Source organism: Burkholderia cepacia (genome assembly GCF_029962485.1).
GTDB lineage: Bacteria > Pseudomonadota > Gammaproteobacteria > Burkholderiales > Burkholderiaceae > Burkholderia.
Genome location: NZ_CP073639.1, coordinates 747204 through 862546 on the forward strand (window position 1 = coordinate 747204; position 115343 = coordinate 862546).

100 protein-coding genes and 1 pseudogene (2 of these 101 cut by a window edge) are annotated in these 115343 nt (G+C 66.1%); 28 read left to right on the forward strand and 73 right to left on the reverse strand.

Annotated features, from left to right (window positions below; translation table 11 throughout):
- A protein-coding gene (locus KEC55_RS34390; RefSeq protein ID WP_282512016.1) for a DUF4034 domain-containing protein crosses the window boundary here: on the forward strand, positions 1 to 2 show a 2-nt sliver of it. The gene continues 1987 nt to the left of window position 1, outside the view; only 2 of the gene's 1989 nt are visible here; its start codon lies off the left edge, out of view; the stop codon is cut by the window's left edge — 2 of its three bases fall inside, at positions 1 to 2.
- A gap of 39 nt (positions 3 to 41) precedes the next feature.
- Here KEC55_RS34390 and KEC55_RS34395 read toward each other — a convergent pair whose 3' ends face one another.
- Together KEC55_RS34395 and KEC55_RS34400 are read right to left on the reverse strand one after the other, a co-directional pair.
- Positions 42 to 854 (reverse strand): alpha/beta fold hydrolase, encoded by an 813-nt coding sequence (locus KEC55_RS34395; RefSeq protein WP_282512018.1) that lies wholly within the window; start codon positions 852 to 854, stop codon positions 42 to 44.
- Between the two features lie 70 nt (positions 855 to 924).
- Positions 925 to 1395 (reverse strand): hypothetical protein, encoded by a 471-nt coding sequence (locus KEC55_RS34400; protein ID WP_282512020.1) that lies wholly within the window; start codon positions 1393 to 1395, stop codon positions 925 to 927.
- Positions 1396 to 1797: 402 nt separating this feature from the next.
- Between KEC55_RS34400 and KEC55_RS34405 the strand changes: the two genes are divergently transcribed.
- The gene (locus KEC55_RS34405) at positions 1798 to 1932 is read left to right on the forward strand and encodes a hypothetical protein (RefSeq protein WP_006405345.1); all 135 of its coding nucleotides are present in this window, start codon (positions 1798 to 1800) and stop codon (positions 1930 to 1932) included.
- 6 nt (positions 1933 to 1938) lie between these two features.
- On the opposite strand, the gene KEC55_RS34410 is transcribed toward KEC55_RS34405, so the two are convergent.
- The 7 genes from KEC55_RS34410 to KEC55_RS34440 form a co-directional block, all read right to left on the reverse strand.
- The gene (locus tag KEC55_RS34410; RefSeq protein WP_282512148.1) at positions 1939 to 4827 is read right to left on the reverse strand and encodes a glycoside hydrolase family 2 protein; all 2889 of its coding nucleotides are present in this window, start codon (positions 4825 to 4827) and stop codon (positions 1939 to 1941) included.
- Positions 4828 to 4855: 28 nt separating this feature from the next.
- The gene (locus tag KEC55_RS34415) at positions 4856 to 7540 is read right to left on the reverse strand and encodes a GH92 family glycosyl hydrolase (RefSeq protein WP_282512151.1); all 2685 of its coding nucleotides are present in this window, start codon (positions 7538 to 7540) and stop codon (positions 4856 to 4858) included.
- Positions 7541 to 7963: 423 nt separating this feature from the next.
- Positions 7964 to 9151, reverse strand: coding sequence for a YncE family protein (locus tag KEC55_RS34420; protein WP_282512154.1), 1188 nt, complete (start codon positions 9149 to 9151; stop codon positions 7964 to 7966).
- A gap of 122 nt (positions 9152 to 9273) precedes the next feature.
- The gene (locus tag KEC55_RS34425) at positions 9274 to 10776 is read right to left on the reverse strand and encodes a M81 family metallopeptidase (RefSeq protein WP_282512156.1); all 1503 of its coding nucleotides are present in this window, start codon (positions 10774 to 10776) and stop codon (positions 9274 to 9276) included.
- A 129-nt stretch (positions 10777 to 10905) separates the two neighbouring features.
- On the reverse strand, positions 10906 to 12330 hold the full coding sequence (locus KEC55_RS34430; RefSeq protein WP_282512158.1) for an aldehyde dehydrogenase family protein: 1425 nt from the start codon (positions 12328 to 12330) through the stop codon (positions 10906 to 10908).
- Between the two features lie 30 nt (positions 12331 to 12360).
- Positions 12361 to 13758: an aspartate aminotransferase family protein gene (locus KEC55_RS34435; protein WP_282512160.1), complete on the reverse strand. Its 1398-nt coding sequence runs from the start codon at positions 13756 to 13758 to the stop codon at positions 12361 to 12363.
- A 50-nt stretch (positions 13759 to 13808) separates the two neighbouring features.
- Complete coding sequence (locus tag KEC55_RS34440) at positions 13809 to 15200, reverse strand: APC family permease (protein ID WP_282512162.1); 1392 nt, start codon at positions 15198 to 15200, stop codon at positions 13809 to 13811.
- Positions 15201 to 15451: 251 nt separating this feature from the next.
- On the opposite strand from KEC55_RS34440, the gene KEC55_RS34445 reads away from it, so the two are divergent.
- Positions 15452 to 16546 (forward strand): AraC family transcriptional regulator, encoded by a 1095-nt coding sequence (locus KEC55_RS34445; RefSeq protein ID WP_282512164.1) that lies wholly within the window; start codon positions 15452 to 15454, stop codon positions 16544 to 16546.
- A 365-nt stretch (positions 16547 to 16911) separates the two neighbouring features.
- On the opposite strand, the gene KEC55_RS34450 is transcribed toward KEC55_RS34445, so the two are convergent.
- Positions 16912 to 17097: a hypothetical protein gene (locus tag KEC55_RS34450; RefSeq protein ID WP_282512166.1), complete on the reverse strand. Its 186-nt coding sequence runs from the start codon at positions 17095 to 17097 to the stop codon at positions 16912 to 16914.
- Between KEC55_RS34450 and KEC55_RS34455 the strand changes: the two genes are divergently transcribed.
- Genes KEC55_RS34455 through KEC55_RS34470 form a run of 4 tightly spaced genes read left to right on the forward strand, consistent with a single transcriptional unit; the run spans position 17096 to position 20556 of the window.
- Complete coding sequence (locus KEC55_RS34455; protein ID WP_282512168.1) at positions 17096 to 17812, forward strand: ABC transporter permease; 717 nt, start codon at positions 17096 to 17098, stop codon at positions 17810 to 17812. The two genes, KEC55_RS34450 and KEC55_RS34455, sit on opposite strands and share 2 nt — an antisense overlap.
- Positions 17809 to 18720 (forward strand): glycine betaine ABC transporter substrate-binding protein, encoded by a 912-nt coding sequence (locus tag KEC55_RS34460; RefSeq protein WP_282512170.1) that lies wholly within the window; start codon positions 17809 to 17811, stop codon positions 18718 to 18720. The genes KEC55_RS34455 and KEC55_RS34460 overlap by 4 nt, the downstream gene beginning before the upstream one ends.
- Positions 18721 to 18730: 10 nt before the next feature.
- Positions 18731 to 19384, forward strand: coding sequence for an ABC transporter permease (locus tag KEC55_RS34465; RefSeq protein ID WP_282512172.1), 654 nt, complete (start codon positions 18731 to 18733; stop codon positions 19382 to 19384).
- Positions 19381 to 20556 (forward strand): ABC transporter ATP-binding protein, encoded by a 1176-nt coding sequence (locus KEC55_RS34470; protein ID WP_282512174.1) that lies wholly within the window; start codon positions 19381 to 19383, stop codon positions 20554 to 20556. The genes KEC55_RS34465 and KEC55_RS34470 overlap by 4 nt, the downstream gene beginning before the upstream one ends.
- A gap of 144 nt (positions 20557 to 20700) precedes the next feature.
- On the opposite strand, the gene KEC55_RS34475 is transcribed toward KEC55_RS34470, so the two are convergent.
- On the reverse strand, positions 20701 to 21369 hold the full coding sequence (locus KEC55_RS34475) for a surface-adhesin E family protein (RefSeq protein ID WP_282512176.1): 669 nt from the start codon (positions 21367 to 21369) through the stop codon (positions 20701 to 20703).
- Between KEC55_RS34475 and KEC55_RS34480 the strand changes: the two genes are divergently transcribed.
- Positions 21368 to 23803, forward strand: coding sequence for a PEP-utilizing enzyme (locus KEC55_RS34480; RefSeq protein ID WP_282512177.1), 2436 nt, complete (start codon positions 21368 to 21370; stop codon positions 23801 to 23803). The two genes, KEC55_RS34475 and KEC55_RS34480, sit on opposite strands and share 2 nt — an antisense overlap.
- 70 nt (positions 23804 to 23873) lie before the next feature.
- Positions 23874 to 24641, forward strand: coding sequence for a DUF169 domain-containing protein (locus tag KEC55_RS34485; RefSeq protein ID WP_282512179.1), 768 nt, complete (start codon positions 23874 to 23876; stop codon positions 24639 to 24641).
- 42 nt (positions 24642 to 24683) lie between these two features.
- Here KEC55_RS34485 and KEC55_RS34490 read toward each other — a convergent pair whose 3' ends face one another.
- Positions 24684 to 25058 (reverse strand): sugar ABC transporter ATPase, encoded by a 375-nt coding sequence (locus KEC55_RS34490; protein WP_282512181.1) that lies wholly within the window; start codon positions 25056 to 25058, stop codon positions 24684 to 24686.
- A gap of 203 nt (positions 25059 to 25261) precedes the next feature.
- On the opposite strand from KEC55_RS34490, the gene KEC55_RS34495 reads away from it, so the two are divergent.
- Together KEC55_RS34495 and KEC55_RS34500 are read left to right on the forward strand one after the other, a co-directional pair.
- Positions 25262 to 26242: a bifunctional helix-turn-helix transcriptional regulator/GNAT family N-acetyltransferase gene (locus KEC55_RS34495; RefSeq protein ID WP_282512183.1), complete on the forward strand. Its 981-nt coding sequence runs from the start codon at positions 25262 to 25264 to the stop codon at positions 26240 to 26242.
- A gap of 65 nt (positions 26243 to 26307) precedes the next feature.
- The gene (locus tag KEC55_RS34500; protein WP_282512185.1) at positions 26308 to 27153 is read left to right on the forward strand and encodes a lysozyme inhibitor LprI family protein; all 846 of its coding nucleotides are present in this window, start codon (positions 26308 to 26310) and stop codon (positions 27151 to 27153) included.
- Between the two features lie 56 nt (positions 27154 to 27209).
- Here the strand turns inward: KEC55_RS34500 and KEC55_RS34505 are convergent, their stop codons facing one another.
- Together KEC55_RS34505 and KEC55_RS34510 are read right to left on the reverse strand one after the other, a co-directional pair.
- Complete coding sequence (locus tag KEC55_RS34505; protein WP_282512187.1) at positions 27210 to 28955, reverse strand: FAD-dependent oxidoreductase; 1746 nt, start codon at positions 28953 to 28955, stop codon at positions 27210 to 27212.
- A 16-nt stretch (positions 28956 to 28971) separates the two neighbouring features.
- Positions 28972 to 30096 carry a Rieske 2Fe-2S domain-containing protein gene (locus tag KEC55_RS34510; protein ID WP_282512189.1) on the reverse strand — a complete coding sequence of 375 codons (1125 nt, stop codon included), beginning with the start codon at positions 30094 to 30096 and terminating at the stop codon, positions 28972 to 28974.
- Between the two features lie 234 nt (positions 30097 to 30330).
- Between KEC55_RS34510 and KEC55_RS34515 the strand changes: the two genes are divergently transcribed.
- Together KEC55_RS34515 and KEC55_RS34520 are read left to right on the forward strand one after the other, a co-directional pair.
- On the forward strand, positions 30331 to 30969 hold the full coding sequence (locus KEC55_RS34515) for a TetR/AcrR family transcriptional regulator (RefSeq protein WP_282512191.1): 639 nt from the start codon (positions 30331 to 30333) through the stop codon (positions 30967 to 30969).
- A gap of 76 nt (positions 30970 to 31045) precedes the next feature.
- Positions 31046 to 31735, forward strand: a complete 690-nt coding sequence (locus tag KEC55_RS34520; protein WP_282512193.1) for a pentapeptide repeat-containing protein — start codon at positions 31046 to 31048, stop codon at positions 31733 to 31735.
- 8 nt (positions 31736 to 31743) lie between these two features.
- Here the strand turns inward: KEC55_RS34520 and KEC55_RS34525 are convergent, their stop codons facing one another.
- Positions 31744 to 32373, reverse strand: coding sequence for a GNAT family N-acetyltransferase (locus KEC55_RS34525; RefSeq protein WP_282512195.1), 630 nt, complete (start codon positions 32371 to 32373; stop codon positions 31744 to 31746).
- Positions 32374 to 32588: 215 nt separating this feature from the next.
- Between KEC55_RS34525 and KEC55_RS34530 the strand changes: the two genes are divergently transcribed.
- Complete coding sequence (locus KEC55_RS34530; protein ID WP_244137631.1) at positions 32589 to 32810, forward strand: hypothetical protein; 222 nt, start codon at positions 32589 to 32591, stop codon at positions 32808 to 32810.
- A 242-nt stretch (positions 32811 to 33052) separates the two neighbouring features.
- On the forward strand, positions 33053 to 34162 hold the full coding sequence (locus KEC55_RS34535; RefSeq protein ID WP_282512199.1) for a polyamine ABC transporter substrate-binding protein: 1110 nt from the start codon (positions 33053 to 33055) through the stop codon (positions 34160 to 34162).
- 54 nt (positions 34163 to 34216) lie between these two features.
- Here the strand turns inward: KEC55_RS34535 and KEC55_RS34540 are convergent, their stop codons facing one another.
- From KEC55_RS34540 to KEC55_RS34575, 8 genes are all read right to left on the reverse strand, one after another.
- Positions 34217 to 35434, reverse strand: coding sequence for a porin (locus tag KEC55_RS34540; RefSeq protein WP_282512201.1), 1218 nt, complete (start codon positions 35432 to 35434; stop codon positions 34217 to 34219).
- A gap of 64 nt (positions 35435 to 35498) precedes the next feature.
- On the reverse strand, positions 35499 to 37310 hold the full coding sequence (locus KEC55_RS34545) for a tannase/feruloyl esterase family alpha/beta hydrolase (protein WP_282512203.1): 1812 nt from the start codon (positions 37308 to 37310) through the stop codon (positions 35499 to 35501).
- 224 nt (positions 37311 to 37534) lie between these two features.
- A complete protein-coding gene (locus tag KEC55_RS34550) occupies positions 37535 to 38242 on the reverse strand; it encodes a substrate-binding domain-containing protein (RefSeq protein WP_282512205.1) in 708 nt (235 codons plus the stop codon).
- A 14-nt stretch (positions 38243 to 38256) separates the two neighbouring features.
- Complete coding sequence (ligK, locus tag KEC55_RS34555; RefSeq protein WP_282513120.1) at positions 38257 to 38940, reverse strand: 4-carboxy-4-hydroxy-2-oxoadipate aldolase/oxaloacetate decarboxylase; 684 nt, start codon at positions 38938 to 38940, stop codon at positions 38257 to 38259.
- A 2-nt stretch (positions 38941 to 38942) separates the two neighbouring features.
- Positions 38943 to 39968 carry an amidohydrolase family protein gene (locus KEC55_RS34560; protein ID WP_282512207.1) on the reverse strand — a complete coding sequence of 342 codons (1026 nt, stop codon included), beginning with the start codon at positions 39966 to 39968 and terminating at the stop codon, positions 38943 to 38945.
- Positions 39969 to 40035: 67 nt separating this feature from the next.
- Positions 40036 to 41385, reverse strand: coding sequence for an MFS transporter (locus tag KEC55_RS34565; protein ID WP_282513122.1), 1350 nt, complete (start codon positions 41383 to 41385; stop codon positions 40036 to 40038).
- Between the two features lie 120 nt (positions 41386 to 41505).
- Positions 41506 to 42810 carry a gallate dioxygenase gene (locus KEC55_RS34570; protein ID WP_282512209.1) on the reverse strand — a complete coding sequence of 435 codons (1305 nt, stop codon included), beginning with the start codon at positions 42808 to 42810 and terminating at the stop codon, positions 41506 to 41508.
- A 79-nt stretch (positions 42811 to 42889) separates the two neighbouring features.
- Entirely contained in the window at positions 42890 to 43444 is a 555-nt protein-coding gene (locus KEC55_RS34575) for a hypothetical protein (RefSeq protein ID WP_282512211.1), read from the reverse strand.
- Between the two features lie 456 nt (positions 43445 to 43900).
- Between KEC55_RS34575 and KEC55_RS34580 the strand changes: the two genes are divergently transcribed.
- Entirely contained in the window at positions 43901 to 45154 is a 1254-nt protein-coding gene (locus tag KEC55_RS34580) for a LysR family transcriptional regulator (RefSeq protein WP_282512213.1), read from the forward strand.
- A gap of 169 nt (positions 45155 to 45323) precedes the next feature.
- A complete protein-coding gene (locus tag KEC55_RS34585; protein ID WP_282512215.1) occupies positions 45324 to 46256 on the forward strand; it encodes an NAD(P)-dependent oxidoreductase in 933 nt (310 codons plus the stop codon).
- A gap of 1 nt (position 46257) precedes the next feature.
- Here KEC55_RS34585 and KEC55_RS34590 read toward each other — a convergent pair whose 3' ends face one another.
- The 16 genes and pseudogenes from KEC55_RS34590 to KEC55_RS34665 all read right to left on the reverse strand — a co-directional run bounded on the left by KEC55_RS34590 (position 46258) and on the right by KEC55_RS34665 (position 67190).
- On the reverse strand, positions 46258 to 46815 hold the full coding sequence (locus tag KEC55_RS34590; protein ID WP_282512217.1) for a DNA-binding protein: 558 nt from the start codon (positions 46813 to 46815) through the stop codon (positions 46258 to 46260).
- A gap of 44 nt (positions 46816 to 46859) precedes the next feature.
- Complete coding sequence (locus KEC55_RS34595) at positions 46860 to 48107, reverse strand: MFS transporter (protein ID WP_282512219.1); 1248 nt, start codon at positions 48105 to 48107, stop codon at positions 46860 to 46862.
- Between the two features lie 268 nt (positions 48108 to 48375).
- Positions 48376 to 48705, reverse strand: coding sequence for an H-NS family nucleoid-associated regulatory protein (locus KEC55_RS34600; protein WP_176046642.1), 330 nt, complete (start codon positions 48703 to 48705; stop codon positions 48376 to 48378).
- A 325-nt stretch (positions 48706 to 49030) separates the two neighbouring features.
- Entirely contained in the window at positions 49031 to 50380 is a 1350-nt protein-coding gene (locus KEC55_RS34605; protein ID WP_282512221.1) for a reverse transcriptase family protein, read from the reverse strand.
- A 289-nt stretch (positions 50381 to 50669) separates the two neighbouring features.
- A complete protein-coding gene (locus KEC55_RS34610) occupies positions 50670 to 51242 on the reverse strand; it encodes a plasmid fertility inhibition factor family protein (protein ID WP_282512223.1) in 573 nt (190 codons plus the stop codon).
- A 434-nt stretch (positions 51243 to 51676) separates the two neighbouring features.
- Positions 51677 to 52660 carry a succinylglutamate desuccinylase/aspartoacylase domain-containing protein gene (locus KEC55_RS34615; protein WP_282512225.1) on the reverse strand — a complete coding sequence of 328 codons (984 nt, stop codon included), beginning with the start codon at positions 52658 to 52660 and terminating at the stop codon, positions 51677 to 51679.
- Positions 52661 to 52741: 81 nt separating this feature from the next.
- On the reverse strand, positions 52742 to 54070 hold the full coding sequence (locus KEC55_RS34620) for an MFS transporter (RefSeq protein ID WP_282512227.1): 1329 nt from the start codon (positions 54068 to 54070) through the stop codon (positions 52742 to 52744).
- Positions 54071 to 54254: 184 nt separating this feature from the next.
- Positions 54255 to 55172, reverse strand: coding sequence for a LysR family transcriptional regulator (locus tag KEC55_RS34625; protein WP_282512229.1), 918 nt, complete (start codon positions 55170 to 55172; stop codon positions 54255 to 54257).
- 117 nt (positions 55173 to 55289) lie between these two features.
- The gene (locus tag KEC55_RS34630; RefSeq protein ID WP_282512232.1) at positions 55290 to 56675 is read right to left on the reverse strand and encodes a DUF389 domain-containing protein; all 1386 of its coding nucleotides are present in this window, start codon (positions 56673 to 56675) and stop codon (positions 55290 to 55292) included.
- Between the two features lie 158 nt (positions 56676 to 56833).
- Entirely contained in the window at positions 56834 to 57799 is a 966-nt protein-coding gene (locus KEC55_RS34635; RefSeq protein ID WP_282512234.1) for a dTDP-4-dehydrorhamnose reductase family protein, read from the reverse strand.
- 143 nt (positions 57800 to 57942) lie between these two features.
- Entirely contained in the window at positions 57943 to 58497 is a 555-nt protein-coding gene (locus tag KEC55_RS34640) for an SMI1/KNR4 family protein (protein WP_282512236.1), read from the reverse strand.
- 222 nt (positions 58498 to 58719) lie between these two features.
- Positions 58720 to 59096, reverse strand: a pseudogene (locus tag KEC55_RS34645) (sugar nucleotide-binding protein); the annotation flags it as partial.
- Positions 59097 to 59129: 33 nt separating this feature from the next.
- Complete coding sequence (locus KEC55_RS34650; protein WP_282512238.1) at positions 59130 to 60263, reverse strand: ankyrin repeat domain-containing protein; 1134 nt, start codon at positions 60261 to 60263, stop codon at positions 59130 to 59132.
- On the reverse strand, positions 60260 to 64711 hold the full coding sequence (locus KEC55_RS34655; protein WP_282512240.1) for an RHS repeat-associated core domain-containing protein: 4452 nt from the start codon (positions 64709 to 64711) through the stop codon (positions 60260 to 60262). The genes KEC55_RS34650 and KEC55_RS34655 overlap by 4 nt, the downstream gene beginning before the upstream one ends.
- A gap of 85 nt (positions 64712 to 64796) precedes the next feature.
- Positions 64797 to 65228, reverse strand: coding sequence for a DcrB-related protein (locus KEC55_RS34660; protein WP_282512242.1), 432 nt, complete (start codon positions 65226 to 65228; stop codon positions 64797 to 64799).
- Between the two features lie 30 nt (positions 65229 to 65258).
- Positions 65259 to 67190, reverse strand: coding sequence for a type VI secretion system tip protein VgrG (locus tag KEC55_RS34665; RefSeq protein WP_282512244.1), 1932 nt, complete (start codon positions 67188 to 67190; stop codon positions 65259 to 65261).
- A 341-nt stretch (positions 67191 to 67531) separates the two neighbouring features.
- Here KEC55_RS34665 and KEC55_RS34670 point away from each other — a divergent pair, with 341 nt between their 5' ends.
- Genes KEC55_RS34670 through tssF form a run of 3 tightly spaced genes read left to right on the forward strand, consistent with a single transcriptional unit; the run spans position 67532 to position 71024 of the window.
- A complete protein-coding gene (locus tag KEC55_RS34670) occupies positions 67532 to 68665 on the forward strand; it encodes a hypothetical protein (RefSeq protein ID WP_282512246.1) in 1134 nt (377 codons plus the stop codon).
- Positions 68662 to 69180 (forward strand): hypothetical protein, encoded by a 519-nt coding sequence (locus KEC55_RS34675; RefSeq protein WP_282512248.1) that lies wholly within the window; start codon positions 68662 to 68664, stop codon positions 69178 to 69180. The genes KEC55_RS34670 and KEC55_RS34675 overlap by 4 nt, the downstream gene beginning before the upstream one ends.
- 11 nt (positions 69181 to 69191) lie before the next feature.
- The gene (tssF, locus tag KEC55_RS34680; RefSeq protein WP_282512250.1) at positions 69192 to 71024 is read left to right on the forward strand and encodes a type VI secretion system baseplate subunit TssF; all 1833 of its coding nucleotides are present in this window, start codon (positions 69192 to 69194) and stop codon (positions 71022 to 71024) included.
- Between the two features lie 97 nt (positions 71025 to 71121).
- Here the strand turns inward: tssF and KEC55_RS34685 are convergent, their stop codons facing one another.
- From KEC55_RS34685 to rbsK, 4 genes are all read right to left on the reverse strand, one after another.
- Entirely contained in the window at positions 71122 to 71535 is a 414-nt protein-coding gene (locus tag KEC55_RS34685) for a DoxX family protein (protein WP_282512252.1), read from the reverse strand.
- Between the two features lie 419 nt (positions 71536 to 71954).
- Entirely contained in the window at positions 71955 to 72899 is a 945-nt protein-coding gene (locus tag KEC55_RS34690; RefSeq protein WP_282512254.1) for a dihydrodipicolinate synthase family protein, read from the reverse strand.
- 43 nt (positions 72900 to 72942) lie between these two features.
- Positions 72943 to 74262, reverse strand: coding sequence for an MFS transporter (locus KEC55_RS34695; RefSeq protein ID WP_282512256.1), 1320 nt, complete (start codon positions 74260 to 74262; stop codon positions 72943 to 72945).
- Positions 74263 to 74322: 60 nt separating this feature from the next.
- Positions 74323 to 75249 (reverse strand): ribokinase, encoded by a 927-nt coding sequence (gene rbsK, locus KEC55_RS34700; RefSeq protein WP_282512258.1) that lies wholly within the window; start codon positions 75247 to 75249, stop codon positions 74323 to 74325.
- A 241-nt stretch (positions 75250 to 75490) separates the two neighbouring features.
- On the opposite strand from rbsK, the gene KEC55_RS34705 reads away from it, so the two are divergent.
- On the forward strand, positions 75491 to 76576 hold the full coding sequence (locus KEC55_RS34705) for a LacI family DNA-binding transcriptional regulator (RefSeq protein ID WP_282512260.1): 1086 nt from the start codon (positions 75491 to 75493) through the stop codon (positions 76574 to 76576).
- A gap of 25 nt (positions 76577 to 76601) precedes the next feature.
- On the opposite strand, the gene KEC55_RS34710 is transcribed toward KEC55_RS34705, so the two are convergent.
- The 7 genes from KEC55_RS34710 to KEC55_RS34740 all read right to left on the reverse strand — a co-directional run bounded on the left by KEC55_RS34710 (position 76602) and on the right by KEC55_RS34740 (position 84509).
- Positions 76602 to 77672 carry a lysozyme inhibitor LprI family protein gene (locus tag KEC55_RS34710; protein ID WP_282512262.1) on the reverse strand — a complete coding sequence of 357 codons (1071 nt, stop codon included), beginning with the start codon at positions 77670 to 77672 and terminating at the stop codon, positions 76602 to 76604.
- 130 nt (positions 77673 to 77802) lie between these two features.
- Complete coding sequence (locus KEC55_RS34715) at positions 77803 to 78831, reverse strand: CobW family GTP-binding protein (RefSeq protein WP_282512264.1); 1029 nt, start codon at positions 78829 to 78831, stop codon at positions 77803 to 77805.
- Complete coding sequence (locus KEC55_RS34720; protein ID WP_282512266.1) at positions 78828 to 80495, reverse strand: amidohydrolase; 1668 nt, start codon at positions 80493 to 80495, stop codon at positions 78828 to 78830. Before KEC55_RS34720 ends, KEC55_RS34715 begins: the two co-directional genes overlap by 4 nt.
- A 21-nt stretch (positions 80496 to 80516) precedes the next feature.
- Complete coding sequence (locus tag KEC55_RS34725) at positions 80517 to 81911, reverse strand: sodium:solute symporter family protein (protein ID WP_282512268.1); 1395 nt, start codon at positions 81909 to 81911, stop codon at positions 80517 to 80519.
- 83 nt (positions 81912 to 81994) lie between these two features.
- The gene (locus KEC55_RS34730) at positions 81995 to 82192 is read right to left on the reverse strand and encodes a DUF3311 domain-containing protein (RefSeq protein ID WP_176046657.1); all 198 of its coding nucleotides are present in this window, start codon (positions 82190 to 82192) and stop codon (positions 81995 to 81997) included.
- Positions 82193 to 82375: 183 nt separating this feature from the next.
- A complete protein-coding gene (locus KEC55_RS34735; protein WP_282512270.1) occupies positions 82376 to 83497 on the reverse strand; it encodes a Fic family protein in 1122 nt (373 codons plus the stop codon).
- 94 nt (positions 83498 to 83591) lie between these two features.
- Positions 83592 to 84509 (reverse strand): LysR family transcriptional regulator, encoded by a 918-nt coding sequence (locus KEC55_RS34740; protein WP_282512272.1) that lies wholly within the window; start codon positions 84507 to 84509, stop codon positions 83592 to 83594.
- A gap of 127 nt (positions 84510 to 84636) precedes the next feature.
- Between KEC55_RS34740 and KEC55_RS34745 the strand changes: the two genes are divergently transcribed.
- Both KEC55_RS34745 and wrbA read left to right on the forward strand, forming a co-directional pair.
- On the forward strand, positions 84637 to 85362 hold the full coding sequence (locus tag KEC55_RS34745; protein WP_282512274.1) for a pirin family protein: 726 nt from the start codon (positions 84637 to 84639) through the stop codon (positions 85360 to 85362).
- Positions 85363 to 85423: 61 nt separating this feature from the next.
- The gene (gene wrbA / locus KEC55_RS34750; protein WP_176046660.1) at positions 85424 to 86026 is read left to right on the forward strand and encodes an NAD(P)H:quinone oxidoreductase; all 603 of its coding nucleotides are present in this window, start codon (positions 85424 to 85426) and stop codon (positions 86024 to 86026) included.
- 90 nt (positions 86027 to 86116) lie between these two features.
- Here the strand turns inward: wrbA and KEC55_RS34755 are convergent, their stop codons facing one another.
- The 14 genes from KEC55_RS34755 to KEC55_RS34820 all read right to left on the reverse strand — a co-directional run bounded on the left by KEC55_RS34755 (position 86117) and on the right by KEC55_RS34820 (position 99057).
- Positions 86117 to 86422, reverse strand: coding sequence for a hypothetical protein (locus tag KEC55_RS34755; protein WP_282512277.1), 306 nt, complete (start codon positions 86420 to 86422; stop codon positions 86117 to 86119).
- Between the two features lie 230 nt (positions 86423 to 86652).
- A complete protein-coding gene (locus tag KEC55_RS34760; RefSeq protein WP_176046661.1) occupies positions 86653 to 87387 on the reverse strand; it encodes an LrgB family protein in 735 nt (244 codons plus the stop codon).
- On the reverse strand, positions 87384 to 87755 hold the full coding sequence (locus KEC55_RS34765) for a CidA/LrgA family protein (protein ID WP_282512279.1): 372 nt from the start codon (positions 87753 to 87755) through the stop codon (positions 87384 to 87386). Before KEC55_RS34765 ends, KEC55_RS34760 begins: the two co-directional genes overlap by 4 nt.
- Before the next feature lie 291 nt (positions 87756 to 88046).
- On the reverse strand, positions 88047 to 89081 hold the full coding sequence (locus tag KEC55_RS34770) for an alpha/beta hydrolase (RefSeq protein ID WP_282512281.1): 1035 nt from the start codon (positions 89079 to 89081) through the stop codon (positions 88047 to 88049).
- 58 nt (positions 89082 to 89139) lie between these two features.
- Positions 89140 to 89565, reverse strand: a complete 426-nt coding sequence (locus tag KEC55_RS34775; protein WP_282512283.1) for an organic hydroperoxide resistance protein — start codon at positions 89563 to 89565, stop codon at positions 89140 to 89142.
- Between the two features lie 224 nt (positions 89566 to 89789).
- Positions 89790 to 90356: a TetR/AcrR family transcriptional regulator gene (locus KEC55_RS34780; protein ID WP_282512284.1), complete on the reverse strand. Its 567-nt coding sequence runs from the start codon at positions 90354 to 90356 to the stop codon at positions 89790 to 89792.
- 216 nt (positions 90357 to 90572) lie between these two features.
- Complete coding sequence (locus KEC55_RS34785; protein WP_282512285.1) at positions 90573 to 91298, reverse strand: OmpW/AlkL family protein; 726 nt, start codon at positions 91296 to 91298, stop codon at positions 90573 to 90575.
- A 118-nt stretch (positions 91299 to 91416) separates the two neighbouring features.
- Positions 91417 to 92517 carry an amidohydrolase family protein gene (locus KEC55_RS34790; RefSeq protein WP_282512287.1) on the reverse strand — a complete coding sequence of 367 codons (1101 nt, stop codon included), beginning with the start codon at positions 92515 to 92517 and terminating at the stop codon, positions 91417 to 91419.
- Between the two features lie 37 nt (positions 92518 to 92554).
- Positions 92555 to 93598: a 4-hydroxy-2-oxovalerate aldolase gene (dmpG, locus tag KEC55_RS34795; RefSeq protein WP_282512289.1), complete on the reverse strand. Its 1044-nt coding sequence runs from the start codon at positions 93596 to 93598 to the stop codon at positions 92555 to 92557.
- Between the two features lie 11 nt (positions 93599 to 93609).
- On the reverse strand, positions 93610 to 94557 hold the full coding sequence (locus tag KEC55_RS34800; protein ID WP_282513123.1) for an acetaldehyde dehydrogenase (acetylating): 948 nt from the start codon (positions 94555 to 94557) through the stop codon (positions 93610 to 93612).
- 11 nt (positions 94558 to 94568) lie between these two features.
- Positions 94569 to 95363, reverse strand: a complete 795-nt coding sequence (locus KEC55_RS34805) for a 2-keto-4-pentenoate hydratase (protein WP_282512291.1) — start codon at positions 95361 to 95363, stop codon at positions 94569 to 94571.
- A gap of 24 nt (positions 95364 to 95387) precedes the next feature.
- The gene (locus KEC55_RS34810) at positions 95388 to 97253 is read right to left on the reverse strand and encodes a bifunctional 3-(3-hydroxy-phenyl)propionate/3-hydroxycinnamic acid hydroxylase (RefSeq protein WP_282513125.1); all 1866 of its coding nucleotides are present in this window, start codon (positions 97251 to 97253) and stop codon (positions 95388 to 95390) included.
- Positions 97142 to 98095: a VOC family protein gene (locus KEC55_RS34815; RefSeq protein ID WP_282512293.1), complete on the reverse strand. Its 954-nt coding sequence runs from the start codon at positions 98093 to 98095 to the stop codon at positions 97142 to 97144. Before KEC55_RS34815 ends, KEC55_RS34810 begins: the two co-directional genes overlap by 112 nt.
- A gap of 71 nt (positions 98096 to 98166) precedes the next feature.
- Positions 98167 to 99057, reverse strand: coding sequence for an alpha/beta fold hydrolase (locus KEC55_RS34820; protein WP_282512295.1), 891 nt, complete (start codon positions 99055 to 99057; stop codon positions 98167 to 98169).
- Between the two features lie 127 nt (positions 99058 to 99184).
- On the opposite strand from KEC55_RS34820, the gene KEC55_RS34825 reads away from it, so the two are divergent.
- Both KEC55_RS34825 and KEC55_RS34830 read left to right on the forward strand, forming a co-directional pair.
- Positions 99185 to 99886 (forward strand): TetR/AcrR family transcriptional regulator, encoded by a 702-nt coding sequence (locus KEC55_RS34825; protein ID WP_282512296.1) that lies wholly within the window; start codon positions 99185 to 99187, stop codon positions 99884 to 99886.
- 630 nt (positions 99887 to 100516) lie between these two features.
- Positions 100517 to 101443, forward strand: coding sequence for an amidohydrolase family protein (locus KEC55_RS34830; RefSeq protein ID WP_282512298.1), 927 nt, complete (start codon positions 100517 to 100519; stop codon positions 101441 to 101443).
- A gap of 98 nt (positions 101444 to 101541) precedes the next feature.
- On the opposite strand, the gene KEC55_RS34835 is transcribed toward KEC55_RS34830, so the two are convergent.
- The 8 genes from KEC55_RS34835 to KEC55_RS34870 all read right to left on the reverse strand — a co-directional run bounded on the left by KEC55_RS34835 (position 101542) and on the right by KEC55_RS34870 (position 110966).
- On the reverse strand, positions 101542 to 102957 hold the full coding sequence (locus KEC55_RS34835; RefSeq protein ID WP_282512300.1) for an MFS transporter: 1416 nt from the start codon (positions 102955 to 102957) through the stop codon (positions 101542 to 101544).
- 217 nt (positions 102958 to 103174) lie between these two features.
- Positions 103175 to 104041 carry an alpha/beta fold hydrolase gene (locus KEC55_RS34840; protein ID WP_282512302.1) on the reverse strand — a complete coding sequence of 289 codons (867 nt, stop codon included), beginning with the start codon at positions 104039 to 104041 and terminating at the stop codon, positions 103175 to 103177.
- Positions 104042 to 104055: 14 nt separating this feature from the next.
- Positions 104056 to 105309: a 3-(3-hydroxy-phenyl)propionate transporter MhpT gene (mhpT, locus tag KEC55_RS34845; RefSeq protein ID WP_282512304.1), complete on the reverse strand. Its 1254-nt coding sequence runs from the start codon at positions 105307 to 105309 to the stop codon at positions 104056 to 104058.
- 58 nt (positions 105310 to 105367) lie between these two features.
- A complete protein-coding gene (gene dmpG / locus KEC55_RS34850) occupies positions 105368 to 106390 on the reverse strand; it encodes a 4-hydroxy-2-oxovalerate aldolase (RefSeq protein ID WP_348996032.1) in 1023 nt (340 codons plus the stop codon).
- A gap of 15 nt (positions 106391 to 106405) precedes the next feature.
- Positions 106406 to 107353 carry an acetaldehyde dehydrogenase (acetylating) gene (locus tag KEC55_RS34855; protein WP_282513127.1) on the reverse strand — a complete coding sequence of 316 codons (948 nt, stop codon included), beginning with the start codon at positions 107351 to 107353 and terminating at the stop codon, positions 106406 to 106408.
- A 17-nt stretch (positions 107354 to 107370) separates the two neighbouring features.
- Positions 107371 to 108159, reverse strand: a complete 789-nt coding sequence (mhpD, locus tag KEC55_RS34860; RefSeq protein ID WP_282512308.1) for a 2-keto-4-pentenoate hydratase — start codon at positions 108157 to 108159, stop codon at positions 107371 to 107373.
- 4 nt (positions 108160 to 108163) lie between these two features.
- Positions 108164 to 109117, reverse strand: a complete 954-nt coding sequence (locus tag KEC55_RS34865; RefSeq protein ID WP_282512310.1) for a 3-carboxyethylcatechol 2,3-dioxygenase — start codon at positions 109115 to 109117, stop codon at positions 108164 to 108166.
- A gap of 1 nt (position 109118) precedes the next feature.
- Complete coding sequence (locus KEC55_RS34870; protein ID WP_282512312.1) at positions 109119 to 110966, reverse strand: bifunctional 3-(3-hydroxy-phenyl)propionate/3-hydroxycinnamic acid hydroxylase; 1848 nt, start codon at positions 110964 to 110966, stop codon at positions 109119 to 109121.
- A 164-nt stretch (positions 110967 to 111130) separates the two neighbouring features.
- Between KEC55_RS34870 and KEC55_RS34875 the strand changes: the two genes are divergently transcribed.
- Positions 111131 to 111943, forward strand: coding sequence for a DNA-binding transcriptional regulator (locus tag KEC55_RS34875; protein WP_282513129.1), 813 nt, complete (start codon positions 111131 to 111133; stop codon positions 111941 to 111943).
- Positions 111944 to 111964: 21 nt separating this feature from the next.
- On the opposite strand, the gene KEC55_RS34880 is transcribed toward KEC55_RS34875, so the two are convergent.
- Positions 111965 to 112561, reverse strand: a complete 597-nt coding sequence (locus tag KEC55_RS34880; protein ID WP_282512313.1) for a TetR/AcrR family transcriptional regulator — start codon at positions 112559 to 112561, stop codon at positions 111965 to 111967.
- A 148-nt stretch (positions 112562 to 112709) separates the two neighbouring features.
- On the opposite strand from KEC55_RS34880, the gene KEC55_RS34885 reads away from it, so the two are divergent.
- Positions 112710 to 113729, forward strand: a complete 1020-nt coding sequence (locus KEC55_RS34885) for an alpha/beta hydrolase family protein (protein ID WP_282512314.1) — start codon at positions 112710 to 112712, stop codon at positions 113727 to 113729.
- Between the two features lie 104 nt (positions 113730 to 113833).
- Positions 113834 to 115343 carry the 5' portion of an ABC transporter ATP-binding protein gene (locus tag KEC55_RS34890; protein ID WP_282512316.1) on the forward strand. The gene runs 335 nt beyond the window's last position, so only the first 1510 of its 1845 coding nucleotides appear in the window; its start codon is at positions 113834 to 113836; its stop codon lies beyond the right edge, outside the window.

Below are 115343 nucleotides of genomic sequence, written 5' to 3' on the forward strand. Positions count from 1 at the left end.
GAGCGCCGACGATGCGCGCGTGCCCGGCAACGGGCCGCGCGTTACCCCGCCAGCCGGTCGAGAAACGCCAGCATCGCCGCGTTGAATCGCGCGGGTCGCTGCAGCGGCGCGAAATGGCTCACGCCGGGCAGGATCGTCAGCGTTGCACCGGGAATCGTACGTGCGAGGTACGCGGCATGCTCCGGCCGGATGAATTCGTCGTGCTCGCCCTGCACGATCGCCACCGGCGCCGCGATCGCCGCGAGATCCCGTTCGCTGTAATTCGGTTGCGTGCGCATCATTTCGCTGACGGCCGCGACGAATGCGTCGAACTGGTCGGGTGTCGCGGACAACCGCGCGTAGTCCTTGCGGTGCCGCGCGAAACAACGGTCGATCACCGGGCCCGGCACCATCTCCTTCGTGCCGCCCGGGTCCATATTGCACGCGAAGAAGAACACGCCCGCCGCGCGCTCCGGTGCGCGGGCCGCCAGCACGAGCGCGATGCACGCGCCGTCGCTCCAGCCGACGAAACGCGCACGGTCGACGTGCAGCGCGTCGAGCACCGCGAGCACGTCCGACGCCATGCGTTCGTAGGAATAGGGTTGCGCGTCGCGTGTGCTGCGGCCGTGGCCGCGGCTGTCGATCACAATCGCGCGATAGCCGGCCGCGAGCAGCGCCGGCACCTGGTTGCCCCAGTTGCCGCCGTGGCCGAGGCCGCCATGCAGCAGCACGACCGGCGGGCCATGGCCGAACGACGCGTGCCAGATGCGCGCGCCGTCGTGCTCCAGCCAGCCTTCGGCATCGGCCGCCGGCAGCGGCGTGCCGCCATGGGCGTCGAAGCGGACGAGTTCGTCGTCGTCGAGTTCCGCATTCATCGTTCTGCCGTCCTTTCGAGGGAGACGCGCTTGCGATTGTAATGCGTGTGGCCGACGCAGCCCGAAGCCGTCAGGCTTGCGTCGACACCAGCCCGCCCGATGACGAGTTGCCCGACTTCTGGAGCACCGCCGCGAGCTGCGAGATCGCCGCCGACAGCGCCGCCGAGATCGAGCTGGCTTCCGCGCTCAGCGTCTGTTGCTCGATGACCGCGGACGGGTCATCCTTCGCGCGCTGGGCCGCGTCCGCCATCTGCCGCTCCAGTGTCGCGAGCTGCTTTTGCAGCCGCTCGATCAGCGCCTTCAACTGGGTGACGGCAGGATCCTCCGCCGACGATGCGCCCGCCGCGCCGAGCGTTTCGCCGGTGTCGCCGGCCGCCGCTTTCGTGCCGGTGGTGCTGCTCGCACCCGTCGTGCCACTGCCGCCCGTGGCAGCTGTCGTGCCGTCGGCGGACGAAGCCGCGGCCGGGGCGGCCGACGTGTTTGCGGTAACGCTGCTGTCCGCCAGTGAGGCGCGCGCGGTCGTGGAGAAATCGATCTGCATCGTGTCGGTCCGTGTGTGTCGATAAGCGAATCGTGACGGGGCGGGAAATGCCTTCCAACTCGTTTACGGCATTCGTCACACGAAACTTGAGTGTCGGGGTCGGACGAATGCCGAGCAGATCGCCGCATTCCACGCTCGAAAGGGCCAGATTGGCGCCACGGCGGCGCTGGTAAAATTGCGGCTTCGCCGGCCGGCCTCGCGCGTCGACCGCCTTCGGGCGCCCGCGCGCAACGTCGCCGGTTTCGACTCCCGTCCTGCCGGGCGCGGCATGCCACGCGTGCCGACGCCGCAATCGCGGCGCAGCGGGTCGCCTTTTCCGTCCGCCTTCGTGACCCGCTCGCCGGTTCGAGCGGCGAACGCCGTGCGGCGCGCTCCATTCATCACGCATTCGAGGAACACACGATGGCCCGCATCGGCGCCTTCTGCATCACGACGTGGCTTGCCGCCGCGATTCTCTACTTCGGCCAGCACTCCGTCGCGATGATCGCGTTGAGCGGTGTCGTCGTGTTCGGCGGGTTCGATCTGCTGCGTCCGTAACGCACGTCAGCAGGCCGCGAACGTCGCCACCGCCGGATCGACCGCCAGCGCACGCTCGTTGAAGACGACCGGCACGCCGCCGAGCCCCAGCTTGCAGTTCGGACGATCGAGCCGCCACCCGTCGATGCGCAGCGCGACGCGCGACACCGGTACGCCACCCGCATGCGGCAGGTCGATCGTGATCCGCCGCTTCGCACCCGGCACCAGGTTCAGGTAGTTGTCGCCGTAGAACGCGGGCAGCACGCGCGCACCGGTCGACGGGTCGAATACCTGCAGGTGCGTCATCAACGCGATGCCCGCCCCGACGTTCGCGACGTCGACCGTGATGCGCGTCGTCACGTCGTCGGCCTCGGATGCCGTCGCACTGACGGCCACTGCCGCCGCCGGCATCGCATCGAGCGACGTGTAGGTCGTGTCGCCACCGTCGCGCTGCCGCCAGTACACGTTCTCCGCGAGCGCATTGCCGCCCGCATCGGTCAGCGCGAGCGCGACGATGCACACGTCGGATCTCGCGGCAGCCATCGCCGCCTTCAGGTTCGCCACCACACGATACGACGCCTTCGCCACGCCGCCGACATCCGCGGCGGTCCGGCTGCTCAGCGTGCCGTCCAGGTTGTACACGCGCATCTCGACGCGGCCCGTGACGGCCGCCGCCGTATGGTTCGCAATCGTCACGTCCGACGTATTCGCATCGAGGATCGCATTGACTCGGCGGCAGCCGTGCCGAACCGCGAAGAACGACGCATGCTCCTCGAGATCGTGGCTGTACATCTGCCACACGAAGCTCGGTTGCGCGGGGTTCGTCATCCACATGATCACGCCGGTGGCCGGCGACGTGATCTTCCCGGCCACGGGGCCGATCATCACGGCCGCATTCGCCTCGTAGATCGAGCGGATGCACTCGTAGTTCATCATCTGCGCCTTGCGCACGAAGTCGGCCAGATTCCGGATCGCACCGTAGCGCAGCGCCGTCATCGCAATGTAGCCGGCGCCGCCTTGCTGGCCGACCTGGGCGTAGTACGCACCGTTGCCATTCATGTCGCGGTCGGCCCAGAAGTCGTCCGGGCATTCGTACGAACCGGGCGGCAGCATCGATTCGACGAATTCGAGTGTCGGAATCGAGTGCGAACCGACTTCGTTGTGGAACGCGATCGACGTCGTGCCATAGCCACGGCTGAACGCGGCCTGCGGCGACGCCCAGTTGTACGGGCCGCCCGACGAATAGCCGTTGACCGCGCCGGCGCCGGTGTCGCCCGCCGAACTCGTGAGGCACAGGCGTTGCGGATCGAGCTCGGCGACGAGCGCGTCGAGCCCCTTCACGAGCGCCGGCGGCGGTGAGCCCTCGTTGCCACCGCACCAGAGCAGGATCGACGGACGATGACGATTGCGCGCGATCACGTCGCGGATGTTGTCGAGATCGCGCGGCACGTTGGCGGCGCCCGAACCGTCGCCCTCGGTCGAAAAGAAGAAGTCCTGCCACACCAGGATCCCGTAGCGATCGCACGCGTCGAAGAAATCGTCGCTCGTGCTCTGCCCGTTCCAGTTGCGGATCAGGTTGAGGTTGGCGTCGCGATGCAGTCGCACCTGATTGAACAGCCGTTCGCGCGGAATCCGCTTCAACGCTTCGTCGAGCCCCCAGTTGCCGCCCATCACGAGGATCGGCAGGCCGTTGACGGTGATGCTCAGTTGCGTGCCCATGCCGATATCGCGCGAATACTCGATGCGGCGCAGGCCGACGTTCAACTTGCGCTCGTCGGACAGCACGTGCCCGACCTTGAGCCCCACCGTCACCGCGTAGAGATTCGGGTCGCCATACCCGTTCGGCCACCACAGGCGCGGCTGCCTGATCGACAGTGCCGCGATGTCCGACGACGTGAGCGACACCTTCGTCGTCGTACTCGATGCGGGAATCGCGATGTCATGGCTGAACGTCGCGCCGTTGCCGATGCTGCCGACGAGCGTCGCGACGAGGTCGGCGCCCGAGCCGTTGTCCAGTTCGAGATCGAGCCGCAACTCGGCACGCGAGAGATCGGCCGACAGCGTATGAGCGACATTCAGTGCGGCGATGCGCACCGCGCCGGTCGTGAACCACCGGACCGGTTGCCAGATGCCGAGATCGCGGTCGGGAATCGTCGGCAGCCAGTCCCAGCCGGCCGAGCAGAAGAAGGTCGGCCCGTTCTTCAGCGTGACGCCGGTCGGGCCGCCGTTGCGGCCGCCACGCGTCACGCCGCTCTTGTAATTCGGCAGCAGCGGCCCTTCGGAGAAATCCAGCTTGACGACGCGCACCGCCAGATTCGCTGCGCCACCCGCCTGCGGCACGAGCCGCGTGATGTCGAATGCGCCTTGCTTGAACGCGCCTTCGAGCCGGCCGACGAGCGCGCCGTTCAGCCAGATCTCGGCGCAGTAGTTGACGCCGCCGAAGTTCAGCCACAACCGCTGCCCCGGCCGCCGGGCCGGCGCCGCGAAGGTCGTGCGGTACCAGTAGTCGGTGTCCTTCAGCGTATCGGGAACGGTGTCCGTGACGATGCGGCCGTAGAACGGATCGGGATACTTGCCGTTGACGATCATGCTGTTGAGCACGGTGCCGGGCACCGTCGCGGGCGCCATGCCCGTCATGCCGCCCGCGCCCGACAGTTGCGCACCGCTCGCACCCGGCAGGCTGCTTGCGGGCGCGAACGTCCAGTTCTGCGCGAGGTCCTGCGCAGCCAGCAGGCTATGCTCCGGGTCGGCCGGCACGCCCGGCACGGTGGGCGTGACCGTCGCCGGGCCGTCGGCGCCGGGCATGCCCGACGAGGCGGCCGGCGAATCGATGTCGCCATTGCAGCCCGCGAGCCAGCTCGTGCCGACCAGCGCGGCACCGTAGGACAGGAATTTGCGGCGTTCTTTCGATGTCACGTTGCGTTCCTCCCTGATGGTGTCGTCGTCAGTGCGCGCCGGCCTGGCCCAGTCGCATGGCAGAAGGCGACGTGCCTGCCGTCATGCGTGTGTAGTCCGCGTTCGGCCCGGACGGCGGCGTCAGGTTGTCGGCGGCCGCCCATTGCGTCGGCGTCGCGGACAGCGCGTAGGTCATCGTCCCGCCGTTGGCGATCGTGCCCAGCGGCAGCCACGAACCCGCATAGTCCGCGCCGTTGACCTTCAGCGACCGGATATACGCGAACGACGGATGACCCGATGCGTCCATCGCGACCTGCTTGTCGCTATCGAGCCGCAGCGTCTTGCCGTTGCCGAGCCAGACGGTGATCCCGCCGAACTGCGGCGTGGACAACGCGAGCCCGGCTTCCGACGGAATGACCGGGAACATGCCGAGCGCGGCCCACACGTACCAGCTCGACGTCGCGCCCATGTCGTCGTTGCCCGGCAGGCCGTCTCGCGCGGTCGTGAACGACTTCGACATGATGATCGGCAGGATGTACTGCGCGCCGCTCGGCTGGCCGGCCCAGTTGTATCCCCACGGCGACTGGAACGACGGTTCGTTACCGATGTACAGGTTGGTGGACGATTCGCCGCCGTTCAGGTCGGCGGAGCCCGGCACGGTCGAGAACGGCGTCGTGATCGCGAACAGGTTGTTCAGCCGCGTGACGGCCGCCTGCTTGCCGCCGATCGCGTCGATCAGCGCGGTCCAGTCCTGCGCGAAGGTCCAGAAGTAGTTCGGTTCCGTCGATTCGTGGAACGAACCCTGCACGAGCGTACCCAGCGTGCCGGGCGCGGAACCGGACGGCGGTGCATTGCGCGCGGCGATCACCTTGTTCGTGTAGTCGAAGATGTTGCGCCACCATCCCGCCCGCGTGTACAGCGTGCCGATGTTGTCCGGCGTCACGCCGACCGACGGCGCGTTCAGCACGCTGGCCGGCAGCGCCTGCAGGAACGCCGCGGCCGAGCGGTCGCTCAGCACGCGCTCGATCGTCGCGGACGACGAATGGCCGTCGTCGCTTTGCGACAGGTAGTGGGCCGTCAGGAAATTGGCGAGCCCCGCCGCACTCGTGCGGTCGTTGCAGGCACTCGACGGATCGAACACCGACTGCTTCGTCAGACGCGCAGCCGACACCAGGTCGAAATCGGTCGCGCCGAACTTGTATGCGCCGGCAATCACGTTCAATGCGTTGTCGCCGGCCATCGGCGTCGAGTCGTCGCTGCCGTCGACCCAATGCGGGAAGGCTCCGCACTGCAATGCGTCGACGACAAGCGACTGCATCATGTCGCTCGATTCCTTCGGCGCGAGCATCGCCAGCAGCTGCGCCTGCGACCGGTACGTGTCCCACAGCGAGAAGCCCGTGTAGTGATCGCCTGCGCCGCCCTGCGAACCGTCGGCGCGCCGGAACGCGTAGTCGCCGACCTTCGCCGTCGCGCGCGGCGGGATCGTGCCGGTCTGGTCGACCGACTTCGGATAGCTGCCGTCCGCGTTCCTCGCCTGACGCATGCTGCGGAATTCGCCGTTCGCGTCGCTGTAGAGCGTCGGCGTGCCGAACACGCGATAGAGCGCGGTATAGAACTTCGTGAGGTTCGCCTTCTGCGTCGCATCGAGCGAAGACGGATTCGCGGCCTGGTCGATCTGGATCGTGTTGAGCCGGTCGTTCCACAAGCCGGACGCGTTCGTCCGTGCGTCGTCGAACGCGAGCTTTTCACCCTCGCCCTTCAGGTTGGCCTGTGCATTCCGGATGCTGACGGACGAGATCCCGACTTTCACGGTCACCGTCCTGTCCGCATCGGTCAGGTCGAACTGCAGCGTCGCCGCGCCGTTACTGGCCGTGTTCACCGACGACGCGCCGGCCTGCTTGCGCAGCGGCTTGTCGAAGGTCGCGTAGAAATACACGGGCGCATTCCATACCGTGCCGTACGGCGTGCAGAATGCCGGCGCCACGGCCTGCCCGCTCAGCGACTTGCCGTCGCTCGCGAGCGCCAGCGAGACGTTGTTCGCGGTGACTTTCGTGCTGCCCGAATCGCTGTTGCCGTTCAGCTTCGCATCGATCGAGAAGAAGCCCTTGTCCTTGTTCGTGTACGTGAAGCGCGCGATGCCGGAGCGCGCCGTCGCGCTCAGCTCCGTCACGATACCGTTCGCGAGGCGCACCTTGTAATACCCCGGCTGGGCCGTTTCGTCCGCATAGCTGTACCCGACGCCGATCGGCCGGCCGCCCGACGCCACCGCGGTCGCCGCATCGGTCGGCAGCATTGCGACCGTACCCTGCCCCGGGCAGCCGACGCCGCTCAGGTGCGTGACGCTGAAGAAGTCGATCGTGCCGCCCGAGCCGCCCGACGACAGGTAGCCGCCCGAGCCGTTGAAGTTGTAGCGCGGCGTGTTCGGCCCGAAGTTCACCATGCCGAACGGCACCATCGCACCCGGGCTCACGTTGCCCGCGTAGCCGGAATCCGCATTGACCTGCGTGCCGATGAGCGGGTTGACGAACTGGGTCAGCTGCATATTGATGCGCTTGGGCGGCGCCGGTTGGCCCGGCTGCGACGGCTGGGATGGCCCAGAGGTCGGCGGCACCGTCGACGGGGTGTCTCCCGCGCCGTTGGTGGCCGTCGTAACGCTGCTCACGTCGTCGCCGCCACATGCGGCGAGCGCTGCACAGGTCAGCGCAGCGACGAGCAAGAATCGTGGATTGTTCATTTTTTGATTAGTACCGTTAATTAAAACGATTAATCCGGCGCCGACGATAGTCCGAGGCGCCGCCATGCTTGTTGCCTGGCGCGACGCCGCATGCCATCCAAGCGACGTGGCGCCGATTTCCACATGCATGTACGCAGCGACGATCGTTGCTGCCACAACCGTCGCCCCCTCCTCCTGTTTCCGGGAATGTCACATGCTTCCCGGGGGCTTACAGTGCCGCAACAACTGTTTATTCACTACAGGAAGTTTCCCGAATTTTCAGTTTGTTTAACTAAACACTCGGGCGTTAAGTGGCTTTGGGTACAAATTGCCACCATTTGTTGCATTGCAGCGCCCGCGCAGAAGGGCGTGCATCGACGGGCGCCCGGCGAATCCGGGCGCCGCATGAACTCACGGAGAGGAACGAGCGGGATGCCGTGCGCGTCAGCGCGGCAGCGTCCTCAACGACGACGGCCCGCCCGTCAGCGCGATTCGCTTGCCCGTATCGCGCAGCTTGCCGCCTTCCACCGCATACAGTGCAAGCTGCCGTTCGACGTTGAATTGCACGATCACGTGCCGGCTGTCGGCGGTAAACACGATGCCTTGCGCGGCCTCGCCGCCGGGCAACTCGCTCACCTTCACGGCCTGCCCGTCGCGGATCGCGAACAGCAGCACCTTGCCGAGCTTGTGGCGGCCCGGGTTGTCCGGCGTCAGGTTCGAGCCGTCCATCGCCTGCACCGCGATCCATTTCCCGTCCGGCGAGATCGCGACGCCTTCCGGCAGCGACGGCACCGTCAGGTACTGGACCGTGCGGAACGGCACGCGCGATACGTCGATCAGCGCGATCGAATCGGCATCGCCCGCGAGCGTGCCCGTATAACCCGGCAGCCCCGCAAGCCCCACGTTGCTGACGACGGCCCAGCGGTTGTCGCCCGACACGTCGATCGTGTAGGGCGCGACGCCCGTGCTCAGGCGCGTGCCGCTGTCGGTCACCTTGCCGTCGTCGACGTTCAGCACCGCGACGCCCTGCTCGTCGCGCAGCGACACGAGCGCGTGCTTGCCGTCGTGGGTGAAGCTGATCCCGGCCAGCCGCTTCTTGCCGATCTTCAGGTTGCCGTCGAGTGTCACCTGCGTGCCGTCGATGCGCAGGATCGACACGCTGCCGTCGACATTGGCGACGAGCGCGAGCCGGCCCGATCGGTCGATCGCGATCCCTTGCGGATGCGAGCCGAGCTCGATGCGCGTGATCGCGGGCGGCGCGGCGTCGAGCTTCACGACCTGCAGGAACGTGTCGAACACGAGCTGCTTCGCGGCCGTGTCGTAGCGCGTCGGCGCGCCGACGAGCGCGAGCTTCGCGTCGGGCGTGATCGCGACGGCCTGTGGCGGCCCCTGGATGCCGTTCTCGACGTCGACCTGCAGTGCGACCTTCGGCGGGAACGTGCTCGCGTCGAGCAGCGTCAGCGTGTCGGCGGGCGGAGAAGGCAGATAGGTGTCACGGCCCTCGACACGCTGATACTTGCCGTCGTTACCGGACACGATCCAGTCGGCGGCGTGTACGGCAACGGCCGTCGTGGCGAGGGTCAGCGCGGCGAGCAGGCGCGCGCTGCGCAGGCGGAAGGGATTCGAATGCATGGCGGTCGGTTCTCCGGATCGGTTGCGGACGCAATGGATGGCACGACCCTGCTGCTCGACGGGTCGATGCCATCGCATGATGCCGGAAAGCGCGCAAATCCGGCGTCTCGCGTCGCGGTCCGTCACGCTGCCGATCGCGCGCCCGGCTCCCATTGTGCGACATCGTCGAGCGGATAAACCGGCCGCGCGAGCCGCTCGTAGCGGAACAGCCCGTAGTCCGAGCCCGTCACGCCGCGGCTGTCGCACTCGACCAGCGCGGCCGCGATCGGCACGAACACCGGCCGGCAATACATCCGCGACTTCAGCAGCAGGAAGCGCGCGCGGCGCGGATCGACGCCGACACTCTCGAACACGCCGAGATCCCAAGGTTCCTGCGTGCGCTCGGTGATGACGAGCGTGGCCGCGCCGATGTCGAGCACGGCCGCGCGGCCCATGTACGCGCGCTGCCCCGTGTACGTCGGCCCCGTGATCACGTATTCGCCGTCGGTGATCGCGCGCACGACGCCCGTCGCACGGAACGGTTCGCGCCGCACGCCGCCATGTGACGGCAGCCGGTTGCCGACCGGCACCGTGACCGTCGCACCGACGCCCGCGTCGATCAGCGCCGCGACGGCTTCGGGGTCGCACAACGGCCCGCTGACGATGCCGTCGAGCCCGTGCGCGAGCGCAGCCTCGAGCAGGTCCATCGTGTCGCACGGGCCGCCCGACATGCAGTTGTCGCCGTGATCGAGCATCAGTACGGGGCGGTCCGCGCCACGTGCGAGCGCCGCCGCCTGCGTGACCGATTCGTCGAGCGGCGCGCTGCGATAGACAAACTCGTCGCGCGCGTCCCAGATCTGCCGCGCGATGCGCTCGGCGACCGCGTCGGCCGCGGCGCGGTCGCCGTCGGCGACCACGACGACGCTGATGCACGGCGCGGGAATGTCCGCGAGCGAGAACCCGGGAAGCACCGATACCGCCAGCATCCCGTCGGCCTCGGCCGCACGAGCGGCCTCCACCGCGCGCCGCATCGCGCCTTCGGCGCTCGCGCTGAGCAGCGTCGACGTCATCAGCGGCGGTCGCCGCCATGCGAGCACCGGCCGTGCACGACCGTGGATCCGGTCGAGCAGCACGCGCGCCGCATGCTCGCCCGTCTCGTACATGTCGACATGCGGATAAGTCTTGAAGCTGACGATCACGTCCGCATGGTCGATCATCTTCTGCGTGACGTTCGCGTGCAGGTCGAGCGCGACCGCGATCGGCGCGTCGGGCAGCGCCGCGCGCACGCGCGCGAGCAGGTCGCCCTCGCCGTCCGCGCTCTGCTCGGCGACCATCGCGCCGTGCAGGTCGAGCATCACCGCGTCGCAACCGGGCGCGGCCGCGACGATCGCGTCGCAGATTGCCGCATACGCGTCGGCCGCGACCGGCCCGCTCGGGTTCGCGGCCGCCGACACGGGCGTCACGATGTCGGCGCCTTCGCGCGCGGCCGCGTCGATGAACGCGGCCATCGCCGTGCGCATCCCGTGGTTCGCGCGATACGCCTCCTCGCCCCAGTCGGGGCCGTTGCGGCCGAACGCGGCAAGCGGCGTCGGCACCGGCGAGAACGTGTTGGTCTCGTGGTTCATCCGGGCGATCAGGATCTTCATTACGCGCGGCCCTCCCCGCACATGCCGTCGTTCATCTGCGAAACCTGCATCGTCGACCTCCTCGCAATCGATCAAAAGGTACGGCGTCCCGCAGGACGCCGTCACCCGGTCAGCGCGCTTGCGCGCCGCTCAAGCGTACCCCGTCGTGCCCTTCGTCTCCAGATATTCGACGAGACCGAACTCCGCATACTCGCGCCCGTTGCCCGAACGCTTGTAACCGCCGAACGGCGCGGCCGGGTTCCACGCCGGGTAATTGATGTGGACGTTGCCGACCCGCAGCCTTGCCGCGACGCGGCGTGCCCGCTCGAGATCCTTCGACTGCACGTAAGCCGCGAGCCCGTAGACCGAATCGTTCGCGAGCGCGACGGCTTCTTCTTCGGTCCGGTAGGTCATGATCGCCAGCACCGGCCCGAAGATCTCCTCGGTCGCGATCGTCATGTCCGGCGTGACGTTCGAGAACACCGTCGGCCGCACGTAGAACCCGTCGCCAAGCCCTTCCGGGCGCCCGGGGCCGCCGGCGACGAGCGTTGCGCCTTCCTCGATCCCGAGCCGGATGAAGTGCTGGATGCGGTCGAACTGCGTACGGCTGACGACCGGCCCGATGCCGGTTTCCGTCGAACGCGGATCGCCGACGACGGTACGTTCCGCTTCGCGCCGCGCCGCCTGCTCGGCCAGCGCCAGATGATCGACATGCACAAGCATGCGCGTCGGCGCATTGCACGACTGGCCGCTGTTGCTGAAGCAGCTGCGCGCGCCGCGCGTGACGGCATCCTCGATATCGGCGTCGGGCAGGATCAGGTTCGGGCTCTTGCTTCCAAGCTCCTGGTGCACGCGCTTCACGGTATCGGCGGCAGCCTTCGCGACCTCGACACCGGCGCGCGTCGAGCCCGTGAACGACACCATGTCGATATCCGGGTGCCGCGACAGCGCATCGCCCACTTCATGCCCGTAGCCATGCACGAGGTTGAACACGCCGGGCGGCACACCGGCTTCGTGCAGGATCTCCGCGAACAGGATCGCGCTGAACGGCGCGATCTCGCTCGGCTTGAGCACCATCGTGCAACCGGCGGCGAGCGCCGGCGCGACCTTGCAGACGATCTGGTTGATCGGCCAGTTCCACGGCGTGATCAGCGCGCACACGCCGATCGGTTCGTGCGACACCAGTAGCGCATCGGTCTGCGTGCTGAAACGGAACGACTGCAGCGCACGGATCGTCTGTTCGAGGTGCGCGGTGCCGACGGCGGCCTGCGCCGCGCGCGCAAACGCGATCGGCGCGCCCATTTCCTGACTGATCGTCTGCGCGACCGCTTCGTAGCGGCGCTGGTAGATCTCGAGCACGCGCTTCAACAGCGCGACGCGCTCGTCCACGGACCAGCGCGAGTACGTGTCGAAAGCCTGTTTCGCCGCGCCGACCGCGCGATCGACGTCGGCCGCGACGCCGATCCTGAGTTGCGCATACGGTCGCGCGGTGGCCGGGTCGATCACGTCGATCGATCGTGCATCGGCCGGATCGAGCCACTGGCCGTCAATATAGGACTGTTGCGAGGTTCGCATCGAATGCTCCTGAAATGAAGAACGCAGCGCTCAGCGCGTCGCCCGTGCGTAGGTGTCGACGAGGATGTCGCGGATCTTCGCGACGAACCATACGATCTCGTCGCGCGACATCACGAGCGGCGGCGAGAACTGCACGATCGGCGTGCCTTCGTGATCGACACCGGCCCGGCACAGCAGCCCCGCATCGAAGATCGCGGGCGCGAGCAGTGTCGACACGAACGCCTGCGCACTGATGCCGGCCGACCAGCGGCGCGCGGCCTTGTCGGTCACGAGTTCGAGTGAGTAGTGGTAGCCGTCGCCGCGCACGTCGCCGACGCACGGCAGTTCGAGCAGCCCGTCGAGCGTCTGGCGGAATACGGCTTCGTTGTCGCGGACGTTCTCGAGTACGCGTTCGCGCGCCATGATCTCGAGGTTCGCGAGCGCTGCCGTGCATGCGACCGGATGGCCGCCGTACGTTGCGCCGTGCAGGAACATCTGCTGTGGCCCGTCGAGCACCGTATCGACGACCGCGTCGCTCGCGATCACGCCGCCGAGCGGCACGTAGCCCGATGCAATGCCTTTCGCGAACGTGATGATGTCCGGCTTCAGCCCGTAGCGCGCCGACCCGAAATATTCGCCGAGCCGGCCGAACCCGCAGATCACCTCGTCCGCGACGAGCAGCACGCCGTGCCGGTCGCAGATGTCGCGCAGCCCTGCCGCGTAGCCGGCCGGCGGCGTCAGGCTGCCGCCCGCATTCTGCAGCGGCTCGACGACGATCGCGGCCACCGTATCCGCCCCCTCCTGCACGATCAACGATTCAATCTCGTCGAGCAGGTGGCGCGTGAACTGCGCTTCCGTCTCGCCCGCCGGGCGGCCGTAGCGCTTCGTATTGCCCACGTGCCGCACGCCCGACATCAGCGGTTCGAAATGCTTGCGGAAGTTCGTCATCCCGTTCAGCGCGAGCGCACCGAACGACGTGCCGTGATACGCGACGCGACGCGCGATGAACTTGCGCCGCTGTGGCTCGCCGCGCGACTGGTGATACTGGCGCACCAGCTTGATCGCCGATTCGTTCGACTCCGAACCGCTCGACGTGAAGAACACGCGGTTCAGGCCTTCGGGTGCGAGCGCCGCGAGCTTGTGCGCGAGCCGAATCGCCGGCTCGTGGCCGACACCCCAGTTGGTCGCGAACGGCAGCCGCACCATCTGCTCGCGGATCGCGTCGCCGATCTCCGCGCCGTGGCTGTAGCCGACCTGCACGCAATACAGCCCGGCCAGCCCGTCGAAATAGCGCTTGCCGTTGCGATCGACGAGCCAGCAGCCTTCGCCGCGGTCGAACACGGTCAGCGTGTTCTCGCGGTACGCATCGGCATGCGTGAAATGCATCAGCAGATGGCGCTTGCCGAGCGCCTGCAGGTCCGCATCGAGATTGACGTCAACAGCGTTCATGGGTCACTCCTCCTTCAGGGTTTCAGAACCGGCGCCGCGCGGCCGGTCATTCAATTCATCGACAGCGTCGGTGCCGGGCGCGTGAAGCCGCGCGTCAGCCACACGAGCTGGCAGAGTCCGAGCACGAGCCAGCCGATGCCGACGTAGAACGTCTGGCGCGACAGTCCCGACCAGAGCCACACGTTCATCGCGAAGCCGATCGCCGGCATCACGCCGAACGTGATCCAGCCCGCGAAGCGGCGATGCTCGGGCCGGCCCAGATAGCTGCGCATCACACACAGATTCACGATCGCGAACGCGACGAGCGCACCGAAACTGATCATCGTCGACGCGAGATCGAGCGTGATGAACAGCGCGGACAGCGACACGACGCCGACCGCGAGCGTCGCGCGCACCGGCGTGCGCAGCCGCGCATGCAAGTGGCCGAATACGCATTCGGGCAGCACGCGGTCGCGGCCCATCGCAAACAACACGCGCGTCACGCTCGCCTGCCCGGCCATCGCGCTCGCGAAGCAGCCGGCCACATACACGGCGACGAAGAACGCCGACAGCGTGCCGCCGCCGATGCGCCGCATCAGGTCGAGGCTGGCCGAATCGAGATCCTTGAATGCGTGCCAGTCGGGAAACACCACTTGCCCGACATACGCGATCAGCATGAACAGCAGGCCGCTCGCCAGCGTGCACAGCAGGATCGCGCGCGGCACCGTGCGCCGCGGCTCGCGCGTCTCCTCCGACAGCGTGGTGACCGCATCGAAGCCGAGGAACGACAGGCACAGGATCGCGGAGCCCGCGAAGATCGCGCGCGCATCGCCCGACGACGGCAATGCGACCGCCATCGACAGCCCTTCGCCTGCCGCGACGCGCGCCGATGCGATGACGAAGATCGCGATGAACACGAGCTGGCTCGCGATCAGGATCAGGTTCACGCGGTTGACGAGCCGGATGCCGACGATGTTCAGCCCGGTGATCAGCGCGATGCTGCCGACGATCCACACGCTGGCCGGCACGCCGGGGACAATCTGCTTCATGTAGATGCCGATCGCGAGGTAGCTGATCATCGGGATGAACAGGTAATCCATCAGCAAGGCCCAGCCGACGATGAAGCCGGCCGACGTGCCGAAATTGCGGCTCGCGAACGTGTAGGCGGAACCGGCGCTCGGCATCAGCCGCGCCATGTGGCCGTAGCTGCGCGCGGTGAACAGCATCGCGACCAGCGTGACCGCATACGCGGCCGTCAGATGCCCGTTCGTCTCGCTCGTGACGAGGCCGTAGGTCGTGAACACCGTCATCGGCAGCATGTACGCGAGGCCGAAGATCACGAGCGTCGAGAGGCCGAGCAGGTGCGGCTTGCGGCGTTCGTCCGGGTCGCCCCGATGCGCGGGCGCGCCGACATCATGCGTCGCGGCGGCGAATGCGGTTCGACCTGGCCTGTCGTTGTCCATGCTGTCCTCACGTCGGTGGCGTTCATGACCTCAACACGCGTGCGTCCGGCGCTGCCGGCGAAGCACGACTGGAAGAAAGTGTGGTGCGCCAAAAAATCGAGGACGAATGAGAAATGCGGACGTAATCGAGGGATATTTTCGGACACGATGTCGTGCATCGCACCGTCCGGCCCTGCATGCTGCTGTGCCGCACTGGCATTTTGCGGACATTCCGGCTATGTTCTACGCGACCCCGTCACCGTATCGGCATCATGGACAGCCGCTCCCAACGAAACCAGAGCCGTGCCGAGCGCAGCCTGCGCACGTCGCTCGGCCTCGCGCGCCCGGCCGGGCGCCAGGAGGATATTCCGGCCACCGTCCACGCGATCGCGGTTGCGCTGGACGAGTGCCGCGTGCGGCACGTCGACGGCGCCGCGCTGCTCGAAGGCACGGGGCTTGGCGCGGACGAAGTCGCGTCGCCGAACCTGCACGTGAATCGCGGCCAGGAGCAGCGTTGCTTCCGCAACCTGCTGCGCTGCAGCGGCGTACCGTCGATCGGGCTGTCGATCGGCGCGCGGCTGCACGTGTCGACGCTCGGCCTCGCCGGCTACGCGATGCTGATCAGCGGCTCCGTGATGCAGGCGTTCCGCTGCATGGGGCAATTTCCGCTGTTCATGGGACTGTATTTCGACGTACGTATCGATACGCACGCGGATGGCATGAGCGTGACCATCGGCCGCTACAACGGCGAACCCGATCTCGAGGGATTCCAGGTCGACATGTGCCTGTCGAGCCTGCGGCTGATCGTGTCCGACCTCGTCGGCAAACCGGTGTGGCCGGAACAGGTGCAGCTCGCGCGACGCACGCCGCGCAATGCGGCCGACTACACGCGCCACTTCGCCTGTCCGGTCGCGTTCAATGCGGCCGACAACCGGCTCGTGTTCACGTCCGTGAACGGCACGGAAGCGCCGCGTCTCGCGAACGAAGTCAGCTTCAATGCGCTGCATGGCCAGTGCGAAGTGCTCGAACGACAGTGGGCCGCGTCGGTCGGCACGCGCTTCGCCGATCGCGCGAAGGAGCTGATGGCGCGCGACCTCGCGCGCTTCAAGTCGATGACGTCGCTCGCGAGCGCGCTGCACCTGACGGAGCGCACGCTGCGCAGGCGGCTCGACAAGGACGGCATCACGTTCCAGTCGCTGCTCGACGAAGTGCGTCATGACGAGGCGGCGCGGATGCTCGACGACCACACGCTGACGGTCGCGGCGATCGCCGAGCGGCTCGGCTACAGCGAGCCGCGCAGCTTCCGTCACGCGTACCGGCGCTGGACGGGAAAGACGCCGCGCGCGGACGCCGACATCGACACGTAACGCCGCTCGCGCATTCCGTTTCGGAACGACGGCGCCGCCTGATAGTTTGGAATTCGAATCATTTTAACGAAGACCGATGGCGTCATCGATCTCGATGCCGTCACACGATCGCGTGCCTCGCCCGAGGTAGACGCGTTCTTTTGATTGCTCTATACTCGCCCCAACTTCATCACAAAACGCATGATCTCGTGCGCAACGTGATGCCATTTCGCACTTTGTTGCGCATGCATCCGTTTCGCCACGTCAAAGGGGCCACCGGTCCCAGCGGTTGGCGTCAAGCCGCCCGCATCCATGCCGTCTTCACTCGACGGCGCCCTGCTCGAACGCGCCTCGCCGTTACGGCGCCGCCGGGCTGAACCTGACAATCAGACGAACGCAGCATCGCGTTCACCCGACCGCCAGCCGCACATCCGTGCAGCCGGCAGCACTGTATCCGTCAGTTCAATCGCGGCCATGCCGGGATCACGAACTTCCATCGCGACGCCATCCGGCGTCATCGCGGCGCGCGCCTGCGCGCGTGCCGCACCGGGATTGAGGAGGCGTATCTTCATGACTCGACGCACTGTCCAGCTGGTGGGCAGCCTGATAGCCATCATCGCAGTCGGTTGGGCATTGGCGCGCGGTATCGGCGCCGACACATTCCACCAGCGCGCGGACGATCTCGCCTACTACGCGGGCCAGCACATGCTGCTGGTCGTCTACTCGATGACGCTCGCGATCGTCGTGGGCGTACCGGCCGGCGTGCTGCTCAGCCGGCCGCGATTTCAGCATCAGGCCGAGCGCTTCATGCAGGTCTTCAACATCGGCAACACGATCCCGTCACTGGCCGTGCTGGCCATCGCGCTCGGCATCTTCGGCATCGGCGACGTGCCCGCGATCGTCGCGCTGTTCCTCGCGTCGCTGCTACCCATCACGCGCAATGCGTACGAAGGCATGAAGAACGTGCCGGCCGCGCTGCGCGAAGCGGCCAAGGGCATCGGCATGACAGGCTGGCAATCGCTGGTTCGCGTCGAATTGCCCGATGCGCTGCCGATCATCGTCGGCGGCGTGCGCACCGCGCTCGCGATCAACGTCGGGACGGCGCCGCTCGCCTACCTGATCGGCGCGGACAGCCTCGGCTCGCTGATCTTCCCCGGCATCTACCTCGACAACCAGCCGCTGCTGCTGCTCGGCGCATCGCTCACCGCGATCCTCGCGCTCGTGCTGGACGGCATCGTCGCGGCCGGCAGCCGCCACTGGCTCGCGCGCCACGGAGGTGCGGCATGACGCTCCATCGCACGTTTCGATCGCTCGCCCGCCTGTGCGCGGCCGGTGCATTGTGCTTCGCGGCCGGCACGCCGGCATTCGCCGCGAAGCTCGTGCTGGGCGCGAAGAACTTCACCGAGCAATACGTGCTCGCGGAAGTCACCTCGCAGTACCTGCGCTCGCGCGGCTACGACGTGGAAGTCCGCTCGGGCCTCGGCAGCACGCTCGTACGCAGCGCGCTGGAGAACGGCCAGTTCGACCTGATGTGGGATTACACGGGCACCGCCGCGCTCGTCTACAACAAGATCCAGGACAAGCTCACGCCCGACGAGATGTACCGGCGCGTCAAGGCGCTCGACGTGCCGCGCGGGCTCGTGTGGCTCGACGCGTCGCCGCTCAACGACACCTACGCGATCGGCCTGCCGAGCCAGCTCGCGCAGGCCACCGGCATCCGGACCGTGTCGCAGCTCGCCGAGCACCTGAAGACCGATCCGGCCGCAAAGCACTACGTGTTCGGCATGGATGCGGAATTCGCGAACCGCCCCGACGGCCTCAAGCCGCTGCTCGCCGCATACGGCATGCAGTTCGGCCGCGCGCAGCTGAAGCAGATGGATCCGGGGCTCGTCTACACGGCGCTGCACAACAACCAGTTGAAGATCGGCCTCGTCTACACGACCGACGGACGCGTGAAGGGCTTCGGCATCGTGCCGCTCGAAGACGACAAGCATTTCTTCCCGCCGTACAACGCGACGCCCGTGGTGCGCAAGGACACGCTCGAACGCAACCCGAAACTCGCCGCGCAGCTCAACGCGCTGTCGGCCGCACTCGACAACGACGTGATGCAGGCCATGGCCAAGGCCGTCGACCTCGACGGCCAGTCGCCGCGCGACGTCGCCGACGCGTTCCTGCGCACGCATCCGCTACCTTGAAGGAGACCCGATGAGCGTATTCGACTATCTCGCTTCGAGCTGGCCCGAGCTGCTGCAGCTTACGCTGCAACACATGTGGCTCGTCGCGATCGCCGTGGGCTGCGCGATCGTCGCGGGCGTGCCGCTCGGCATCCTCATCAATCGCCACGACTGGCTCGCCGGGCCGCTGCTCGGCATCGCCACGGTCGTGCTCACGCTGCCGTCCATCGCGCTGTTCGGCCTGATGATCCCGTTCTTCTCGCGCTTCGGCCTGGGCATCGGCGCCGCGCCCGCGATCACGGCCGTGTTCCTCTATTCGCTGCTGCCGATCATGCGCAACACGTACCTCGCGCTGCACAACGTCGATGCGGGGATCAAGGAAGCCGGCACCGGCATCGGCATGACCTCGTGGCAGCGCCTGCGCCTCGTCGATCTGCCGCTGGCGGTGCCCGTGATTCTCGCGGGCGTGCGCACCGCGGTCGTGATGAACATCGGCGTGATGACGATCGCCGCCGTGGTCGGTGCGGGCGGGCTCGGCACGCTGATCCTGCGCGCGATCGGGCAAAGCAGCATGATGAAACTGCTGGTGGGCGCGGTGCTCGTGAGCCTGCTCGCGATCGTCGCCGACCGGCTGCTGCAGATGCTGCAGCGCGCATTGACACCGAAGGGAGTGCAGAAGACATGATCGAACTCGACCAACTGACCAAGACCTTCACGCGCAAGGACGGCCAGGCCGTACGCGCGGTCGACTCCGTGAGCCTGTCGGTGCCCGAAGGGGAAATCTGCGTGTTCCTCGGCCCGTCGGGTTGCGGCAAGACCACCACGCTCAAGATGATCAACCGGTTGATCGCCGCCACGTCGGGCCGCGTGCTCATCAACGGCGAGGATACGGCGCAACTCGACGCAGTCGACCTGCGGCGCCACATCGGCTACGTGATCCAGCAAATCGGGCTGTTCCCGAACATGACGATCGAGGAGAACATCACCGTCGTGCCGCGCCTGCTGGGCTGGGACAAGAAGCGCTGCGCCGAGCGCGCACGCGATCTGATGTCGATGGTCGCGCTCGATCCGAAGCTGTACCTGAAACGCTATCCGCGCGAGCTGTCGGGCGGGCAGCAGCAGCGTGTCGGCGTGATTCGCGCGCTGGCCGCCGATCCGCCCGTGCTGCTGATGGACGAGCCGTTCGGCGCGGTCGATCCGATCAATCGTGAATCGATCCAGAACGAGTTCTTCCAGATGCAGCGGCAACTGAACAAGACCGTGATCATGGTGAGCCACGATATCGACGAAGCGATCAAGCTGGGCGACCGTATCGCGGTGTTCCGGCGCGGCCAGCTCGTTCAGTACGATCACCCCGACACGCTGCTCGCGCGCCCGCGCGACGAATTCGTCGCGCAGTTCGTGGGCCAGGACAGCACGCTCAAGCGCCTGCTGCTCGTGAAGGCCGGCGACGCCGCCACGCAGCCCGAAACGGCGCGCGTCGATACGCCACTCGCGCACGCACTCACGGTGATGGACGAAACCGACTGCCGCTACCTGACCGTGCTCGACGACGCGGGCCGCGCGCTCGGCTACGTGACGCGCCGCGCGGCACGCACCGGCGGCGGCGTATGCGGCGAACGCGTGACGCCGTTCCCGGCCGGTGTCTCGGCAGACGACAACCTGCGCATCGTGCTGTCGAAGATGTACCAGTACAGCGCGTCGTGGATGCCTGTGCTCGACCCCGACGGCGTATGGATCGGCGAGGTCACGCAGGATTCGATCGCCGCGTACTTGAGCTCGGGCCGGTCGCGCCGGCAAACGGGGCAGCCGCCGGGCAGCCCTGCCGATGCGGTCGCGGCCGCCGCGACGCACTGATTCGTCGCCCTGATTCGGGACGGTGCGCCATCGCACCGTCCCCTGGAAACGAATCGATACCGTGCGCCATCGCGAAAACGTACGATTCCCTTTGACAGCCAAACGGCGCTCGAACGGCCTGCAACACGGGTTGCATTGCCGTCATCAGGATTGCTTGCACACGTAATTCATGACCAGCGTCTGAATGGAATCGCGCTCGACATAGCGGTAATCGTCCGGGTCTTCGCGCGAAACATGGGTCTGGCCCGGCTGGGTTCCGGTCATGATCGTCTTGCCCATCGCCCACGTCTTGTTCGCACAGTCGAACGACCAGTCGGACACGATGCTTCGCACTGGAAACGGCGCCGAGTACCGGCGCGGTTCGGCATAGGCGATCCTGACCGTCACCCACGAATTGAGCGGGCCACGCTGGACGGACGCGGGATCGACATCAAGCCCGACAGCCGGACCGGGACCCAGCGTGACCCAGTTCCCGGCCCATGCGCCGTGGGTGGCGAGTGCAATCAATCCCCCCGCGATCCAGCTTCTTTTCATTGTCTTTCCTTGAATCCCGTCCGGTGAATTCCGGTGGCGTGATTCTACGTGCCGCGCTTGCGCGACGGACGCGCTTCGAAAAAAAACCGCACGCGGAATGCATCCCGAATCGAATGGAATCGACTCGCGTAGAATGCCCGCAACCATCCACCCGAGCGGGCCGTCCTTCCATTCCACTCGCATCGGCATAACACCAACGAGAGCCGTGGCATCCGCCGGCGTCGCCGCCCCGATCGGGCGCGCGCGACCGCGACGATCGTCGACCGACGAAGCATTCATGAGCAAACCGATCCTGTACCTCCTCGCCGGCAACGGCAGCGCGGCCGACTGGTGGGACGATGCACTGCCCCACTTCCGGCACTACCGGCCGGTGCCTCTGGAACTGCCGGGCTTCGGCGATCACCCCGCGCCGCCGTGCGAGGATCTCGCCGCGTATGCGCAAGCGCTGCTGGACGCCACCGAACCGGGCCACGCGATCATGGCGGTCGGCGTGAACGCGCTGCTGGTCCTGCACGCGTTGCAGCGGCGCCCCGGCCACTTCGAGCGCAGCGTGCTGCTCGCACCCGTCGGCGCGTTCCTGTGGGAACGGCGCCTGCCGAAACTGATGGCGCCGAAGCCGCTGCGCAAGACGATCCACTGGCTGCTTGCGCACTATCCGGCGCTGTTCGCCCGCAAGTTCTCGAACCAGACCTGGACGCCCGCGCAGTACCGCCGCATGGGCGCCGGCTATGCGCGCTGCCGCGCATTCCTGCCGCACTGGGACCTCGTGCGCGCCGATACCGCGCTGCCGCTGCTCGAGTGGGTCACCGACCGCATCGAGCTCGTATGGGGCGACCAGGACGCCGTGCTCGGCGTGCGCCAGGCCGCCGCGTGGTCGGCGATCCTCGCGCGCGCCGACCTCACCGTCACGCTGCAACCCGGCTGGGGACACTATCCGTGGATCGACGCGCCGGCCGCGTTCGCGCAATGGCTCGAAGCCGGCGCCCCGGGCTTCGTCGCGCACACGAAGGGTGGACGCCTGGCATTGGCCACGCTGGCCGGCCTCCCCGTGCCACCCGCCATGTCGCTGACCCGCGCCGACGATCCGCGCCTGCCCGGTTTTCTCGCGAGCCAGCCCGGCGCCGAATGGGCGATCCGCTCGTCGAGCCATGGCGAAGACCAGGCCGACGCGGCGAATGCCGGCCTGCACACGACGTTCCTGCGCGTGCCGGCATCGCACGCGGCCGGCCGCGTGGCCGAGCTGCTCGACGGCGGCCTGGAGGAAGCGGTCGTGCAGCGCTTCGTCACGCCCGTGCTGTCCGGTATCGCGTTCGTGCGCCATCTCGCCGCCGAAGTCGAATGGGTGGAAGGCCACCTCGAATCGCTCGCCGACGGGCAGGCAAGCCCGCAGCGCGCGATCCTGTCGCGGCTTGGCGAACCGTGGCAACACGGCACGTTCGCGACCGCTCACGGGCTGACCGCGCAGCAGCTGTGGGCGTTCCTGCAACGCGTGCTGCACGCGTTCCATTACGTGCCCGGCGATGTCGAATGGGCGTGGGACGGCACGCAGCTGTGGCTCTTGCAGTACCGCCCGATCAGCAGCTACGGCTGGCACCGGCACCTGACCTCGGCCAACATCGCCGAGATCCTGCCGCCGCAGCCGAGCCGGCTGGTCGAGTACGCGCAACGGCGCGCGGCCGGCAGCATCCCGGCCATCATGGCGCGTTGGGACGCACGCGTGCTGTGCGACAACGAGCCGTTCACCGCGCTGTACGGCGGCGCGTCGTACATCAACAACGACCTGTTCCTCGCCCGTCTCGCGGACTGGGGCGTATCGGCCGCGAACTACAGCGGCGAAATCGGCGGCGCGACGCCGCCGCTGCGCTGGCGTCCGCTGCGCCTGGTGCGCTCGCTGCCGGTGTTCTGGCGCATGCTGCGGGTCGCGCGCGGGCACCTGCCGACGCTCGCGCGCGGCCTGCAGCGCTTCGACCGGGAACTCGCGACGCTCGTCGAACAGCGCGCCGACGGCCAGCAACTGGCCGACTGGTTCACGCGCTTCTACGTGTTCGTCGTGCAGGGCAACCTGTGCATCGCGTCATCGCTCGCCAGCAGCGGCGGCGCACTGTGGGGGCGGCCGCCGACCGCCTATGGCCAGCTCGACGACAGCCCGCACCGCTTGCCGTGGGAAACCGATCCGGGCACCGCGCGGCCCGCGGCCACCGACCTGCCGCTGCAGCCCTTTCCCGACTGGCCGCTGCCGGTCCGCGTGCTGCACACGCTCGGCGTGCCCGGCATGCGCGGCTGGTATCTGCAGGTACGCGAGTGGTATCGCGACAACCTGATGCGCGTGTTCTTCCGCCTGCATCACGCGATGCCGGCCGCCGACCGCGATACCTGGTTCGCGCCCCACCCCGAGCGCCGCGAACGCAACGGCAGCTTCTGGCAGGACGGCAGCGAAGGCACCGACGAGGCCACCGGTTTCATGATCTATCCGGGCCACACGCAGGGCGTGCTCGGCCACGACATCCTGCTCGAAGATTCGCTCGACCCGGGCCGGCACGCGCAGTACCAGGCCGCGCGCGCCGTCATCGCCCGCATGGGCGGCCGGCTGTCGCACGGCGCGACGCTGCTGCGCGAACTGCGCAAGCCGTCGGCCGTGCTGCCGCGCGTCGATGCGGCGTGGATCGGACGCGAAGTGCGGCTCAGCGACGGCCGGCTGACACTGGTCGAATAAGCGCCCGGCGGCATGTTGAAGGGGCTGGCGCGGATCGCTACACTGGTCCGGCGAATCCCGGAGACCCCACATGAAAGACACGCTTGCCGGACTGTCGGCGGACCTCGAGCGGCTGCTCAAGCTGCGCAGCATCCCGTTCGGGATGAAGCTGTTCGAACGGCGCGAGGACATGGAAGCTGTCCCGCGCATTCGCCGCCCGAAGGCGATCCATTCGCTGGACCAGATCGTCGGGCAAACGGCGCGGCTCGGCTTCACGGTCGGCATCACGGCCGACGACCTCGTCGGCGCGCAATGCCGGTCGGTCGTCGGGCTCGGTCACGCGAAGGATGCCGAGTGGGCGTCCGGCCAGCAGATGGCGGGCGTCTGGTATGCGACGCAGGAAGATTCGCGCGCCCACCAGGCCGCGATGCACTGCGTGGCCGACGGCAAGTACGACGCGCTCGTCGTGTCGCCGCTCGCGGCCGGCCGCATCGAGCCCGACATTGCGCTGTTCTACGCGACGCCCGGCGCGATGATGTACTTCATCAACGGGCTGCAATGGTCGGGATACAAGCGCTTCGACTGGAGCGTGGTCGGCGAATCGGCCTGTGCGGATTCGTGGGGCCGCGCGCTGTCGACCGGGCAGCCGAGCCTGTCGATTCCGTGCTACGCGGAGCGCCGCTACGGCGGTGTGCTCGACGACGAGATGCTGATGGCGCTGGCGCCCGACGCGCTCGAACTGGCCATTACCGGAATGGAGGCGCTGTCGCGCAACGGGCTGCGCTATCCGTTCGCGCAGTACGGCATCCAGCAGGACGTGCGCGCGGGCATGGAAGTCAGCTACCCGAAGACGACGTGACGTCACGCGCCGCGGCTGCCACGTGGCCGACGCGGCGGGCCATCAGCGCAACGGCGTGCGGACTTTTCCGTCGACCTTCAACGTGCGCCTGTCGCGCGCGGCCTCGTATTCGACCGTCTGCGCAGGCGTGACGGGGCCGTACGACCGCCCGTTCACATAGACGATGCCGTCGCGCAGTTCGATCCGGTCGCCGTTGACCGTCGCGGTGGCGCGGTCACCCTGCAGCACCGCGCCGGAACACCCGGCAGTCGAAAAGCTGCGGACCGACGTACCCGACGTTGCCGCATTCCCGCCCTGGTCCGCCGCATGCGCGGCGCTGCAGGGCGGCGCATCCATGTCGCCGGCCGCGTGGAGCGATCCGGCACTGATGCCGCATCCGGCAAGCAACGCAATCGACATCGGCAACAGCTTGTTCATGGTGGCCTCCGTGGTCCGCGGACCTGGATCGATGATCGGGCAGCGCCGCCGGTCGCCGGCCGCCCGATATGCGCAGTATGCGTCCACCCGGCGGCACGCCGCCATCCGCGCCAATACCACTCCTGCTCGCCGGCAAATTCGCCTTGACAAGTTGCGCATCGCAACTATTATCGATTGCGATACGCAACCATTTGGGGCACCCCATGGACCTCATCGACCCGCCTGCCAAGCCTCGCGACGCGACCATCCTCGAATTGCGCGACTTCTCCCGCAAACTGGTACGCGAGCTCGGCTTCATGCGCGCGACGCTCGCCGACAGCGACTGGGCGCCATCGGCCGTTCACGCGATCCTCGAGATCGGGATGGCGCCCGGCATCAACGCGAAGGATCTCGGCAACATCCTGCGGCTCGACAAATCGAATACGAGCCGGCAACTCGCGCGGCTCGAGGCGGCCGGTGTCGTGGAGCGCCGCGTGTCGAACGAGGATGCACGCGCGATCGAGCTGTACCTGACCGCCGAAGGAAAAAAGCTCCAGAAACGAATCGACACGTTCGCGACCGATCAGGTGTCGAACGCGCTGCGTCGCATGATTCCCGCCGATCAGCAGGCGCTGCTGCGTTCGCTCGCGCTGTATGCCGATGCACTCGCGCAGGACAACGCCGTCAAGGCGCCCGCGGCGACAGCCGACACGCCGCCGATTCTCGAAGGCTACCAACCGGGCTGTATCGGCGACATCGCGAGCCTGCATGCACGCTTCTATTCGGAGCACTGGGGGTTCGGCGCCTTTTTCGAAAAGCGGGTGGCGACCGAGCTGGCCGAGTTCGCGGGTGCGTTGCCGGCCGACGGCAAGGCACTGTGGCTCTGCCGGGAAGACGGGCGGACGCTCGCGTCGCTCGCGATCGACGGCGACCCGGCCACCGGCGTCGCGCACCTGCGCTGGTTCATCGTGAACGACGCGTTGCGCGGGTCCGGCGTCGGGCGCCAGATGATGACGCTGGCCATGCGCTTCGTCGATGAGCACCGGTTTCACGAGACCTATCTGTGGACGTTCAAGGGACTGGATTCGGCGCGCCACCTGTACGAGTCGTTCGGCTTTACGCTGACTGACGAGTCCGCGGGCACGCACTGGGGTACCGAGGTGGTCGAGCAGCGTTTCAGCCGGCCGGGGCCCGCCGGCAGCTGATATTCAACGGTCCCGCTTCGATCCAAAACGCGCACCAACGCTCACCACAATAAAGGACGCCGTCCATGCTCGAACGTCTCGCGGCCCTCGCACTTTGCGCGGTCGTCACCGCGCCTGCCGCCGCTGCCGCGCAACCCGATGCCGCAACCGGCCTCAACCCGATCGACCAGACGATGACGCAGTGCCTGAACGATCCCGCACATGCGTCGACAGGCGGCCAGGACGAATGCATCGTCGACGCGAACCACGCATGGGACGCACGGCTCAACGCCAGCTATCGCGCGCTGCAGGCATCGCTGCCGGCGGTGGACCGGCCCGGGCTGCTGCGTGCCCAGCGCGCGTGGCTCGCGCGCCGTGACGCCGACCTGAAGCTGATCGGCGCCGTCTACGCGACGACACGCGGCACGGTCTACGCACCGATGAATGCGAACGACGTGATGGAACTGACGCGGCAACGCGCGCTGTCGCTGCAGCGGTTCGACGCCGATCGCACGGCGCGCGGCTTCAGCCTGGCCACGCGCCTGCCGCCCGCGACGGACGACAAGCCCGAGCGCGTCGTCGCCGTTCCGCGACGCGGTGCACGCTTCGAACGTGCGCACTGCACGGCGCTCGCCGATCTCGACGCAAAGGGCCGCTGCGCGGCGCAAGCCACGCCGCTGTACCTGCGGGATATCGACGACGTGACGGCGGCGATCGAACGCCGCCTGCCGCCTGCATCTCGCGAAGCGATGCGTGCGTCGTCACAGAAATGGCGCGCGTTCGTCGCGGCCCAGCCGCCGCTGATCGGCGCGCTTTACGCGCCAGCGGGTGCGTCCGGCGTGTCGCCGCAGGTCTCGATCGAAATGCGCGATGAAGCCGCCGCGCGCCTGCAGCAGCTCGTGTACGCCGAAGACAAGATCGGCGCCGACTGAGGCGGCGGCGCGCAGCCGCCGTTCATTTGACGCGCTGCATCCGCGCGTTCACTCGATCACGCGCCAGCCGCCGACGCCTCGCCCGCAAGCTGCCGCACGGCCGCAATGTGGTTGGCCGCCACGTAGCCGAACGTCATCGCCGGCCCGATCGTCGAGCCGGGGCCCGGATAGGTCTTGCCCATCACGGCCGCCGACGTGTTGCCGAGCGCGTACAGCCCGTCGATCACCGAGCCGTCGGGTCGCAGCACGCGCGCATCCGCATCGGTGCGCAGCCCGCCCTTCGTGCCGATCTCGCCCGGATCGAGCCGCAACGCGTAGAACGGCGCGCGCTCGATCGGCCCGAGGCACGGGTTCGGCTTCGACGACGGATCGCCGTAGTAGCGGTCGAACACGTTGCCGCCCTTGCCGAATTCCGTATCGACGCCGGTGGCCGCATAGCCGTTCATCCGCGCGACGGTCTGCGCCAGGCCGTCGGCGTTCACGCCGATCTTCGCGGCCAGTTCGGCCAGCGTGTCCGCGCGATAGATGACCGAGTCCAGCCAGCCGGCCGGGATCCGGCTGTCCGGCTGCACGCTGCCGGGCAGCAGCACGCCGCACGGGTAGCGCTTGCGGTATTCGGCATCGAAGATCAGCCACGCGGGCACGCAGGCCTGCGTTTGCGCGTGATCCGCGACCATCGCGTGAATCACGTCCGGATACGGCGCGGATTCGTTGACGAAGCGCCGTCCGAGCCCGTTGACCATCACGCAGCGCGGCGCCGAGCGCTCGACGAACAGCCCGCGCTGCTTCTCCTCGCCCGGCACGCGCACCGTCGGCACGCCCCAGACGAAGTCCATCAGCGCGACGCCGGCGCCCAGCGCGAGCCCCGCGCGAATGCCGTCGCCGGTATTGATCGGCGGCGCCGCGCTCCACTCGGCGCGCGTCGGCGCCGGCAGGTACTGCTCGCGCATCGCCTGGTTCGCCTCGAACCCGCCGCATGCGAGCACCACGCCGTGCGTCGCGCGGATGCCGACCGTGCGCCCGTTCCGCTCGACGACCACGCCGTTTACGCGCGCGCCGTCGGACTGCAGCGAGCGCATCGGCGTGTCGAGCCACAGCGCAATGCCGCGCTGCGCCAGCGCCGCGCGCAGGCTGGCGACCAGCGCATTGCCGAGCGTGAGGCGCCGGTCGCGCGCGGTGCGGCGGCGCCAGCGGAAATCGGTGGCATAGCGCAGCATCAGGCGCGCAGTGAGCCGCAACCAGCCGCGCTCCTTCGTGACGATCGTGTGCGCTTCGATCTGCGTCATCGCGATGCGGCCGGCGATCAGCGTGGCAGGCGACGGCGCGCGCAACGTGTCGAAATGCGTGCCGAGGCGGGCGGCATCGAACGCCGCCGGTTCCATCGTCCGGAAGCCGGGCTTGCCGCCGACGCGGTCGGGGTAGTAGTCGGGATAACGCGGCACCGCATGAAAACGCGTTTGTGCGTGCTGCGCGAGATACGCGACCATCTTCGGACCGTTCTCGAGATACGCATCGATGCGCGGCCGGTCGAAGTCCTCGCGAACGACTTCGCGCAGGTACGCAATCGCTTCGTCATACGAATCGTTTCCACCGAGCGCCGCGATCTGGTCGTTGCATGGAATCCAGATGCCGCCACCCGAAACAGCCGTTGTCCCGCCATACACGGGGCTTTTCTCGACGACCAGGACCGACAGGCCCTGATCGTGCGCGCGCAGCGCCGCCGTCATCGCGCCCGCGCCTGAGCCGACCACCACCACGTCGTACGTGGCGTCGCCGGCGGAATCGTATCGATCGTCGTGCATGATGGCCGCCCCCGCGTCAGATCGTGGACAGGCGGCTCGCCGCGTCGGCCGGTACATCGGCCAGCTGGCGCCAGCACGCGTTCTCGCCGCGGTACTCGTGCACCTCGACGCGCGCATGCAGCGCCGGCAGCGCGGCGACGTCGGTGTAGAACTGCCGGTACCACTCGCGCAACCGGTAGATGGGCCCGTCGCCTTCGCACAGCAGCGGATTGTCGACGCGCGTCTTGTGATCCCAGATCGCGACATCCTCGCGGAACGCCGACTGCGCGGCCAGCACGTAGCCGTCGACCATCGCGCGGCTCTGCTCGTCCGACAGTGCGGGATCCTTCTGGACCATCACGCCGAAGCGCAGCTCGAAGCTGTTCGTGTCGATCGGCACGTGGCTGTTGAGCAGGATCGAGTTGACCGCCTGCCCTTGCGCCTCGCCCGTCATCAACGTCACGTGGTACGCGGGGCCGAAGTACGCGGAATCCGCGGTCAGCCGCCCGCTGCCCGCCAGCCGCGAGCTTGCGCCGCGCAACTTCTGGTAGGCGACCGGGCCCGCGAACGTATTGCAGAAATAGTCGATCGGCGCGCCGTGCACGGGGCCGAAGTGCACCATGTCCGACTGGTTGTCGATCAGTTCGCGGCAGTTCGTGTTGATCACCCACTTGACGATGGCCCAGTCGCTCCATGCATCGGAGAAGCACGCGTCGATCCGCGGAATCGCGACCGACGGCTCGGGTGCGTTGCCCTCCGGATCGTTCCACACGAACAGCAGATGGTTCTGCTCCATCACCGGCCACGACTTGATGCGCGCCTTCGGCGGAATGCGCGACGAATACGGGATCGCCGCGCAAGATCCGTCGCCGGCCCACGACCAGCCGTGAAACGGGCACACGAGCGTGTCGCCTTCGACATGCCCGCGCCCGAGGTCGGCGCCCATGTGCGGGCAGTAGCCGTCGAGGATGCGCAGTTGCCCGTCCTCGCCCTGGAACACCACCACGCGGGTGCCGAAGATCGACAGGCCATGCGCGCGGCCGTCGCGGTAATCGTCGGCCAGCCCCAGGCAATGCCAGCCGCGTGCGTAACGCGCGTCGATGGGTGCGGCGTGAATCCGGTGAATGGGGCGCTGGGTCGCCAGCACGGTGGAATCGGTCATGGATCGTCTCCTCCAGTCAAAGGTGGGCGCCGGCCGACACCTGCGTGGCCGGACCTTGCCCGCGAATGCGCCGGCCGGAGAATCCGGCCGGAACGCTATGTCACAAAACATCTTATTTGTGCCGCATAATGGCACAAATTCGATTTCTGTGACAACGTGTGCGAAAATTCCGCACCGCCGGAACCGGTCGGCGGATCGACACACGCCGCGCGGCATGCGGCATCGAGGAAAGGTATGGATCGGCAACTGCGCTGGGGCGACGCCAGCAGGATGGACAGCGTCAATGACGGGCGAAACGCGATCCTGCGCGCGGCGCTCGACGCGATGATCGAGCACGGGATCGACAGCCTGTCGATCGACGATGTCGCGCGGCGCGCCAACATTTCGCGGCGCACGCTGTACCGGTATTTCGGCACGAAGAAGGAACTGATCCAGGGTGTGATCAGCGTCCAGAACGCCGAATTCTTCGACGAGATGCAACGCGCGCTCGTCGGCTTCGAACACGATTTCGAGGCCTACTGCGAGGAGAGCGTGTGCTTCGCGGTACGCTACCGCGATCGCCATCACGGCGGCTTTCACCACAACTACCTGGCCACGAGCCTGTCGACCGACGTGTTCGGCTTCATCGTCGAGAACATCGCGCCGATGTGGCGGCGCGTGCTGGACGAGCCCTACCGCGCGTACGTCGCCGTGCGCGGCGCGTCGGCGCCCGCGCTCGACGACATCATCGCGCTGGTCAGCCGCATCGGTCTCGCATACTGCCTGGTTCCGGCAGACGACCTAGCGATGCGCGCGCAGATGCGGATTCTGTGGCCGACGCGCGCCGAACCGGCCGGCAAGCCGGCTGCGGTCAAAAGGAAGGCAGCGCAGTAGGCGATGCCGGTCGCTCGATGCGCCCGAAATCCGGATAATGTTTGCCCCGCCCATTCACATGACTATGGATCGCCTCATGACCCTTGGTGTCTCCGTGACCGGCCGCACGCTGGATCGCGCCGAATTGATGCAACTCGTCGAAGGCTCGACGGCGCCCCTTCATCTGGAGGACTGCGACCTCGAAGGCGCGAACCTGTCGCGCCTGGATTTGCGCGGCGCGCGCTTCGAACGATGCGCGCTCGCGGAAGCGTCGTTCGTCGGCGCCACGCTCGCGCACACATCGTGGATCCGCTGCCGCGCCCGCCAGGCCGACTTTGCGTCGTGCGACCTCGAGGACGCCGTGTTCCAGGCATGCGATCTCAACAATACGAGCTGGCGGCGCAGCAAGCTCGGTTCGGTCCGGTACGACGAATGTCGACTGACCGGGGCGGATTTTGAGGAATGCAAATCGCTTGGCCTCGAATTCGCGAACACGCTGCTGGTCGGCGCGAGCCTCCGGCGCTTCTCGTTCCGGAAGACGCGGCTCGTCGCGCTCGATTTCTCGGACGCCGACCTCGCCGGCGCGGACTTCCGCGATGCCGTGTTCGAAGGCGGCAGCCTGCGCAACGCACACCTGAACGACGCCCGTTTCGAGGGCGCCGACCTGCGCGACGTCGATCTGGGCGCGATGCCCAAGCTGCTCGCATCCGGCGTGCTGCGCGGAGCGATCGTCTCCTACGATCAGGCGGCCATGATGATCGAGAACTTCGGGATCCGGGTCGCCTGAGGACACGGCTATGCTCGCGACAGCCGTTTCTCCATCTTCACGATTTCAAGTTGAATCGGGCTGTTTCCATGGGAAAAATGGCCGGTGCCGATCACGGCGAAGCCGTGGCGTTCGTAAAATGGCACCGCATTCGTTGTCGCCTCGAGATAGGCGCGACCGCATCCGTCGCGCGCGATACCGGACACGGCTGCCTCCAGCAACGCCTGGCCCGCGCCACTGCGCGCGCGGTCGCCGCGAACGAACAGCTTGGTCAGTTCTTCGCCGGCCGTTTCCGCGAACCCGAGCACGTCGCCGTCGTCGGCAACCCACAGTGCGTGGCGCCCGATCGCATCGAGATACATGGCCGGCGTGCGCCCGTCCAGCCAGCTTGCGATCTGCTCGCGCGAGTAATCCGCCGCGCACAGTCGCGTGACGGAATCCAGATGGACTTCGAAGATCCGCTGCGTGTCGGATTCGTTCGCGGATCGGATTTCAAAGGCTGACACATTCCCTCCCGGTACATTGGCGCGTCGCGGCGCAAGCGGCAGACCGTCGAATATTCTCATCACCTTCGATGCGCCCGGATCAGCGAAAACCCTTATTCTCATGCCATGCGCGGCTGGAAGTTTCCCGTACCGAACCCTCTCATCGGCGTGCAAATCACTAGGGAAAATCCGGAGACATCCTTACAGCGATTTACCTGATGATTCACGGGAGCGTCATGTTTCGACGATTTCGCTGAATGTCATGCTTTCAGTCCGAGTGAGGCAGTCGATGCCGCCAAGCGGCAAAGGCGATGATCGCGCCCCGGAACGGAAGCCGTTGGCGAATCGTCAGGTGTTCAATACTTTCAACAACCCGGTCGAGAGTAATCGTGAGAATCCGTGGCCCGCTGGTGCGGTGGAGACGAGGCGATGCGCGCAATTTGCGCGCCGCGATCGCGTCCCCCGACGACAGTGACGGCTGGCGAAGCCCTCGCCTGCCTCTGTCGATCTACACCATCCTGTCGCGCCGTTCCGTTCGCCGTCACAACGCCGTCGCCGCCCGCGCGCCCGTCGCGATCCGTACCGATGACGTCGCGTCGCTCTTGCCTTAGCGCTCCACGCCCTTTCTCCGTGTCCGTTCGTCCTGCGCGTCGTATCGCCTGATCGGTGAAGGGATCAGCTCGCGCTGCAACCGCCTGCCATCCACGCACAGCTTCGAACGGACTCCTGATTTTTTGCATCGCCGGTGCTTGCTGTCAGCACCGGTCATGCATGCCTGTTCCATCCGATGAACCGTCGCGTGACGATCCGCTCATCGCGGCTCGACACGCGCACCGCCAGGGAAAACTACGTCATGCGAATCCGCACGCTTCGCCGCACCATTTCAACCGCCGCCATCCTGTCGCTGGCCGCCGTCACCGTCACGACCGCCCGTGCAGCCGGCGAACTGAACATCTACAACTGGTCCGACTACATCGCGCCGGACACGATCCCGAACTTCCAGAAGCAGACGGGCCTGCACGTCCGCTACGACAACTACGACAGCGACGACACGCTGCAGGCCAAGCTGCTGTCGGGGAATTCCGGCTACGACATCGTCGTGCCGACGTCGAACTACATGGCCAAGCAGATCCAGGCGAACGTCTACCAGACGCTCGACAAGTCGAAGCTGCCGAACCTGTCGAACCTCGATCCGCTGCTGATGAAGATGGTCGCCGACGCCGATCCGGGCAACCAGTACGGCGTACCGTGGGCCTACGGCACCGACGGCATCGGCTACAACGTGCAGGCCGTGAAGAAGGCGCTCGGCGACAAGGCGCCGGTCGACAGCTGGGCGCTCGTGTTCGATCCGGCCAACATGGCGAAGCTGAAGAGTTGCGGCGTGTCGTTCCTCGACCAGGCCGTCGACGTGTTCGCCGCGACGCTGCAATACATGGGCAAGGATCCGAACAGCACGAACCCGGCCGACTACCGCGCCGCGTACGAGGTGCTGAAGAAGGTGCGCCCGTACATCACGCAATTCAATTCGTCGGGCTATATCAACGATCTCGCGAACAACGACCTGTGCGTGTCGTTCGGCTATTCGGGCGACGTCGGCATCGCGCACCGCCGCGCAGCCGAGGCGAAACGGCCGTACGAGATCCGCTTCGCGAATCCGAAGGAAGGCGGCCTGCTGTGGTTCGACATGATGGTGATCCCGAAGGACGCGCCGAACCGCGATGCCGCGCTGAAGTGGATCAACTACCTGCAGGACCCGAAGGTCAACGCGGGCATCACCAACGCGGTGTTCTACCCGACCGCGAACAAGGCCGCGCGCCAATACGTGAAACCTGCCATCGCACGCGACCCGTCCGTGTATCCGGCCGACGAGGTGTTGAGCAAGATGACGCTGCTCAAGCCGATGCCGCCCGAGATCCGCCGGCTGCAGAACCGGCTGTGGGCGCAGCTGAAAACGGGGCGTTGAACGGCGTGTTACCGAACCGTGCCTGCGGCGGCTCGCGCCGCAGGCACGCGCGCATCAGAACCGGTGAATGATCCCCGCGCCGAACGCGAACTGGTTGCCGGTCGACGACGGCGCCGTATTGAACCCGTCGCCCAGCGTCGCGGTCGCATCGACGATGCTGCCGGCACCGCTCGTGCCGAGCGTCTTGCCCTTCGCATGCTGGTACGCCTCGAGCAGGTACAACCCTGTGCGCTTCGACAGCGAGTAGTACTGCGACAGGTTGAACTGGTGATACTGCGCGCTGTCGGTGATACCGTTCGACTCCGTCGCACGCGTGTACGCATAGCCCGCGCCGAAATCCCAGACCGCCGACGGCTTCCAGTGCAGCACCGCGCCGGCCGTGTTGAAGATCGCCGTATTGAAGAACTTCGACGCCGCACCGGGGATGTACTCGGTGTTGGTGTACGTGGCCGTCGCGTCCCACGCATCGCTGAACCGGTAAGCGAGCCCGACCGCGAACCGTTGCTGCGCCTTCGCGGTCTGGTAGCCGTTCGTGACCGCCGAGACGCCGATCTGCGCACCGCCGTTCGATGTCGTCGAATTCGCGCCCCACGTACCGCCGGCCGTGTTCGCGTTGTTCACGCGCTCGAACGCGACACCGACGCCGAGCGGGCCGGCCGCATACTGGATGCCGGTCGCCCACGTCGAACCGGCGTTCGTGCTGCCGGCCACGCCGCCGAGCGAGTAGGACCCGCTCAGCGTCACGCCATACCATTTCGGCGACGTGTACTCGATCGTGTTGTTCGCGCGGTAGATCGTGTCGAGCCCGTCGACGTCGCCCGGGTGTGCGCCGTAGTAACCGGTGATCCACGTGGTCGGGCTGAACGTCGACATCGTCTGGTAGTACGACGCATATTGCCGGCCCGCGGTCAGCGTGCCGTACGTCGCGTTCGTCAACCCGACCCACGCCTGGCGCCCGAACATCGCGTCGGTGTACTGCGCGGCGCCCGTGGCCGAATTGAAGCCCGATTCGAGCGTGAAGATCGCTTTCGTGCCGCCGCCGAGATCCTCGCTGCCCTTCAGCCCGAAACGGCTGCCGGCCCACACGCCCTGGTTCATCCTGACGACCGACTTCCCGCCGCTCGTCGACCCGACCGTCGTCGCGTTGCTCTGGTAACCGATGCCGTTGTCAACGATCCCGTACAACGTGACGCTGCTTTGCGCGAACGCCGGCGCGACGACCGTCATCGCGACGCCGGACGCCAGTGCCGCCCGCATTGCCTGCTTCTTCATCGAACTGTCTCCTTCCTTGCCTGTTTGAGTAAGTGAATTGTCGTGATCGTGGCCTGCCGCTCGCTCAGGGGCGATACGCGCGCCAGCCGTTGCCGCCCGTGCAGACGAGTTGCGAACCCTTGGCCTGGCACTGCGCCTCGTAGCCCGGCGAATACAGCCATTCCCCGGCCCAGTGCAGGTCGACATACGGATCGGCCCTGGGCGTATCGGCCACGAAATTCGCGGCATCGTCGGTACTGCCGCTGCCCGTATAGCGCGCGGTGGCCGGGTACGGAAACACCGGGCGCGTACGCGTCGTGTTGCCGTTCGCGTCGACGATCGACGCGACGATCCTGCCCGGCGCCGCACCCATCTCGGTCCACGCCATCAGCGGCGTGAGTACGTCGAACACGTCCGGCCCTTGCCCGCCGCCGCAGTGCGCGACGCCCGGGAACAGGTAGAAGCGCGCGAAGCGGTCGACCTGCGCATCGCCCATGGTCTTCTTCATTGCTTCGTAGTACGCGATGCTGGAACGCGGCGAGATATGCTGGTCCTCCAGGCCGTGCCACAACAGCAGCTTGCCGCCACGGCCCGCGAAGCGGCCGAGGTCCGGATCGGTCGCGGCCAGGTAGTTCGACACCGGCACCGTCTTCATGAACGCGTCGAGCGTGAATTTCAGGTCGCCGATCGTTGCGGACGGATACGACGCGTTGTAGTAATCGAGATAGCGCAGGAACGGCAGCACGAAGCTGATCGTGCCGCTCGGTGCTGTCGCGGTGGCCGGGACGAACAGGCTCCAGTTCAGCTCCGAACCCCATTCGCGCGACACGAGCGGTTCGAGCCGCACGCCGTTCGCGGCGGTCGCGCCGTCGTGAATCTTGCGCACGACGTCGGCTTCCTGCGGCGTCAGACACGTCGCGGTCGATTGCCCGGCCGCGCACACCAGCGTCGCGGGATCGAACCGGCATGCGCGCGGGTTGTCGATCACGCCGTCCACCACGCCGTCGAGCCCGTCGCACGCCTTCAGCACCGCCGCATGCAGCATCGGCAGCTTGCCCGCGAGCAGGATCGCGTTGCCCGTCTTCGGGTCCGTATTGACCGCGGCCGGCCATGCGTGATGGAACGTGTTCTGCACGATCAGGTCGTTCGCGGGCGCACCGGCCGCAATGCCGTCGAAATCGTCGGGGAAACGCTGCGCCTCCATCAGCGCTTCACGACCGCCGTCCGAGCAGCCGTCGAAGTAGGCGTAGCGCGCGGGCCTTGCATAGAACTTGCCGATGATCGCCTTCGCCACCTGCGCGGTCGCGTGCTCGGCGCGATACGCGAAGTCGAGTTTCGCCTTCGGATCGAGCGCCCATGCGCCGTCGTTGCCGCCTTCGTGGCCCATGTCGGTCGCGGCCATCGCGATCGTCCCGTTGGTCACCGGTACGCAGGTCGACGCCATCGGTGCATTGACCGACAGGTTGCCGCACAATCCGCCGCACCCGGTCTGCAGATAGCGTTGCGTCCAGCCCTGCGTCGGCAGTTGCAGTTCGAACAGCGACGCGCCCGGGCCGATCGTGCCTTTCACGTCGCACACGGGCGCCGGCAGCGTGTTGTTGCCGACGACCGTGCCGGCGGGCAGCAGCACGGCCGACGTGATCGTGACCGTGCCGTCGGTCACGCCGCTCAGGTCGAGCGCCGCGACGGACGGGCACGACATCACGGGCATCACGGCCGGCAGATTCGCGAGCCCGCCCGCTGCAGTCCCGGCTCGCGCGGCGCCTGGCCAGCCGGTCATTGCCGCGCACACCCACATCATGCCGATCGCCAGCATCCGGACCAGCGCATCGCGCCGCACGCCCGCTGCGCGATGCCACGCGCGCCACATCCACCCTGCCCTGCAGTTCGTCTGCATTTCTGTCTCCTGTCGTTCTGATGGGGATGCCGACCGCCGGGAACGGACGATGCGGCACCGTTGCGAGAGTCTTGCGATACATCGGGCGAAACGGCTCGAATCGCCTTTTACCTGTTACTCAGCATAACTAATCTCATTGCCTGAACGCTTTGCAAAGACAGCCGAATCCCATCCGATTCGTTTATCGATTCCGGTACGCGTGGCGGTAATGTCGCCCGCCGGCGCTACGCCGGCTCCATCCCGCATTCACGCTTGATGCGATCGGCCCGCGACGAAGCCAGATACGCGAGGAACGCCTCGGTGGCCGCGCGATCGTGCGCCGTACGGCACACCGCCGCGGTGAATACGGTAACGGCCTGAATCGCCTCCGGCAGCACGCCGACGACATCGATACCCTGTACATGCAACAGCTCGCTGAACTGCTGGAAACCGAGGTCGACCTCGCCGGAGGCGATCAACGCGCCGACCGGCACGCCCGGCGGCGCCTGGACGATACGCGGCGCAATCGCCGCCGCGATGCCCCAGCGCGCGAACAGACGATTCAGGTGCGTGCCGCTCGGTCCCGTCGAATAGCCGATTCGTCCGGCCCGCAGGATCGTGTCGCGAATATCCGCCTCGGTGCCGATCTCCGGCCGCACCGCGCCCGCCTTCACCGCGACGGCAATGCGCGAACGGGCAACCTCCACACGGCTGCGCGCATCGACATGGCCGTCGGCCGCGAGCATCGCGAGCGCATCCGACGCGAGCACGACGAAGTCGAATGGCTCGCCGGCCTGCACGCGCCGGGCCGCGTCGACGCCGCCGACGGAGGCGACCGACACGCGGCATCCGGTTTCTGCCTCGTACGTGGCAGCCAGTCTCGCCAGCACCTCACGCGTGGCCATCGACGACAGGCCCGACACGGCAACCTCGGCCCATGCGGTCTGTTCCATCTTCGTCACCCGCATCAGTCGATGTAGCGCAGGCCGGCCTGGCGCAGCGGCTCGCGCATGTCGTACATGTCGAGACCCAGCACGCCCGATGCGAGTTTCGCGCGCTTCGCGGCTTCGTTCGTCTCGCGCGCGATCGCCTTGTCGAGCACGTCGGCCGCGCGCGCGGCCGGCACCGTGACCACGCCGTCGTCGTCCGCGACGATCACGTCGCCGGGCTGGACCAGCGCACCCGCGCAGACGACCGGCACGTTCACCGAGCCGAGCGTCGCCTTGATCGTGCCTTTCGCGGAAATCGCCTTGCTCCAGACCGGGAACCGCATCGCGTCGAGCACCGCGACGTCGCGCACGCCCGCATCGATGATCAGCGCCTGGGCGCCGCGCGCCTTGAAGCTCGTCGCGAGCAGGTCGCCGAAATAGCCGTCCGTGCAATCCGCGGTGATCGCGGCCACCACCACGTCGCCCGGCCGGATCTGCTCGGCCGCCACGTGCATCATCCAGTTGTCGCCCGGATGCAGCAGCACGGTGACGGCCGTGCCGGACGCCAGCGCGCGCGGATAGATCGGTCGCATATATGGCTTCATCAGCCCCGTGCGGCCCATCGCCTCGTGAACAGTCGCCGAGCCGAGCGCGCCGAGCCGCGCCGCGACGTCCTGATCCGCGCGGCGGATCGTGCGGTACACCACGCCAAGTTCATTCATCATCACTGCCCCTTCGCTTTCAGTTGCGCATCCAGACGCGGATACACGCGTCGCGCATTGCCTTCGTAGATCTTGTGCCGCGCGCTCGCATCGAGCGCGGACGCTTCGATATAGCGCTTCGTGTCGTCGTAGTAGTGGCCGGTCTCCGGATCGATCCCGCGCACCGCGCCGATCATCTCGCTCGCGAACAGGATGTTGTCGACCGGAATCACGCCGGTCAGCAGGTCGATGCCGGGCTGGTGATACACGCAAGTATCGAAAAACACGTTGTTCAGCAGATGGTCCTTCAGCAGCGGCTTTTTCAGCTCCTGCGCGAGCCCGCGAAAACGCCCCCAGTGATACGGCACCGCGCCGCCGCCGTGCGGAATCACGAAGCGCAGCGTCGGGAAATCGCGGAACAGGTCGGAGGTCAGGCACTGCATGAACGCCGTCGTATCGGCATTCAGGTAGTGGGCGCCCGTCGTATGGAAGCACGCGTTGCAGCTCGTACTCACATGGATCATCGCGGGAAGGTCGTACTCGACCATCTTCTCGTAGACCGGATACCAGTAGCGGTCCGACAGCGGCGGGCTCGTCCAGTGGCCGCCGGACGGATCGGGGTTCAGGTTGATCGCGACGTTGCCGTATTCCTCGACACACCGCACGAGCTCCGGAATGCAGGTCGCGACGTCGACGCCCGGGCTCTGCGGCAGCATCGCGGCCGGCACGAAGCGATCGGGAAACAGCCGGTGCACGCGATGGCACAGCTCGTTGCAGACGGCCGCCCACGTGCTCGATACCGCGAAATCGCCGATGTGATGCGCCATGAAGCTCGCGCGCGGGCTGAAGATCGTCAGGTCGAGGCCGCGCTCGCGCATCAGCCGGAGCTGGTTCAACTCGATCGATTCGCGCAGCTCGTCGTCGCCGATGCGCAGCTCGGAGACTTTCGGCCGCTCCGACGGGCTGTTGATCGCCGCGACCTGGCGATTGCGCCACGCCTCCAGCGCCTTCGGCGCGGTGGTGTAGTGGCCGTGAATATCGATGATCATGCATGCTCCTGCGTGTAATGACGTATCCGGCGCGTGCCGCGCTCCGCGCCGGTTCGGCGCGGCCCGGTCAGTGCGCCGGGTTTTCCAGTTCCTGCGGTTCGGGCGCGGGTGCGCGCTGCGACGTCATGATCGCGATCGCTGCCAGCGTGGCCGGCACCGCGAGCATCGACAGAATCGCGTCGAACTTCCAGCCGAGCCCGAGCAGCGCACCGCCGATCGCCGAGCCGAAGATGCTGCCGAAGCGCCCCATCCCGAGCATCCAGCTCACGCCGGTCGCCCGCGCGACGGTCGGATAGCGTCCCGGCGCATACGCGTTCAGGCCCGTCTGCGCGCCGCTCATGCAGAAGCCGGCCGCGAACACCAGCAGCGCGAGCGACGACGACAGCGCGCCGGCCCAGGCGAGCACGGCCACGCACAGCCCGCCGCCCAGGTACGCGGCGCCGATCACCGGTGCCGGCCGCACCTTGTCCATCAGCCAGCCGACGCCGATCGCGCCGATCGTGCCGCCGATCTGGAACATCGCGGTCACGTTCGCGGCCGTGCTGACGGACAGGCCCGCGTCCTTGATCAGCGTCGGCAGCCAGCCCGTCAACAGGTAGATCACGAGCAGCCCCATGAAATACGTGATCCACAGCGACACGGTGACGAACCCGTAGCCTTGCGAGAACAGCACGCCGATCGGCTTGCGCGTCGGCAGCGGCGGCTCGTTCGACACGAACGTCTCGTTGCCGCTGAACTGCCCGCCGCACACGCGGTTCAGCAAGGCGGCGATCCGCTGCGACGGCGCCCCGCGAACGGCCAGCAAACGGGCCGATTCGGGCAGCAGCCACAGTTGCAGCGGAATCAGCAGCAGCGGCAGCGTGCCGCCGAACAGCAGCACCGTGCGCCAGCCGTGCAACGGAATCAGCCAGCCGGCGACGAAGCCGATCAGCGCGGAGCCGAGATTGAAGCCCGTGAACATCACGGTGATCATCCGCGCGCGCATCCGTTTTGGCGCGTATTCCGACAGCAGCGTCGTCGTGTTCGGCATCGCCGCGCCGAGCCCGATTCCCGTCAGCAACCGCAGCACCGCCATCTCGAACGGCGAGTGCGCGTGCGCGGTCACGATCGTGAACACGCCGAACAGGAACACCGACGCGATCAGCACGCGCTTGCGCCCGAACCGGTCCGCGCTCGGGCCGGCCACCAGCGCGCCGATCACGAGCCCGATCGGCGCCGCGCTCATCACGAGCCCGAACTCGGGGCGCGAGATCGCCCAGTCGTGGATGATCGACGGCGCGACGAACCCCATGATCGCGACGTCCATCCCGTCGGCGATCACGACGAGGCAGCACAACACGACCAGCAGCCACTGGTAGCGTGTCACCGGCCGGTCGTCGATGAACGACTTGATGTCGATTGTCTTTCCGCTTCCCATCATCTGTCTCCTTGGTGACGATCATTCACGTTGATTCGTCATCCTATTTATATGGATTGGTAATCCGCCCGGATCGGCAGGGATGAAGGCGCGCGACGTCACGCGCGCCCTCGTTGTCCGTCAGGTGCTTTCCGGCTGCTCCGCACTATCCCAGCCGAGCGGCCCCGCGCTCTTGCCCGCGACGGAATACAGCGCGCCCGGTGCGTTTCGCGTGCGCTGGAAATCTTCCAGCGACTCGCCGCGCATCGCTGCGTAGATGTGCAGGTTCGATACGCCCGTCACCGCACCGAGCTTCTCCAGCAGGAAGAAAATCACGCCGTAGCGCAGCAACCCCAGCCAGTCGCGCCGGCGGATCAGGTCGCGCTCCTGCGCGCTGAGGCCGGCCGCGTCGAAGCTCGCTTCGGGATCGCCGATGAACTGCGCGCGATGCGCGGGTTCGATCATCCGGTGCAGATAGTCGTTGATCCGGTACGCGTCGACGGCCCTCGCGATCGTGAACGGGTAGGTGCCCGGCAACTGCTCGACGCCGGCCAGTTCGGCCGCGATCCGCTGCCGGTGCCGTTCGGCCGCCGCCGCGTCGATGTCGGTATCGGCCGGCTCGTAGACAGCGGTCGCGATCCCCGTCATCGACGGCAGGTAGTAGCTGCGATGACGACACACGACGCCGGCCGGCAACGCGCCGCGCATCGTGAGCCACATCACGACCTCCGCGCCTTCGTAACCACCGAGCGTCGCGTATTCGGCGAGCGGCATGCCGGCCAGGCGTTCGGGATCGCGTTCGAGCAGGTCGAGAAAGCGTTCGTCCCATTCGGGGTGGTTGAAACCCGAGCGCTCGCCGTGCACCTGGTGCGACAGCCCGCCGGTCGCGACAATCGCGACGCGCAGATCCTCCGGGTAGCTTTCGATCGCGCGCCGCAGCGCCTGCCCGAGCCGGTAGAAGCGGCGCGCGGACGGCACCGGCAGCTGCAGCACGCCCATCTGCAGCGGCACGAGCCGCACCGGCCAGTCGGGCCGGTGCGGGCACAGCACCGACAGCGGCGAGAAGCAGCCATGGTCGAGCGGCTTGTTCTGGAAGAACGACATGTCGAACTCGTCGGCCATCAGCGACTGGCCGACATGCGCGGCAAACGCCGGATGGCCGGCGATCGGCGGCAGGTCGCGCGCGCCGCCGCCTTCGTCGGCCGGATGCCACTGCGGCCCGACACCGAGGGCGAATGCCGAGTAGTGGTCGAAGAAGAACGACGTGACGTGGTCGTTGTAGATGAACAGCAGCACGTCCGGACGCTTGTCGGCGAGCCACGCGGCCAGCGGCGCGAAGTTCTCGAAGATCGGTGCCCACACGGGATCGTCGCGCTTGTTCTTGTCGAACGCGAACCCGATCGTGGGCGTGTGGGAGGCCGCGATGCCCCCGATAATCCGTGCCATGCCAGTGCTCCTTCGTGATGCTCGAATGCGGTCCGGCCCGGCCGTCCGCGACAGAATGAATGCGTGCCCTGCCCGCCGCCTACACGCGGGCCGATTGCTGCGGCGCGAGGCTGCGCTTGACGACCAGCGCGAGCGGAACCGCAAAGACGAAATGCGACATGAACCCGCCGATGATCACGTTCGGGTCCAGGTAGTTCGGGTGATTGCTCGATGCGATCATGATCAGCACGTGCATCACGATCCACGCGACGATCGCGAAGAACAGCGCGACGAACGTCGCCTCGTAGCCGCGCCGGCGGAACCACGGCCAGATCGCCGCGAACACGATGCCCCACGACAGCGCGAACGCGAAATGAATCGCGGTACCGATGAAGTACGCCCCGATGCCGAGCGCGTCCTGCACGGCCTTGCCGAACACGAGCCCCGTCGCGTTGCGCGGGATGCCGGCAAGCGGCATCAGATGCTGCGCGCCGACCCACACGAGCGCCTCGTAGACCCAGATCAGCACCGCGCCGGTCAGCCCGCCGCGCATGCCTGCCCGCACCGTGTCGGCCCACGCGACACGGCCCGGCGCCGCGTCGGCCTGCCTGCCGCCCGCCGGTTTGCCGGCGCCCAACGTGTGCTGCTGTCCCATTGCCCTGCCTCGCTCGTCAGATGGGTGTCGCGCACGGCGGGACCCCCGGGGTGATCGGACAAACAATGAATCAGATGGCGGCCCGACACGCCGGCAACTGCACCGATGCTGTTGCCGGAGTCGAAATTACGCATTCGGTGGCAGGGGCAAATAGTCGGGGTAAACCCTTGCATATGATCGAAACGGCATGACCGTCATGCATTCTCGAACGAAACCATTCCGCTGACGGATAGCCGGAAAGCCCGCCGGATATGGCGTCCACGGCTGGCCACGTTGCGCTCCGTCGGTGCCAACACCGATCCTGGCGATTCAATCCCGATAAACAAAACAGATAGGTCGATAAGCACGACGCAAGCTGCCGCGCCACCGTTCCGGTAAAGTCGGTCGACACCTGCCGCCCCAGCACGCCGCGCGCCGGCCGGCCTCCACTGCGGCTCGTCCGCGCGTGACCGACCCATGGACCACACCGATCTCCCGAACCTCGCCTGCCTGTATGCAGTGCAGCGCGTCGCCGAAGCCGGCAGCGTGAGCCGCGCGGCCGCAACGCTGTTTCGCGCGCAGTCCGCCGTCACGCGTGCCGTGCAGGAAATCGAAACGGCGCTCGGCGAGCCGCTGTTCGAACGGAAGCCGTCCGGCATGCTCGCGACGCCGGTCGGGCGCGCGGTACTGAAGCGCGGCGAGCGCGTGTTCGCCGAACTCGGCGAGCTGGCGAACTGGTGCGCGCTGCGCCAGTCGCGCCGGCGCGCATCGGCCGACGGCGGGCTGCCCGCGTACCTGCTCAACACGCGGCGGCTGCAGCTGTTCTCGACGCTCGCACGGCACCGCCACATGCCGAGCGCGGCCCGCACGCTCGGCGTCACGCAGCCGGCCGTCAGCAGCGCGATCCGGATTCTCGAGAGCGGCGCCGGGTTCGCGCTGTTCCATCGCCATCCGCGCGGCCTGCTGCTGACGAACGACGGCGAGACGTTCCTGCTGCACGTGCGGCGTGCGCTGAACGAATTGCGACATGTCGCCGACGACGTCGCCGCGCTGCACGGCAGCATCCAGGGCGTCGTGACCGTCGGCGCGCTGCCGCTCGGCCGCACGCTGATGCTGCCCGAGGCCGTCGCCCGCGTCGTCACGCGCTTCCCCAAGGTGCGCGTGATCACCGACGAAAGTGCATACGAAGCGCTCGTCGCCGGCGTGCGCGCGGGCGACATCGACTTCATCCTCGGCGCGCTGCGCGCCGGCGACCCGACGAGCGACCTCGAAAACGAGCGTCTGATGTCGGAGAACCTCGTCGTGCTCGCGCGGCGCGATCACCCGCTCGCCGGCGTACGCAACCTCGGCATCAGGAGCCTCGCCGGCGCGCAATGGATCCTGCCGCGCAGCCATGCGCCCGCGCGCGGCCTGTTCGACACGCTGTTCCGCCGCATGAAGCTCAAGCCGCCGATGCCGACGGTCGAATCGGCCGACCTCGCCGTGATCCGCGGCCTGCTGCTCCACACCGACATGCTCGCGGTGCTGTCCGCGCAGCAACTGCATTACGAGTGCGAATCGGGGTTGCTGGCCGTTCTCGACGTCCCGCCGATGCGCGAGACGACCCGCGACATCGGCCTGATGACGCGCACCGGCAGCCCGCCGTCGCCGGCTGCGCGCGCACTGATCGACGCGCTCCGCATCGTCGCGACCGAGGTCGCGCGCTCGCCGCACGCCACCGTCGCGCGATAAGGAAAATGCATGGCGATCGCGCCCGGTTCGCATTGCCCGCGCAGCGCGCATCCCCGCACAATGTCCGGGACAGGCAGGGCAACACGGCACCGCGTCGACCTGCGCTCATAAGCGACCGCGATACCGTCGTTCCGCTCACGCCCCACTCGTACGCCCAGGGAGTCAAAGCATGCACGAAGCGACCATCGCCTTCATCGGCTTCGGCGAGGCCGGCGGCCTGCTCGGCGGTGCGCTGGCCGCGCGCCGCGTACGCGTGACGATGTACGACCGTCAGCTCGACGATGCGCGTACCGCGCATGCGATGCGCGAGAAGGCCGCGCGCCTGAACGTAGCGGCCGCGCCGACCGTCGCCGACGCGATCCGCGATGCGCGGTGGATCGTCTCCGCCGTCACGGCATCGTGCGACGCCGAAGTCGCCGAAGCGGTCGCGGCATGTATCCGGCCGGGCCAGACCTTCGTCGACATCAATTCGGTATCGCCCGCGATGAAGCAACAGGGCCAGCAACGGGTCGAAGCCGCCGGCGGCCGTTATGTCGAAGCGGCCGTGATGGCGCCCGTGCCGCCGGAAGGGCTCGCCGTGCCGATGCTGCTCGGTGGCCCGCAGGCCGAAGCGGTCGCGCACGAACTGACGGCGCTCGGCTTCAACGCACGGGCCGTGGCGGCCCGGGTCGGCGTCGCGTCGGCGGCCAAGATGTGCCGCAGCGTGATGATCAAGGGCATCGAGGCGCTGACCGTCGAATGCCTGGCTGCCGCACGCGCGTACGGGGCCGATGCGCTCGTGCTCGCATCGTTGCGGCAGACGTTCGACCGGTTCGCGACGTCGCCCGACCTGCCCGGCTACCTGATCGGTCGCGTCGCCGAGCACGGCCGCCGACGCGCGGCGGAAATGCGCGAAGTCGCCGACACGCTGCGCGAAGGCGACATCGCGCCGGACATGAGCGAAGCCTGCGCACGCGTGCAGGACCGCTTCGTCGACGCGATGGCCGCGCGCGGGCTCGACTATCAAGCACTGCTGCCGTTCGACTGGGCGCAGGTGCTCGACATGCTGGACGGCCGGCAACCGCTGGAGAACATCACGATGCCGTCGAAGCCGGTCGCGTGAGTTATCTCGGCGCCTGCGCGTGCTCCCCCGCGAACGCCGTCTCCACGAACCGGATCACGTCGTCGAGCGACGACGTGCACATGGCATCCGCCGCCAGCGTCTGAAACGCGCCGTCCGGCCCGAAGCAGACGAGCGGCTTGCGCCAGCGTTGCGCCAGCGCGATTTCCTGGGCCGTGCCGTGCCCGCCCGGCAACGCGACGATCAGGTCGCTGCTCAGCACGTTCACGTGGTTGCGGTTGATCGTCTGCGGATCGGCATCCGGTTCGCGGCGCGGCAGCGGCGTGAGGATCGGGATGTCGACGAACGGATGCGGATAGCCGTCGAGCGGCACGAAGCCCGCGACCGGATCGGCCTGCGTCGGCAGGATGCCGATCGATCGGCCGGCCCGCCCCGGCACGCCGGCGAACGCGCGCGCGACGGCCAGCATCACGCCCTGCCCGCCGCCCGTCAGCAGATTGAAGCCGGCCTCTGCGAGCCATGCGCCGAGCGGATCCGAAAACGCGAGCCACGGCTCCTTGCCCGAGCCCATCACGCCGATCGTCCTGTTCTTCTGTTGCATCGTGGTTTCCGGTGAAATCGTTGCGGTGCGTGCGAGCACCACGCTCATTCGAGTTCGACGCCCTTCAGCTCGGGGATCAGGAACAGCGTCGCGACCATGTCGAGCACGTAAAGGCCCGCGAGCAGCGCGATGGCCGTCTGGAACGAATAGTGCACGGCCAGCGCGCCGACCGCGACCGGGCCGAAGCCGCCGACCGCGCGACCGATATTCCACAGCACGTTCTGCGCGGTGGCGCGCGCGGCCGTCGGATAGCCTTCCGACATCAGCGTCCCGTAGCCGCCGACCATCCCGTTGACGAACATGCCCATCAGCGCGCCGGCCCACAGCATCGCAGTGGGGTCCGTCAGCCGCGCATACGCGATGACCGTGACGACCGAACCGACCTGGTACAGCAGGAACGTCGGCTTGCGCCCGATGCGGTCGGCCAGTTGCCCGAACACCCACACGCCGATCATCATCCCGACGACGGTCGCCGCCGTCCACAGCCCCGACTTCGTCAGCGAAAAGCCCATCTGCTTCGACAGGAAGGTCGGCAGCCAGATCATGATCCCGTAGTAGCCGAAGTTCTGGACCGAACAGAGGATCACGATGCCGAGGCTCGTGCGCGCGGTGCGGCCGTCGGCGACGAGCATGCGGAACGCATTGGATTTCGGCTGCGTCGCGCGCTGCACGAACGCCTCCGGCTCGTGCAGCTTGTTGCGCATCGCCCAGGCGAGCAGCGCGGGCAGCACGCCGACCAGGAACATACCGCGCCAGCCGATGTGGAGCAGCAAGAGCGGCGTCAGCAGCGCGGCCAGCAGCACGCCGGCCTGCCAGCCGAGCGCGACGTAGCACGACACGCGGGCACGCTTGCTCGCCGGCCACGCTTCCGCCGCGAGCGCCATGCCGATCCCGAACTCGCCGCCCAGCCCGATGCCCGCGATGGTGCGGTAGGCCAGCAGGTCCCAGAAGCCGCGCGCGAACGCGCACAGGCCGGTGAAGATCGCGAACAGCAGGATCGTCCAGGTCAGCACGCGCACGCGCCCGTAGCGGTCGCTCAACGCGCCGAACAGGATGCCGCCCGCGACCGCGCCGATCAGCGTCCACGTGACGAGCGCGCCGCCCTGCCCGGGTGTCAAATGCAGCGCCGCCGTGATCGCCGGCAGCATGAAGCCGAGGATCAGCAGGTCGAAGCCGTCCATCGCATAGCCGATCGCCGACCCGGCCAGCGCTTTCCACGCATACGACCCGACCTGCTCCACGCGCGGGGCCGACGGGCCGCCGAGCGTCGAAGATTTCATGTTTGCTGCCATGGTGTCCTGCCACGAATGTCCGGCGACATTTTAAGGCCTGTGCCCGCCAACGACGGACGCGGGCGCGCATCGACGCCGCTGCCGGAACGGCAAGCGGGACATGGCGGGCGATGAACGGGGAAAACGTCGATCCGGTGTCGGCGGCGAGGCCGGCGATGTCGCGGCCATGCCGGACACCGGATGAAAGACTGCGGACGGACGGAGTGTTACCGGCGGACCCGCCGGCGCGAACCGGACGGCGCCGTGTGGCCCTGCGGCGCGGCCTGCTTCAGCCCTGATCGTCGCCGGGCCACCAGGCCTTGGCCTCGCGGTCGACGGCGAGCGAATCGAGATCCTTGCCTTCGAGCCATTTCGGTCGAGGGCCGCGACCCGACCACGAACGGCCGGTCGTCGGATCGTAGTACTTGGCGGGCGCCTTGCGTTTTCGCTGGACGATGTAGCCGAGCGCGCTCAGCACTTCCTGCTGCGAAATGCCCAAAAGCTCGACCTGTTCCTTGAATGCCGCGAGCGCGGCCTGCTTCTCCTTCTGCTTCGCATCCGACAGCTTGATGTTCAGGTCCCGAAGTTGTGCTTCGAGTTCCTGTAGGGCCTGAGTCATGTATTCATCCTCTTTGGGCATGTTTTTGCAAAAAACTCCGATGCGCGAACCTACCACGAAGTTCCGCCGATCGGTGCTGTCAAAAATGTGAATCGTTTGCCCCAGCCGGCATGATTTGCGCGATGCGCACTAAACGACGTCGTGCGTCATTGACGCGCAGGACCGGACGGGCGACGCGCGGCACGTCGCGTACGAACAGGCATGGCGAACGGCTGCGGCAAGTCGGGCGCCGCCCCTGGCACGGGTGCGGCATGGCGCGAATGATAGCAGTGCGCGACATCGTGTTGCATAAGTCGTGCGACGGAATCGATGCGCAGCGGACGGCTTACCGGCCTGCGTAGTCGGTATCCCATGCGATCCGGTCGAGCAGCGCGCGCAGCTTGGCGCCGCGTGCCGCATTCAGCGCGGCGGCATGTGCGACGCGCCCGGCAAGATGCGCGCGGAAATCCGGATGCGCAGCTCGATTCTGCGACGCCGGGCCGCGCCGGATGCAGTTGGTCAGGATGGCCTTCAGGAGATCGAACTCATCGCGCGCCAGGTTCGGGTGACGATTGACGACTACGCCGGCCAGTTGCTGCCGCGACCCGCGCCGCATCACGCGCGTCTTGCGCAGTTGCAGCGCGAAGCCCTCCTCGAGCGCGATCGCGGCCACCCTGATTTGCAGGCGCTCGACGTTGCGCGCCAGCGCGCCGCCGCCCGAGAATGCGAGATCGTCCGCATAGCGCGTATAGGTCGCATCGAGCGAACGTGCGAGCGCGGCGAGCCGCATGTCGAACCGGAACGCGCACAGGTTCGCGAGCGCCGGCGACGTCGGCGCGCCCTGCGGCAGATGCCGTTCGCGATAGCGCTGGCGGCCGATCCAGTCGAACCGGTCGCGCAGGTCCGGCGCGAGCAGCCGCGCCGACGGCACGCGGTTCGTGCACAACCCGGTGAGCATGCGGGCGACTTCGACCGGATACCCGAGCGTCGCGAACAGCGCATGGACGCGTGCGGCGCGCACCGACACGAAGAAATCCGCGAGATCGAAGCGGACGACGACATCGCGATCGGCATGCGGCGCCGCGAACGACACGATCCCGTGCCCCTTGCGAAAACCGTGTACGGCGCCGTGCGGCGCAATGCGGTCGAGCAGCCCGTGCAGGATGCGGCGCTGCGCTTCGCGCAGCCTTCCCTTCGGGATCTCGACCAGCCGGGATCCGCCGCTGCGCTTGTCGAGCGCGACGTACGTGTAGTGATGCAGCGGTGTGGCGCTGCTGCGCGCGCCGACGCGCCAGTGATCGGACAGCCAGTCGAGTTCCGGCGCGCTCACGCCGAGCCAGCCGGCGAGATCGCCGGTCGTCGCCCATTGCGGCACGTCGCAACCGGCGAGCGGCGCCGGCAACGGCCGCTGGACCGGCGGCCGCCGCACCACGCGGATCACGACCGGCCGAGGGTCGCCGTACCACGCGCGCACGAATCCGGGCGCCTCGGCCACGACGTCCGCAAGCACATCGATGTCGGCGTCGGCCCAGTGCGCGCCGAAGCGCGCGAGCGATGCATCCGCGACTTCATGCGCCCACATCGGCGCGTCGCCGAGCACGGCCGCCATCCGCGCGATGACGCCGCCACGCTCGGGCGAGCCCGCGAGCATCGCTTCGGCAATCGTGCGGGTGGTATCGCGCAGGGATGCGTGCATGGCCAGGAATGGGCGGGACGATGAGTCAACGTGGCTGGTGCTGCGAGGCGGTACGTTGCGCAACGCGCAACCGGCCCCCTTGCGACGCATCGGTGTGTCGATCTGATCCACGGGGTAGCCCCGTGGTCCTGGAACATCGACTGCCTGTTCCGGGTGTGTGCTTGACCCACCGGCCCGCGTCCCGACTGTAATGGGCGCGCACGCCGGGTGTCAATTCAGGCGGGACGGCGTTCGATGCGCGGCGGGCCGTGCGGGTCGCCGGCCCGTGCCCGGCATCCCGCTACCGCGCTTACACGCCCCGCGCGAACAGCGCGCTGTACGCGATCGGCGCCACGCCGATGCCGGCCATGCCGCTCAGCATCGTCGCCCAGGTTGCGTCGGCCACGCTGACCGGAAACGACCGCACGCGATTGGCGAGCAGCCAGAAAGTCCGCGTCATGCCGTCGCTCATCGCGACTTCGTACCCGCTTCCCGCCGGCCAGTAGCCGACCGGGGGCAGCGCCACCGGTGCCTCGCGGCCGCCCCTGAACGCGGTGGCGGCGATCGCGAACTTGCTGTCGAGCGGCATGGCCCGGCGTGGTACGCAGTCCTGCGAATCCTGTTTCGGGAACGCCGGGCTCGTTTCGAGCCAGCGGCGATAAAACGCCTCGGCGTCGAGATGGACGACGAAACGCTCCACCCCGCCCGGCTCGGCCGCCAGATAGCAGTCGACCTGGCCGGGTACGGGTACGCGCCAGATCGCGCGCTTCGCGCTCAGGTCGACCAGTTCGCATGCCGTCGGCCGGAGCGAGAGGGTTGAAGCAGGTCCGGACTCGCGCAGGTCGCGGGCGCGGTCGAGTCCGTTACGAAGACGTGTCAGCATGGGCCCTCTCTTTCTCTCTCGATTTGTTCGAATGAGTCAGGGTGCGTGACGCGATCCGCGCCGTCGCCGCCGGTTCGCCCGGCTCCCCCGACGCTCCCGACCGGATCGGGAACCCGCGCAGTGTATCGCCTTTCGATGACGGAACGACAGGGCATGCTGCCCACCCCCGGTGGGCAAGGATCGTCCGCCCCGTCAAACGGAAACCCGCTTCGACCGGGCCTTTCAGCGTCGTGGGCACCGCCCGCCGCAGCGCATCAAAACCCTGCGGATCATGGAACGCGCCCCGCGCTGCGACCTCTACGATCAGCCCGCCCCGACTACGAGGCACGGGCCCGACGGGCGACGTTCTTTCAGAAGGACCTGCCCGCACGAAGCGGTGTCGGTTGCCCGGCGATTGCGCCGGGCGTGACTTCGAATGCTTGCGGCCGGCTCAATCAGCGGTCGAGCAACCGCCCCAGCCGCATCATCGTGACGTTCACGCCGAGATGGCGCATCGACGGCTGCACGATCACGCAGTTGTCGTACGGCGTGACGATCACGTCGTCGCCGTCGCGCGCGATCTCGGTACCGGCTTTCTCGATCACCTCGAGCCCCGTGAACGGCTGCGAGAACCGGAAATCCATCGAGCGCGCGACGACCGGCTCCGTGATCTCGATGAACTTCTGCCGCACCGGCGCGGCTTGCGTGAGGAACGCCGCGACGTCGTCGTGTGCGACGACGTCTGCATGCAGCAGGAAGCGCGCGGCGCTGTCGAGCGCGACGTCGCGCGCGCTCGCGGCGAAGTGCTGGCCCGTCTCGATCAGCAGCGCATTCTTCGCGCTCGCCGGATCGCCGAAGCCGCCGTAGTCGCGCAGCCGCGTGCCGTTCGCATGGCCGCGATCGACGATCACGTGCTCGGGCGTGCCGATCGCCGCTGCCAGCGCGATCGCCTTGTCGAGCGGACCCGTCATCATTAGCGGCGCCGATGCTTCGTGCATCGAGTGAATGTCGAGCAGCAGGTCGACCGTATCGAGCAGCGGCCGCATCGCGCGCGCACGGGCCAGCTCGCGGCTGGCGCGTGTGCCGTCGAGCGCGGCCGGCGTCCATACGCGATTCATGTCCTCGTCGAGATAGCGCGTCGCGTCGGCATTCTCCGCGCTGAAATGCTCGTACGCGCCGACGTTGCCGAAACCGAGCGACAGCCGGCCCGCGACCGGCCGCAGGCCGGCGGCCAACAGCGCATCCACCGCGATCGCGCCGCTGACTTCGTTGCCGTGCGTGAGCGCGAGGATCATCACGTGCTTGCCGGGCTTGCCGCTGTCGAACGTATGCAGGTAGTCGACGCCCGCGTTGCCCGCACGCCAGCGCGAGATGTCGGGGAACGCCACTTCGATCGGATAGGCCGGCAACGCGGCGCGGATGGCTTCAAGCGTAGTCATGTCGGAAGGATTCGTCAGGGTTCGGGAAAGGCGCAGCCGGCGCGTGCCGGCTACGCCCGAATCGGGTTCGTGTCGGGTCGGTCACGCCTCGGTCGCGCGCGTCGACGGTGTGGAATCGGCCGCTGCACCGCGCATCCGGCGGCCAAGCGAGATCACCGACGTGATGCCGAGCACGGCTGTCGCCATCACGTAGAAGCTCGGCGCCAGCTTGTTGTGCGTCGCATCGATCAGCCAGGTGACGATCAGCGGCGCGAAGCCGCCGAACAGCGTCACCGAGAAGTTGTACGACAGCGCGAGGCCCGTGCCGCGCGTGCTGGTCGGGAAGATGTCGGCGAGCAGCGCCGGCAACGGTGCGAGGCTCACCGCGATCAGCAGCCCGACGAGCGCCTGTACCGCGAGCAGCGTTTCGACGGTCGGATAACGGTTCAGCACGACGAACAGCGGCCACGTCGTCACGCCGACCAGGATCAGCGCGACCAGCATCACGCGGATGCGGCCGAAGCGATCCGACAGGTGCCCGACGACCGGCGCCGCGACCATCAGCATCGCGCCCGTGACGACCGCGCCGAGATACGACGACGTGGCCGGGATATGCAGTTGCTTGACCGCATACGTCGGCATGTACAGCTTGTGCACATAGTTGAAGGCCGTGGCCGTCGCGACGACACCCGCGCCGAGCAGCATGTTCGCGCGATCGCGGACGAACACGTCGCGCAGCGGCGACTTCGCGCGACCTTGCTCGCCGAGCCGGCGGAAATCGGCCGGTTCGTCGATGTTGCGGCGGATGTACAGGCCGACCGGGCCGATCAGCAGCCCGACCGAAAACGCGACGCGCCAGCCCCACGCGTGCAGCTGATCGGCCGTCAGCAGCAGGCTCAGCAGCGCGGACACACCGGCCGCGAGCACGGTCGCGAGCCCCTGTGTCGACATCTGCCAGCTCGCGAAGAAGCCGCGCCGCTTCGCGTCGGCCTGCTCGACCATGAACGCGGTCGCCGCGCCGAATTCGCCGCCGGTCGAAAAGCCCTGCAGCATCCGCGCGACGATGATCACGAGCGGCGAGGCGATGCCGATCTGCGCATACGTCGGCGCGAACGCGATCATCGCAGTGCCGACCATCATCAGCCCGATCGACACCGTGAGCGATGCCTTGCGGCCCGCGCGGTCCGCGTAGCTGCCGAGCACGATCGAGCCGAGCGGACGCGTGATGAACGAGATGCCGAACGTGCCGACCGACAGCAGCAGCGAAGTCGCCGCGTCGTGGGTCGGGAAAAACAGCTGGCCGATGACGATCGCGAAATAACCGTAGATCAGCAGATCGTAGAACTCCAGCGCGTTGCCGATGCTCGCGGCGCAGATCTCGCGCCACGGATTGTGCGGCGCCGGCGCCGCGGCTTGCGTATTGCGGGTCATGCCTGTGCTCCTCCGGGAATGCTGGCCGTCAGGATTTTGAAAGACGGCGCGCGGCGGTTGCCGGCGGCCGTTCGGGCCAGTCAAGCGCGGAGTGTAGGCAACGCGGTGCGCGCGTTCGTGCCGTTTCGGCACGCAAGCGTGCTGATCGGCGCAACGCGTACGCCGACCGGTTCGGGCAGCCGGCTCAGGCGGCCGGAGCGCCGTCGTCGTCCCGTGATGGCCCGGTGCGCCAGATCGCGTCGAGCACCGGGTGCGGTTCGTTCCGGCGGCGGTACAGCGCGATGTCGAAGCCGATCTGCCAGTCGGCGCCGCCGACGATCGCGAGCTCACCGCGCCGGACGTCGTCCGCGACGAGCCGCTGTGGCAGCCATGCGAGGCCGAGCCCGCGCCGCGCCATCGCGAGGATCGCTTCGTACGAGTCGGCCTGGTACACGGGCCGCAGTGTCGGACGGTTCGGCATTTCGGCGAGATGCCGCGCAAGCACCGCGCGCAGCGTCAGCGTGCGCGCGAACGCGAGCCACGGCACCGGCGCCTGCCCGGCCGGCAGCCGGTAGCGCGCGCTGCCGCGCGCATCGAGTGCGCTGACGGGCACCAGCACCTCGCGCGCGACGGACAGCCAGTCGAAGCGGTCGCGATCGATCAGCAGCCGTGTGTGCGGGCTCGAATAGACGATCAGCATGTCGGCTTCGCCGGCCGTGAGCTGCAGGATCGCTTCCTCCGCGCTGCCGGTCGACACGGTCGCCGTGAAAAAGCCCGCGCGCGCAACCGTCTCGTCGTACCAGTCGGGAAAGAAGGTGGCCGACAACGTGCGGCCGGTCGCGATCCGCAGGTTGTTCTCCAGCACTGGCGACGCTTCCTGCAGTTGCGTGCGCGCGCCGTGCAGGATGTCGAGCGCATTCGATGCCGCATCGAGGAAGACGGTGCCGGCCGCCGTCAGTTCGAGCGGCTTCGTGCGTGCGATCAGCCGCGTGCCGACCCATTCCTCGAGCGAACGGATGCGGCGGCCGAACGCCGGATGCGTGACGAAACGGTTTTCCGCTGCGCGCGTGAAGCTGCGCGTGCGGGCCAGTTCGACGAAGTCTTCGAGCCATTTCAGTTGCATGGCGTGGCTCCGGGGCAGGTATGCGACGGGATGCCGGGCAGCGCCGCGCGAGCGCGACGCTCCGGCCGGCTCTCCCGGTCCGATCGACGGCGACAAGTCATGTGCATGGGGTCGGCATCACCCCGCCGTCACGACACGCACGCGCGGCGAATCGAGCCGCACGCTCAACCAGCGTTCGATTCGCTGGCGATCCGCGCGCGGCAGCGGCTTCGCGGTCGACACGACGAAGGTCACGAACGGTTCCGCGTCCGGCGTGCTCGCGCCGGCGTCCCATCCGTCGGTCGCGCCGTACAGGATCTCGCGGATCTGCGGATACTGCGTGCGCAGCTCGCGCGCGACGCGCGACAGCTCGGCCTGCTGCGTCGCACGGCCGTCGATTTCGTGCTGCAGGCGTGCGATCGTCCGGTCTTTCGCGTCCATTTCAGTGCGCGTCGCGTCGTTCGCGGCGATCAGGTCCTGCGCGATGCTCGCCTTCAGCGACGACGCGAGCGAGCCCGTGTCGATCCGTTCGTCGCCAGCCTGCTGCACGACAAGCCGGCTGTTCTGCAGGCCGTAGGCCGGCAGCTTGTCCGCCAGCCGGTCGAGTTTCGCCTGGTCGACCCGCTGACCGACCAGCGTCGCCTCGATCACGCGGCCGCGCGGATCGACGCGCTTGCTCGCGACCACCGACAGCGGCAGCGACAGCTCGGTCTTGATGAACTGCTCGGCGCGCGCGTTGAACACTTCCTGCGTGACGAGCCGGTACGCGAGAATCACGCTCGGCACGGCCGTCAGCACGACCGCCGCGAGCACGACGCGCCGCACGCGGCGCTGCAGCGTTTCGTCTACCGGCGCGACCGGCTTCGCGCGGATCACCCACGTCACCACCAGCGTCGCGAACGCGATGAACACCGAGTTGATCGAGAACAGGTAGAACGCGCCGGCGAAATACGCGAGGCTGCCGTGCGCGAGGCCGTAGCCGGCCGTGCACAGCGGCGGCATCAGCGCGGTCGCGATCGCAACGCCGGGGATCACGTTGGTCTTTTCGCTGCGCGTCGCGCCGATCATCCCGACGAGGCCGCCAAACAACGCGATCAGCACGTCCCAGATGCTCGGCGACGTGCGCGCGAGCAGCTCGGAGTGTTCGCCCGTCAGCGGGCTCAACGAGAAATACAACGCCGACGTCGCGAGGCTGATCAGCGTCGCGATGGCCAGTGTCTTCAGCGACCGGCGGATCAGCGCGAAATCGTAGATGCCGATCCCGTAGCCGAGCCCCATGATCGGCCCCATCAGCGGGGAAATCAGCATCGCGCCGATGATGACCGCGGTGGAGTTCACGTCGAGGCCGATCGACGCGACGAAGATCGCGGAGATCAGGATCCACAGGTTCGTGCCGCGCAGCCCGACGCCGCTGCGGATGTCCTGGTCGATCGTTTCGCGGTCGGCCTGGCCTTCGCGCAGGCTGAAGTACTGGCGAAACGTGGCACGCAGGCGGGTCAGCGTGCGGGAAGCTGAGGTGGTCATGGTTGTTGTCGGGTTCGGGTGCCGGGGGCGACGGGATTGCGGCGGCCATGCGTCGCGCGGTGCGCATGGCAGAGGCCACGCGCACCGCGGAGCAAGCATCGCATAGGGGCCGCGTTCGCACAATTCTCCGGGGCGGCCCGCTCGTCGTCGTGGCGGCGTTACGGAATCGGTGGCGCGCCGCGCAGGACCGTGCGCAATGCCACGTCGAACGGCGTCGCATGGTCGATGCCGAGCGCGCGCAGGCGCGACGCGTCGAGATGGCAATCGTGCGGGCGCGGCGTCGCGTCGGTCGGCTGGTCGATCGGCGTGAGCGATGCGTCGACGCCGAGCGCGGCAGCGATGCGCTGCGCGATGTCGTGCTTCGTCATCGGCTCCTCGCCCGACCAGTGACGGATGCCCGTGACGGATTCACCCGCGAGATGGCACAGCGTCAGGTCGCGGATCACCTTCGCGACGTCCGGCGTGTAGGTCGGGTAGCGGATCGCCCAGGCGTCCATGCCGACCGCTTGCGCGCCCGGACGGGCGGATGCCACGGTCGCCGGGACGAGGCTCGTGACCGCCGATTCGCTCCAGTCGGCGATCGGACCGAAGAGCAACGGCAGGCGCAGCACGCAGGAGAGCGAAGATGCCGCGAGGAGCGCCGCCTCGCCTTCCAGCTTGGTGCGGCCGTAGATGTTCAACGGGTTCGGCGTGGCGTCTTCCGTGTACGGAGCGGCCTTGCCGTCGAAGACGTAGTCCGTGGAAATGCCGAGCGTCCATGCGCCGTATCGGGCGGCCAGCGCGCCGACACGGGCCGGTGCATCGACGTTGATCGCGCGGGCAGCGGCCGGATCACGTTCGCAGACGTCCGGGCGGCGTTCGGCGGCGCAGAGGATGACGGCGGCCGGGCGGCGGGTTTCGAAGAGGTGCTCGAGAGCCGGTTGGTCGAGGACGTCCAGCTGCGCGAGGTTTTCCGGTGGCAATGCCAGAAGTTTTGCACCTTCGCTTTGCGGGTTCCGGATCGTCGCAAGCAGCGTCAGCGACGACTCGCTGGCCAGCGATGCGGCAACCGCGCGGCCGAGCAGGCCAGAGGCGCCGATAAGGAGGATGGTGGGGAGGTCGGTCGGTGACGGTGTGCTTGGCATCGGGAACGGATTGCTTCGAAGTATGGAAGTGTGAGGTTACAACGTGTGCCCGGATGTCATCTTCAAAAATTCGCGTCCCCGTCGGACCCAGCGGCGCACGGCAGCGCCCCCGAAATCCCCCGCTTACTCGCGTATCGGCTCAATCAGCATGCCGGGAGCGTAGATGCGTTTTCGTCAAGCAACCGGCCATTCGAGTCGAACAGACCCAAAATTCTCTCCGACTCGGACGACAGAAAGTCGTCCAGCGAATCCCATTGTTTAAGCGGACGTATCGAATCACTTCCGCACAGATAAATGCTTGAATCGCCGCACCTCGTATAAGCGAGGCTTCCGTCCCAGTCGTACCACGCAAAGAACACCATGTCCTCGTCAGCGTCGCGGATTCGCTCCTCTACGTTCGGCGTTCTCATGTCGTATGGCTGGAGCAACGCGCCGCCACTTCGACCTGAACGCTTGCGGAGGCCGTAGACGATCAGCGTATCGAGGAAATAGTGAAATCCATTGCACTCGGCATAAAAATCGATGAGTTGTTGGGGCAACCGCCTTCCGACCAACTGCTCCAGCCGAGCAATTTCGTCATGCGCAAGCGGCGGATAGAGTGTATGCAAATAAGCCTCTCTACCGACGCGAGGGCATTTTCCATACAACGCCGATCCATTTTCCGCAATGCACTCACCCAATGATGAAAATTTCGCCATTCGATCACGAACAGAAGAAATCAATTTTCACCTCGACAAATCAAAAAGCATCAAAAATATTCACGCTTCATGGAATGTTGCATCGTACGAAGGCCCGCGTGCTCCGAGTACCTTTCCTATGTCCTTGTTGCCAGTGGCAACTTCAAGCTGCCCACTTGTCCCCGCCGACGGCGTAATGACGCCGCCGCCAATACCATTGACAGTGTTCGACTGACTGGCCAGATCAAATACGCCAGACGCGCTCTGATTCTTCGTCGAACGCCCAGCCCCGTGCTTGGCTTCGAATGCGTCGACGTTGATCGCGCGGGCAGCGGCCGGGTTACGTTCGCAGACGTCCGGGCGGCGTTCAGCGGCGCAGAGGATGCGGCGGCCGGTCGGCGGGTTTCGAAGAAGTGTTCGAGGGCCGGTTGGTCGAGGATGTCCAGCTCCGCGATGTTTTCCGGTGGCAATGCGAGAAGTTTTGCGCCTGCGCTTTGCGGCTTCCCGATCATTGCAAGCGGCGTCAGCGACGACTCGCTGACCAAGGTTGCGGCAACCGCGCGGCCGAGCAGACCGGCGGCACCGATGAGGAGATGATGGGGCGGTCGATACAAACTGATTCGACGTGTACCACCTACGCGATCCGACTCCCTTCAGCTGAGCGGAAGCCTCACTTTTTTCCAGGGAAGATTCCGGGTTTTCCGGACGAGATCACCGACTTTATCTGCACTCAATTTTTTACTCTTCGGCAATTTTATTGCAGTCAGCAAGAGCAATTTCACGCTATCCTCGTCGCCGCCCTCGCGATCCTGATAATCATGATCAAAACTGTAATCAGAAAACAGAAGGGCGTCGATTTCTTCAGGCCAGACGATTCGAGATCCCTCGATACCCTCCGGCGTTAAAACATCTCCCTCCGCGAATACCGTACCCGCATCCATCCGCGCGCAGATCCATTCAAAAATTGCGCCAGGAAATTGATAACGGGGCTCGCACTCCGCACATTCCGGGGCCAGGGGCCAATCCGACTCGACACAAAACATCAATTCCAGACGGGGAGAAAATTCAAAAAGTCCGATCGTAAAAAGCAGCTTGCTTGATTTATCTTCCTTTATCAACGCGGCACGACTTTCAACCGGCGCCTGTCCCACCGCAACGGTTTTCCTGTCGATCAGGATCGGGCCGACCTTGTGATAAATGTGCTCCAGAATTCCACTCCCACGCTCCTCTGCAAGATCGATCGCCTCAACCGATCGCCTCGCACCGACGCGTTGCAATGCTTGCACCACTGCTTCCTGTTTGTAGACCAACGCGGCATCAAGCGCGGTCTGGTTGAACTTCCTTTGCAACCTGTCGAGATTGGCATCGTGCTCGACCAGGAAGACAACGACATCCCGATGCCCGTTCATGGACGCTTCGATCAACGGCGTAGTGACACCGCATCCGTGACCATTCACGCTCGCGCCGTGCTTGAGGAGGAACTGCACGGTCGACAAATGGCCAGCCGAAGCCGCCCCAACCAGCGGCGTCAGAAAATTGTCGTCGCAAACATCGACGCTGACGCCCATATCGAGCAAATATCGACATGCATTCAGCCGACCTTGCGCGGCGGCACGGTGCATAAGGTTCAGGCCACCACCAGCGCCCCCGTACACCGGAACATTTAAAAAATCCGGATGTTCGTCGAATATTTTCGCAAGCCCGCCAACATCATCCTGGGATACAAATTCATAAATATCACCAAAAACACCTGCATTCTGCTCAAAAATCGCGCGAGCATCCGTCATTTGAATATTCCCTTCGATGCATTGGCGCGAAGCTGATTCAGTGCACTTTCAACTTCGCTGGTTTTCCCTGTCATGTCGGCCGCTTTCAATACGTCGCGCGTATTTCTTGCAGCCTCTACTGAATGCGCGCCCGCCCCGTTCTGAGCCCACGCAAAATTCCGTAAATCATCGTTCAACCCGATGCCGTGCTTCTGGATGATCGCCTGCGACTCGGTGATCAACTTCTGGTTTTCAGGTTTCCAGCTTTTCGGCGCCTTTTCACGCACGAGATGGTGGCGATGGGGATTCACCATGCCTTCCGGAGGCGGTCCCATCTTTTCCTTGTCCTTGCTGCTCAGCCGGCATGTCTCCAGCCCCCACGGGTCGATCCACGTCAGGGGGTTCGGCGCGTACTGGTATTGATTCAATCCCCCTGCCAGCCCGATCGGGTCGGGCGTGACGAACCGCCCCACATCCGGGTCATAGTATCGGAGCGTGCTATAGCAGAATCCTGTTTCCAGGTCTTCGTACTGCCCCTGCAGCCTGAGCGGCTGAGGCAGCGGCCGCATGACATCGCCGCGCGGGTTCGGCTCGAACTCGAGTGCGTACTCCTGCAGCACCGTATTGCCCCACGCCCGATAGCGTGTTCGCCACACAACCTTGCCTTCACCATCGGTCAGCTCTTCCGGCGCGCCGCTCACATTCGTATGAAAGTAGTAAATCTTCGCGTCCGGCTTTGTCTCGGCGGGCGGCCCGCTTCGTCTGTCCTCGTGGTACAGCCGCCATAGCCAGTGACTATCCTCATGAATCGCATCGATCCGTGCCAGCGGGATATAACCGCCATCCTCGTATAAATAGGTCACCGCCTGGTGGCCCCGATGTTCCTGCGCGAGACGCATACCGTCCCACACGAAGCGGGTCGTGCCGAATGCATCGCGCTTTGCGGTGCGCCTCCCCAGCGCATCGTAACTAAAGCGAACCGTTTGCTCGACGCCGCGGCGATTCGTGTTCACCTCGACGAGTTGATGCTCGGCGTTGTATTTCATCCGCTGGATCGTATGACCGCCGGTCAGTTTCTCGACGAGTCGACCAAGTGCGTCGTACCGAAAGCGCCTATCGCCACTCATCAACAGTCGATTGCCTTCGACGCGTCCCGGCTGGCCGACCGGTCGCAGGTTAGACGCCGCGTCATAAGCGAATTGTTCGGTGAGTGCGCCCACCGCGTCCGGCCTGCTGCTTGCTCCCTCGACCGTACTGGCGCACAACCGTCCCGCTGGGTCATAGCTGTACTTGAGATCGCCCGCCAGCGGATCGATGCGCGCGGTCAACTCGCCCGAGAGGTCATACGCAAATGCCTTGCGCAGCACGTCATGCCCCTCGCGCGCGCCGAATGCCGTCCACGTTCCCGGCGCAAGCCGTGCGTCGCCGATCCACTGCGCCACCTTCCGCGACAGGCTGTCATACGCCGTCGACAACGTCAACGCGCCTTGCGTGCGGCTCACTTCGCGATGCAGTCGGTCCCGCTCGAGATCGCAGACGACCTCGCCGTTCGACGCAATCTGATGCAGGTGCCCACTGCCGTAGTACAGCCATCTCAGCGTCCGGTCGCCGGGCAGCGTCGTTTCCGTGCGATTGCCGAGCGCGTCGTATTCATGCGTCAATCGCGTCGCAAGGATCTTGCCGTCATCGCCGTGTGCTTCGGACGACTCACTCGTCAGTCGGTTCAGCGCATCGTACGTGAACCTCATCACGTCCATCGGACGACCGTCGTGAGCCGCTCGAGCGATTCTCTCTACCCGCCCCGCTTCGTCGTACTCGTAGGTTGTCGTGGTCTCGGGTGTGCGCTTGCCAATCAGTCGCCCGAGCACGTCGCGCGCGAGTTCGGTCGTGATCTGCTGCGGCGTACCAGCGCCTTGCCGTACGACAATCGGTGCGCCGCGCGCATCGCGCTCGTACTCGACTCGCAGGCCGTCCGGTCCGGTCTGTTCGATCAACCGATCCGCCGCGTCGTACGTAAATCGATAAGCGTCCCGCACCTCATTATGGAGCGTAAGCAAATTTCCCGACGTATCGTATTCGAGAGCGACCCGATGCCCATTCGCATCCGTTCGCGAAGTCACACGTCCCGCGGTATCGTAGGCGAATGTAGTCGTATAACCGCGGCCATCGACGGCCGCCGCCAGGCTGTCCGTCGCCGACCAGCGATAGTGCTGACCGCTACCGTCCGGTAGTTGCACCTCGACCGTGCGGTCACGACCATCGTAGCGATAATGCGTCGCATGACCCAGCGCATCGATGATCGCAATCACGCGACCTCGCGCATCGTATTCAAAACGTGTCGTAACGCCCGAACAGTCAGTGCGGGCAATCAGCCGGTGCTGCCGGTTCCAGCCGAACTGCGCGATCCCGCCGCGCGCATCGACGATTGCCACCGGCCGACCCTCGCGACCGAGCCTGAACTCGGTGCGCTGACCCAGCGGATCGATTTCCCCGATCCGATTCCCACGCATATCGAATTCGTATTGCCACTGCCGTCCGTCAGCGAGCGTTTGACGTGCCAGCGACATCCACATCGGGTGCCATTCGAACTGCGTCGTCTGCCCCAATGCGTTCGTCAGTTCGGTGGGAAGGCCTCGCTCCTCGTCATAGCTAATCCGCGTCACCGCGTTGGTCGGGTCGACGAAGCGAATCAACTCGCGGTCCTCCCCCCAATCGAATCGCCAGGTTTGTCCAAGCGCATTCGTATGCGCGGTCACCAGATAGTCGCTATTCCATTCACAAACCTGAAGGCGGCCGTAATGATCCGTCACGCTGGACGCCTGTCGCGCAAAATCATATGCAATTCGATAACGCTCGCCGTCGTCGGTCCAGTGCTCGACGATGCGCGCCTCACGCCCCGCGAGTCCGTTCTCTTCGGCCAGTGCATCGCGTTCGAATTCTTCCCATGCGTAGAACGCAGATTTGCCGCCCGGCAGGCGATGCATTGCCATGCGACCGGCCGGATCGTATCCAAATCGGCGCCGCTCGTTCCCGTCGCCATCGGACACGCTTTCGAGCAACCCTTCGCCGGTGTACGTATAGGTCACCAGACACGCCGTGCTGGCTTCCGTGTGAAGCAGCACACGCGCAACACGTTGTTCATGCGTCGCGTCGTAGTCCATCGTCACGTAATGACCCGCCATCGTCGCAATCTCGGCTAGCCGCCCTCGCCCGTCGTAATGGAAGTAAAGCCGGTTTGCATTGCGGTCTTCGAAAAAGCGCGGGCGCAGCGTCTGAGTCATCTGCCCCGGCACCGGCAACCCGAAATCGAAGCACATGCCATCATCCAGCTCGATCATCCAGTGCCCGCCCGGGGTACAGGCGAAGGTCAACGCTTCACTGCGATTGAAGTATTTCTGTCCCGGCTGCAGATTCGGCACGGGCGTGCGCCGCCCCTGTGCGTCGATCCAGAGATGGGGGTTGTCACCGCCGACGCCAAGCCTTAGCTCGACCGTGTAGGGGAGGTTCCAGCCGCGGCCAAGCGGGCCGTCCGTTCGCGGATCGAGGCTGCTGTAGAAACGTTGCCAGACAATCGGTATCGGAGCATCGAGAACGAAATCCTGCTCCTCGTCACCGTCGAGGATCTTCGCGCCTGTCGGCAAGTGGACCGGATGCCCCAGCCGTCCGGACACCACACTGCTGACAAGCATGTCGGCACCCGCATTGATCGCGAAGTTCATGCCAAAACAGGCCAGCTTGCTCATCAGCGAGCCACGCCCGCGCAACGCCTGGCAAATCGCAATGGCGAGCCCTGCGTATTTCGCGATCGTCGCAAGCCACGGCGGCATCTCGCTCGTGACTTCCCGCACCCGCATCCGCTCGCCACCGATGCTGACGTTGGTCGACCCCGTATTGATCTTGCCGTCGCAGGTCGTCGCATCCTTGATGCGCGACGCCGGCCGGCCGTTGATGAACACGCTCGACGAGCCTTCGGCCAGATGCTCGCCTTTCGGCGTCGGGTGATTCGAGCACGCGACGAAATCCTGGTCGACCGGCGTAAACAGATCGGCCACCGACTGCGGCTCGACGCCCGGCGGCAACGGCGGCTTCGGCATGCCGGCCGCGCGTGCCGAGCTCCGGCTGTTCACGAACACGTCGGCGGAACCGGTCACGATCGCGCCTTTGACTTCGCCGGGGATGAAGCTATCTATCAGTTCTCCTGCCTTTTCTGATAAATATCCCTCCAATGAATCGCTTCCGAGGAATTTCGACGTCGCGGCGTTGACGACCTGCGACAGCACGGCGCCCACGATCGCGCCGACGACGACCGCACCGAGCCCGCCCGTCCCGACGATGAACACCGCCGCCGCCCCGATTGCGGCCCCGACCAGCAACCCTGCCCCGATCGTCGATGCGACCTTGAGCATCTGTGCCAGTAACGAAGTATGGGTAAAGGTATCGCCGAGTCGGGCGGCTGCGAGCAGGGACATGACGGGATCGATCCTGATTGGTTACAGAATGGCCGCGTCGGGAACGCGAGCGCGGGCGCCCGGCGTTCGACGCAGCGCGCGAGGCTTATCCATGCTGTTGGTAGCTGTCGAGCAGCTGCTTCCACGCCGTACGGTGCGCATCCGACAGCGGCGTCTGGCTCGACAGCGTGATGACGAGCAGGCGCGGTGCATCGACGACAGTCATCGCCTGGATCTGATGGAACGTGGAACCCGACTGCTTGAACGTGCTCTCGAGCTCAAGCGCCGGCACGCGCTGCGCGCCGATCTCGACCTGCTGCCGCGCGATTTCCTTGAAGCCCGTCACGTGACGTGTCATCAGGCCGATCTGTCTGCGCAGGCAACGCTCGAGATCCTCGCCGCCGATCAACTGGTCACGGCTGACGACAATCTGGTAAGTCCCGCTCGTTTGCGGATGCGCGAGCGTCAGCACGTTGACGGTACGATCGTCGTTCAGCGACGGGATGTCGAAACTGCATTCCTGAATGAGATATTTCATGTTCGCCGAGGTCTTTTGATGATTCGCCGGTCAGGGATTCAGGTCGATCTTCTTGCCTTGCATCAGGAAGTAGTCCGACGCGTTCTCCAGGATCTGCACGCCTTCGAGCCGGATCGTGCCGTCCTTGCTCAGCGTGATGCGCGCCTTGCCGCACTGGATCACGATCTGTTCGGTGACGTTGAGCGTGTAGGTACCGGCATCGGGCGGCGGCGCATTGTCGGCCGGCAGCGCGCCGACCGTCATCGCAAAGCCGCTGCCGACACCGACCGTCTGGTTGTTGCCCGTATTCGACGCGTGATCGACCTTGACGTTGAGCGTATGGTTGCGGCCGACGGCCCAGCGATGATCGTTGCCGACGACACGCAACTCGTCGTGCTCGACCTCGGTGCGCATGTCGCGCTCGGCCTGCAGCCAGAGCTCTTCCTCGCCCTGCTTGTCCTCGAAGCGGATTGCGTTCGCAGTACCGGAGTGGCCTTTGGTGGAGCGCGACAGGATGCCGCTTTGGGTCGCATTCTCCGGCAGCTTCCACGGCGGCATGTTCTGCGCGTTGTACACGCGAGAAATGATGATCGGCCGGTCGGGATCGCCGTCGAGGAACGACACGACCACCTCGTCGCCGATGCGCGGAATCTGCATGCCGCCGAAACCGCCGCCGGCCCACGGCTGGCCGACGCGCACCCAGCACGAACTGCTCTGATCGCGCTTGCCCAGACGATCCCAGTGGAATTGCACTTTGACGCGCCCGAGCGAATCCGTGTGGATCTCCTCGCCCTTCGGCCCGACCACGATTGCCGTCTGCGGACCGGCGATGACCGGCTTGACGACCGACAGCGACGGCCGCCACGGAATCTTCTTGCGGATGCACTGGAAGCTCGCCGAATACCGGCCCGCACCTTCGTTCGACTGGTAGTTGTTCATGCCGTGGTGCCGCACGGCCGTCACCAGGAATTGCCGGTCGGTCTCGTTGCCGCTGCCGGGATCGTAATGATCCGTCATTTCGAAATAGCGATCGGGCGACAGCGTGCGGCAGTTGGTGGCGCCGGAGAATGCCTTGCCGTTCGCGGCAAGCGCCTCCAGCCGGAAACGCGCGAGTTCTTCGCCGTGATCGGTCGAATCGAAGCCGTACCCGCCGACATAGTCGTAGATCTCGTAATGGCCGACATCGCCCTGTTTGATCGGCGCGTCGCCAGACACATAGCGGCGCGCATTCGGCACCTTGTAGTCGAACGTCTTCATGCTGACGCTATCGGAAGACAGGTGACGCTGCGCGACCCACTGCGTGACCACGCTTTCGTCGTCGAAGGTTTCGCCGCTGGTTGCATAGCGCAGCGCAACCGTGCCGTCGATCGGCTTCGCATTGGTCGACGCATCCGTGACGATCAGCTTGTGCGCGTCCTTCGCATGTTCGAAATAGAAGAACAGCCCGTCCTGCTCCAGCAGGCGCAGCACGAAATTCAGATCAGTTTCCCGATATTGGGTGCAATAACTGTACGGCTTCAGCGTCCGTGCGACGCGAAACTCGTAGGAGGCCAGCTTCGCGTACTTCGAAAAGACGTCACCAAGAATGTCCTGGACATTCTTGTCCTGGAAAATGCGCGAGTCGACTCGACGCGACAGCATCCACAGCCATGGCCGCACGGTGGCCGTGTAACTCGCCAACCCGCCGTCGGTTCCGGTATGGGCGAACTGCGTGACGTAACCGTGGAAATACCGTTCATCGCTGCTCGCCAGGGCATTGCTCAATTGCAGCGATACCGTCACGGGCTGCCCGATCATCTGCTTCAACTCGATATTCGGGTTTCTCGACGCCAGCCCGAGTTGCATGTCGTACAGCACCGACAGCCCCTCGCTGCACTGGAAGTCACCCAGCACGAGTTCCGACGCGCCGGACAAGGGTGTTTTGATCGTCAACAGACGGCTGTTCTGCAGGTTCAGAAAACCCGCGAGATCGGACAATTGCATAATGGCCCCCTCAGTTTGCTTTTGCCCTTTTTGCGGGTCTCAAGCCGCAAAATCATAATCCACGCCTGACGAAAAAGGGGACCCCGGAATCGTTATTTGACAGTTCGACGAACGAACCCCAATAATCAAAAAGAAATAAATACCGACACAAAAACGACTTAAAATCATATCCGGAAATTATTACCTTTCCGCTTGCCTTCTCTTTATATACAAAGACTTCCTTTCGCGCGACCGACTGGTTTTAGTCATGCGGCCGGATTATATTCTCGGCTGATCGCCGGAAGCGCTGGCACATCCACTGGCCGCATCGATAATCAACACTGCATTATTAATAAGACGCCATGCCGAAATCACCCGCATTATGGGAGCCCTATTGCCACCGGGCCGATGCCGAATTTCACCTGTCGAAATTCGCCGGGCGGGTACTCGGTCCCAAGGCGGGCGTGATCTTCTTCGACGGGCAGGCCGCGGCGCGGCTCAAGCCAGCCATGCCCGATGCGGACGGCCACGCGCTGGATCTCGTTGTTTCGGTGACGCGCATGCCGGTCGCGGTGCCCGATCCGTTGAGCAACGCCAGCCCGCAAACCATCCAGCAGCTCGCACAGACGTGGTCGCACCGGGTCGCGGCAGCGTCGGGGCCCACCGCGCTCGACAGGGGGATCGCGACAGCACGGAATTACATGGATCAGCACAAGGTCGCATTCGGGGCGGCAGCCGTTGCCGGCGACATGTTCGGCCTGCTCGCCGGCGCCGTAGCGATGGCGGCGATAGTCGCCGGCGGAATCACGCTGCTCCCGGCGCTCGGTCTGCTGGCCGGGTTCGGCTCTTTAATGCTGTTGTCCGAGGACGGCAGAATGCTGGCGTATCAGATCCAGGGCGACGAAGTCCGCGCCAGTCAGCTCGAACACTCATTGCATTACCGGATCATCGAAGCCGTCGGTCCGCTTATGGTCATGCCTGACCTCCTCGTCAGCGGCGGCCGCACGCTCGCGTCCCTGCCCCGAGTGGCCCGTGAAGCCGGTGAAGCGGCAGAGGAAGCCGTCCAGGCAACCAAACGCCTCGTGGATCAACGCAAGGCACTGGATTCGTTGACACACGGCAAGCTCGACAGCCCCAATCAGGCACTCATGCGCGAACAAGCCGGCCAGATGCAGCAGCAGACGAGCAGTCTCGCAGCCAAGGTCCGTGAAGCGCAGCAGAAGCTGGACAAGGCACGTACGGAGCTGATGCTACTCAGGACAATCGAGGCTCCCGCATACGTGACGTCGTTTTACGGCACGGGCGTTTATGGCATCAGTCCGCCCGATCTGACGAAAGAGGTAACCGGGTGGATCACCCGTCATCAGGATAACGATGCGTCACATCCCGCGCAATTGCTTGTGCCGGAAACGACGGCTGCTACGATGGCCGGTAATCCGTCCACCGTCTTGCAATTTCAGGTAGGCGTCAGCCACTTCCCGGAGCACACTCGATGACGACTCAGGATCCGAACGAGTCGACGACTTACGACAAAGCGTACCTTGGCACGGAACGCCCCGGCGATCGTCCTCGCGGTGGCCCCAGACCGGTCATCGTCGCTGCGGTCGGCTTTTTCCTGGGCGTGGGTTTCTCGATCACTGAACTCATCTTGGGCATGGCGTCGGCATTCGGCATCGATCACGGCGACGTCCTCTTGCCGGGATGGATCCTGATTAGCGTCATCATGATGCCGGTCGGCGTCGGCATGGGCGCCGGCAAGCTCTGGGCTGTCCGGCTGTTCCGCTGGCTGTCCTTCGGCGCCATGGCACTTTATCTGCCGCTGCTTGGCCTGGCGTTCTACCTGCATGCTGGTCCCGCACCAATCGATCCCGGACAGGCCATCGTGATGTTCGTGAGCGCGGTCGTCAAGCTGCCGCCCCTGTTCATCCTCTATCGCGCAATCCGGACAGTCCGCTGGCTCGACCCCGACTCGCTGCCCCATGAATGGGAGCCGCCCTACATCCGGCGCTGATCCAACCGACGATGGACGAGCTCCTGCCCCACTACGAGCGCGAGCTGGCGCTGCTGCGCCGCTCGACGCACGAGTTCGCCGCGCGCTTTCCGAAGATCGCCGCACGCCTCGGAATGACCGACGGCGAAAACGACGATCCGCATCTCGGCAGGCTGTTGCAATCGTTCGCATTGCTCAGCGCTCGCATCAGCAGGAAACTCGACGACGACTACCCGGTGTTCGCGCAGGCGGTCATCGACACGCTCTACCCCGAGCAGCTACGCCCGATTCCGTCGTGCGCGATCGCGCAATTCGACGCAGGCGCCGCGCTCGGCCAGTTGACCGAACCCATGACGGTGCTGCGCGACACCGAACTCGAAGACCGGGCCGGCACTTGCCGGTTCCGGACCTGTTACGACGTCTCGATTGCTCCGATCTCGATCGAGCGGGTCGGCGTGGCGCCGGCTGCCGCGTCATCGCCACGCAGCAAGCTGCCGCCGAACACGTCGATCGTTCTGTCGATTACGTTCGCATCGCTGACGGATGAAGCGGCGTTTCGCGCCGCAACGCCAGAGCAGATCCGCGTCCACTTCCATGGCACGCCAGCGTTCACCGCCACGCTGGCCGACGCGCTGCTGCTGCAAGCGCCGATCGCATTCGTGGAAAGCGATCGCGGCGGTCACTGGAAACGCCTGCCGCAATTTCCGCTGAAGCCGGCCGGGTACGATGAACGCGATGCGCTCGTGCCGTACGCGACAACGGAACATGCACCGTGGCGGCTGCTGCGCGAGTATTTCGCGTTTCCCGACAAGTTCGCGTTCATCGACATCGATTTCGGAATGCTTGCGCGTGCGGCCGGCCCGTGCCGCGAGCTGACGCTGCACGTGCCGATCGTCGACGTTCCGGAATCGTCTGCCGCACGCATGCAACTCGACGCCATCACGACCGACCACCTGCGGCTGTACTGTACGCCGATCGTGAACCTGTTCAGCCGCGACGCGATGCCGATCACGCTCGGACCTGGCGCCGCGACCTACACGGTCACGCCGCATGTACTGAGCATGCGCGGCCTCACCGTCCGCTCGATCGATACGGTTCGACTGGCCGCCGAAGGCGCTCCGGACGCATCGGGCGGCACGCCCGTTCCGTGCTACCGCGGCTTCGTGCATGAACGATCGTCGCGCGATGCGCCGACCTACTGGCTTGCATCCAGCCGGGAATACGACGGCGACGGCAACGTGTCGCGATACCCGGAGATCACGCTCGTCGACCTGACCGGGCATGCCATTGCACGGTCGGACGGTCAGCTGATGCTCGGCCTGACCTGCACGAACGGCAACCATCCTTCGACGCTGCCATTCGGTGCCCCGGACGGCGATCTGTTCAACGAGAACGACAATCTCGCGGGCCGCGTGACGCTGTTGCGCGCGGCATCTCGCTGCCGCGCCGTGCCACCTCGACAGCACGCCCTCTGGCAGCTCGTCGCCGGTCTGGCGCCGCATGTGCTGACCCTGAACCCGGCCGGCATCGACACGCTGCGGGCATTGCTGCGCTTGCTGTCGGCCGACGCGCCGGGACCGACACCGATCATCGACGCGATCGTCCGTGTCTCGCACCGGCCCGTCATGCAATGGATGGCCGTCAAGCCCATGTCGACGTTTCTGCGCGGCATCGAAATTGCGGTGAGCGTCGAGCCGTCCGCGTTCAATACGACGAGCCTGTACGCATTCAGTCGCATGCTCGACCCGTTCTTTGCCCATTTCGCGCCAGCCAACGGCTTCGTGCAATCCGTGATCCGCGATGCGGATTCCGGCCAGGAACGGGTACGTTGCCCACCGCGCTTCGGCACCACGCCGGTTCTTTAAGCAGCGCGCGCCCGGTGCGCCTTCGCCCGCAAAAAGCAAAGCCCGGCGCACTTTCGTGCGCCGGGCCCCTGACACCGGACAGAAACTTCGCCCTGCGTTACTTCCGATCCACCGAATACCGCCCCGGCCCGGTCAGCGCAAGCAACAGCAACCCGCCGATGATGCTCACGTTCTTGTAGAAGTTGATCATCGCCATGTACTGCTCCATCCCTTGCAGCGCCCAGTAGCGATGGCCGATCAACGCGGTCGCGAGTGTATAAACGGCAAACACCAGGGCAAGCGGACGCGTATAGAAACCGATCGCGATCAGCGCGCCGCCGGCCAGCTCGACCGCCACCGCGATCGTGGCCGCCAGTTCAGGCGCCGGGTTCCCCGTCGACGCCATGTAAGCGACCGTGCCCGAGAAACCGTTCAGCTTCTGCCAGCCGAACAGCACGAACAGGATCATCATCAGCACGCGAGCCGCCAGCAGCAGCTCGTCCTTCTTCGACTCCAGCGAAACGTAACGCATAGCAATCACCCTTGAATTGACGGTTTGATGCGGCCGTTGCCGATGCACGCCGGAGCGGCGTGCGTGGCCGGCGACGGACCACTCCTCGCTCGATCGGATCGCTGGCCGATACCGCGACCAGTTGCCGAAGAATCCGTCCGGTCGCGCCGCTCGCGGCGCGCTTCGAATCGGTTCTGGCGAAGCACGAGTGCAGTCTACTGTCTCACCGGAAATCATCAATCCGTCTGAATATGATTCGCTGTCTCGATTTAGTGGACAATTGGGCGCAACAAGGGCTTTGTAACGCGTCACAGCGTGCATAACGGCACGACAGGCTGTGACGCCGGGCTGCGCACGCGGCCCGGACGCCGCACACGCTAGATGTTCTCCACGACGATGCCGGCGCGCCGTCAACACCGCCCGGCGCGCCGCACCGCCCATTACGCCGCGATTCGCCGGCGAAAATGCTCGGTCCCCGCGACGATCTTGTCGAGCACGGCGTCGAGCGCCCAGAATCGCTCACGCACGTCGTAGTCGATCGCACGGCACCTGATCGACCCGAACGTACCGATCCGCTGATGGTAAATCTTCGCGAGTGCCGGGTAGCCAAGTGCCTCCGACACCGCCGATACGACCAGGAACGTCGACAGTTCATCGGCCAGCGCCGGATTCGTGTCGCCTTGCGTACGCAACCACCGGTAGAGATCCGGGTGGAAGTTGGTGAACACGCCGTTGAAGCCGGCGGATCCGGCCTTCATCGCATCCCACGCAATCGCGGCGTTCGCGTTCAGGATCTTCAGCGGCGATCCCGCGGCGAGCGCAACACGCCGCTTCACCGTGTCGAGATCGCAGCTCACGTCCTTGAGCATCACGAACCGGCCCGTGTCGATGCATGCACGCAGTTCGTCATCCGAAAGAAGCCGCCGGTAAGGGGCCGGACATTCATACAGGCCGAGCGGAAGATCCGTCGGCAGTCGCGCGAGCAGCCGGTGCAGATGGTCGAGCAATGCGGCGCTGCCCTTGCGCTGCGGATCGAGACGGTTGGTCACGAGCACGACGCCCTGCGCGCCCGAATCGGCCGCCGCGCACAGCTCGGCGACCTGCGCATCGAGATCGTCGCTGATGTGCCCGGACGCGACGACGGGCACGCGTCCGGCCACCCGATCGACCACGAAGCGCGCGAGTTCCGCGCGTTCGGCCAGGCTCAGGAACTGCATCTCGCTCGATTGCGCGACCGCGAACAACGCATCCGAGCCGTGCGCCAGATACCATTCGATGAGCCGCTCGAGCCCGGCGTAGTCGATCGCGCCGGCGTCGTCGAACGGCGTCAGCATCACCGGCACGATCCCCTCGATGGTCACGTTCGATTGCTGCGGGTGTTGCATCTGTTTCTCCTTGCTTCAGTGAATGCGGGGAGCAGACCGCGGCTCACGCCGGTAACGGTCCGGGCGCGGCGTTCGCGGCCTGCTCGGGAATCGGCTTGCGCACCAGCAGCAGATAGGCCATTGCACCGGCGAACGCGATCGCCGCGGCCGTCAGCAGCGCCGGCACGAACGACCACTTCTGCGCAATGATGCCCGTCAGGATCGGCGCAAGCGCGCCGCCGATGAAGCCGCCGAAATTCTGGATCGCGCCGAGCGACGCGACACGGCTCGGCGGCGCGGCTGCCGTCGCGAGCGCCCACGAGCAGGCCGACGCCGCGTTCGCGAGAAAGATCACGACCGAAATGCACGCGAGCGCAACCGTGTTGCTCTGCACGAGCGCGGCCGGGATCGTGAAAGCGACCATCCCGAGCATCGCGACCACCACCGCGTTGCGCCGGCTCACGACAGGCGAACGGCTGCGGCGCGTGACCAGGTCCGACAGCCAGCCGGCGACCAGCGAACCGACGAACCCGCACAGGAACGGCACCGACGCGGCGAATCCGGTGCGGATCAGGCTCATGTGCCGCTCCATCGTCAGGTAGCCCGGCAGCCAGGTCAGGTAGACCCAGTTCAGGTACACGGAGCCGAAGAAGCCGATCAGCATCCCCCAGGTCGTGCCGTGCGAGAACAGGCTGCGCCATTCGGCGAACGTCAGTTTCGGCGCCGCCGCCACGCTTTGCGCGTCGGCATCGAGATAGCTGCGCTCGGCGGCAGACAGTTGCGCGCGCACCGGATCGCGGTACAGCGCGAACCAGACGACCGCGACGACGAGACCGAGTGCCCCCGTCGCGATAAACGCCCAGCGCCAGTCGAACGACGCCACGAGAATCGACAGCAGCAACGGCGCCAGCGCGGTGCCAAGCGGTGATGCTGCGTTGAAAATGCCGGTCGGCGTGCCGCGCGCACGCAGCGGAAACCAGTTGCTGACCACGCGCGCGGCCGACGGGAACTGTGGCGCCTCGCCGATGCCGAGTACGATGCGCGCGACGATGAACCAGCCGAAGGTCGACACGATGCCGCCCGCCGCCTGCGCGAACGACCAGACGATCAACCCGATGCCGAGCAGCCGGCGCGGGCCGATGCGGTCGACCAGCCCGCCAACCGGGAACTGGCACAGCGCATAGCTCCACGAGAACGCGGACAGCAGCAGCCCCATCTGCGCGAGCGACAGGCCGAGATCGCCGCGAATCGCCGAGCTCGCGACGGCCAGCGTGCCGCGATCGAGGTAGTTGACGATTCCGCTCGCCATCAACAGCGCGAGCGCGACGCGTTGGCCGCGCCGGATGCGTGGCGGCGCGGGCGGAACAGGTTGGTTTTCGTTCATGTCGGTTGTCTCCATGTCACTGGTATCGGCCGGTTCCGGCCGTTCCGTCGTGTGCGGAATTCAGGTATCCATACGCATGACTTCGTCACGCGTCGGGATCGAGGTCTGTGCGCCGTAGCGCGTGACGCTGATGGCGGCCGCACGCTGGCCGAAGCCGATCGCGTCGTCCATCGACGCGCCGCCCGCGCGGGCCGCCGCGAACCCGCCGACGAACGTGTCGCCGGCCGCGGTCGTATCGACGGCCACCACCTTCATCGCCCGGTGACGGCCGTTCCCTGCGCTGCCGCGCCAGCAGACGCCGCGCGCGCCGAGTGTGACCAGCACGTTGGCGACCCCCTTCGCGCAGAGCGCGTCGGCGGCGCGCACGGCCGACGCGTCGTCGCCGACGGCGATACCGGTCAGCGACTCGGCTTCCGTCTCGTTGACGACGAGGTAGTCGACCCGTGCCAGCAATGCGTCGAACAGCGGCTGCGCGGGCGCCGGATTGAGCAGCACCGGTGTGTGGCGCGCACCGGCACAGGCAATCGCGCGCACGACGGTGGCAACCGGTACTTCGAGCTGGCACACGAGCAGCGCCGCCCCCGCGATCGCTTCGCGCGCCGCGTCGATCCGGTCGGCATCGAGGCACGCATTCGCACCAGGCACGACGACGATGCTGTTCGCGCCGCCGTCGTCGACCGTGATCGTCGCCACGCCGGTTGCCGTGCCGCCGATCCGATGCAGATGCGTCACGTCGATGCGCTCGGCCGCCAGCGCGCCGTGCAGGCGCGCCCCGAATGCGTCGTCGCCCACGCAGCCGATCATCGCGACCGATGCGCCCAGGCGTGCGGCCGCAACCGCCTGGTTCGCCCCCTTGCCGCCATGAACGGTCTGGAATGCCGTGCCGAGCAGCGTTTCGCCCGGCACCGGCAGGCGCGGCGCGCGCGTGACGAGGTCGATGTTGACGCTGCCGACGACGGCGATACGCGGTGAAGTGGTCTTGCTCATGCTTGAATGTAACCGCTTACATTTGAGGCCGACAAAATGGCCGGAACGGCCGTCGTCTCTGAAAATTTCGCAATGCGGGTGAGATCCATGTCTGACATAATACGAAGCAGCAGGAAGATAGCGCTTACATTCTCACAGGATCGAATGAGGATGCAAGCGGGACCATCATGAATCGAGGGTAAACAATGACGCGACTGCCAACGCACGGCGCAGGCAGGCCCACCGCGCCGGGAGACAGCCGATGAGCACGCCCCCGTCCCGCGGTGGCGCATCGCGGGCGCGCCGCGGCAGCGGCCGTTCGGTGCTCGGCGATGTCGCGAAACTGGCCGGCGTGTCGACCGCGACCGTCTCGCGCGTGTACAACGACCCCGGCAAGGTGTCGGCCGACGTACAGCAGCGCGTGCGCGAAGCGGCGCGCGCATTGAACTGGATTCCGAATGCGGCCGGCCGCGCACTCGCGTCGACGCGCACGCACATCACCGGCGCGATCATTCCGACGCTCGACGACCAGGTGTTCGCGTCGCAGGTCGCGGGCATGCAGACGGTCATGGCCGAACACGGCATTACGCTGTTCCTTGGCTGCTCGAACTACGATCCCGCGCAGGCGCTGGCGCAGGTGCGCGCGATGCTGTCGCGCGGCGTGGAAGCCGTGTCGCTGGTCGGCGAAGCGTATCCGCCGGAATTGTTCGAACTCCTGGCGATGCATCGCGTGCCGTATGTCGTCACCTATGCGTATCGCGACGACAGCCCGCACTGCTGCATCGGCTTCGACAACCGCGCGGCGTTCGCGCGGCTCACCACGCACCTGCTCGACCTTGGCCATCGCGATTTCGCGATCATCATGCAGCCGTCGGCGGACAACGACCGCGTCCAAGCCCGCCTGCGCGGCATTCACGACACGCTGGCCACGCATGGCCTCGCGGTGCGCCCCATGCACCAGCACGAAGGCGCGGCAACGATCGCGTTCGGGCGAGCAAGCCTGCGCGCGATCGCCGGCAGCGACGCGGCGACGCGGCCGACAGCCGTGATCTGCGGCAACGACGCGCTCGCGCTCGGTGCATTGCTCGAAGCGCAGGCGCTCGGCATCGACGTGCCCGCCCAACTGTCGATCACGGGGTTCGACGATATCGCGCTCGCACGCGAGATCCAGCCGCCGCTGACGACGATGTGGGTCGACACCGACGCGATCGGGCGCCAGGCCGCACATGCGTTGCTCGACGCGCTCGAGAACGGCGCCACGGGGCCCGGCAATGCCGTGCTGCCCGAGTTGCGCGCGCGGGAATCCGCCGCGCCGCCGGCACAGGTGCGTGCCGCGCGCAAGACATGAAGCAACGCCGGGCGGCGGCGCTTGCTTACTGCATCACGTCGACCGGCAGCGTCTTGTCGAGATTGTCGCGCCACGCGTTGATCGTCTTCGGCACGGTTTTCTTCCACGCCGGCACGTTCGAGTAATAGCGCATCCGCACGTTGTTTTTTGCATCGAACACGAGCAGCCCGATCCACAGGTCGGTGCCGCGGCGCATCACGATCGCCGCGTTCGTCGTCGCGATGCCGCGCACCCAGTACGACGTCACGTGTGCGTTGAGCCCGTCGAGATCCTTCTCGTCGGCGCTGGAGTTGACCATGTCGACGAGCGTCTGATAATCGGCGCCGAGCAGCTTGTGCGCGGTCGCGTTCTGCGTCGCGTCGGTCACGACCTTGAGACTCAGCAGGTCGGCCGGCGGTTTGGCCTGAAACTGCGACGCAGTTACATAGTCGCCTGCATAGACGACACCCGCGCCCGCGCCGCAATCGAAATCGGCGCCCTGTTGCGTGATGCGAATGCGTCCGCCCTTCCGGTCGAAATCGAGCCGGCATTTGTCCCGGCGAAAGGTACCGCTGTCGCCGTGCAGCACGATGTCGCCGTCGAGCCAGCCGTCATGCGTACCGTTGTTGCCGCTCAGTTCGAAATGCAGACGTGGCGCCGTGCCGGTGAACGTGACCGCGCCGCCGAACGACGGGTTGTCGCTCGTCATGTACCACGTCTGCTGCCAGCGGTCGGCGGCGAGCGGCGTGCCGTTCAGGCTCGCGAGCCGTTCGCGGTAGCGGTCGCCAAGGCACGGCGCGTCGCTGCCGCACTGGTCGCGCTGCTTGAGCCACTTCAGTTGCGCGGCCTTCAGCGCGGCCGTATCGCCGCCCTTTGCGAGCGCCTTCTTCCACGCGGCCGACAGGTCACCGTCGAGCTTCGACAGCGCGGTATCCGCGCAAATCGCCTTCTCGGTCGGCGAAGCGGCCTTCGCGCAGTCGAAGCCGGCCGCATGCGCGGCAACCGGCAGCAGCGTCAGCAGGGCGGCCGCCGCGACAGATGACAGGTGCGTGCGCCGCTTGGCAGATGCGGAAAGCGCGGCGTGTCCGCGCGCATTCGATCGGTTCAGGATGGTCATCGGCTTGATCGTCGCTGGGTCGCGCGCCTGTAGAAGCTACCTGCACGCGACATTCGAGGTAAAAACGCCCGGCCCGGCATGCCACGCATGCCGCCGCCCGCCGAAGCGTAACCCGAATGCGCGACGCCAATCAATCGACGTTCGATGTCATTGCAACCGCTTCGGCAGCCACGCTGCATTGCACGATTCCGTCACGCAATACGGCTTCCGTCGCATGATCGAAAATCCCGATGAACACCATCACGCCCTCCCCCTCGCACGGTGCCCGCCCGTCGCCTTCCATCGACGAGAACCGGAGGCGCCGCGCGGCGACCTGGCAAACGCGCGTGGCGACCGCACCTTCCGCGTCGGCCACGCGCACGATCCCTTTCGCACGCAGGATCGTGCGCGGCAACGCCTTCAGCCACGTGCGCAGCCGCGCCTTGTCGAGCACGTCCGGCACGGCGACAGTGACGCTCGCGAACGCCGGCATCACGTCATGACCGATCGGCCGGTGCAACCGCGCGATGTCAGCCTGCATCCCGCGGCGATCGGGCACGGCCGTGTCGAACAGCAACGCGAGCGGAATCTCGCCCTCCCGGGCCGCGACAACGATATCGGTCGGCGCACACGCGCGCACATCGTCGAGCACCGCATCGCGCCGCTCTTGCGCGACGAGATCGAGCTTGGTCACGACGATCGCGCCCGCCCCGTCGAGCTGGCGCTGCGCCATCGCGCCGACGAGCGGATCGGCCAGCGTGTCGCGCCACGCGAGCGCGTCGGCAACGACGAGCACCGACGTCAACCGGAACGCCCCGTTCAGTAGTCCGATCTGCGCGATCTTCGCGGGATCGGCCACGCCGCTTGCCTCGACGAGCAGCAGTTCGGGCCGCACGGCGCGCGTCGCGACGCGCGTCAGCGCATCGACGAGCGCGCCGCCGATCGTGCAGCAGATGCAGCCGTTGTCGAGTTCGATCACGTCGTCGCCGCGCGCGCGGACGAGCCGCGCGTCGATGTTCACCGCGCCGAAATCGTTGACGAGCACCGCGATGCGCCGGCCGTGCGGCGCCTTCAGGATCGCGTTGACGAGCGTCGTCTTGCCCGCGCCGAGATAGCCGCCGATCACCGCGAGGTCGATCGGTGCAAGCGCGGTCGAGTCAACCGCAGCGCGCGCGCTCATCGCGGCGACCGGAATACACGCCCGCCGAGCACGGTGCCCCATACGGCGAGTTCTTTCAAACGCGCGGGTGCGCAGACCGACGGATCGTCGTCGAGCACCGCGAAATCCGCGTACTTGCCGATCTCGATGCTGCCGACGAGATGATCCATCCGCAACGTATACGCCGCGCCGAGCGTGATCGCGTGCAGCGCATCGTCCACCGGCAACCGCTCGCCAATGCCCAGCACCCGCCCGGACGCCGTCTCGCGCTGCACCGCGCACCATGCGGTAAACAACGGATTCAGCGGCGTGATCGGCGCATCCGAATGCAGCGCGAACGGAATGCCGAGCCGCCGCGCGGAGCCGGCCGCGTCCATCCGGTTCGCGCGATCGGGGCCGATCGTCTGGCTGTAGTGCGCATCGCCCCAGTAATACAGGTGATTCGCGAAGAAGTTCACGCACATCCCGAGCGCACGAACGCGCGCGAGCTGCGCGGCGTCCGCCATCTGGCAATGCTGCAGCGTATGGCGATGATCGGGGCGCGGATGGCGCGCGAGCAGCGTCGTCATCGCATCGAGCACGACGTCGGTCGCTTCGTCGCCGTTGGTATGTACGTGCAGTTGCAGCCCCGCGCGATGGAACGGCTCGAACACGTCGACGATCTGCGCGGGCGGAATCAGCCACAGCCCGTTCGGCTGGCCGCCCGCGTAACCGGGCCAGCGCACGCGCGCGGTGAAGCCCTGGATCGAGCCGTCGACGATGAACTTCACGGGGCCGAAATGCAGCTTGTCGGTGTTGCGTTCGATCTCCGCGAGCACGCTGTCGGCCGAGCGCGCCGGATTACGCTGCGGCGCGAACGCCGGCACGATCCGCACCGGGTAGTCGGGATCGGCGGTCACCTCGTGCAGCGTGCGGTTGCCGTCGGCCGACAGGTCGTTGACGAGATCGGTGGCCGTCGTCACGCCCGCGAGCTGCGCGACGCGCCCGAAATTCCAGACCGCGTGTGGCTTCTCGCTCGCGGAAATCGCCAGCTTGCCACCGATCGTCTGATACACCGGCAGCATCGCCGCGAACTCCTGCAGCTCGCCGGTCGGGCGGCCGTCGGTGTCGCGCGACACGCCGTCGATATCGGTGTCCTCGTCGATACCCGCACGCGCGAGCATCGCGCCGTTCACGTTCATCAGGTGCACGCTCGCATGCAGGATCGCGATCGGCCGCCGCGCCGACACGCGATCGAGCTCGCGTACAGTCAGCCGCGCGGTGCCGAAGAAGATCGGATCGAAGCCCCACGCGAGCAACGGCCCGTCGTCGGTCATCGCGCGCTCGGCGTCGGCGAGCCGGTCGAGCACCGCGTCGAGCGAGCGCAGGCCCGGCCACAGCGTGCCGTCCGGGCCGCGGCGGTCGTAGTAGCCGACATACACCGCGTCCCACATCGCGCCTTCCATCAGATGACAATGCCCTTCGACGAGACCCGGCATCAACACCTTGTCGCGCAGCGTGTCGTCGGCCGTACACGCACCGAACCGCGCTTGCCACGCAGCCGCGTCGGTGGCGTCGCCGACCGCGAGGATGCGGCCGTCGCACACGGCAACGTGCGTGGCCGACGGCTGCGCCGGGTTCATCGTCAGGATGCGTCGCGCGGTGAAGACCGTCACGGGTGCGGCCGGAGTGGCGGATGCTTGCATGAGGGGCGGTTCTCCTTTGCGTCAGGATACGGCGTATTGCTTGACGGGACGGCCGTGCAGCATCGCATGCACGGCAGCGACGACGAGTACGTTGACGGCAAGGCACACGAGGCCGAGATTGATGCCGCCGAAATCGATGTGGAACACGTAGAAGATCATCGCGAGCACCTGGCCGCAGATCATCCCGGCGCCCACCGCGACGGGCCGCACCTGGCGCCGCGCGAGCAGGATCAGCACGCCCGGCAGGAATTGCGTGACGCCGTAGTAGGTGGTGTTGATCAGCGTGAGCATCAGGTTCGGCGTGAGCAGCGTGGTCGCGATCGACAACAGCAGGTAGCCGACGATCACGTATTTCGCCGCACGCTTCTGGCGCGACTCCGGCAGGTTCGGCATCAGGTTGCGCGTGACGATCGGCCCGATCGCGAGGCAGATGCCGGCCAGCACGAGCAGCCCCGACAGCGCGGCGCCGGCCGCAACGAGCCCGATCAGCCAGTCGGGCAGCAGGTGCGTGACCGCGGCGAAGAACGCGTCGTTCGGCGACGCGAGCTTCAGGTTCGCGGTGATCGCGTAGTACGACGCGATCACGAGGAACGGATACATCAGCATGTACAGCGGCATCACGACCTGCGTGCGCCGGATCGCGTTCGGTCCGCGCGCGGTGAAGAAATTCTGCGCGGCGAACGGCATCAGGTAGAAGCCGAGCGACTGGAACAGCATCGTGCTCATCGAGAAGCGCAATTGCGATCCGCTCATCGTGTTGCTGACCTGCCGGCTCGCGGCGTCGAACACCGGATGCACGCCGCCGACCTGCCAGGCGACGGCGATGCCCGTCACGACGATCGCGAGCAGCATCAGGATGTCCTTCAGGATCGCGATGTACGCCGACGCACGCACGCCGGAGATCGCGATGTAGGTGAACGCGAGCGCCGCACACACGAGGATCAGGTACAGCGGCTCGACATGCCAGCCGAGCCCCTTGAGCGCCGCGACGAGCCCCGTGAACTGCAGCTGCCCCCACGGGATCAGGAACAGGATCGATGCGCACGCAACGACGAGTTCGAGCCCGCGGCTGCGGTAGTGGCCCTTGAACAGGTCGGGCAGCGTGATCGCGTTGTGGCGCTTGCCGGCCTCCCAGATCTTCGGGCCGACGAAATAGCCGATCGGGTAAGCCAGCAGGATATAGCCGAGGAACCACACGCCGTAGGTCGGCCCTTTCGCGTAGATGCCGCCGGGGAAGCCGACCATCGTGCCGATGCTGTAGATCTCGCCGGCGGTCAGGAAGAACACGAGCGCCGTGCCGAACTGGCGCGACGCGACGAAGAAGTCATGCACGCTCTGTTTGCCGCGGCCGCGGCCGGATCGAACGGCGAGATAGAGCGACAGCGCGATCAGCGCGGCGAAGACGACCGTTGACATGCGCACCTCTGCGAAGGGACGGAAAGCGTGGGATTCGCCGGAAAGCGCTTGCGGCCGGCGCGCCGCAACGAAGCGACGGCGCGCTACGCGGTGCCGCCCGCGCGGCGATCGAACAGCATCCAGCACGCGAACAGGCAGCCGGACGTCAGCACGAACCACGCGAAGATCCACATGAAGACGAACGGCACGCCCAGCACGTAGCGGTCCTGCGCGGCCACCCAGGGCAGCACGCCCAGCACGCCGAGATACGGAATACCGATGCCGATCAGGTACCTGAGCATGCGTGTCTCCTCGAAAGCGGGTTCGTACGGAATGAGCGTGCACGGATGCGGCAGGCGGCGCCTGCGCGACATCCGGCAGCGAATCCAGTATTCGAAGACAAAAAGGCTCGGGATAGTGCCAGACGCAGGCAATCGCTTGGGCCAGTGACGGGCAGCACATGCCCGTGATCGCGCGAACGGATATCAGCCGTCGAACGGCGCCAGCTCGTAACTCGTGCTCCGGCCGCCGGACGACGAACGGCGCAGCACGCCGTGTTCGACAAGCTCCGTGATGTCGCGCAGCGCGGTGTCCGGCGAACACTTCGCGAGGGCCGCCCACTTGGTCGTCGTCAGCTTCCCTTCGAAGCCGTCGAGCAGCCGGTTCATCACCTTCACCTGGCGCGCGTTCATTGCGAAGCCGGCACATCGCTGCCAGAAGCGCGCCTTGATCAACACCGCGTCGAGCGTCGTGTGCGCGTGATCGATGGCCCTGCCCAGCGTATCCAGAAACCACGCGAGCCATTCCGTGACGTCGAGCGAACCGCGCTGCGTGCGCTCCAGCACGTCGTAGTACGCGTTGCGCTCGCGCTGGATCTGCGCCGACAGGCTGTAGAAGCGTTGCGGACTCCGGTCGGCGCGCGCCAGCACCAGATCGCCGAGCGCACGCGCGATACGGCCGTTGCCGTCGTCGAACGGGTGGAGCGTGACGAACCACAGATGGGCCAGGCCGGCCCGGATCAGCAACGGCTCGGTTGGCTCGGCATTGAGCCACACGAGAAAGCGCGCGATCTCGCGCGCCAGGCGTGCGGCCGGCGGCGCCTCGAAGTGCACGCGCTGCCGGCCGATCGGCCCGGATACCACCTGCATCGGCCCGCTCGCATCCGTACGCCATCCGCCGACCGTGATTCGCGACAATCCCGAATAGCCGGTGGGGAACAGCGCCGCATGCCAACCGAACAGGCGGGCTTCGGTGACCGCCTCCGCCGCATGGGTCGTCGCGTCCAGCACCATGTCGACGACGCCCTCGACGTGGCGGTCGACCGGCGCCAGCGCGCCGATGTCGACCCCGAGCCGGCGCGCGATCGACGAGCGGACCGATGCGACGTTCAGGGTTTCGCCTTCGATGGCGCTGGTCTTGACGACGTCCTCCGTCAACGCGGCCAGGCTGGCCTCGTCGCGCAGCGCCAGGCCGAGATCCGCCAGCCGCCCGGCCAGCATGCCTTGCGCACGGCTGACGTCGGCCAGTGGTGTGGCGAGTGCCGGGAGATCGAAGCGCCACGTCGGCCAGTCGGCCGACTCCCAGATGAAAGTGTAATCTCCGCTCATGATGCGGAGATTATCTCACCGATTCACCGCACGGCTCAATATTCTCCGCATATTCTGCGGAGAATAATCGCCCTATTCGCCGCACGGCGGCCAGCTACCGCGTCCGGCCCGCGCCGCGTTTACCGGATGGCGGCGCGTCGCCGAGCCGCTCGGCAAGAAATCCGATGAACGTGCGCAGCGTGACGAACCCTTCCCGATGCTGCGGAAACACCGCATTGAGCGTGATCGGCGGCGGCACGAACGCGTCGAGCACCGGCACGAGCGCGCCGCTGTCGAGCGCTGCGCCGACGATAAAGTGCGGCAGCAGCGCGATGCCGAGCCCCGCGATCGCCGCGTCGCGCACCACTTCGCCGTTGTTCGCGACGAGCGGCCCCTGCACGTCGAACGTACGCGACGCGCCGTCGACGCGGAATTCCCAGCCGACGCGCCGCTCGCGCCCGTACAGCAAGCACGTGTGGCCGGCGAGGTCAGCCGGCGTCTGCGGCGTGCCCTGCCGCTTCAGGTACGCGGGGCTCGCACACGCGATCATCCGCCACGCGCCGAGCGGGCGCGCGATCAGCGTCGAATCCTCGAGCGAGCCGATCCGCAGCACGAGGTCGAAGCCTTCGCCGATCAGGTCGACGCGCCGGTCGGTCAGATCGAGGTTCAGCCGCACGGCCGGGTGCGCGGACAGAAATTCGGCGATCAGCGGCGACACGTGCGTGATCCCGAACGACAGCGGCGCGCTGATCTTCAGCGAGCCGTGCAGCTCGGTGCTGCGCACCGACATCGCCTGCTCGGCGTCGGCGATCTCCGCGAGGATGCGCTGCGCGCGCGCATAAAACTCCTGCCCCGATTCGGTCACCGCGAGATTGCGCGTATTGCGGTGCAGAAGCCGCACGCCGAGCGAGGCCTCCAGCGCCATCGTGCGCCGGCTGACGAACTGTTTCGACAGCATCAGCTGGTCGGCCGCCGCCGTGAAGCTGCCCGCATCGACGGTCGCGACGAAGATTCTCAGGTCGTTGAGTTCCATATTGTCCACTCCATAGCGACAGTCATTATCTCTACAGCCATTTATTTGTCAAATCGATTGACCTAAGATTCATCTCAACGAACGGCCGGTCCCACTTCCGAGGTCCGGCGACTTCAAGGAAAAAATCATGATCGAAATCCGTGCAGCAAACCAACGTGGCCGTGCGGAGCATGGCTGGCTCAGCTCCCGTCATACGTTTTCGTTCGCGAATTACTACGATCCGAAGCAAGTCGGCTTCTCCGACCTGCTGGTGATCAACGACGACCGCGTCGCCCCGGCCCGCGGCTTCGGTACGCACCCGCACCGCGACATGGAAATCCTGTCGTACGTGCTCGAGGGCGCGCTGGAACACAAGGACTCGATGGGCACCGGTTCGGTGATCGTGCCGGGCGACGTGCAGCTGATGAGCGCGGGCACGGGCGTGCGCCACAGCGAGTTCAACCACTCGCCGGAAACGCCGGTGCATTTCCTGCAGATCTGGGTCGGGCCGGCTGAAAAGGGTGCCGAGCCGCGTTATCAGCAGACGAATGTCGCGGACGGCGACAAGCGCGGCAAGCTCGCACTCATCGTGTCGCCGAACGGCGATGCCGGTTCGCTGAAGATCCGGCAGGACACCCGGATTTACGCGGGCCTGTTCGACGGCGACGAAAGCACTACGCTGGAACTTGACCCGAGCCGCTTCGCTTACGTGCATGTGGCACGCGGCAGCGTGACGGTCAACGGTGTGACGCTCGGCGAAGGTGACGGCGCGCGCATCCGCGGCGAACAGGCGCTGACGATCGCCGACGGCAAAGACGCCGAAATGCTAGTGTTCGACCTGCGTCCGGTCGAAGTAACGGCTGAATGGGCATAACGCCCGTTCGGGAAACCGGGCCCCGCTGAACGCGGGGCTCTTTTAATCGGAGATTCGCAACATGGCCAAGGTACTCGTTCTTTACTACTCGTCCTACGGGCACGTCGAAACGATGGCGCAGCACATCGCGGAAGGCGCGAAATCGGTGCCCGGCGTCGAGGTCGCGCTCAAGCGCGTGCCGGAAACGATTCCCGTCGACCAAGCCCGTGCGATCGGCGTGAAGGTCGACCAGGCAGCGCCGGTCGCCACGGTGGACGAACTCGCCGACTACGATGCGATCATCTTCGGCACGCCGACCCGCTTCGGCAACATGGCCGGCCAGATGCGCACGTTCCTCGACCAGACCGGCGGCCTGTGGATGAAGGGCGCGCTCGTCGGCAAGATCGGCAGCGTGTTCGCGTCGACCGGCACGCAGCACGGCGGCCAGGAAACGACGATCACTTCGTTCCACACGACGCTGCTGCACCACGGGATGGTGATCGTGGGCGTACCGTACGCGTGCAGCGGGCTCGTCAACATGAGCGAAATCACCGGTGGCACGCCGTACGGCGCGACGACGCTCGCGGGCGCGGACGGCAGCCGTCAGCCGAGCGCGAACGAGCTCGACATCGCGCGCTACCAGGGCAAGCACGTCGCGGAAATCGCGAGCAAGCTCGCGTCGTAACGCGGCAGCTTCGCGCTCCCGCAGTCGCGCACACGAACGAACGGCGCCGGTTCAACCGGCGCCGTTCGTCCTGTGCAAGGCTTGCGGGCGTTACTGGCCCGAAGCCGGCGCGGCCGGCGCCGCCTTCGTCGCGGGCGCCTTCTGCGCGGCGTTCTGCGGATAGTTGCTCTGGTCGTTGGTCAACCGGTAGCCGCTGCCGGTGCCGATCGCCTTCAGGTCCGACGCGTGGCGCGCACGGGCCGCCTTGCGCGCCGCCTTCTTCTGCGCCTTGTCGAGCTGCTTCTGTGTCGGCGCGGACGCCTGATCCTGTGCGTATGCCGCCGGCACGGCGGTCAACAACAGACCGAACGACGCCGTTACTGCTACTGCCACCGAAACCACGCGAGACTGCTTCATGGCCGAATCTCCTTGTCGATTGTTGATTGTGGGTCGGACACCTGCGCGCACGCGACGGCTTGCGACAACGGGGCCGATGCAACGTTAGCCGATCACTGCACAAATGTCCGTGTGCGTTCCTGAATTCTCCCGATAACGGCCACGATACATGCGCGCCGTGTGCACCGTCTTTTCGGCAAATCTTCCGCGCCATCAGGGAAACCGATACCCCCGCGCCGGCCGGCGCCCGCTCAGATCCAGCGCGACAGCATCGGCAGCAGGATCGGCACGACGAATGCCGTCAGCACGCCGTTCAGCCCCATCCCGAGCCCCGCGAACGCACCGGCCTCCTCGCTGACCTGGAAGGCGCGCGCGGTGCCGATCCCGTGCGACGCGACGCCGAGCGCGAAACCGCGCACGGCCGGCTCGTCGACCCGCAGCAGATTGAGGATCCCGCGTGCGCACACAGCGCCGAAGATCCCGGTCGAGATCACGAGCACGGCCGTGAGCGACGGAATGCCGCCGATCTCCGCCGCGACGGCCATCGCGATCGGCGTCGTCGCCGATTTCGGTGCGAGCGACGCGATCGTCTGGTGCGACGCACCAAACAGCGCGGCGATGCCGACCGCCGACACGATCGCGGTCAGCGAGCCCGCCAGCAGGCCGACGAGCAGCGGCAGCGCGGTGCGCCGCAGCTTCGACCACTGGCGATACAGCGGCAGCGCGAGCGCGACGGTCGCCGGGCCGAGCAGGAAGTGGACGAACTGCGCGCCTTCGAAATACGTCGGATACGGCGTGTGCGTGATCGTCAACAGCACGACGATCAGCGCGACCGCGATCAGCACCGGATTCGCGAGCGGGTTGAAGCGCGCCCGCGCATAGACGGCCTGCGCGAACAGATATGCGACCAGCGTGATGGTCAGGCCGAGCAACGGGCTCGCGGCGAGATAGACCCAGATCGCGCCGAGTTTCGGGAAGGCCGTCATTGCACGCCCTCCGCGTTGCCGCCCGCGCGGCGCTGGCGCCACAGCAGCGCGCGCGTGACGAGCGCCGTCACCGCGATCGCCAGCGTGGTGCTGACGGCCAGCGCGACGACGACCGCGACCGCATCGCCGCGCACGCGGTCGGCCGACACCATGATGCCGACGCCGGCCGGCACGAACAGCAGCGACAGGTGACGCAGCAGCTCGAGCGCGGTCGGCTCGATCGCATCGGCCACTTGCGGGCGCAGCATCACGAAACCGAACAGCAACAGCATGCCGATCACGGGGCCCGGCACCGGCAGGCCGAACAGATAGGACACGCCTTCCCCGAGACACTGGAAGGTCAGCAAGACCGCGAATGCCTGCAACATGAACCGCCTCTCCCGAACGTGGCCGAGCTTGCGTGCAGCCGCGCGGCCGATGAGCCGGCGGCTTGCGGCGCCGGCGTGGACATACGCGCGATCGTACCAACAATGTCCGTGGCCGGTCGCGACGGTGCAATCGCACGACCGCGGCTCGACCGTTTCAATCCGGCGGGCAGCGTCGTGCTTCACCGCGCCGGCCGCGCGCCGGTTGCATGCGAAAAAGGCGGGCATACGCCCGCCTCTGCATCGTTCGCACGCGCACCGCGACGCTTGCGGCACGCGTGCGAGCCCGCCGCGTTACTTCAACCGCGTCGCGATTTCATTCGCCATCGCCTTCGTCGCGGCCTTCGTCGGCGCATCGTCGGCCAGCACGTTCAGCAGGCCGAAATCGTGAATCGTGCCGTCGTAGCGCGTGGTCGTCGCGTCGACACCGGCCGCGTCGAGCTTGCGGCCGTACGCTTCGCCCTCGTCACGCAGCACGTCGAACTGCGCGACCTGGATCAGCGCGGGTGGCAGGCCCTTCAACTGCGCGATGCTCGCGCGCAGCGGCGACGCGTAGATCTCGTTGCGTTGCGCTTCGTCCTTCGTATAGGCGTCCCAGAACCACTTCATCATCGGCCGCGTCAGGAAGTGGCCCTGTTGGTACGCGTTGTACGAACCCGTGTTGAAGTTGTGGTCCGTGACCGGCCACATCAGGCCCTGGAAGCGAATCGCGGGGCCGCCCTTGTCCTTCGCCATCAGCGCCACGACGGCCGTCATGTTCCCGCCGACGCTGTTGCCGACCACCGCGAGGCGGCTGCCGTCGACACCGATCTCGGCGCCATGCGCGGCCACCCACTTCGTCGCCGCATAGGCCTGGTTGATTGCGACCGGGTAATGCGCTTCCGGCGACGGCGTGTAGTTCACGAACACCGCGACGGCGCCCGACTGCACGACGAGATCGCGCACGAGGCGTTCGTGCGTCGGGAAGTCGCCGAGCACCCAGCCGCCACCGTGGATGAACACGAAGACCGGCAGCGTGCCCGTCGCGCCTTGCGGGCGCACGATCGTGACCGGCACGGACAGGCCGTCCTGCTCGATCGTGCGGTTCGACACGTCGATGCCGGACAGATCGACCTTCGCGCCGTTCTGCGCGTCGACCAGCACCTGACGCGCCTTCGCGGGGCTCAGCGTTTCGAGGCCCGGACCCTTCTGGCCGTTCAGCGCGGCAAGAAACGCGCTCGTCTTCGCATCGGGACGGGCAGCGTCAGCGCCGGCGGCGAGTGCGGCAGGTGCGGTGGACAGCGCGGCTGCAACGGCGGCGGCGATCAGCAGCGGCTTGACGATCTTCATGATGGTGTTCCTTGGTGTGCGCAAGTGAATGACGATTGATGATTCGCAGTGCGATGAATCAGGCAAGCGTGAGCGTGACGTCGATGTTGCCGCGCGTCGCATTCGAGTACGGGCACACGAGGTGCGCGCGGTCGATCAGCGTTTGCGCGACGTCGCGATCGAGGCCCGGCAGCGAGATCCTCAGCTCGACTTCGATGCCGAAGCCGTTCGGGATCGCACCGATGCCGACGCTGCCTTCGATGGAAGCGTCCGCGGGCATCGCGATCTTGTCGCGGGCCGCGACGAACTTCATCGCGCCGATGAAGCACGCGCTGTAGCCGGCGGCGAACAGTTGCTCGGGGTTCGCGCCTGCACCGCCTGCGCCGCCGAGTTCGCGCGGCGTGGTCAGCTTCAGGTCGAGACCGCTTTCGGGCACCGTCGCACGGCCGTCACGGCCGCCGGTGGCTTTTGCATGGGCGCGGTACAGCACTTTTTCGATCGACATGACAGACTCCTTTTCAGCAAATGAAAGAAACAACCTTCGAACCGGGGACCGCGTGCCGACAGCCTTGCTGACTGCATCGCGCTTGTTTATCTACTCATAGATAGATACACATTCCCAAAAAATGCAGAGGGTTACCCCATCTGCGCCAATCATCTATCTATCAAAAGATAGACAACAAACTTTAATAAAAAGGCGGCGAACCGCCTTGCTGCTTGCGCCGTCCGTCAGGACCGCGCTTTCCAGACGGCCTCGACATCCTCGAGACGCGCCCGCGTATGAAACAGCCGGCTGGCCAGCACACTGCCCTGGAACGCCGCGTACAGCGTACGCGCGGCCGTGTCGGGCTCGCCGCTGAACTGCAGTGTGCCTTCCTGCGCGCCCTGCGTCAGCAATTCCGCCAGCCAGCTCTCGTTGGCCTTGAAGAACGCCTGCACGGCCTGCCGCACGGTCTCCGGCAGCGTTTCGATATCGGACGCCAGCATCCCGCACAGGCAGATCAGGTTGCCGTCGCCCAACGTGCGACCGAACATCTTCGTGTACAGGCTCAGTTTCACGTCGGCCGGCAACGCCCGATCGATCGCCCGCATGGCCGAGAGGACCTCGTCGCTATAAACCGCCACCGCTTCCAGCACGAGATCGTCCTTCGACGGGAAGTAGTAGTGGATGCTCGACGTCTTCACGCCCACCAGGTCGGACAGGTCTCGATAGCTGAAGCCGTTGTAACCGCGCAGCATCATCAGCGTGATCGCGTGGTCGAGAATCTGTTCGCGGACGGTCGGTTTCGTTTCCATGGATCGAACTTTATCTACTCATAGATAGACAGTCAAGGGGTTTTTTTAGGGGCGTGATGAGGTAGTGCGCGAGCCGTCGCTCGACTGCTCAGCAGACGCCAGGCGTTTCGCTTGACACGTCTGCAGACATCGCGACCCGGCCACTGCCGGACGTCGCACTCGAATCCGCGCCCAAGTGAACGGGACGCGGATGCCCGGCGCTTGTGTCGCGTCCGATCAGAAGCGATAGCCCAGCGACACAAAGGTCATGATCGGATTGATCTTCAGCCGTGTCGTGCTCGTGACGGTCCCGACCGGCGCGCGCGTCGTGAGGGTCGCCTTCGTGGACAACCACGCGTACGCAAACGAAGCGCCGATGGACCAGTGAGTGTCCATATTGTAGGTGAGGCCTGCGTTGAGAATCGGGGCAAAGGACTTGCTCAGCGAGACCGATGTAGGCCCTTCGAGACGCGCGCCAACGGAAGGCGAGTAGAGGAACTTGCCGGACGCAACCGGATTGCTCAGGTCAATGCTGTTGAACCAGACATACGAGATCCCCGCGCCGACATACGGCCGCAAACGTGCCGACGGCGCGCCGAAATGGTACTGCGCGATGATCGCGGGGCTCCAGGCTCGCGCCGTTCCCAACTCCCCGAGTCCCGCAAGCGTCCCCGTGCCGGTGAGATGGAGTTTCGGTGGAACGCCCGCGATCGTCTCCACGGCGATATGGTCGGTCACGAAGTAGGTCGCCGTGAGCGCAACCGTATCGGCATCCGAGATGGTCGCTCCGCTTCCGGCCATCGTGTTCGACCGGCCGAGGGCATTGACCGTCAGCGGCTCGCTGGAGTCCTGAGGCGCCATGTGCAACCAACCTGCATTGATAATTAGTTGTCCTGCAGATTGCGCGTGTACGGAAGAAATGACGGATATCGACAACAGAATTGCCGCGCTCGTATGCTTCATATGGCCTCCAGAGGTTGTTATAAAGGTATTTCCAGTGGTGCAGGATTCGTCATTCGGGAACCGGCGGGGAGCCCGCCAGTTCACGAATATTCCGCCGCGAAACAAATCGGAATATCGGTCAACGATTTCTGAGTTTGTTGATCACGCGCACACTCGTGACAGCGGCAGCCCGCTTCAGGGACGTCAGCGGATCGATACGCTTCAAGGGCGCGCCCATGGGTAAGCCCCCCAGGCGGGGAAACAGCCGCTGAGCATTACCGGATTCGATCGCCGCGCGCGCGTTGGCATCCCAAACATTCGAATGCTCCAGCGTGTTGCATTGCATCGCTGTCACCGGTGCAGGCGCGAACGGGAAATCGCTGCCGAACAGCACCTGGGACGGATCGACCAATTCGCGCAGCGCCGCTTGTGGAAAGTCGGCCGGAGAGAGCGCAGTGTCAAAGTGAAATCTACGGATATAGGTCAGCATGCCTGCCGGCATGCTGGATACGAACTCAGGAAGAAGATTGGCGAGCGACAGGCGCCACGCGACATACGGAACGAAGCCGCCCGCATGCGCCAGAATCCAGCGGATATTGGGGTAGCGCTCCATCGTGCCGGTCAGGACGAGGTTCAGCGCGGCACGCGTCGTGTCGCACAGGAACTCGATCAGAAAGCCCGGTGCGATCAACCCGAGCTCTTCGCTTGACCGATGCAGGTTCGGATGCACGAATACAACCGCCTGGCGCCTGTCCAGCTCGGCCATCAGTTCGTCGAATTCCGGCGAGCCCAGAAAGCGCCCCTCGGTACTTCCTAACAGGACGATACCGTCTGCCCCAAGCACATCCAGTGCATGAATCGCCTCCTTGCACGCATGATCGGTAAACGGCATGGGCAATACCGCAAACGATCCGAAACGATCGGGGTATCGCTGACGCAGTTCAGCGGCGTACTCGTTGCATCCTCGTGCCAGCGCACACGCTTCATCGAGATTGCCGAAATACACGCCTGGCGCCGAGATTGACAGCAACGCGACTCGAATGGCATGAGCATCCATCACCGCGAGCGATTCATTTTCGGTCCAGGCGGGAAGATCGGCACCCGCAACCTTGGTCAGGCCTTGCCGGGACATGGCGGCGCGATATACGGGTGGCACAAAGTGATGATGAACGTCGATACGGCTCACCCTATTCTCCAGTTTGAATTTAAATAATATATAGTCCGAATCAAATTCGAGCATCCAGCTCGCTTCGTCAAGCCGAATGAACACCGGGTCCCTAGATCGAGGCCGCTGACGTGCCGTGTACCGTTCCAGGTGCGCTCAGGAGGTCCAGGGCGACGTCGACGATCATGTCCTCCTGTCCGCCAACCATGCCGCGCCGGCCCAGCTCCACGAGAATGTCCATGGTCTTGAGCCCGTACTTCGCTGCGGCCTGTTCCGCGTGACGCAGGAAGCTCGAATACACGCCGGCGTAACCCAACGCGAGTGTCTCGCGGTCGACCCGCACCGGGCGATCCTGGAGCGGACGCACGATGTCGTCGGCGGCGTCCATCAGGCGGTAGAGATCGGTACCATGCCGCCAGCCGAGGCGATCGGCCGCCGCGACGAACACCTCGAGCGGCGCGTTGCCGGCGCCTGCTCCCATGCCGGCAAGACTGGCGTCGATCCGGTCGCAGCCCTCTTCAACCGCAACGATCGAATTCGCAACACCCAGGCTCAGGTTGTGATGCGCATGGATCCCCGTCTGTGTTTCGGGCTTCAGCGTGTCCTTGAATGCCCGCATCCGGTCGCGGACGTCGTTCATGTTCATCGCGCCGCCCGAATCCACGACGTAGCAGCAGGTGGCGCCGTAACGCTCCATCAACCTTGCCTGCTCCGCCAATCCTCGAGGCGTCTGCATGTGGCTCATCATCAGGAAGCCCACTGCGTCCATCCCGAGTTCCCGTGCGTACTCGATGTGCTGGCGAGCAATATCGGCTTCGCTACAGTGGGTCGCGACGCGTACGATCCGCGCACCCGCGTCGTATGCGGCCCTCAGATCATGGAGGGTGCCGATCCCGGGCAGCAGCAGCGTCGCGACCTTCGCGTGCGTGACGACACTCGCCACGGCCTCGATCCACTCGACGTCCGTATGCGCGCCGAATCCGTAGTTGAAGCTGCTGCCTTGCAGTCCGTCGCCATGCGCGACCTCGATCGAATCGACCCCGGCTGCGTCGAGTGCGGCGGCGATCTCTGTCACTTGCGCGAGGCTGTACTGATGACGGATGGCATGACTGCCGTCGCGCAACGTCACGTCGGAGATATAGAGTTTCTTGTCCATCGGGCAGGCACTCATTGTTGATTGGCCCCGCGACGGGCCGCGACCCGTTCTGCCACGGCCTTGGCTGCACTCGTCATGATGTCGAGGTTGCCCGCATAAGACGGCAGGTAGTGCGCGGCGCCTTCGACTACGAGCAGGATCGAGGTCTTGAGGCCGGCCATCCGCTCGCCGACGCCAGGGATCCGGATCGGCCGCTCGGCCTCGATACGATCGAACTGGACACGTTGTTTCAGTCGATACCCGGGCACATACGACTGGACGGCTTCGACCATCCCGGCGACCGATGCCTCGATCTCGCGTTCATCGGCGAAGTCGCTCAGCGTGTACACCGTATCGCGCATCATCAGCGGCGGCTCGGCGGGATTGAGCACAATGATCGCCTTCCCCTTCGCTGCACCGCCGACCGCTTCAATCGCCCGTGACGTCGTCTCGGTGAATTCGTCGATGCTGGCGCGAGTGCCGGGTCCGGCACTCCTGCTCGCGATGGACGCGACGATCTCGCCGTAGTGCACTTTCGCGACCCGCGATACCGCCGCGATCATCGGAATCGTGGCCTGGCCGCCGCACGTCACCATGTTGACATTCAACGCGTCGAGATGACGCTCCCCGTTCACCACCGGAATGCAATACGGTCCGATCGCGGCCGGCGTCAGGTCCACGACGCGAATGCCGGGCTTGACGGTGCGCAGGAACGCATCGTTCTGCGCATGCGCCGCCGCAGACGTCGCATCGAACACGATGTCGATCTCGTCGAACACGGGCATGCGGGCCAGCCCCTCGACACCTTCATGCGTCGTCGCGACGCCCAGGCGCGCCGCGCGCTGCAACCCGTCCGACGCCGCATCGATTCCCACCATGGCGCCCATCTCGAGATGTTCGCCCTGGCGCAGGATCTTGATCATCAGGTCGGTACCGATATTCCCGCTGCCGATGATGGCGACTTTCCGTTTTGTACTCATCGAGCTCGCCCTCATCCGATACGGCAACTGACGCTGCCGAGCGCACCGATTTGCGCGTGAATCGTGTCTCCGGCACCGACCGGCACCATCGGACCCAGCGCCCCCGACAGGATCACGTCGCCCTCACGCAACCTCTGTCCGCGCCGCGCCATCATGCGGGCCAGCCAGTACACGGCCCGCAACGGATGGCCGAGGCACGCGGCACCCGTTCCGGTCGATACGGTCTTGCCGTCGCGCGTCATCGACATGCCCAGTTCCCCGATGGAAATTCCACCGAGCGACACCGGTTGATTGCCGAGAACGTAGAGGCCGCAGGATGCGTTGTCGGCAACCGTATCCTCAAGCGCGATGCGCCAGTCCGAGATCGCGCTGTCGACGATCTCGAGCGCCGGCAGCGCATACGCCAGCGCCGACAGGACCTGTCCATAGCTCGGCGCTTCATCGGCCATGTCGCGTCCGACGACGAACGCCACTTCCGCCTCGATCTTCGGCTGCATCAGGCGGCTCAGGGGCATCTCGTCGCCATCGAGATATTCCATGTCGTCGAACAGCACGCCGAAATCGGGCTGGTCGACGCGCAACTGCTGCTGGACGGCAACCGACGTCAGGCCGATCTTCTTGCCAACGATGCGTCGGCCGTCCGCGATCCAGGCCGCGGTGTTGAGTTCCGAGACGGCATACGCCGCGTCGAGACCTGCAATGCCGAACCGCGTGGCAATCGGCTCGATCGGCGTGCGTGATGCACGTGCATCGCGTAATGCTTTCGCAGCCGCCTGCACGGCTGCCGGGTCGAATGAATGAGACATGGCGGAAGAATGTGAAATCGTGGGTCAGGCCGCTTGCGCGACGGCCGGTGCGGTCTTTGACATGCGGGCAGATCCATCGCCGGCCCCGAATCCGAGCCGCTCCCGCAGTTGGCGAATGGTCCTGTCGAGCTCGCCGACGGAAACGACGGCGAAGGCGAAGCGGTCGGGTCTCAGTACCGCAACGGCCTGCGTCTTGAACCCCGCCTTGTTGAACCACGCGATCATCTCGCCACCGATATCCTCGACTTCGGCGACCTCGATCACGTTGTCCCGATTGACACCTTCGAGCCCTTGCGGGCGGCCGCCATACGCGTACATCGTCACGCTGCGTACCGACAGTGCGCCGAGCGTTGCCCGCGACACATCGTCCATGCAGCGGGAGGGATCGACGTTCAATCCGATCAGCGAAAAGCCGTGTCCGAGCAGGTCGTCCAGTTTCTTCCGGTCACCGTTGAAAAGACGCACCTCGGGTTGCGGAATCAACGCGCCCTCCGGGCCACGTCGGCGACGGCGCGGCAAACCCAGGTATGCGTTCTTGCGATAGACGGGCATCGGCTTGAAGCCGCCCCCCTCGAGCCAGCGCCTGAGCGGCGGTATGGCCCGGATGATGCCGAGGGACGTGTCCCGCACCAGCGTGGCGGACAGGCTGCGTGCCGATACGACGTTCTTGAGCAGGACGGACGTGTCGATCATCGCCTTCGCGTGCGCATGCCGTTCCGACTGGTAAGTGTCCAGCAGCGTCTCGGCCGCGAGGCCGCGCAAGACGAGATCGAGCTTCCAGCCAAGGTTGTACGCGTCGCGTACACCGGAACTCGCACCCTGCCCCATGAACTGCGGCGTCATGTGAGCGGCATCGCCGCCGAGCAGCACGCGTCCGACCCGCCACTTCGACGCAATCAGCGCGTTGAACGTATAGACGAGCTTGCGCTTGATCGCGAACTGATCGGGGTCGACGAACAGCGACAGATACTTCCGGACCGTCTCCGGCCGCTCCATGTTTTCCTTCGTTTCGCCAGGCATCAACATGAATTCGAACCGGTGGAATTTTCCGGGTTGAACGCAGCTCACGACCGGCAGCTTCGGGTCGACGACGAAGTTGAAGTACGGCAGATGACGCAACGCGTCCGTTCCGGGCTTGCGTTCGAGGTCCACGACGAGCCACGGCTCGGGGAAGCTCTTGCCCGACATCTCGATCCCGAGCTTCGTGCGAACGACGCTCCGGCCGCCGTCGGCGCCGACCAGATAGCGCGCCCGCAGGGTTCTGATATCGGGATCGCCTTGCACGCACGCGCGCGCATCGTGACTGTCGCTGAACCGCGCTTCGCGCGTCGCCTGATGCATGACGCTCACGCCGTCGGCGTCCTGAGCGAAGTCAACGACTTCGCGGCCCCGTCGCACGTCGACGTTCGGATAACGTGCGAGCGTCTCGGCCAGCGTCGTTTCCAGGTACGGCTGGTAAAAGAAGTTGATCACGGGCCAGCCGAACGGACGCTTGCGCGGCATGTATTGTGTGATCGGCGTACCGTCGCGCCGCACGAGCTGGACGGGCGTCTCCATCATCATCCGCGACTGGATCTCGTCGGCCACGTCGAGATGCTGGAAAATCCGCATGCATTCGTCGTCGGTGTATACCGCTCGCGCGTTACCGTAGAACACGGGTTCGCGCTCGAGCACGACAACGTGGTGGCCGGCCTGGCCGAGCATGTGCGCGAGAACGAGGCCGGTCGGCCCCAATCCGACGATCGCGACATCGCACGCATCATTCGGATGCGCTCCGTTCATGAACGTTCTCCTTGTACAGAAAATTCCGGACGCGTCAGCGATGCAAGCGCGCGACGCACGCGCCCCAACCGCACGCCAAAGCTCAGGTTTTCCGGACGATGGCCCCATAGACTGATGCCTTGATAAATCGCCGGACGCCACGTTTGCTCATCGACCACGATCGGGTTCCAGCCGAGCTCGATCTCGAAGCCCGATGGCGTCTGAACGTAGAACGAGAGTTCACGGTCATTGGGATGCTGGCCAATTGCATTCGCGATCGGATAGCCCATCGCACGACACCGGAGGTAGGCTTGCGTCACATCGTCGATGGATGCGCATTGGAGATTCATGTGGTGAATCTGCGTGCGCAGCGGATTCAGGCGGATCCCACGTGTCGACGCAGTCGCGAACGAATGATGTCGTTCGTTGAATCGGAGGAACGCGAAGTCAAGATTCAGACCTTGCATCCTGTCTTCGATTTCGTCGGAAAGGCGCGCATCGAACACGTCTTTCCAGAACTGCTGCATCACCTCCGGTTGTCGGGTCGTGACGGCGACATGCCCCATCCCCGACGCGCCCGTCACAAAGCCCGTCGCACTCATGCGCAGCGGCAGATCGCTGATGACCGGTTCCGTGAACAATTCCGTGCGCAGTTTCTTCGGCCCGGCGAAGAACCAGAATCGCTTCACGCCGCGCAAGGCCGCTTCTTCCTTGCTCCCTTCCTCTACACGCACCCCGCGAGCGGAGATTCGGGCGACGGCAAGCTCAAGCGCCTCGCGGTCGTCGAGCTGCCATCCGATGGCAATGACATCTTCGGCCGTGCCGGCACGGATGATCAAACGCCGGTCGTGCGAGTCGATGCGGCATGCGACCACGCGTGGATCGGGGGTATCGACGTGCAGCCCCAGGCCTTCCGACGCGAATTTCGTCCATTCGCGAAGCCGGGCCGATTCGGCCAGCAGATAGCCCATCCGAACACGACCGAACAAGCTGCGTGTAGGTGACCGCGCATTAACGATTGTCGGCATGACATCACCCTCGATCAGCGGGCAGCGACGACGCGTGCGGTCGCATCGCCCTGCGCAAGGAATGCCAGCACGGCGGCGTTGAATTCGTTCGACCGCTCCCATTGCACCCAGTGTCCGGTATTGCTGAACAGGTAGACATCACAGTTCGGCATGCGCTTCTGGAGCGCGTACGCGCCGCTGGCCCGGTTGACCTTGTCATCCACGCCCCACAAGACGAGCGTCGGATTGCGCACGGATGCCAGTCGCGCATCCCGCGTGAAGTCGAGATTGCTGAACTTCGGGATGCCCTTGGGGCCCAGCAAAGGCGGGCTGGCGACGACTGCCGGGTCGATGCTGGCCCGAAAGCGCTCCTCGATCATCGACTGCGGCACGAGACTGCCGTCGAACACGAGATCGCCGCGAATGAACGTCGTGAGCTTCTCGCGGCTCGGGCCATCGTCCTTGTAATAGTTCAGCAACCGTTTGAGGCCGGGCGTGGGAACCTGACGCGTCGTATTGACGCCGCCGGGGCCCATCAACACGAGCCGGCCCACCGCTTGAGGGCGCTCCAGCGCCATGCGAAGCGCACAGGCTCCGCCGAGCGAATTCCCGATGGCGTGCGCATTCGGGATACCGAGCGCGTCCAGCATGCCGAGCATGCCTTCCGCGAGATCTCCGAATGGATCGTTGCGGTCGACGCCTTTCGTGGACTGACCGAACCCGGGCATGTCGGGCACCAGGACCCGAAAATGGCGCGCGAGCGCGTCGATGTTCCGCGCGTAGTTCGACAGGCCCGATGCGCCCGGCCCACCGCCATGCAGCATCAATACGGCGGGCCCTTCGCCAGCTTCCGATAGAAAAACGTGCCGCGCGCCGACCTTGGCGGTGCGTTGGCGCATTGCGTGCGTGATGGAGGGGGTATCCATGGCGTCGACTGCTCCTGATTTCGCTAGGTGTGATTCATTGTAATGAGATTAATGTCATTATGACAATATTCTCGTTTTTACCTAGCACCCGGTCGGGCGTCCGTAAGTCGCACCGTATAATCGGCACATGAGTGAATCCACGACCATTGATCATCGGACCCGTGTTGCCGCGCAGCGCCGCGAACGGATGCGCGCGCGGCTGATCGAAAGCGCGATGCTCGTTTTTGCCGAGAAAGGGATTGGCGCCAGTGTCATCCAGGACGTCATTACGGCCGCCGATGTGTCGCAAGGCACCTTCTACAACTACTTCCGTACCAATGAGGAACTGCTCGAAGCGGTGACGCAGGAGCTCAACGATGAGTTGCTCCGCCTGATCGAAACGGTCGTGGGCGCTTACGAAGACCCGGCCCGAAGAATTGCGTGCGGCGTCCGGATGTTTCTGTATGCCGCACGTGCCTATCCGCTGCTTGCACGCTTCATTTCGGCAGCTGGCGTCCATGCCGTCGGCCCGAGCAGCCTGATCTACGTGTACCTGCCGGTCCACATCCAGCAAGGCCTGGCTACCGGCCGATTTCAGGGCGTGACGGTCGAGCTGGCGCTCGACATGATTGCCGGAACCGCGCTCACGACGATTCATCGATTCACCGAAAACGGTGCGGTGGCCGAATCGCCCGAACAGATCGTTGCCGCGATTCTGCGCGGCCTGGGTGTCGATGGAGACGAGGCGCGGCGACTCGTGCTTGATGAACTGACGCTGGTCATGCCGCCTGAAACGTCCCTGCTGGAGCGAGGGCGTGTGCGCGCGGCGAAGCAGCCCGACGCCCGGTAGTGATCAACCGCCTCACGGCACGCCATCGAGCGGAGCAGCCGATCGGGGCGACACAAGCCGGTGAGAATGAACGCGTTGCCCGAACTCGACGCGAACGTTTCGTGCGGACGGATTGTTCTCACCAGACAGCGTCACCAACCCTGCCATCCCTGCGCCACCATTCGCGGGCGCCCATTGCTTCGCGCATCCGTGGCATTCCCCGTTCGTCAGGACGGATCCACCAGCCCGTCGTACGCAGCCTGAATCGAACCGAGAGCGGTTGGACCTGACGCAAACGACGACAGGCAACCCCGATGAGCTGCCGCAATCATCCATCGCAGCATGGGCCCGCGAACCGGAACGGCCTGTCATCGCGTGACACCGGCGAAACATCGGACGGCAAGAACGGGCAAGCGATCAGCATCGCTCCGCCGCTCCCATACCGTTATCACGTCGATTTTCCCCGCCTCCGTACTCCCATCGTCACCCTCCGTCGCTGTCGCCGATCGACACCGAAAGCGGTTTGTCGGTGCATTCCTTGCACACGCCGGAGAATAATTTGACGGTCCTGATGGCGTCCTTAGACTCGTGTGGAGGATCCATAGAGCGCGCGAAGACCTCGCGTCGCGCCACACAAACAGGAGATGCGAAATGCTCACGAAAATCGATACACACCATCACATCGTGCCGCCACCCTACGCAGCATGGCTGGAAAGTCGCGGCATCACGGCGGGAGGTCTTCCGATCCCGCACTGGAGCGAAGCAGGAGCGCTCGATCTGATGGAAGCGGAAGGTACGGCAACGGGCATTTTCTCCGTATCGACGCCGGGGGTTCATCTTGGCGATGACATCGAGGCACGCGAGAAAGCACGTGAGGTCAACGAATTCACTGCCGCCGTTGTGTCGCGACACCCCAGCCGCTTCGGGTTCTTCGCGACCCTGACGCTACCGGATGTCGAAGGCGCGATCGCGGAGGCGACCTATGCGATGGATACGCTCCGTGCGGACGGCGTGGTGCTGATCAGTAGCGTACGAGGCACGTACCTGGGTGATGAATCCTGGGCGCCGCTGTTCGAAGAGCTTAACCGACGTCAGGCAGTCGTCTTCATCCACCCTGGCGATCTACCCTGCGAGCCGGTGCCCGGGATTCCCCCGTATGCGGCAGACTTTCTTCTCGACACGACTCGGGCGGCGATCAACATTGCGAAAGCCGGTTGGCTCGAGCGCTTTCCTGACGTGAAATTCATTCTGTCGCACGCAGGCGGGTTTGTCCCCTACGCAGCACAGCGAATTGCGCGTGTTGTGTCGCCCGACAACAGCACCGAGGGCGGCCTGGCGCGACTCAGGCGCTACTACTTCGACACGGCGCTCTCGAGCAGCCCCTACGCGCTACCGGCGTTGCTTGCATTCGCCGATCCGTCCCGGATTACATTCGGGAGCGACTGGCCGTACGCCAACAAGGACCGGTCGGTCGATTTCACCCGGATGCTCGAAGCGTTTCCGCTGACGGAAGCGCAGCGACACGCGATTTATCGCGGTAACGCGGAACGTCTGTTCCCGCGACTGGCGGTGGCGTAAGAAAAATGCTGCGGGCGCCGGATGCCGGTGCCCCCGCTTTCGCGTGTGCGTCGACGCTCGGTCGGCCACGGATTCTTATCCGCTGCCGCCGCTTCCATTCAGGTGTCGGCGCTCGCGAACCTGCCCTTCGGTTGACCTGATCGAAACGTGCGATATTTGCCGAGCGAGATGAGCAGCGCGCTTGCGATGACCAGCACGATCGGGGCGAGCCGGAGCGGTAATGCGTAGTTGCGATACAGGTCGAAGTAGCGTCCAGCCACGAGCGGGCCGACGACTGCGCCGAAACCGTAGCCCGCGAACGCGATGCCATAGTGAAGGCCGAAACGTCTCAGCCCCAGATAGGCGCGGACCAGATAGGACAGCAAGTCCCCCTCTGCCCCTATCGCGAGGCCGATGCAGGCGCACGCGAGCAGCATGGATGGCAGGGACGCTGCATTCATGAGCAGCAGGTACCCCGACGCGCCGGCGAGCAGGAACCCCGCGCCGACCAGCGGCGCATGAAGGTAATCGATCAGTGCACCGGAAATCAGGCGCCCGATGAGTATTCCGACGCCGATCAGCGACGCGCAGTTCGCCGCCGCCCCGGGCGACAACCCGCGATCCGCCAACAGCACCGGCAAGTGCGGATTGAGCGAGAGCGTCGCACTCGAAGCGAGAAACGCGACCACGACGATCGTGCCGAGCTTGACCGCCGAGAATGATGGCTCCGCGCCGGCGAGGTCGTCAGGGCAATCGTCCCGTCGTGGCCGCGGCGCCACCTTCCGTTCCCTGATCAGCACATAGGCAAGGAGCGAGCCCGCGAGCGACACGCACGCGCTGATCTGATAGGCGTGGCGCCAGTGAAACGCCGCGATGACGTGCTGGGTGACCGTTGGCGCGGCCGCAGTGCCCACACCGAGTCCGACCATCGCGCAACCCGTCGCGAGCCCGAGGCGCCGGTCGAACCACTGCGGCAGGATCGCAAGGTAGCCGAGCACCGACGTTGCGGCACCCGACACACCGATCACCAGCGATAGCGCAATCCAGGCGCCGATGGCGCCGCTCTGCAGCCCCATGCAAGCCACCGCAAGACTGAACGCGATTGCCGAGACGAGAATCACGCGGCGCACGCCAAAACGATCCATCAGCATGCCGATGAACGGGCTCGCCGCGGCGAGCCCGCCCATTGACGCCGCGTAGGACATGGCCGCCTGTTCCCGCGTCCAATGAAATTCACGCAGCACGACGGGCGCGAATACGCCGGCTGTCGCATTGAATACCGGGGCATAACCCAAGGCCATGCCGATTGCTGCCCCTGCGACGATGGTGGCAAGTTGCAGTTTGCTGGGGCCACTAGCACCTGCGCCCTCTCTGGGTGCTGCGCTCATGTCCGACTCCTTGTGACGCTCGATGGGGTTGCCGGCGCGCGGCCATTTGGCCGGATGCGCCGGATAACAGGCGAATGCGAAGGCAAACAGGGCGCGTTCGATCGTGCAAACGATCGCGGCAACACCATGAGCAATCTTCAGTAACAAGACCGTGCGATCTCTCGACGTGCGCTCATACGCACCGGACGGGACTTCCGTGCCCTACCGGTTCCCTTGAGTGAAAGCCTTCAGAGACCGAACGGAACGTACGCATTCTGCGACTCGGGCAACTCGATGAACCCGGCTTCGCTGAACGTGCCGCGGCCATCGCCTTGCTTGCAAGAAAGAGGCGCGGCACCCGCGACAACCGCGCGTGCCGGCCCGCTTAGTTTTGCAGAAAGTCGAGCACCATGCGATTGAATGCGTCCGCATGCTCCCACTGCGCCCAGTGCCCGCATCGCCCGAATACATGCAGTCGAGCATTCGGCATGCCCCACACGAGCCGCAAGCCCACATCCAACGGCACGAAACGATCGTCGCGCCCCCAGATCACGAGCGCGGGCGACTTGATCTCGTTCAACCGGTAACCATAGTCCGGAAACTGCTTCGGATTGGCCGCCAGACTTTTCACGAAGTTCTCGAGATGATCGCGCCGCGCAAGCATGTTCTCGAGCCGCGTCTGCATCAGCTCTTCCGTCATCGTGCTCGCGTCGTAGACGAAGACATTGAGCATCTTCTCCAGATTCTCGAGCGTCGGCACGCGATACAGTCCCTGCAGCAGCTTGATCCCTTCGGTCGGCATCGGCACGAACTGGCTCGGGCCGCCCGTGCCGCCGCCCATCAGCACCAGCTTGCCGACGCGCTCCGGATACGACAGCGCGAATGCCACCGCGCTATGTCCGCCCATCGAATTGCCGACGAGATGCGCGCGTTCGATGCCGAGCGTATTCAGTACGCCCTTCAGCACACGCGCGTTGAGGTCGGAGCGCGAGCCGGTGCAGACGATCGAATCGCTCTTGCCCCAGCCGGGACAGTCGACGAGGATCACACGGTAGCCCGCGCGAGCGAATACGTCGACGTTGCGATAAAAGTTGGCCCAGCCGCTCGCACCCGGGCCGGAACCGTGCAGCAGCACCAGCGTTTCCGACCCTGCGCCGGTGTCGTTGTAGTGCACGCGCAGTTCCGTGCCGCCTTCCATCACGTTCAGGAACTTGCTGGTCGCGGCCTCTGTATGAATCACGGTGTCAGTCATGTCGATGTCCTTCGTCAGATCGATTCGGTTCCAAGTGTGTGCGAGCCGTTGGCCGACTCGCGCGGAGATTTCGCGACCACGGCGAGCGCGCCGAGCGCCGCGATCACGATGAGCGGAATGCTCGAGATCACGAGCATCGACGCGCTCTGGCCCAACGCCAGCAGTTGCCCGGCGATCAACGGGCCGACCATCGAACCCACACGGCCGACGGCCACCGCTGCGCCGACGCCCGTGCCGCGCACGCGTGTTGGATACGTTGCACCGGCAAGCGCATACAGCACCGACTGCGTGCCAACGAGAAACAGCCCCGCCAGCAGGCCACCCCATGCCATCGACACGTTGCCCGTCGCGCCGGCGAGCGCCAGCAACGCAATGGCGATGCCCGCATACATGCCGACCACGACCGGCCGCTTGCCAATGCGATCCATCAGCCCTGCGATCACGATCGCGCCGACGCCGCCGCCGATGTTGAACATCATCTGCACGACACTTGCCTGTACCGGCGTGAGGCCGCGCGAGAGCACCATCGACGGCAACCAGTTCATCAGGAAATACAGCACGATCAGCGTTCCCAGGTAGCTGATCCACAGCGCGATGGTCGTCACCGTGCGCCCGTCACTGAAGAGCGCGCGCACGATGCCGTCCTTCAACTCGCGGGTCGCACCCTGGCTCGCCGCGACGAAGTGCGTCGACTCCTTCAAGAAGAGCGCCAGCAGCGGCAGGGTCAGCAGCGGCCCGATCCCGCCGACATAGAAAATGTGCCGCCAGCCCTCGGCGCCCGGGCTGACGATGCCGATCACGGCCGCGAGCGCCGCGCCGAACGGCATGCCGCAGTACATCGCGCCGACTGCCGTGCTGCGTTGTCCGGGCGCCGCCGCTTCCGCGCACAGCGCGATCAGGTTCGGCATCGCGGCGCCGAGACCGAGGCCCGTGAGAAAGCGCGCGACGAGCAGGCTCTGCAGATCCCACACCTGGGTCGTTGCAATCGAAAATATCCCGAACAGCGCGACCGACATCATCAGCACGCGCTTGCGGCCGATGCGGTCTGCGAGCCGGCCGCCGATCGCCGCGCCCGGCAACAGGCCGAGCGCGCCGATGCCGAATGCCCAGCCGAGCTGCGCGACAGCGAGATGAAACTCGCGTGCCATGCGCGGCGCGGCGATGCCGGTGGATTGCAGGTCAAGCCCTTCGAGGAGCGCGACCGCGAGGCACAGGCCGATGGTGATGGCGCCGCCGGCGCGCGGGGGTGAAGCCGTTGACGTTTTCATTGATGTCTCCAGGTTGAACGATGCAGCGCTCTTCATGGCGCGTGGCATGACGGATGGTTCAGGCGCGTGCTTCGCGCTTCTTCAGATCGAGCGCGACGTCGACGATCATGTCTTCCTGACCGCCCACCATGCGTCGCTTGCCCAGCTCGACGAGAATGTCGACGGCTTTCAGGCCGTACTTCTTCGCCGCGATTTCGGAATGCCGCAGGAAGCTCGAATACACGCCCGCATAGCCAAGCGCGAGCGTTTCGCGGTCCACGCGCACCGGCCGGTCCTGCAACGGGCGCACGATATCGTCGGCCGCATCGAGCAGGCGATGGAGATCGGTGCCGTGATGCCAGCCAAGGCGCTCGGCCGCCGCGATGAACACTTCGAGAGGGGCATTGCCCGCTCCCGCCCCCATGCCCGCCAGGCTCGCATCGACGCGATCGCAACCCTCCTCGACCGCAACGATCGAGTTGGCTACGCCGAGGCTCAGGTTGTGATGGGCATGCATGCCCGTCCGGGTCTCGGGACGAAGCACCGCCTTGAGCGCCCTGAAGCGTGCACGGATGTCGTTCATGTTCATCGCGCCGCCGGAATCGACCACGTATACGCAAGTCGCGCCGTAGCTTTCCATCTTCTTCGCTTCGGTCGCGAGGTTGTCGGGCGTGGTCATGTGGCTCATCATCAGAAAGCCGACCGTGTCCATGCCGAGGCTGCGCGCATACTCGATGTGCTGCTTCGAGATGTCCGCTTCCGTGCAATGGGTCGCGACACGTACGACACGTGCGCCCGCGTCGTACGCGGCCTTCAGATCGTGAATCGTGCCGATGCCGGGCAGCAGCAGCGTCGCGATTGTCGCGTGCTTCACCACGTCGGCGACCGCCCCGATCCACTCCAGGTCGCTGTGCGCGCCGAAGCCATAGTTGAAGCTCGAACCCTGCAGGCCATCGCCATGTGCGACCTCGATGCTGTCGACCTTCGCCTCGTCCAGCGCACGGGCGATGTCCTGCACGTTCTGAATCGAATACTGATGACGGATCGCGTGCATGCCGTCGCGCAGCGTCACGTCGGAGATATAGAGTTTCTTGTCCATGATCGAGTGCTCCTTGCTTCAGGCGTTCACAAGCGACGCGGCCATGCGCTCGGCCGTTGCCAGCGCGGCGGAAGTCATGATGTCGAGGTTGCCCGCGTAGGCCGGCAGATAATGGGCCGCGCCTTCCACTTCGATGAAGATCGAGGTCTTGAGTCCGCTGAAATAGCCGAGTCCGGGGATATGCAACGGCGCAGCGGCGGGGATGTCGTCGAACTGCACGGATTGCTTCAAGCGATAACCGGGCACATAGGCCTGGACCGCAGCGGCCATCTGGCTGACCGACGTTTCGATCAGCGCCCGGTCTGCCGCTTCGGACAGCACATAGACCGTGTCGCGCATCATGAGCGGCGGCTCGGCCGGATTGAGCACGATGATCGCCTTGCCCTTGCCGGCGCCGCCGACCGCTTCAATCGCCTGCGACGTCGTCTCCGTGAACTCGTCGATGTTGGCGCGCGTGCCGGGCCCTGCCGACTTGCTGCTGATCGATGCAACGATCTCCGCGTAATGCACCTTTGCGACCCGCGACACGGCGGCGACCATCGGGATCGTCGCCTGTCCGCCGCATGTGACCATGTTCACGTTCAGCGCATCGAGATGCGCGTCGAGGTTCACCACCGGCACACAATACGGGCCGATGGCAGCAGGCGTCAGGTCGATCACGCGAATGCCGGGCTTGAGCGTGCGCAGGAACGCGTCGTTCTTCACATGCGCGCCGGCGGACGTCGCATCGAACACGAAATCGATCTCGTCGAACACGGGCAGGCGCGCCAGCCCTTCCACGCCTTCATGCGTCGTCGCCACGCCGAGCCTCGCGGCGCGCGCGAGGCCGTCCGAAGCTGGATCGATGCCGACCATCGCCGCGACGTCGAGATGCTTGCTGCGACGCATGATCTTGATCATCAGGTCGGTGCCGATGTTGCCGGATCCGATGATCGCGGCTTTGCACCGGGTGTTGTCTGTTGCCATGGGAATGTCTCCGTCCGTCATTCGCTGAAACTGGCGCGCACACTGCCGAGCCCTTCGATATGCGCCGTATAGGTGCCGGCCGCCTTCACCGCGACCATCGGGCCGAGCGCGCCCGTCAGCACGATGTCGCCCGCACGCAGCGGCGTGCCGAGCCGAACCATCCGGTCCGCGAGCCACGCCGCCGCATTGAGCGGATTGCCGAGGCACGCGCCGCCATTGCCACGTGAAAGGACTTCACCGTCCTGCGTGAGCGTCATCGCGCACGCGGTCAGCTCGATATCGCGCAGCAGGACCGGTCGGCTACCGAGCACGAACAGCGCGCTCGACGCGTTGTCGGCCACGGTGTCGAAAAACCGGATGTCCCAGTCGCGGATGCGACTGTCGACGACCTCGATCGCGGCCACCGCATACGCGGTCGCGGAGATCAGATCCGAGAACGTGTGTTTTTCGGCGGTCAGGTCGCGTTCGAGCACGAGCGCGATCTCCGCCTCGACCTTCGGCTGGATCAACGAGGCAAGCGGCATCGGCTGGCTGTCGCCGTAAGCCATCGACGCGAACAACGCCCCGAAGTCCGGCTGATCGACGCCGAGTTGCTTCTGCACCGCGGGCGAAGTCAGGCCGATCTTCCTGCCGACAACCCGCTCGCCGTTCGCCATGCGCAAGTCGTTGTTGATCTGCTGGATCGCGTAGGCGCGTGTCGCGTCGCCTTCGGGGCACGTATCACGCAACGGCGCGATCGTCCGGCGCGAGGCCTGCGCTTCACGCAGGCGCGCAGCCATCGAAACAATGCTGTTGTCATCCGACATGGCTCTATCTCCTGGAAAGGGTCCGTTCTCGCGCATGCATCGCGCCAAAGCCCGCGATCCATTCTGGAATCGCGCGGTAGTAATCGATCGATGCCGCGTATGGGCCGCTCGCCGCAAGCGCACCGAATGCGGCGACCCACGTGCGGATCTCGTGCGCGGACTTGCCCGCATCACGCGTGATCGCTTCGTTCGTGAGGCCATCGACGGCGGTGATTTCACCGCGTTCGAGCAGCGCGAGAAACATGCGGTCCCATGTGGGATTGAGCGGATGCAGGCGGCTGTCACCCGCCGCGAATGCCTTGGCCGCCGCGACGGTGCGGGATTGCCGCGCATCGCGCGACTCCGGCGACGGGTTGCGGCCCGCGATCAACCGTTCCGCGACGACACCGTCCGCGCCCGCGATTTCAGGCACCGGCGGCTCATGCGAGAGACCACCCGAGCCGATCAGCAACACGCGCCGGTTCGTGCGCGCGACGGCACGGCCAATCGCATCGCCAAGCAGTCGTGCGCGGCGGCACGACGCCATCGGCGGCGCAACCGAGTTGATGAAGACGGGTACCACCGGATAGCGGTCGATACCGCCCGTGAGCACCTCGAGCGCCTGCGCGCAGCCGTGATCGACCTGCATGCGATACGACACGGCTACGTCGATATCGCTTGCGAGCGTGGCATCGGCGAGCGCGAGCGCCACATCGCGCGTGACGGGCAACGGGCCGGCCGCGCTGCCGAAATCGCCGACAGCCGTCGCCCCGACGCCGATGCAGAACTGCGGCATCACGTCGTAGAAAAATCCGTTGTAGTGATCCGGCGCGAACACGATCACCAACTCCGGATCGAACGCGTCGACCCGCTCGCGCGCCGCGCGCTGCACCCGCTCGACTTCCGCGACGACTGCCGGCGCGGGATCGAAATAGCCGTGCAGCGGCGTGTGCGATATGCATTCGAGATGGATCGGCATCTCAGGCCCCTACCAGGTCGGCGGCGTGCGCGAACGTCGCGTCGTTGGCCGTCGCGCCCGTTGTCATCGGAAGCGACAGCCTTTGTGCGAGCTGCGACACGCAATCCGATACGCATTGCGGCGAGCACATGCCTGCCACGAAGCGGTCCGGCCGCAACAGCACGACCGATTCCGGCACGCGCGCGAACCAGTCGCGCAGGCGCGAGTCGACATCGCCCATGGCGATCACGTCTTCGGGCACGTCATCGTGGAAGGCGAGCTGCGGGTCGGGCTTCGCGAGCACGAAGCATCCCCCAAGCGCGCTCCAGATGCGGCGCGCCTCGGGCGTCAGGCCGAAGGTCGGGTCCGTGCCCCACCCCACGATCGCGAAGCGATTGCCGATCGCATCGTCGAGCCGGACGATGCTGCCATCAGCGAGACGCACGCGCGGCTGGATGAACATGCGGCCTACGGGGGTGCCCGCCTGCGCATCACGTCCATGCACCATCCGCCCGATCAGCGATTCGCGCTTCTCGCTCATCAGGCCCACCAGCCGCCCGAACGCGCCGTGCCCCCGCTTCGCGATCAGGCGCGCGAGCAGGCCTTCGGACCGCTCGCGTCGCGCCAGCAGCACGACGCCTTCTTCATAGCGCGGCATCGGCTTGAAGCGCATTTCGACGAAGTAGCGCTTCATGGAAGGCAGCATGTCGAAACAGCGCACGAACGCGTCGCGCACTTTCGATCCGAAGAAGCTCGTCGGCGCGAAGATATCGCCCGCGACTTCCGAGAGGTGGATCATCGAGCGGGCGTGGGCGCGCCGCTCCATCGTGTAGGTATCGAGCAGCGCGTCGTGCGCCGTGCCTTTCACGACCATCGCGAGCTTCCAGCCGAGATTGCTCGCGTCGCGAATGCCGCTGTTGTAACCCTGCCCCTGCCACACCGGCATGATGTGCGCGGCGTCCCCCGCGAGCAGGATGCGCTTCACGCGGAATGTGCTCGCGAGCCGCGCGTTGTGCGTATAGACCCGCTGACGAATGTAGTCGACCTTGTCAGGATCGTCGACAACCCCGCGCACCAACGCCGCCATGTTCTCCGGCTTCGACAGCTCCGCCTCCGTCTCCCCGGGCATCACCATGAATTCGAAACGCCGGATGCCGTGCGGCAGCGCCGCCGACACGTAAGGACGCCGCGCGTCGCAATGCAGATAAACATGCGGAGAGCCGATCGGATCATTGCGCACGTCGATCACGATCCATTGATTCGGCTTCGTGCGGCCTTCGAACGGCACGTCGAGCGTGCGGCGCACCAGGCTGTTGCCACCGTCCGCGCCGACCATGTACGCGGCGCGGATCGTTGTCTTCACGCCGTGCGCGTCGGTCGCGGCGATGGTCACTCCACACGCGTCCTGCGCGAAACTGTCGACGCTGTGGCCAAGCAGCGTCGACACATTGTCGAAACGCTCGAGACCGCGATACAGAATCTGATCGGCGAGCGGCTGGATGAAGGCATTGCGGCGCGGCCAGCCGAACTCGTCGGTGCGCGGCTCGATCGACGCGAAGCACTTCCCTTTCAGCGTGAAGCGCATCCAGTGATTCGGCGTGGTGTGTGGAAGCAGCGCGTCGACAAGGCCGACCGACTGGAATACCCGCAATGCTTCGTCGTCGAGGCCGATGGCGCGCGGATAGTCGATGATCTGCGCGAGCTTCTCGATCACGACGACGCGCACGCCCTGCAGGCCGAGAATGTTCGCGATCATCAGGCCGACCGGGCCTGCGCCGATGATGGCGACATCGGCGTCGATCGAACGGTGTGTCGTTTCGTGAGGATGAGCGCGGCCGTTGCCGGCCGCCGGTTCAAAGGCGGGGCGCATGCTTGTCTCCTGACTGGGCTTGTCCGATGTGCTGAACCGGCGAAGCGCCTGGCTCCCGGTCGTTCAGCTTATGAATGCAGTTTATGGACGGCGGAAAACGCTCTCAACAAAATCTCCGGAATGTGCATAGAATGCACATGCTTGATTTAAATGGGGTTTTCGACGTGACAACCTACACGAACGTGCGCGGCCTGGCGCGCGGCCTTCAGGTGCTGCGGGCGCTGAATGCGATGGAAGACGGACGCGCAACGAGTCAACAGATCGCCGATCTGACCGGCCTGCATCGCACCACAGTGCGCCGTCTGCTCGAAACGTTGATGGAGGAAGGGTTCGTGCGCCGCAGCACATCGGACGACAGCTTCCGCCTGACGCTCGCCGTGCGTTCGTTGAGCGAGGGTTTCACCGATACCGAGCGCATCGCGACCGTGGCGCCGCCGATCATGGGGCAGCTACTGCAGCGCGTTGCGTGGCCATCCGATCTGACCACGCCCGATGGCGACGCGATGATCATCCGCGAGACGACGCATCGCTTCAGCCGGCTGTCGTTTCATCGCGCGATGGTCGGGCGACGTTTGCCGATCTTGCTGACGGCGGCGGGCCGCGCCTACTTCGCGATGTGCCCCGACGAGGAGCGCGAGGACATTCTGGAACTGTTGCGCTCCGGCGCGGGCGGCGAAGAGCAACAGGCGTTCGCGAGAAACGATGCGCTCGTGCGCAAGCTGATCCGGCGTGTGCGCGAGGATGGTTTCGGATCGAATCACGGCGACTGGACCGCACAGGCGAAAATCGGTGCGGTGGCGGTCGCGATCAGTGCAGACGAACGCGTGATCGCGAGTCTCAATATCGTCTTCCTGTCGCGCGCGGTCAGTCTCGCAGACGCCACGCGCCGCTTTGTGCCCGAGTTACAGAAAACGGCGATGGAAATTGCTGCAGCGTTGAAGCAGGAACCAGGGACTCAACCCCATCCATCGGCGTAAGCGAAGCCCCAGCAGCCACCCTCACTGCGGCCGCAACATCCGCTGAATGATCGTCCGCAGCATCGCGCGATGCGCGCGCGGCTTGAATCCGGGCTCAAACACGACACGCCCGACCGCCCCTTCCGCGAGCGCAAGCAGCCAGGTCGCGACGAGATCGGGTTTCAGGCTGCCGTCGATCTTCTGTTGCGCGACTCCGCGCTTGATCAGCGCAACCATCCGCCCCTTCACCTGCGCCTCGTTCGCCGCGAACAGCGCGGCAACATCGGGATTGCGCGTCGCCTCGGCCGCGGTCTCGATGCTGATGCGCGCATAGACGGGATCGCTCGACAGTTCCATCAACGCCAGCGCGATCTCCTCGATCGCGGCCAGTGCGTCGGCGGCGTCCGCATGCCGCGCGAACAATTCGGCCATCTCGCGCTGGTCGTCCTGCGCGATCGCCTCGATGATCGCCGCCTTCGTCGGGAAATAATGAAACAGGTTGCCGGGGCTCATCCCCGCCGCCTTGCAGATCGCGGCCGTGGACGTCGCATGGAAGCCGTCGCGTGCAAAACAGTCGATCGCGGCATCCAGGATCTGGCGCCGCTTCGCTTCCACTCTTTCAGGATCGATCTTTCTCAACAGGAACTCCGGGCTCGACGATGGCTCAAATATTTATTAGACTGATTAGTCGATCTATTATCATTGCGATGCGCCACAGGCGTCAAGGCACCGCGCCTGTCGCGGGCCGCCCGCTGCATTCGCTTCACACGACCACCACGAGGAATCCTTGAAACGCATCGTCATTGCCGGCATCGCACTCGTCCTGTTCGTGCTCGTCGCGGCCGGTGCGCTCGTGCTGCGTGGCCTGTCCGACTTCGAGCTGAAGGGCGCGAGCGTGTCCACGCTCGCATTCCACGCGGGCGGCGCCGACCTCGTCGGCACGCTCGCGCTGCCGGCGCATGCGACCGACGCGCCGATCGTGCTGCTCGTGCACGGCGACGGCCCGCGCACGCGCTTCTCCGACGATGCCATGCTGCCGCTCGTCAACAGCCTGCTCGACGCCGGCATCGGCGTATTCGCGTGGGACAAGCAGGGTACTGGCCGCAGCGGCGGCGACTGGCTCGCGCAATCGATGCAGGATCGCGCCAACGAAACGATCGCCGCGATGGCGCGCGTGCGCGCCGTCGCCGGCCCCACGCACAAGGTCGGCCTGCTGGGCTTTTCCCAGGGCGGCTGGGTCATCCCGCGCGTGGCCAATGCGGTCCGGCCCGCGTTCTCGGTGATCGTCGGCGGTGCGGTCAGCTGGCGCCGACAAGGCACCTATCTGACGCGGCAGCAGCTCGAGGCAACCGGCCTGCAGCCGGATCGAATCGATGCGACACTGGCCGCCGAGCGACGCAGCAACGATGCCATCTTCGGTCGGGCAGGCGCGCCGGCCGATCCGCGCCTGCGCCCCGACATCGAGCCGCGCCGTTTCGGCTTCATCGCGCGCAACTACCTGGAGGATTCGTCGCAGGCGCTCGCGACGATGCAGGGGCCCGTGCTGGCCGTATGGGGCGCGCTGGATCGCAACGTCGATCCGGTCGACGAAGCGGGCGCCTATGCGCGTGCGTTCGCAAACCGGCCCGACCGTCGCATCGTGGTCGTGCCCGGTGCAACGCATGCTTTGCTGCGTGCCGGCTGGTTCGACTATCAGCTCGAGTCCGACTGGCCGGCGTGGAAGACCTGGCTGTACATGGCGCTCGGGCGCCGCGCGTATGCGCCAGGCACGCTCGCCCCGATCGAGGCATGGATCCGGTCGCAGTGAACGCGTGTGCAACACGGCGCCGCCACGGATGGCGCCGCAGATGAAACAGGCATCAGGCAATACCGGTCGCGCCGCCCGCGTGGCCGCACCAAGGAGAAGTCTCAATGTATTCGTGGTTCGAACGTCGCCTGCCGACTTTCCCGCTCGAAGATCCCGTCACGCCGCCGAAGGGATTCTTCTCGTTCGTCTGGGCGTGTACGAAAGGCGCGCGCAGCTGGATCCTGCTGATCGCGCTGACGTCGGCCGCGCTGGCCGCCTATGAAGCGGCGCTGTTCGCGATGATGGGGCACGTGGTCGACTGGCTGTCGACGTCGACGCCGGCGGATTTCGGCGGCCGCCACTTCGGCACGCTCGTCGGTTTCGCGGCGATCCTCGCCGGCAGCGCGCTGCTGATCGCGCTGCACACGATGGTCAAGCACCAGGTGCTCGCGATCAACTTCCCGATGCGGCTGCGCTGGCTGTTTCACCGGCTGATGCTCGACCAGAGCCTGTCGTTCTACGCGAACGAGTTCGCGGGCCGCGTGACGACCAAGATCATGCAGACCGCGCTCGCGGTGCGCGACGCGCTGTTCATGTCGGTCGACGTCGTGATCGGCGTCACCGCGTACCTGATCGGTATCCTCGTGCTGGCGGCCAGCTTCGACTGGCGGCTGATGATTCCGCTCTTGCTGTGGGCGCTCGGCTACGGCGCCGCGTGCGCGTATTTCGTGCCGCGCCTGGGCGCCGTCGGCAGCCGGCAGGCCGACGCACGCGCGCTGATGACGGGCCGCATCACCGACGCGTACTCGAACATCACGACCGTGAAGCTGTTCTCGCACACGCGGCGGGAAGCCGACCATGCCCGGCGCGCGATGGAAGCGTTCAAGGCGACCGGCGACGCGCAGATGCGGCTCGTCAGCGCGTTCGAGATCGTCAACCACCTGCTGTCGACGCTGCTGCTGGTCGGCTCGGCCGGCCTCGCGCTCTATCTGTGGATGCGCGGCGAAGCGAGCGCGGGCGTCGTCGCGGCCGTGATCGCGATGGCGTTGCGCCTGTCGAGCTATTCGCACTGGATCATGTGGGAAATGACCGAGCTGTTCGAGAACGTCGGCACGATCCAGGACGGCATCAACACGCTGACGAAGGTGCGCAGCGTGGTCGACGCGCCCGATGCGAAGCCGCTCGCGGTGCAGCGCGGCGGGATCGTGTTCGACAACGTGCAGTTCGCGCACGAGGACAACGACCGCACGGTGTTCGACGGGCTGAACCTGACGATCCGGCCGGGCGAGCGGATCGGCCTGATCGGCCGCTCGGGCGCCGGCAAGTCGACGCTCGTGAACCTGCTGCTGCGCTTCTACGACGTCGGTGGCGGCGCGATCCGGATCGACGGGCAGGACATCGCGCACGTGACGCAGGACAGCCTGCGCAGCGCGATCGGGATGGTCACGCAGGATACGTCGCTGCTGCACCGCACGATGCGCGAGAACCTGCTGTACGGGCGGCCCGATGCGACCGAGCGCGAGATGCAGGAGGCGGCCGTGCGGGCCGAAGCGACCGAGTTCATCGACCGGCTGCGCGACCGCCACGGGCGCAGCGGCTACGACGTCGAGGTCGGCGAGCGCGGCGTGAAGCTGT

Excerpts from the sequence above, each read along its gene's own strand:
- KEC55_RS34395 (WP_282512018.1), bottom strand. The coding sequence starts at position 854 with ATGAATGCGGAACTCGACGACGACGAACTCGTCCGCTTCGACGCCCAT.
- KEC55_RS34400 (WP_282512020.1), bottom strand. The coding sequence starts at position 1,395 with ATGCAGATCGATTTCTCCACGACCGCGCGCGCCTCACTGGCGGACAGC.
- KEC55_RS34405 (WP_006405345.1), top strand. The coding sequence starts at position 1,798 with ATGGCCCGCATCGGCGCCTTCTGCATCACGACGTGGCTTGCCGCCGCG.
- KEC55_RS34415 (WP_282512151.1), bottom strand. The coding sequence starts at position 7,540 with ATGAACAATCCACGATTCTTGCTCGTCGCTGCGCTGACCTGTGCAGCG.
- KEC55_RS34420 (WP_282512154.1), bottom strand. The coding sequence starts at position 9,151 with ATGCATTCGAATCCCTTCCGCCTGCGCAGCGCGCGCCTGCTCGCCGCG.
- KEC55_RS34425 (WP_282512156.1), bottom strand. The coding sequence starts at position 10,776 with ATGAAGATCCTGATCGCCCGGATGAACCACGAGACCAACACGTTCTCG.
- KEC55_RS34430 (WP_282512158.1), bottom strand. The coding sequence starts at position 12,330 with ATGCGAACCTCGCAACAGTCCTATATTGACGGCCAGTGGCTCGATCCG.
- KEC55_RS34435 (WP_282512160.1), bottom strand. The coding sequence starts at position 13,758 with ATGAACGCTGTTGACGTCAATCTCGATGCGGACCTGCAGGCGCTCGGC.
- KEC55_RS34440 (WP_282512162.1), bottom strand. The coding sequence starts at position 15,200 with ATGGACAACGACAGGCCAGGTCGAACCGCATTCGCCGCCGCGACGCAT.
- KEC55_RS34445 (WP_282512164.1), top strand. The coding sequence starts at position 15,452 with ATGGACAGCCGCTCCCAACGAAACCAGAGCCGTGCCGAGCGCAGCCTG.
- KEC55_RS34455 (WP_282512168.1), top strand. The coding sequence starts at position 17,096 with ATGACTCGACGCACTGTCCAGCTGGTGGGCAGCCTGATAGCCATCATC.
- KEC55_RS34450 (WP_282512166.1), bottom strand. The coding sequence starts at position 17,097 with ATGAAGATACGCCTCCTCAATCCCGGTGCGGCACGCGCGCAGGCGCGC.
- KEC55_RS34460 (WP_282512170.1), top strand. The coding sequence starts at position 17,809 with ATGACGCTCCATCGCACGTTTCGATCGCTCGCCCGCCTGTGCGCGGCC.
- KEC55_RS34465 (WP_282512172.1), top strand. The coding sequence starts at position 18,731 with ATGAGCGTATTCGACTATCTCGCTTCGAGCTGGCCCGAGCTGCTGCAG.
- KEC55_RS34470 (WP_282512174.1), top strand. The coding sequence starts at position 19,381 with ATGATCGAACTCGACCAACTGACCAAGACCTTCACGCGCAAGGACGGC.
- KEC55_RS34480 (WP_282512177.1), top strand. The coding sequence starts at position 21,368 with ATGAGCAAACCGATCCTGTACCTCCTCGCCGGCAACGGCAGCGCGGCC.
- KEC55_RS34475 (WP_282512176.1), bottom strand. The coding sequence starts at position 21,369 with ATGAATGCTTCGTCGGTCGACGATCGTCGCGGTCGCGCGCGCCCGATC.
- KEC55_RS34485 (WP_282512179.1), top strand. The coding sequence starts at position 23,874 with ATGAAAGACACGCTTGCCGGACTGTCGGCGGACCTCGAGCGGCTGCTC.
- KEC55_RS34490 (WP_282512181.1), bottom strand. The coding sequence starts at position 25,058 with ATGAACAAGCTGTTGCCGATGTCGATTGCGTTGCTTGCCGGATGCGGC.
- KEC55_RS34495 (WP_282512183.1), top strand. The coding sequence starts at position 25,262 with ATGGACCTCATCGACCCGCCTGCCAAGCCTCGCGACGCGACCATCCTC.
- KEC55_RS34500 (WP_282512185.1), top strand. The coding sequence starts at position 26,308 with ATGCTCGAACGTCTCGCGGCCCTCGCACTTTGCGCGGTCGTCACCGCG.
- KEC55_RS34505 (WP_282512187.1), bottom strand. The coding sequence starts at position 28,955 with ATGCACGACGATCGATACGATTCCGCCGGCGACGCCACGTACGACGTG.
- KEC55_RS34510 (WP_282512189.1), bottom strand. The coding sequence starts at position 30,096 with ATGACCGATTCCACCGTGCTGGCGACCCAGCGCCCCATTCACCGGATT.
- KEC55_RS34515 (WP_282512191.1), top strand. The coding sequence starts at position 30,331 with ATGGATCGGCAACTGCGCTGGGGCGACGCCAGCAGGATGGACAGCGTC.
- KEC55_RS34520 (WP_282512193.1), top strand. The coding sequence starts at position 31,046 with ATGACCCTTGGTGTCTCCGTGACCGGCCGCACGCTGGATCGCGCCGAA.
- KEC55_RS34535 (WP_282512199.1), top strand. The coding sequence starts at position 33,053 with ATGCGAATCCGCACGCTTCGCCGCACCATTTCAACCGCCGCCATCCTG.
- KEC55_RS34540 (WP_282512201.1), bottom strand. The coding sequence starts at position 35,434 with ATGAAGAAGCAGGCAATGCGGGCGGCACTGGCGTCCGGCGTCGCGATG.
- KEC55_RS34545 (WP_282512203.1), bottom strand. The coding sequence starts at position 37,310 with ATGCAGACGAACTGCAGGGCAGGGTGGATGTGGCGCGCGTGGCATCGC.
- KEC55_RS34550 (WP_282512205.1), bottom strand. The coding sequence starts at position 38,242 with ATGGAACAGACCGCATGGGCCGAGGTTGCCGTGTCGGGCCTGTCGTCG.
- ligK (WP_282513120.1), bottom strand. The coding sequence starts at position 38,940 with ATGAATGAACTTGGCGTGGTGTACCGCACGATCCGCCGCGCGGATCAG.
- KEC55_RS34560 (WP_282512207.1), bottom strand. The coding sequence starts at position 39,968 with ATGATCATCGATATTCACGGCCACTACACCACCGCGCCGAAGGCGCTG.
- KEC55_RS34565 (WP_282513122.1), bottom strand. The coding sequence starts at position 41,385 with ATGGGAAGCGGAAAGACAATCGACATCAAGTCGTTCATCGACGACCGG.
- KEC55_RS34570 (WP_282512209.1), bottom strand. The coding sequence starts at position 42,810 with ATGGCACGGATTATCGGGGGCATCGCGGCCTCCCACACGCCCACGATC.
- KEC55_RS34575 (WP_282512211.1), bottom strand. The coding sequence starts at position 43,444 with ATGGGACAGCAGCACACGTTGGGCGCCGGCAAACCGGCGGGCGGCAGG.
- KEC55_RS34580 (WP_282512213.1), top strand. The coding sequence starts at position 43,901 with ATGGACCACACCGATCTCCCGAACCTCGCCTGCCTGTATGCAGTGCAG.
- KEC55_RS34585 (WP_282512215.1), top strand. The coding sequence starts at position 45,324 with ATGCACGAAGCGACCATCGCCTTCATCGGCTTCGGCGAGGCCGGCGGC.
- KEC55_RS34590 (WP_282512217.1), bottom strand. The coding sequence starts at position 46,815 with ATGCAACAGAAGAACAGGACGATCGGCGTGATGGGCTCGGGCAAGGAG.
- KEC55_RS34595 (WP_282512219.1), bottom strand. The coding sequence starts at position 48,107 with ATGGCAGCAAACATGAAATCTTCGACGCTCGGCGGCCCGTCGGCCCCG.
- KEC55_RS34600 (WP_176046642.1), bottom strand. The coding sequence starts at position 48,705 with ATGACTCAGGCCCTACAGGAACTCGAAGCACAACTTCGGGACCTGAAC.
- KEC55_RS34605 (WP_282512221.1), bottom strand. The coding sequence starts at position 50,380 with ATGCACGCATCCCTGCGCGATACCACCCGCACGATTGCCGAAGCGATG.
- KEC55_RS34610 (WP_282512223.1), bottom strand. The coding sequence starts at position 51,242 with ATGCTGACACGTCTTCGTAACGGACTCGACCGCGCCCGCGACCTGCGC.
- KEC55_RS34615 (WP_282512225.1), bottom strand. The coding sequence starts at position 52,660 with ATGACTACGCTTGAAGCCATCCGCGCCGCGTTGCCGGCCTATCCGATC.
- KEC55_RS34620 (WP_282512227.1), bottom strand. The coding sequence starts at position 54,070 with ATGACCCGCAATACGCAAGCCGCGGCGCCGGCGCCGCACAATCCGTGG.
- KEC55_RS34625 (WP_282512229.1), bottom strand. The coding sequence starts at position 55,172 with ATGCAACTGAAATGGCTCGAAGACTTCGTCGAACTGGCCCGCACGCGC.
- KEC55_RS34630 (WP_282512232.1), bottom strand. The coding sequence starts at position 56,675 with ATGACCACCTCAGCTTCCCGCACGCTGACCCGCCTGCGTGCCACGTTT.
- KEC55_RS34635 (WP_282512234.1), bottom strand. The coding sequence starts at position 57,799 with ATGCCAAGCACACCGTCACCGACCGACCTCCCCACCATCCTCCTTATC.
- KEC55_RS34640 (WP_282512236.1), bottom strand. The coding sequence starts at position 58,497 with ATGGCGAAATTTTCATCATTGGGTGAGTGCATTGCGGAAAATGGATCG.
- KEC55_RS34650 (WP_282512238.1), bottom strand. The coding sequence starts at position 60,263 with ATGACGGATGCTCGCGCGATTTTTGAGCAGAATGCAGGTGTTTTTGGT.
- KEC55_RS34655 (WP_282512240.1), bottom strand. The coding sequence starts at position 64,711 with ATGTCCCTGCTCGCAGCCGCCCGACTCGGCGATACCTTTACCCATACT.
- KEC55_RS34660 (WP_282512242.1), bottom strand. The coding sequence starts at position 65,228 with ATGAAATATCTCATTCAGGAATGCAGTTTCGACATCCCGTCGCTGAAC.
- KEC55_RS34665 (WP_282512244.1), bottom strand. The coding sequence starts at position 67,190 with ATGCAATTGTCCGATCTCGCGGGTTTTCTGAACCTGCAGAACAGCCGT.
- KEC55_RS34670 (WP_282512246.1), top strand. The coding sequence starts at position 67,532 with ATGCCGAAATCACCCGCATTATGGGAGCCCTATTGCCACCGGGCCGAT.
- KEC55_RS34675 (WP_282512248.1), top strand. The coding sequence starts at position 68,662 with ATGACGACTCAGGATCCGAACGAGTCGACGACTTACGACAAAGCGTAC.
- tssF (WP_282512250.1), top strand. The coding sequence starts at position 69,192 with ATGGACGAGCTCCTGCCCCACTACGAGCGCGAGCTGGCGCTGCTGCGC.
- KEC55_RS34685 (WP_282512252.1), bottom strand. The coding sequence starts at position 71,535 with ATGCGTTACGTTTCGCTGGAGTCGAAGAAGGACGAGCTGCTGCTGGCG.
- KEC55_RS34690 (WP_282512254.1), bottom strand. The coding sequence starts at position 72,899 with ATGCAACACCCGCAGCAATCGAACGTGACCATCGAGGGGATCGTGCCG.
- KEC55_RS34695 (WP_282512256.1), bottom strand. The coding sequence starts at position 74,262 with ATGAACGAAAACCAACCTGTTCCGCCCGCGCCGCCACGCATCCGGCGC.
- rbsK (WP_282512258.1), bottom strand. The coding sequence starts at position 75,249 with ATGAGCAAGACCACTTCACCGCGTATCGCCGTCGTCGGCAGCGTCAAC.
- KEC55_RS34705 (WP_282512260.1), top strand. The coding sequence starts at position 75,491 with ATGAGCACGCCCCCGTCCCGCGGTGGCGCATCGCGGGCGCGCCGCGGC.
- KEC55_RS34710 (WP_282512262.1), bottom strand. The coding sequence starts at position 77,672 with ATGACCATCCTGAACCGATCGAATGCGCGCGGACACGCCGCGCTTTCC.
- KEC55_RS34715 (WP_282512264.1), bottom strand. The coding sequence starts at position 78,831 with ATGAGCGCGCGCGCTGCGGTTGACTCGACCGCGCTTGCACCGATCGAC.
- KEC55_RS34720 (WP_282512266.1), bottom strand. The coding sequence starts at position 80,495 with ATGCAAGCATCCGCCACTCCGGCCGCACCCGTGACGGTCTTCACCGCG.
- KEC55_RS34725 (WP_282512268.1), bottom strand. The coding sequence starts at position 81,911 with ATGTCAACGGTCGTCTTCGCCGCGCTGATCGCGCTGTCGCTCTATCTC.
- KEC55_RS34730 (WP_176046657.1), bottom strand. The coding sequence starts at position 82,192 with ATGCTCAGGTACCTGATCGGCATCGGTATTCCGTATCTCGGCGTGCTG.
- KEC55_RS34735 (WP_282512270.1), bottom strand. The coding sequence starts at position 83,497 with ATGAGCGGAGATTACACTTTCATCTGGGAGTCGGCCGACTGGCCGACG.
- KEC55_RS34740 (WP_282512272.1), bottom strand. The coding sequence starts at position 84,509 with ATGGAACTCAACGACCTGAGAATCTTCGTCGCGACCGTCGATGCGGGC.
- KEC55_RS34745 (WP_282512274.1), top strand. The coding sequence starts at position 84,637 with ATGATCGAAATCCGTGCAGCAAACCAACGTGGCCGTGCGGAGCATGGC.
- wrbA (WP_176046660.1), top strand. The coding sequence starts at position 85,424 with ATGGCCAAGGTACTCGTTCTTTACTACTCGTCCTACGGGCACGTCGAA.
- KEC55_RS34755 (WP_282512277.1), bottom strand. The coding sequence starts at position 86,422 with ATGAAGCAGTCTCGCGTGGTTTCGGTGGCAGTAGCAGTAACGGCGTCG.
- KEC55_RS34760 (WP_176046661.1), bottom strand. The coding sequence starts at position 87,387 with ATGACGGCCTTCCCGAAACTCGGCGCGATCTGGGTCTATCTCGCCGCG.
- KEC55_RS34765 (WP_282512279.1), bottom strand. The coding sequence starts at position 87,755 with ATGTTGCAGGCATTCGCGGTCTTGCTGACCTTCCAGTGTCTCGGGGAA.
- KEC55_RS34770 (WP_282512281.1), bottom strand. The coding sequence starts at position 89,081 with ATGAAGATCGTCAAGCCGCTGCTGATCGCCGCCGCCGTTGCAGCCGCG.
- KEC55_RS34775 (WP_282512283.1), bottom strand. The coding sequence starts at position 89,565 with ATGTCGATCGAAAAAGTGCTGTACCGCGCCCATGCAAAAGCCACCGGC.
- KEC55_RS34780 (WP_282512284.1), bottom strand. The coding sequence starts at position 90,356 with ATGGAAACGAAACCGACCGTCCGCGAACAGATTCTCGACCACGCGATC.
- KEC55_RS34785 (WP_282512285.1), bottom strand. The coding sequence starts at position 91,298 with ATGAAGCATACGAGCGCGGCAATTCTGTTGTCGATATCCGTCATTTCT.
- KEC55_RS34790 (WP_282512287.1), bottom strand. The coding sequence starts at position 92,517 with ATGCTCGAATTTGATTCGGACTATATATTATTTAAATTCAAACTGGAG.
- dmpG (WP_282512289.1), bottom strand. The coding sequence starts at position 93,598 with ATGGACAAGAAACTCTATATCTCCGACGTGACGTTGCGCGACGGCAGT.
- KEC55_RS34800 (WP_282513123.1), bottom strand. The coding sequence starts at position 94,557 with ATGAGTACAAAACGGAAAGTCGCCATCATCGGCAGCGGGAATATCGGT.
- KEC55_RS34805 (WP_282512291.1), bottom strand. The coding sequence starts at position 95,363 with ATGTCTCATTCATTCGACCCGGCAGCCGTGCAGGCGGCTGCGAAAGCA.
- KEC55_RS34810 (WP_282513125.1), bottom strand. The coding sequence starts at position 97,253 with ATGGGGCCATCGTCCGGAAAACCTGAGCTTTGGCGTGCGGTTGGGGCG.
- KEC55_RS34815 (WP_282512293.1), bottom strand. The coding sequence starts at position 98,095 with ATGGGCTATCTGCTGGCCGAATCGGCCCGGCTTCGCGAATGGACGAAA.
- KEC55_RS34820 (WP_282512295.1), bottom strand. The coding sequence starts at position 99,057 with ATGGATACCCCCTCCATCACGCACGCAATGCGCCAACGCACCGCCAAG.
- KEC55_RS34825 (WP_282512296.1), top strand. The coding sequence starts at position 99,185 with ATGAGTGAATCCACGACCATTGATCATCGGACCCGTGTTGCCGCGCAG.
- KEC55_RS34830 (WP_282512298.1), top strand. The coding sequence starts at position 100,517 with ATGCTCACGAAAATCGATACACACCATCACATCGTGCCGCCACCCTAC.
- KEC55_RS34840 (WP_282512302.1), bottom strand. The coding sequence starts at position 104,041 with ATGACTGACACCGTGATTCATACAGAGGCCGCGACCAGCAAGTTCCTG.
- mhpT (WP_282512304.1), bottom strand. The coding sequence starts at position 105,309 with ATGAAAACGTCAACGGCTTCACCCCCGCGCGCCGGCGGCGCCATCACC.
- KEC55_RS34855 (WP_282513127.1), bottom strand. The coding sequence starts at position 107,353 with ATGGCAACAGACAACACCCGGTGCAAAGCCGCGATCATCGGATCCGGC.
- mhpD (WP_282512308.1), bottom strand. The coding sequence starts at position 108,159 with ATGTCGGATGACAACAGCATTGTTTCGATGGCTGCGCGCCTGCGTGAA.
- KEC55_RS34865 (WP_282512310.1), bottom strand. The coding sequence starts at position 109,117 with ATGCCGATCCATCTCGAATGCATATCGCACACGCCGCTGCACGGCTAT.
- KEC55_RS34870 (WP_282512312.1), bottom strand. The coding sequence starts at position 110,966 with ATGCGCCCCGCCTTTGAACCGGCGGCCGGCAACGGCCGCGCTCATCCT.